This window comes from Kribbella qitaiheensis (genome assembly GCF_042657745.1).
Classification (GTDB): Bacteria; Actinomycetota; Actinomycetes; order Propionibacteriales; family Kribbellaceae; genus Kribbella; species Kribbella qitaiheensis.
On the sequence record NZ_JBHSKE010000075.1, the window covers coordinates 57,672 to 170,698 of the forward strand.

Annotated in this window: 105 protein-coding genes, 7 tRNA genes and 1 riboswitch (2 of these 113 cut by a window edge); of the genes, 56 read left to right on the forward strand and 56 right to left on the reverse strand. The window is 68.6% G+C overall.

Annotated features, from left to right (window positions below; translation table 11 throughout):
• The 3 genes from ACFPJ1_RS39140 to ubiG all read left to right on the forward strand — a co-directional run.
• Positions 1-171, forward strand: partial view of a coiled-coil domain-containing protein gene (locus ACFPJ1_RS39140; RefSeq protein ID WP_380111406.1) — the final stretch only. Its footprint begins 801 nt before the window's first position; only the last 171 of its 972 coding nucleotides appear in the window; its start codon lies beyond the left edge, outside the window; its stop codon occupies positions 169-171.
• Between the two features lie 410 nt (positions 172-581).
• Entirely contained in the window at positions 582-2,717 is a 2,136-nt protein-coding gene (locus tag ACFPJ1_RS39145) for an elongation factor G-like protein EF-G2 (protein ID WP_380111408.1), read from the forward strand.
• Between the two features lie 36 nt (positions 2,718-2,753).
• A complete protein-coding gene (ubiG, locus tag ACFPJ1_RS39150; RefSeq protein WP_380111409.1) occupies positions 2,754-3,623 on the forward strand; it encodes a bifunctional 2-polyprenyl-6-hydroxyphenol methylase/3-demethylubiquinol 3-O-methyltransferase UbiG in 870 nt (289 codons plus the stop codon).
• 16 nt (positions 3,624-3,639) lie between these two features.
• On the opposite strand, the gene ACFPJ1_RS39155 is transcribed toward ubiG, so the two are convergent.
• From ACFPJ1_RS39155 to ACFPJ1_RS39165, 3 genes are read right to left on the reverse strand one after another with little or no spacing between them, the layout of a single operon-like run.
• Entirely contained in the window at positions 3,640-4,884 is a 1,245-nt protein-coding gene (locus ACFPJ1_RS39155; protein ID WP_380111410.1) for a tetratricopeptide repeat protein, read from the reverse strand.
• Positions 4,881-5,756 (reverse strand): tetratricopeptide repeat protein, encoded by an 876-nt coding sequence (locus tag ACFPJ1_RS39160; RefSeq protein WP_380111411.1) that lies wholly within the window; start codon positions 5,754-5,756, stop codon positions 4,881-4,883. The genes ACFPJ1_RS39155 and ACFPJ1_RS39160 overlap by 4 nt, the downstream gene beginning before the upstream one ends.
• Positions 5,753-6,202, reverse strand: a complete 450-nt coding sequence (locus ACFPJ1_RS39165) for a hypothetical protein (protein ID WP_380111412.1) — start codon at positions 6,200-6,202, stop codon at positions 5,753-5,755. Before ACFPJ1_RS39165 ends, ACFPJ1_RS39160 begins: the two co-directional genes overlap by 4 nt.
• Before the next feature lie 194 nt (positions 6,203-6,396).
• Here ACFPJ1_RS39165 and ACFPJ1_RS39170 point away from each other — a divergent pair, with 194 nt between their 5' ends.
• From ACFPJ1_RS39170 to ACFPJ1_RS39185, 4 genes are all read left to right on the forward strand, one after another.
• Positions 6,397-6,801: an HIT family protein gene (locus ACFPJ1_RS39170; RefSeq protein ID WP_380111413.1), complete on the forward strand. Its 405-nt coding sequence runs from the start codon at positions 6,397-6,399 to the stop codon at positions 6,799-6,801.
• 83 nt (positions 6,802-6,884) lie between these two features.
• Positions 6,885-8,264, forward strand: a complete 1,380-nt coding sequence (locus ACFPJ1_RS39175; RefSeq protein WP_380111415.1) for an MFS transporter — start codon at positions 6,885-6,887, stop codon at positions 8,262-8,264.
• Positions 8,261-8,986, forward strand: a complete 726-nt coding sequence (locus ACFPJ1_RS39180) for an RNA polymerase sigma factor (RefSeq protein WP_380111416.1) — start codon at positions 8,261-8,263, stop codon at positions 8,984-8,986. The genes ACFPJ1_RS39175 and ACFPJ1_RS39180 overlap by 4 nt, the downstream gene beginning before the upstream one ends.
• Positions 8,983-9,216 (forward strand): anti-sigma factor family protein, encoded by a 234-nt coding sequence (locus ACFPJ1_RS39185; protein ID WP_380111418.1) that lies wholly within the window; start codon positions 8,983-8,985, stop codon positions 9,214-9,216. The genes ACFPJ1_RS39180 and ACFPJ1_RS39185 overlap by 4 nt, the downstream gene beginning before the upstream one ends.
• A gap of 3 nt (positions 9,217-9,219) precedes the next feature.
• Here the strand turns inward: ACFPJ1_RS39185 and ACFPJ1_RS39190 are convergent, their stop codons facing one another.
• From ACFPJ1_RS39190 to pgsA, 3 genes are read right to left on the reverse strand one after another with little or no spacing between them, the layout of a single operon-like run.
• The gene (locus tag ACFPJ1_RS39190) at positions 9,220-10,314 is read right to left on the reverse strand and encodes a glycosyltransferase family 4 protein (protein ID WP_380111419.1); all 1,095 of its coding nucleotides are present in this window, start codon (positions 10,312-10,314) and stop codon (positions 9,220-9,222) included.
• Positions 10,314-11,180: a phosphatidylinositol mannoside acyltransferase gene (locus ACFPJ1_RS39195; RefSeq protein ID WP_380111420.1), complete on the reverse strand. Its 867-nt coding sequence runs from the start codon at positions 11,178-11,180 to the stop codon at positions 10,314-10,316. Before ACFPJ1_RS39195 ends, ACFPJ1_RS39190 begins: the two co-directional genes overlap by 1 nt.
• 3 nt (positions 11,181-11,183) lie before the next feature.
• Positions 11,184-11,936, reverse strand: a complete 753-nt coding sequence (gene pgsA, locus ACFPJ1_RS39200) for a phosphatidylinositol phosphate synthase (RefSeq protein ID WP_380111422.1) — start codon at positions 11,934-11,936, stop codon at positions 11,184-11,186.
• 131 nt (positions 11,937-12,067) lie between these two features.
• Between pgsA and ACFPJ1_RS39205 the strand changes: the two genes are divergently transcribed.
• Together ACFPJ1_RS39205 and ACFPJ1_RS39210 are read left to right on the forward strand one after the other, a co-directional pair.
• Complete coding sequence (locus tag ACFPJ1_RS39205; protein ID WP_380111423.1) at positions 12,068-13,228, forward strand: hypothetical protein; 1,161 nt, start codon at positions 12,068-12,070, stop codon at positions 13,226-13,228.
• Between the two features lie 144 nt (positions 13,229-13,372).
• On the forward strand, positions 13,373-13,975 hold the full coding sequence (locus ACFPJ1_RS39210) for a hypothetical protein (RefSeq protein ID WP_380111424.1): 603 nt from the start codon (positions 13,373-13,375) through the stop codon (positions 13,973-13,975).
• A 119-nt stretch (positions 13,976-14,094) separates the two neighbouring features.
• On the opposite strand, the gene ACFPJ1_RS39215 is transcribed toward ACFPJ1_RS39210, so the two are convergent.
• Complete coding sequence (locus tag ACFPJ1_RS39215; protein ID WP_380111425.1) at positions 14,095-14,703, reverse strand: HIT family protein; 609 nt, start codon at positions 14,701-14,703, stop codon at positions 14,095-14,097.
• Positions 14,700-16,724 (reverse strand): threonine--tRNA ligase, encoded by a 2,025-nt coding sequence (gene thrS / locus ACFPJ1_RS39220; RefSeq protein ID WP_380111426.1) that lies wholly within the window; start codon positions 16,722-16,724, stop codon positions 14,700-14,702. The genes ACFPJ1_RS39215 and thrS overlap by 4 nt, the downstream gene beginning before the upstream one ends.
• Before the next feature lie 218 nt (positions 16,725-16,942).
• Between thrS and ACFPJ1_RS39225 the strand changes: the two genes are divergently transcribed.
• Genes ACFPJ1_RS39225 through ACFPJ1_RS39235 form a run of 3 tightly spaced genes read left to right on the forward strand, consistent with a single transcriptional unit; the run spans position 16,943 to position 19,328 of the window.
• Positions 16,943-17,878, forward strand: a complete 936-nt coding sequence (locus ACFPJ1_RS39225) for an ABC transporter ATP-binding protein (protein ID WP_380111427.1) — start codon at positions 16,943-16,945, stop codon at positions 17,876-17,878.
• Complete coding sequence (locus tag ACFPJ1_RS39230) at positions 17,875-18,528, forward strand: DedA family protein (protein ID WP_380111429.1); 654 nt, start codon at positions 17,875-17,877, stop codon at positions 18,526-18,528. Before ACFPJ1_RS39225 ends, ACFPJ1_RS39230 begins: the two co-directional genes overlap by 4 nt.
• Positions 18,525-19,328, forward strand: a complete 804-nt coding sequence (locus tag ACFPJ1_RS39235; protein WP_380111431.1) for an ABC transporter permease — start codon at positions 18,525-18,527, stop codon at positions 19,326-19,328. Before ACFPJ1_RS39230 ends, ACFPJ1_RS39235 begins: the two co-directional genes overlap by 4 nt.
• Before the next feature lie 84 nt (positions 19,329-19,412).
• Here ACFPJ1_RS39235 and ACFPJ1_RS39240 read toward each other — a convergent pair whose 3' ends face one another.
• From ACFPJ1_RS39240 to ACFPJ1_RS39270, 7 genes are all read right to left on the reverse strand, one after another.
• Positions 19,413-20,783 carry a MinD/ParA family ATP-binding protein gene (locus ACFPJ1_RS39240; protein WP_380111432.1) on the reverse strand — a complete coding sequence of 457 codons (1,371 nt, stop codon included), beginning with the start codon at positions 20,781-20,783 and terminating at the stop codon, positions 19,413-19,415.
• Between the two features lie 226 nt (positions 20,784-21,009).
• On the reverse strand, positions 21,010-21,675 hold the full coding sequence (locus tag ACFPJ1_RS39245) for a response regulator (protein ID WP_380111433.1): 666 nt from the start codon (positions 21,673-21,675) through the stop codon (positions 21,010-21,012).
• Positions 21,672-22,514 carry a sensor histidine kinase gene (locus ACFPJ1_RS39250; RefSeq protein WP_380111434.1) on the reverse strand — a complete coding sequence of 281 codons (843 nt, stop codon included), beginning with the start codon at positions 22,512-22,514 and terminating at the stop codon, positions 21,672-21,674. Before ACFPJ1_RS39250 ends, ACFPJ1_RS39245 begins: the two co-directional genes overlap by 4 nt.
• Positions 22,511-22,798, reverse strand: coding sequence for a hypothetical protein (locus tag ACFPJ1_RS39255; protein ID WP_380111435.1), 288 nt, complete (start codon positions 22,796-22,798; stop codon positions 22,511-22,513). The genes ACFPJ1_RS39250 and ACFPJ1_RS39255 overlap by 4 nt, the downstream gene beginning before the upstream one ends.
• Before the next feature lie 86 nt (positions 22,799-22,884).
• Positions 22,885-24,015, reverse strand: coding sequence for a GntR family transcriptional regulator (locus tag ACFPJ1_RS39260; protein ID WP_380111436.1), 1,131 nt, complete (start codon positions 24,013-24,015; stop codon positions 22,885-22,887).
• 142 nt (positions 24,016-24,157) lie between these two features.
• Positions 24,158-25,285, reverse strand: a complete 1,128-nt coding sequence (locus tag ACFPJ1_RS39265; protein ID WP_380111437.1) for a flavin-containing monooxygenase — start codon at positions 25,283-25,285, stop codon at positions 24,158-24,160.
• Positions 25,286-25,398: 113 nt separating this feature from the next.
• Positions 25,399-27,000, reverse strand: a complete 1,602-nt coding sequence (locus tag ACFPJ1_RS39270; RefSeq protein ID WP_380111438.1) for a LuxR C-terminal-related transcriptional regulator — start codon at positions 26,998-27,000, stop codon at positions 25,399-25,401.
• 151 nt (positions 27,001-27,151) lie between these two features.
• Between ACFPJ1_RS39270 and ACFPJ1_RS39275 the strand changes: the two genes are divergently transcribed.
• From ACFPJ1_RS39275 to ACFPJ1_RS39285, 3 genes are all read left to right on the forward strand, one after another.
• Positions 27,152-28,639 (forward strand): ArnT family glycosyltransferase, encoded by a 1,488-nt coding sequence (locus ACFPJ1_RS39275; RefSeq protein WP_380111439.1) that lies wholly within the window; start codon positions 27,152-27,154, stop codon positions 28,637-28,639.
• Positions 28,640-28,665: 26 nt separating this feature from the next.
• Positions 28,666-29,463, forward strand: coding sequence for an alpha/beta fold hydrolase (locus tag ACFPJ1_RS39280; RefSeq protein ID WP_380111440.1), 798 nt, complete (start codon positions 28,666-28,668; stop codon positions 29,461-29,463).
• Between the two features lie 224 nt (positions 29,464-29,687).
• Entirely contained in the window at positions 29,688-32,057 is a 2,370-nt protein-coding gene (locus ACFPJ1_RS39285) for an arylsulfatase (protein WP_380111441.1), read from the forward strand.
• 181 nt (positions 32,058-32,238) lie between these two features.
• Here the strand turns inward: ACFPJ1_RS39285 and ACFPJ1_RS39290 are convergent.
• A tRNA-Val gene (locus ACFPJ1_RS39290) sits at positions 32,239-32,310 on the reverse strand.
• 126 nt (positions 32,311-32,436) lie between these two features.
• Between ACFPJ1_RS39290 and ACFPJ1_RS39295 the strand changes: the two genes are divergently transcribed.
• Positions 32,437-33,003, forward strand: coding sequence for a CGNR zinc finger domain-containing protein (locus ACFPJ1_RS39295; protein WP_380111443.1), 567 nt, complete (start codon positions 32,437-32,439; stop codon positions 33,001-33,003).
• Between the two features lie 190 nt (positions 33,004-33,193).
• On the opposite strand, the gene ACFPJ1_RS39300 is transcribed toward ACFPJ1_RS39295, so the two are convergent.
• A complete protein-coding gene (locus ACFPJ1_RS39300) occupies positions 33,194-34,012 on the reverse strand; it encodes an aminotransferase class IV (protein ID WP_380111444.1) in 819 nt (272 codons plus the stop codon).
• Between the two features lie 213 nt (positions 34,013-34,225).
• Here ACFPJ1_RS39300 and ACFPJ1_RS39305 point away from each other — a divergent pair.
• From ACFPJ1_RS39305 to ACFPJ1_RS39315, 3 genes are all read left to right on the forward strand, one after another.
• Positions 34,226-34,298, forward strand: a tRNA-Gly gene (locus ACFPJ1_RS39305).
• A gap of 33 nt (positions 34,299-34,331) precedes the next feature.
• Positions 34,332-34,402, forward strand: a tRNA-Cys gene (locus ACFPJ1_RS39310).
• A gap of 18 nt (positions 34,403-34,420) precedes the next feature.
• Positions 34,421-34,492: transfer RNA gene (locus ACFPJ1_RS39315), tRNA-Val, on the forward strand.
• A 494-nt stretch (positions 34,493-34,986) separates the two neighbouring features.
• On the opposite strand, the gene ACFPJ1_RS39320 is transcribed toward ACFPJ1_RS39315, so the two are convergent.
• Positions 34,987-35,442: a pyridoxamine 5'-phosphate oxidase family protein gene (locus ACFPJ1_RS39320; protein WP_380111446.1), complete on the reverse strand. Its 456-nt coding sequence runs from the start codon at positions 35,440-35,442 to the stop codon at positions 34,987-34,989.
• A gap of 117 nt (positions 35,443-35,559) precedes the next feature.
• Here ACFPJ1_RS39320 and ACFPJ1_RS39325 point away from each other — a divergent pair, with 117 nt between their 5' ends.
• From ACFPJ1_RS39325 to ACFPJ1_RS39345, 5 genes are all read left to right on the forward strand, one after another.
• Positions 35,560-36,429, forward strand: coding sequence for a sigma-70 family RNA polymerase sigma factor (locus ACFPJ1_RS39325; RefSeq protein ID WP_380111447.1), 870 nt, complete (start codon positions 35,560-35,562; stop codon positions 36,427-36,429).
• A 282-nt stretch (positions 36,430-36,711) separates the two neighbouring features.
• Positions 36,712-36,784 (forward strand) — tRNA-Gly (locus tag ACFPJ1_RS39330).
• A 29-nt stretch (positions 36,785-36,813) separates the two neighbouring features.
• Positions 36,814-36,884: transfer RNA gene (locus tag ACFPJ1_RS39335), tRNA-Cys, on the forward strand.
• Positions 36,885-36,903: 19 nt separating this feature from the next.
• A tRNA-Val gene (locus tag ACFPJ1_RS39340) sits at positions 36,904-36,975 on the forward strand.
• Between the two features lie 442 nt (positions 36,976-37,417).
• Positions 37,418-37,942 carry a GNAT family N-acetyltransferase gene (locus ACFPJ1_RS39345; protein ID WP_380111448.1) on the forward strand — a complete coding sequence of 175 codons (525 nt, stop codon included), beginning with the start codon at positions 37,418-37,420 and terminating at the stop codon, positions 37,940-37,942.
• Here ACFPJ1_RS39345 and ACFPJ1_RS39350 read toward each other — a convergent pair.
• The 3 genes from ACFPJ1_RS39350 to ACFPJ1_RS39360 form a co-directional block, all read right to left on the reverse strand.
• Positions 37,927-38,658: an SDR family NAD(P)-dependent oxidoreductase gene (locus ACFPJ1_RS39350; protein WP_380111449.1), complete on the reverse strand. Its 732-nt coding sequence runs from the start codon at positions 38,656-38,658 to the stop codon at positions 37,927-37,929. The genes ACFPJ1_RS39345 and ACFPJ1_RS39350 overlap by 16 nt on opposite strands.
• 66 nt (positions 38,659-38,724) lie before the next feature.
• A complete protein-coding gene (gene rsgA / locus ACFPJ1_RS39355; protein ID WP_380111451.1) occupies positions 38,725-39,798 on the reverse strand; it encodes a ribosome small subunit-dependent GTPase A in 1,074 nt (357 codons plus the stop codon).
• Positions 39,799-39,960: 162 nt separating this feature from the next.
• Positions 39,961-41,229: a YihY/virulence factor BrkB family protein gene (locus ACFPJ1_RS39360; protein WP_380111453.1), complete on the reverse strand. Its 1,269-nt coding sequence runs from the start codon at positions 41,227-41,229 to the stop codon at positions 39,961-39,963.
• A gap of 18 nt (positions 41,230-41,247) precedes the next feature.
• On the opposite strand from ACFPJ1_RS39360, the gene ACFPJ1_RS39365 reads away from it, so the two are divergent.
• From ACFPJ1_RS39365 to ACFPJ1_RS39375, 3 genes are all read left to right on the forward strand, one after another.
• Positions 41,248-42,873 carry an acyl-CoA dehydrogenase family protein gene (locus tag ACFPJ1_RS39365; protein WP_380111454.1) on the forward strand — a complete coding sequence of 542 codons (1,626 nt, stop codon included), beginning with the start codon at positions 41,248-41,250 and terminating at the stop codon, positions 42,871-42,873.
• A 103-nt stretch (positions 42,874-42,976) separates the two neighbouring features.
• Positions 42,977-43,058, forward strand: a riboswitch (ZMP/ZTP riboswitch).
• 28 nt (positions 43,059-43,086) lie between these two features.
• Complete coding sequence (locus tag ACFPJ1_RS39370) at positions 43,087-44,535, forward strand: glycine hydroxymethyltransferase (protein ID WP_380111455.1); 1,449 nt, start codon at positions 43,087-43,089, stop codon at positions 44,533-44,535.
• A gap of 190 nt (positions 44,536-44,725) precedes the next feature.
• A complete protein-coding gene (locus ACFPJ1_RS39375) occupies positions 44,726-45,199 on the forward strand; it encodes a GbsR/MarR family transcriptional regulator (RefSeq protein WP_380111456.1) in 474 nt (157 codons plus the stop codon).
• A gap of 118 nt (positions 45,200-45,317) precedes the next feature.
• Here ACFPJ1_RS39375 and ACFPJ1_RS39380 read toward each other — a convergent pair whose 3' ends face one another.
• Entirely contained in the window at positions 45,318-46,757 is a 1,440-nt protein-coding gene (locus tag ACFPJ1_RS39380) for a DUF1254 domain-containing protein (protein ID WP_380111457.1), read from the reverse strand.
• Between the two features lie 349 nt (positions 46,758-47,106).
• On the opposite strand from ACFPJ1_RS39380, the gene ACFPJ1_RS39385 reads away from it, so the two are divergent.
• The gene (locus tag ACFPJ1_RS39385; protein WP_380111458.1) at positions 47,107-47,235 is read left to right on the forward strand and encodes a hypothetical protein; all 129 of its coding nucleotides are present in this window, start codon (positions 47,107-47,109) and stop codon (positions 47,233-47,235) included.
• A gap of 49 nt (positions 47,236-47,284) precedes the next feature.
• Here ACFPJ1_RS39385 and ACFPJ1_RS39390 read toward each other — a convergent pair whose 3' ends face one another.
• Positions 47,285-47,860 carry a helix-turn-helix domain-containing protein gene (locus ACFPJ1_RS39390; protein WP_380111459.1) on the reverse strand — a complete coding sequence of 192 codons (576 nt, stop codon included), beginning with the start codon at positions 47,858-47,860 and terminating at the stop codon, positions 47,285-47,287.
• Positions 47,861-47,990: 130 nt separating this feature from the next.
• Here ACFPJ1_RS39390 and ACFPJ1_RS39395 point away from each other — a divergent pair, with 130 nt between their 5' ends.
• From ACFPJ1_RS39395 to ACFPJ1_RS39440, 10 genes are all read left to right on the forward strand, one after another.
• Positions 47,991-48,920 (forward strand): fibronectin type III domain-containing protein, encoded by a 930-nt coding sequence (locus ACFPJ1_RS39395; protein ID WP_380111460.1) that lies wholly within the window; start codon positions 47,991-47,993, stop codon positions 48,918-48,920.
• Complete coding sequence (locus tag ACFPJ1_RS39400) at positions 48,917-49,480, forward strand: metallophosphoesterase family protein (protein ID WP_380111461.1); 564 nt, start codon at positions 48,917-48,919, stop codon at positions 49,478-49,480. The genes ACFPJ1_RS39395 and ACFPJ1_RS39400 overlap by 4 nt, the downstream gene beginning before the upstream one ends.
• Positions 49,481-49,505: 25 nt before the next feature.
• Positions 49,506-51,968, forward strand: coding sequence for a CehA/McbA family metallohydrolase (locus ACFPJ1_RS39405; protein ID WP_380111462.1), 2,463 nt, complete (start codon positions 49,506-49,508; stop codon positions 51,966-51,968).
• Between the two features lie 467 nt (positions 51,969-52,435).
• Positions 52,436-54,121, forward strand: coding sequence for a nitrite/sulfite reductase (locus tag ACFPJ1_RS39410; RefSeq protein ID WP_380111463.1), 1,686 nt, complete (start codon positions 52,436-52,438; stop codon positions 54,119-54,121).
• A 142-nt stretch (positions 54,122-54,263) separates the two neighbouring features.
• Positions 54,264-54,950, forward strand: coding sequence for a phosphoadenylyl-sulfate reductase (locus tag ACFPJ1_RS39415; RefSeq protein ID WP_380111464.1), 687 nt, complete (start codon positions 54,264-54,266; stop codon positions 54,948-54,950).
• The gene (gene cysD, locus ACFPJ1_RS39420) at positions 54,947-55,849 is read left to right on the forward strand and encodes a sulfate adenylyltransferase subunit CysD (protein ID WP_380111465.1); all 903 of its coding nucleotides are present in this window, start codon (positions 54,947-54,949) and stop codon (positions 55,847-55,849) included. Before ACFPJ1_RS39415 ends, cysD begins: the two co-directional genes overlap by 4 nt.
• Positions 55,849-57,138 carry a sulfate adenylyltransferase subunit 1 gene (locus ACFPJ1_RS39425; protein ID WP_380111466.1) on the forward strand — a complete coding sequence of 430 codons (1,290 nt, stop codon included), beginning with the start codon at positions 55,849-55,851 and terminating at the stop codon, positions 57,136-57,138. The genes cysD and ACFPJ1_RS39425 overlap by 1 nt, the downstream gene beginning before the upstream one ends.
• Entirely contained in the window at positions 57,135-57,929 is a 795-nt protein-coding gene (locus tag ACFPJ1_RS39430; protein ID WP_380111467.1) for a sirohydrochlorin chelatase, read from the forward strand. The genes ACFPJ1_RS39425 and ACFPJ1_RS39430 overlap by 4 nt, the downstream gene beginning before the upstream one ends.
• 109 nt (positions 57,930-58,038) lie before the next feature.
• Positions 58,039-58,269, forward strand: coding sequence for a ribbon-helix-helix protein, CopG family (locus ACFPJ1_RS39435; protein WP_380111468.1), 231 nt, complete (start codon positions 58,039-58,041; stop codon positions 58,267-58,269).
• Positions 58,269-59,315 (forward strand): Clp protease N-terminal domain-containing protein, encoded by a 1,047-nt coding sequence (locus ACFPJ1_RS39440; protein ID WP_380111469.1) that lies wholly within the window; start codon positions 58,269-58,271, stop codon positions 59,313-59,315. Before ACFPJ1_RS39435 ends, ACFPJ1_RS39440 begins: the two co-directional genes overlap by 1 nt.
• Positions 59,316-59,383: 68 nt before the next feature.
• On the opposite strand, the gene ACFPJ1_RS39445 is transcribed toward ACFPJ1_RS39440, so the two are convergent.
• The 3 genes from ACFPJ1_RS39445 to zapE are packed head-to-tail and all read right to left on the reverse strand — an operon-like array spanning position 59,384 to position 62,032.
• Positions 59,384-60,253 carry a PPK2 family polyphosphate kinase gene (locus ACFPJ1_RS39445; RefSeq protein ID WP_380111470.1) on the reverse strand — a complete coding sequence of 290 codons (870 nt, stop codon included), beginning with the start codon at positions 60,251-60,253 and terminating at the stop codon, positions 59,384-59,386.
• Positions 60,254-60,304: 51 nt separating this feature from the next.
• Positions 60,305-60,955, reverse strand: a complete 651-nt coding sequence (locus ACFPJ1_RS39450) for a hypothetical protein (RefSeq protein WP_380111471.1) — start codon at positions 60,953-60,955, stop codon at positions 60,305-60,307.
• 48 nt (positions 60,956-61,003) lie between these two features.
• Entirely contained in the window at positions 61,004-62,032 is a 1,029-nt protein-coding gene (gene zapE, locus ACFPJ1_RS39455; protein ID WP_380111473.1) for a cell division protein ZapE, read from the reverse strand.
• Between the two features lie 159 nt (positions 62,033-62,191).
• Here zapE and ACFPJ1_RS39460 point away from each other — a divergent pair, with 159 nt between their 5' ends.
• From ACFPJ1_RS39460 to ACFPJ1_RS39485, 6 genes are read left to right on the forward strand one after another with little or no spacing between them, the layout of a single operon-like run.
• The gene (locus tag ACFPJ1_RS39460; protein ID WP_380111474.1) at positions 62,192-63,526 is read left to right on the forward strand and encodes an ABC transporter substrate-binding protein; all 1,335 of its coding nucleotides are present in this window, start codon (positions 62,192-62,194) and stop codon (positions 63,524-63,526) included.
• A 4-nt stretch (positions 63,527-63,530) separates the two neighbouring features.
• Positions 63,531-64,499, forward strand: coding sequence for a carbohydrate ABC transporter permease (locus ACFPJ1_RS39465; protein ID WP_380111475.1), 969 nt, complete (start codon positions 63,531-63,533; stop codon positions 64,497-64,499).
• Complete coding sequence (locus ACFPJ1_RS39470) at positions 64,496-65,374, forward strand: carbohydrate ABC transporter permease (RefSeq protein ID WP_380111476.1); 879 nt, start codon at positions 64,496-64,498, stop codon at positions 65,372-65,374. The genes ACFPJ1_RS39465 and ACFPJ1_RS39470 overlap by 4 nt, the downstream gene beginning before the upstream one ends.
• A 32-nt stretch (positions 65,375-65,406) precedes the next feature.
• A complete protein-coding gene (locus ACFPJ1_RS39475; RefSeq protein WP_380111477.1) occupies positions 65,407-66,186 on the forward strand; it encodes a VOC family protein in 780 nt (259 codons plus the stop codon).
• 43 nt (positions 66,187-66,229) lie between these two features.
• Positions 66,230-67,183: an aldo/keto reductase gene (locus tag ACFPJ1_RS39480; RefSeq protein WP_380111478.1), complete on the forward strand. Its 954-nt coding sequence runs from the start codon at positions 66,230-66,232 to the stop codon at positions 67,181-67,183.
• Positions 67,180-68,529 carry a GH1 family beta-glucosidase gene (locus tag ACFPJ1_RS39485; RefSeq protein ID WP_380111479.1) on the forward strand — a complete coding sequence of 450 codons (1,350 nt, stop codon included), beginning with the start codon at positions 67,180-67,182 and terminating at the stop codon, positions 68,527-68,529. The genes ACFPJ1_RS39480 and ACFPJ1_RS39485 overlap by 4 nt, the downstream gene beginning before the upstream one ends.
• A gap of 63 nt (positions 68,530-68,592) precedes the next feature.
• Here the strand turns inward: ACFPJ1_RS39485 and ACFPJ1_RS39490 are convergent, their stop codons facing one another.
• A complete protein-coding gene (locus tag ACFPJ1_RS39490; protein ID WP_380111480.1) occupies positions 68,593-69,825 on the reverse strand; it encodes an ROK family transcriptional regulator in 1,233 nt (410 codons plus the stop codon).
• A 137-nt stretch (positions 69,826-69,962) separates the two neighbouring features.
• Here ACFPJ1_RS39490 and ACFPJ1_RS39495 point away from each other — a divergent pair, with 137 nt between their 5' ends.
• From ACFPJ1_RS39495 to ACFPJ1_RS39510, 4 genes are all read left to right on the forward strand, one after another.
• A complete protein-coding gene (locus ACFPJ1_RS39495; protein WP_380111481.1) occupies positions 69,963-70,937 on the forward strand; it encodes a zinc-binding dehydrogenase in 975 nt (324 codons plus the stop codon).
• Positions 70,938-71,371: 434 nt separating this feature from the next.
• The gene (locus tag ACFPJ1_RS39500) at positions 71,372-72,382 is read left to right on the forward strand and encodes a LysR family transcriptional regulator (RefSeq protein WP_380111482.1); all 1,011 of its coding nucleotides are present in this window, start codon (positions 71,372-71,374) and stop codon (positions 72,380-72,382) included.
• A gap of 9 nt (positions 72,383-72,391) precedes the next feature.
• The gene (locus tag ACFPJ1_RS39505) at positions 72,392-72,757 is read left to right on the forward strand and encodes a hypothetical protein (RefSeq protein ID WP_380111483.1); all 366 of its coding nucleotides are present in this window, start codon (positions 72,392-72,394) and stop codon (positions 72,755-72,757) included.
• Between the two features lie 6 nt (positions 72,758-72,763).
• Positions 72,764-73,483, forward strand: a complete 720-nt coding sequence (locus ACFPJ1_RS39510; RefSeq protein ID WP_380111484.1) for a PIN domain-containing protein — start codon at positions 72,764-72,766, stop codon at positions 73,481-73,483.
• 63 nt (positions 73,484-73,546) lie between these two features.
• Here ACFPJ1_RS39510 and ACFPJ1_RS39515 read toward each other — a convergent pair whose 3' ends face one another.
• On the reverse strand, positions 73,547-74,086 hold the full coding sequence (locus ACFPJ1_RS39515; protein WP_380111485.1) for an FHA domain-containing protein: 540 nt from the start codon (positions 74,084-74,086) through the stop codon (positions 73,547-73,549).
• A 142-nt stretch (positions 74,087-74,228) separates the two neighbouring features.
• Positions 74,229-75,302, reverse strand: coding sequence for an ATP-dependent DNA ligase (locus ACFPJ1_RS39520; RefSeq protein WP_380111486.1), 1,074 nt, complete (start codon positions 75,300-75,302; stop codon positions 74,229-74,231).
• Between the two features lie 68 nt (positions 75,303-75,370).
• Between ACFPJ1_RS39520 and ACFPJ1_RS39525 the strand changes: the two genes are divergently transcribed.
• On the forward strand, positions 75,371-75,871 hold the full coding sequence (locus ACFPJ1_RS39525; RefSeq protein ID WP_380111487.1) for a hypothetical protein: 501 nt from the start codon (positions 75,371-75,373) through the stop codon (positions 75,869-75,871).
• A 198-nt stretch (positions 75,872-76,069) separates the two neighbouring features.
• On the opposite strand, the gene ACFPJ1_RS39530 is transcribed toward ACFPJ1_RS39525, so the two are convergent.
• From ACFPJ1_RS39530 to abc-f, 4 genes are all read right to left on the reverse strand, one after another.
• Positions 76,070-76,246, reverse strand: a complete 177-nt coding sequence (locus ACFPJ1_RS39530) for a hypothetical protein (protein WP_380111488.1) — start codon at positions 76,244-76,246, stop codon at positions 76,070-76,072.
• 88 nt (positions 76,247-76,334) lie between these two features.
• The gene (locus ACFPJ1_RS39535; protein WP_380111489.1) at positions 76,335-78,230 is read right to left on the reverse strand and encodes an ABC transporter ATP-binding protein; all 1,896 of its coding nucleotides are present in this window, start codon (positions 78,228-78,230) and stop codon (positions 76,335-76,337) included.
• 127 nt (positions 78,231-78,357) lie between these two features.
• Positions 78,358-79,128, reverse strand: coding sequence for an enoyl-CoA hydratase/isomerase family protein (locus tag ACFPJ1_RS39540; protein ID WP_380111490.1), 771 nt, complete (start codon positions 79,126-79,128; stop codon positions 78,358-78,360).
• Between the two features lie 63 nt (positions 79,129-79,191).
• The gene (abc-f, locus tag ACFPJ1_RS39545) at positions 79,192-80,790 is read right to left on the reverse strand and encodes a ribosomal protection-like ABC-F family protein (RefSeq protein ID WP_380111491.1); all 1,599 of its coding nucleotides are present in this window, start codon (positions 80,788-80,790) and stop codon (positions 79,192-79,194) included.
• A 108-nt stretch (positions 80,791-80,898) separates the two neighbouring features.
• Here abc-f and ypfJ point away from each other — a divergent pair, with 108 nt between their 5' ends.
• Positions 80,899-81,801, forward strand: coding sequence for a KPN_02809 family neutral zinc metallopeptidase (gene ypfJ, locus ACFPJ1_RS39550; protein ID WP_380111492.1), 903 nt, complete (start codon positions 80,899-80,901; stop codon positions 81,799-81,801).
• Positions 81,802-81,868: 67 nt separating this feature from the next.
• Here ypfJ and ACFPJ1_RS39555 read toward each other — a convergent pair whose 3' ends face one another.
• The 13 genes from ACFPJ1_RS39555 to ACFPJ1_RS39615 all read right to left on the reverse strand — a co-directional run bounded on the left by ACFPJ1_RS39555 (position 81,869) and on the right by ACFPJ1_RS39615 (position 94,145).
• Positions 81,869-84,877: a hypothetical protein gene (locus tag ACFPJ1_RS39555; RefSeq protein ID WP_380111493.1), complete on the reverse strand. Its 3,009-nt coding sequence runs from the start codon at positions 84,875-84,877 to the stop codon at positions 81,869-81,871.
• 24 nt (positions 84,878-84,901) lie between these two features.
• Entirely contained in the window at positions 84,902-85,849 is a 948-nt protein-coding gene (locus ACFPJ1_RS39560; protein WP_380111494.1) for a hypothetical protein, read from the reverse strand.
• A 109-nt stretch (positions 85,850-85,958) separates the two neighbouring features.
• Entirely contained in the window at positions 85,959-86,387 is a 429-nt protein-coding gene (locus ACFPJ1_RS39565) for a hypothetical protein (protein ID WP_380111496.1), read from the reverse strand.
• A 302-nt stretch (positions 86,388-86,689) separates the two neighbouring features.
• On the reverse strand, positions 86,690-87,493 hold the full coding sequence (locus tag ACFPJ1_RS39570; protein WP_380111498.1) for a TadE/TadG family type IV pilus assembly protein: 804 nt from the start codon (positions 87,491-87,493) through the stop codon (positions 86,690-86,692).
• Positions 87,477-88,001, reverse strand: coding sequence for a TadE/TadG family type IV pilus assembly protein (locus tag ACFPJ1_RS39575; protein ID WP_380111500.1), 525 nt, complete (start codon positions 87,999-88,001; stop codon positions 87,477-87,479). Before ACFPJ1_RS39575 ends, ACFPJ1_RS39570 begins: the two co-directional genes overlap by 17 nt.
• Before the next feature lie 7 nt (positions 88,002-88,008).
• Complete coding sequence (locus ACFPJ1_RS39580; protein ID WP_380111501.1) at positions 88,009-88,419, reverse strand: TadE/TadG family type IV pilus assembly protein; 411 nt, start codon at positions 88,417-88,419, stop codon at positions 88,009-88,011.
• A 100-nt stretch (positions 88,420-88,519) separates the two neighbouring features.
• Positions 88,520-88,738 (reverse strand): hypothetical protein, encoded by a 219-nt coding sequence (locus ACFPJ1_RS39585; protein ID WP_380111502.1) that lies wholly within the window; start codon positions 88,736-88,738, stop codon positions 88,520-88,522.
• Between the two features lie 111 nt (positions 88,739-88,849).
• Complete coding sequence (locus ACFPJ1_RS39590) at positions 88,850-89,770, reverse strand: type II secretion system F family protein (RefSeq protein ID WP_380111504.1); 921 nt, start codon at positions 89,768-89,770, stop codon at positions 88,850-88,852.
• Positions 89,767-90,672, reverse strand: a complete 906-nt coding sequence (locus ACFPJ1_RS39595; RefSeq protein WP_380111505.1) for a type II secretion system F family protein — start codon at positions 90,670-90,672, stop codon at positions 89,767-89,769. Before ACFPJ1_RS39595 ends, ACFPJ1_RS39590 begins: the two co-directional genes overlap by 4 nt.
• A 9-nt stretch (positions 90,673-90,681) precedes the next feature.
• A complete protein-coding gene (locus ACFPJ1_RS39600; protein ID WP_380111506.1) occupies positions 90,682-91,992 on the reverse strand; it encodes a CpaF family protein in 1,311 nt (436 codons plus the stop codon).
• Entirely contained in the window at positions 91,989-92,822 is an 834-nt protein-coding gene (locus ACFPJ1_RS39605; protein ID WP_380111507.1) for a hypothetical protein, read from the reverse strand. Before ACFPJ1_RS39605 ends, ACFPJ1_RS39600 begins: the two co-directional genes overlap by 4 nt.
• The gene (locus ACFPJ1_RS39610; protein ID WP_380111508.1) at positions 92,822-93,556 is read right to left on the reverse strand and encodes a hypothetical protein; all 735 of its coding nucleotides are present in this window, start codon (positions 93,554-93,556) and stop codon (positions 92,822-92,824) included. Before ACFPJ1_RS39610 ends, ACFPJ1_RS39605 begins: the two co-directional genes overlap by 1 nt.
• Before the next feature lie 52 nt (positions 93,557-93,608).
• On the reverse strand, positions 93,609-94,145 hold the full coding sequence (locus ACFPJ1_RS39615; protein ID WP_380111510.1) for a hypothetical protein: 537 nt from the start codon (positions 94,143-94,145) through the stop codon (positions 93,609-93,611).
• A 350-nt stretch (positions 94,146-94,495) separates the two neighbouring features.
• On the opposite strand from ACFPJ1_RS39615, the gene ACFPJ1_RS39620 reads away from it, so the two are divergent.
• Genes ACFPJ1_RS39620 through ACFPJ1_RS39630 form a run of 3 tightly spaced genes read left to right on the forward strand, consistent with a single transcriptional unit; the run spans position 94,496 to position 102,758 of the window.
• Positions 94,496-101,686, forward strand: coding sequence for a hypothetical protein (locus ACFPJ1_RS39620; protein WP_380111511.1), 7,191 nt, complete (start codon positions 94,496-94,498; stop codon positions 101,684-101,686).
• Positions 101,683-102,213, forward strand: coding sequence for a hypothetical protein (locus ACFPJ1_RS39625; protein ID WP_380111512.1), 531 nt, complete (start codon positions 101,683-101,685; stop codon positions 102,211-102,213). The genes ACFPJ1_RS39620 and ACFPJ1_RS39625 overlap by 4 nt, the downstream gene beginning before the upstream one ends.
• Complete coding sequence (locus ACFPJ1_RS39630; RefSeq protein ID WP_380111513.1) at positions 102,213-102,758, forward strand: hypothetical protein; 546 nt, start codon at positions 102,213-102,215, stop codon at positions 102,756-102,758. The genes ACFPJ1_RS39625 and ACFPJ1_RS39630 overlap by 1 nt, the downstream gene beginning before the upstream one ends.
• Positions 102,759-102,768: 10 nt before the next feature.
• Here ACFPJ1_RS39630 and ACFPJ1_RS39635 read toward each other — a convergent pair whose 3' ends face one another.
• The 9 genes from ACFPJ1_RS39635 to ACFPJ1_RS39675 form a co-directional block, all read right to left on the reverse strand.
• Positions 102,769-103,392, reverse strand: a complete 624-nt coding sequence (locus ACFPJ1_RS39635) for an acVLRF1 family peptidyl-tRNA hydrolase (protein ID WP_380111514.1) — start codon at positions 103,390-103,392, stop codon at positions 102,769-102,771.
• A 114-nt stretch (positions 103,393-103,506) separates the two neighbouring features.
• Positions 103,507-103,890: a metal-sulfur cluster assembly factor gene (locus ACFPJ1_RS39640; RefSeq protein ID WP_132191234.1), complete on the reverse strand. Its 384-nt coding sequence runs from the start codon at positions 103,888-103,890 to the stop codon at positions 103,507-103,509.
• Positions 103,883-104,359, reverse strand: coding sequence for a Fe-S cluster assembly sulfur transfer protein SufU (gene sufU / locus ACFPJ1_RS39645; protein ID WP_380111515.1), 477 nt, complete (start codon positions 104,357-104,359; stop codon positions 103,883-103,885). The genes ACFPJ1_RS39640 and sufU overlap by 8 nt, the downstream gene beginning before the upstream one ends.
• 6 nt (positions 104,360-104,365) lie before the next feature.
• Positions 104,366-105,622 (reverse strand): cysteine desulfurase, encoded by a 1,257-nt coding sequence (locus tag ACFPJ1_RS39650; protein ID WP_380111516.1) that lies wholly within the window; start codon positions 105,620-105,622, stop codon positions 104,366-104,368.
• Positions 105,619-106,383 carry a Fe-S cluster assembly ATPase SufC gene (sufC, locus tag ACFPJ1_RS39655; protein WP_380111517.1) on the reverse strand — a complete coding sequence of 255 codons (765 nt, stop codon included), beginning with the start codon at positions 106,381-106,383 and terminating at the stop codon, positions 105,619-105,621. Before sufC ends, ACFPJ1_RS39650 begins: the two co-directional genes overlap by 4 nt.
• A 23-nt stretch (positions 106,384-106,406) precedes the next feature.
• On the reverse strand, positions 106,407-106,742 hold the full coding sequence (locus ACFPJ1_RS39660) for a non-heme iron oxygenase ferredoxin subunit (RefSeq protein WP_380111518.1): 336 nt from the start codon (positions 106,740-106,742) through the stop codon (positions 106,407-106,409).
• Complete coding sequence (gene sufD, locus ACFPJ1_RS39665; protein WP_465261106.1) at positions 106,742-107,881, reverse strand: Fe-S cluster assembly protein SufD; 1,140 nt, start codon at positions 107,879-107,881, stop codon at positions 106,742-106,744. The genes ACFPJ1_RS39660 and sufD overlap by 1 nt, the downstream gene beginning before the upstream one ends.
• A 65-nt stretch (positions 107,882-107,946) precedes the next feature.
• Entirely contained in the window at positions 107,947-109,359 is a 1,413-nt protein-coding gene (gene sufB / locus ACFPJ1_RS39670; RefSeq protein ID WP_380111521.1) for a Fe-S cluster assembly protein SufB, read from the reverse strand.
• A complete protein-coding gene (locus ACFPJ1_RS39675; RefSeq protein WP_380111522.1) occupies positions 109,356-110,081 on the reverse strand; it encodes a helix-turn-helix transcriptional regulator in 726 nt (241 codons plus the stop codon). The genes sufB and ACFPJ1_RS39675 overlap by 4 nt, the downstream gene beginning before the upstream one ends.
• 157 nt (positions 110,082-110,238) lie before the next feature.
• Here ACFPJ1_RS39675 and ACFPJ1_RS39680 point away from each other — a divergent pair, with 157 nt between their 5' ends.
• Genes ACFPJ1_RS39680 through ACFPJ1_RS39690 form a run of 3 tightly spaced genes read left to right on the forward strand, consistent with a single transcriptional unit; the run spans position 110,239 to position 112,692 of the window.
• Positions 110,239-110,964 (forward strand): ABC transporter ATP-binding protein, encoded by a 726-nt coding sequence (locus tag ACFPJ1_RS39680; RefSeq protein WP_380111523.1) that lies wholly within the window; start codon positions 110,239-110,241, stop codon positions 110,962-110,964.
• Positions 110,961-111,740, forward strand: a complete 780-nt coding sequence (locus tag ACFPJ1_RS39685) for an ABC transporter permease (RefSeq protein WP_380111524.1) — start codon at positions 110,961-110,963, stop codon at positions 111,738-111,740. The genes ACFPJ1_RS39680 and ACFPJ1_RS39685 overlap by 4 nt, the downstream gene beginning before the upstream one ends.
• A gap of 25 nt (positions 111,741-111,765) precedes the next feature.
• Positions 111,766-112,692, forward strand: a complete 927-nt coding sequence (locus tag ACFPJ1_RS39690; RefSeq protein WP_380111525.1) for a COX15/CtaA family protein — start codon at positions 111,766-111,768, stop codon at positions 112,690-112,692.
• A 66-nt stretch (positions 112,693-112,758) separates the two neighbouring features.
• Here the strand turns inward: ACFPJ1_RS39690 and ACFPJ1_RS39695 are convergent, their stop codons facing one another.
• A protein-coding gene (locus ACFPJ1_RS39695) for a ScyD/ScyE family protein (protein WP_380111526.1) crosses the window boundary here: on the reverse strand, positions 112,759-113,027 show its end. Its footprint extends 841 nt past the window's final position; only the last 269 of its 1,110 coding nucleotides appear in the window; its start codon lies beyond the right edge, outside the window; its stop codon occupies positions 112,759-112,761.

The window sequence follows — 113,027 nt, forward strand, 5'->3', positions numbered from 1 at the left end:
CGGGCGGCTGAAGGTGAGCGACGGGCCGAGGTCGAAGTACTGCGCGCTGAATTGGCCGCAGAGCGGGCCCGTGACCGGCGCCTCCATCCCGACGACCTCGACGCAGTACTAGCAGCCCTCACCAGCAACCCCACCCCGGCCGCCATCACCATCCCGGCGACCTCCCCCTAGCCACACCCCGGCCACCGCCACACCAACAACCTCCACGCCTAGCCGTACCCGACGACCTCCACGCCTAGCCACCCCTCAGCCACGGGCGCTACCTACCCTCCGGGCCCATCCCAGCCCGACGAGGCCCAGCCCGCACGACCAGGGCAGCGCCCGCCCGGCAACACCGCCCGGCCTGCCCACCCCAAACCTGCACGGACCCGCGAACAGGCGGCTTACCTCCTCGGGGACGGGTTCACCCACTGGCAGAGCAAGGGGCGAACCCCGACAAGAGGGGCGAACCCCCACAAGACAACCTCCACCAGCGGCACGTCGAGGACCTTCGTGGGCTGGTCGGCGGGTGGGTTCTGGGCGGGTTGGGGTTGTGCTCGGGCGGTGGTTAGGGGAATGGTGGCTTAACCAGGAGGAACGTCATGGCAGACAAGACGAATACTTCCCAGGGCGCCGGCGCTGCTCCCGTCGCGGAGAGCCCGGCCGCCATCCGTAACGTTGTGCTCGTCGGCCCGTCGGGTGCGGGCAAGACCACCCTCGTCGAGGCCTTGCTGGTCGCCTCCGGCGTGCTCACCAGACCGGGCAGCGTCGTGGAAGGTACGACGGTGTGCGACTGCGACGACGCGGAGATCCGGCAGCAACGGTCGGTCGGGCTGGCCCTCGCGCCTCTGCAGCACGACGGCATCAAGGTGAACCTGATCGACACCCCCGGGTACGCGGACTTCGTCGGCGAGCTCCGGGCCGGCCTGCGCGCAGCGGACTGCGCTCTCTTCGTGGTCGCGGCCAACGAGGCTGTGGACGAGCCGACCAAGGCGTTGTGGCAGGAGTGCGACCGCGTCGGGATGCCCCGGGCCGTCGTGATCACCAAGCTGGACCATGCCCGCGCGAACTATGAGAACGCGCTCTCCACGGCGCAGAACGCGTTCGGCGACAAGGTTCTGCCGCTCTACCTCCCGGCCGGCAAGGGGCTGATCGGGCTGCTCTCCCAGACGTACTACGAGTACGACGGCGGCAAGCGCAGCACGCACGCCCCGGACCCGCAGTACGCCGATCAGATCGAGGAACTCCGCGGCATCCTGATCGAGGGGATCATCGAGGAGTCCGAGGACGAGTCGCTGATGGAGCGCTATCTCGGCGGCGAGGAGATCGACCAGGCGGTGCTGATCGAGGACCTGGAGAGAGCGGTTGCCCGTGGTTCCTTCTTCCCGGTGATCCCGGTCTGCAGCGGCACCGGCCTCGGCACCCACGAACTGCTCGAGGTCGCGACCAGCGGCTTCCCGTCACCACTGGAGCACCCGCTGCCTGAGGTGTTCACCCCGCACGGCGTACCGCGCAGCAAGCTGGCCACCGATCCCTCGGGACCACTGCTCGCCGAGGTGGTGAAGACGACGTCGGACCCGTACGTCGGCAGGGTCAGCCTGGTGCGGGTGTTCTCCGGCACCATCAGGCCCGACACGACGGTTCACGTGTCGGGCCATTTCACGTCCTTCTTCGGTGAGGCCAACAGCCACGCGGACCACGACGAGGACGAGCGCATCGGCACGCTGTCGTTCCCCCTGGGCCGGCAACAGCGACCGGCCACCTCGGTCGTCGCGGGTGATCTGTGCGCGATCGGGCGGCTCACTCGGGCGGAGACCGGCGACACGTTGTCGGACAAGATGGATCCACTCCTGCTCAAGCCCTGGACGATGCCCGAGCCGCTGCTGCCGGTCGCAGTACAGGCTCATGCGAAGACGGACGAGGACAAGCTGTCGGTCGGGTTGCAGCGGCTCGCCGCCGAGGACCCGACGCTCCGGATCGAGCAGAATCCCGAGACCCACCAGATCGTCCTGTGGTGCATGGGCGAGGCGCACTCCGACGTGGTGCTCGACGCGCTGGCAAACCGGTACGGGGTGACCGTGGACACCGTGGAACTGCGCGTGCCGCTGCGGGAGACCTTCGGTGGCAAGGCGAAGGGCCACGGCCGGCACGTGAAGCAGTCCGGCGGCCACGGCCAGTACGCCGTCTGCGACATCGAGGTGGAACCGCTGCCGGAGGGCATGGAGTTCGAGTTCGTCGACAAGGTGGTCGGCGGCGCGGTGCCGCGGCAGTTCATCCCGAGCGTGGAGAAGGGGATCCGCGCGCAGATGGAGAGGGGCGTCGGCGCGGGCTATCCGATGGTGAACATCCGGGTGACCCTGCTCGACGGCAAGGCGCACAGCGTCGACTCGTCGGACATGGCGTTCCAGATGGCGGGTGGACTCGCTCTCCGCGAAGCTGCCACCGCGACCAAGGTGAACCTGCTCGAGCCGGTCGATCTCGTCTCCGTCCTCACGCCGGACGACCTGGTCGGCGCGGTGATGAGCGACCTGTCCGGCCGCCGCGGCAGACTGCTCGGCACCGAGCGCGTCGGTGAGGACCGCACGCTGGTGAAGGCGGAGGTCCCGCAGGTGGAGATCACCCGCTACGCGATCGACTTGCGCTCGCTGTCGCACGGCGCCGCGTCCTTCACCCGCAGCTTCGCGCGCTACGAAGCGATGCCCGAATCGGCCGCCGCCCGGATGAAGTCCTCCGCCTGACCTTCCGTACTGCGGTGCCGGCCGAAGGTGTCGCAAATGACCAACGACAACCACATCGACAACGAGATCTACGATCGCCTCGGCGACACCTGGTGGGGCGAGGACAACCCGCTCAACGTGCTGCAGGGAAGCTTCACCCCCGGGCGGCTCGGCTATTTCCGCGGGGTGCTCGAACGCACCGGGCGGGACCCGGCCGGACTGCGAGCCCTGGATGTCGGCTGCGGAGGCGGCTTCCTGGCCGAGGAGTTCGCCAAGCTTGGTTGTCAGGTCGTTGGGGTCGATCCGTCCCGAGTGTCCATCGCGACCGCCCAGCGCCACGCCACGTTGTCCGGTCTGAAGATCGAGTACGTCGTCGCGTCCGGCGAGTGTCTCCCGCTGGAGACCGCGTTCTTCGATCTCGCCTACTGCTGCGACGTTCTCGAGCACGTTGCGGACGTCGATCTGGTGATCCGCGAATCGGCCCGGGTGCTCAAGCCGGGCGGTCTCTACTTGTTCGACACGATCAACCGCACCGCCGTCAGCCACCTCTTCGCCATCAGCCTGCTGCAGAAGTGGCGGCTGACCAGGGTCATCGACACCGATCTGCACAACTGGGACATGTTCATCACGCCGTCCGAGCTCGGCGCTCACCTGCGGAGGCATCGGCTGAACCTCGACGAGGTCGTCGGCCTCGGCCCCCGAGCGAGTATGGCGAGCCTGCTCCGGTACTACGTACAACAGCGCCGCGGCCGGATCACCTTCGGCGAACTGAGCCGAAGGATGAACGTCGGCCAGGTGGATCGCACTGATATCTCCTACATGGGCTACGCCACGAAGGCAAACGCGACAGGCACTGACAGCGGCACCGCGGCCGACCTCAGCACCGCGACCGCCACCGACACAACATCGGCACCGGCCCCTAGCTGAGCCGGCGGCACCAGCCCTAGCTGAGTCGGCGGCGGATGTCCTTGCTGCGGAGATACGCGGCCACGTCGTCGTACCGCTCGGACTGGTTGGCGAATTCGATGTACGAGCGAACCCGGTGCAGCCAGTCGAGCGTGGACGGCTTCACCGTCGGGAGCGCGGTCGTCAGGTGCTGCATCGACAGCGGCGGTTCTCCGCCGGACGTGAGGGCCTCGTCAATCACCCGGTCCACCCCGCGCTCGACCAGCGCGCGCAGATCCGCGCCGCTGAACATCGGCGTCTGGTTCGCCAGCGCCTTGAGGTCCAGCCCCACGGACGGCACCTCCTTCACCAGCACCGAGAGGATGTCGGCGCGGGCCCGCTCGTCCGGCGGCGGCACGAAGATCACCCGGTCGAACCGTCCGGGCCGCAGCATCGCCTCGTCCACGTCCCACGGCGCGTTGGTCGCCGCCAGGACCAGGAGACCCTCGTTCTCGGAGCCGATCGCGTCGAGTTCCTGCAGCAGTACGTCGACCAGCCGGCGCGATTCCGAGCCGCCGTGCTTGTGCCGGGCGAAGGCCAGCGCGTCCAGCTCGTCGAGGAACAAGACGCAGGGCGCGTTCGCCCGGGCTCGCTCGAACGCGGCGTGCAGGTTGCGCTCGGACACCCCGAGGTAAGGGTCCATCACGTCTTCGATGCGCACGTTGACGAACGGCAGGCCGCACTCCCCCGCGGTCGCTCGGGCCAGCAGCGTCTTGCCGCAGCCGGGCGGTCCGTAGAGCATCACGCCGCCGCCGGCCTTCCGCCCGTACTTCTCGTACAGCTCGGGGCGGCTCAGCGGCAGGATCACCATCCGGTGGATGACCCGTTTGATCTCGTCCATCCCGCCGACCTGGTCGAAGGTGGTCGACTCCTTCGGGGTGTCGAACTCGAACGGAGCCTCGTCCTCCGGTCCGACCTTGATCTTGACGCCGCTGCGCTCGGCGATCAGCTCGTCGGCCAGTTGCTGCAGTCGCCCGGTACCCTCGACGACACCTGCCTGCCGAGCGGCTTCCAGGCAACTCCGCAGCAACGCGAGCCGGCCGTTCGCCGCCGCCAGCTCACCGACGACCACCAGCTGATCATCCGGAAGCCCTTGCTGATCGAGCAGTACGACGTACTGGTCGAGTGCGGGTTCGGTCTCACCGGCGGCGACCAGTGACTCGGCCAGTACGAGCCGGAGCAGTACGTCGTCCGGGCTGGCCTCGACCGCCTTGCGCAGGGCGGAGATCCGGTCGTTACTCATGAACCCCACTTCCGTTTGATCCAGCGGCGGACCAGCGGCGGCGCCACCCACGAGTACACGCAGAACGCGAACCAGCCGACGGCAACCACCGCGGCCAGCGGACCGAGCCCGGCGAGACGGAGACCGTAGATCACCGCGACCGCGCAGACCCAGATCACGAGCGGGTTGAACCGCTGGAACGGGCGGAGCGGCAGCAGCAGCGGGTGGTTGATCAGCTTCGCCTCGCGGGCGGCATCGCGTAGGTCCTGGTCGCCTGGATGCGATGACGCCGCGGACGCGAGAGAGCGGTATCCCGACTTCGAGTCGCCGGTCAGCATCGACGAGGCTCCGTGCAGTGCCCTGGCGCCGGGATCCTCGGGATCGTAGGAGAGCGCTTCCTGGCTGTGCCGGTGCATGTCCTTGTGCCTGCCCTGAGCGAACGCGACCTGCGCCCGGGCAGCGGAGACGGCAGCACTCTCCGGGGCATGCGACGCCGCGCGCTCGACGAGGGCGGCGGCCTTATCGGTCTGCCCTGCCGCGAGGCACACCATCGCGTAGCCGATCAGCAGGTCCGGATCGTTCGGGTCGAGGCTGAGGCCTTGGAGGTACGCCGCCTCGGCCTCGGGGAGATTCCCCGCCGCGCGAAGACTCGAGCCCAGGACCTGGAGCAGCGGGAGGAACGGGCCGTGGTGGGACAGGCCGTCCCGCAGTACGTCGGCTGCCTCTGCGTGGCGGTTGAGGGCGTGGAGGGCGGCGCCGCGGAACAGGTACGCACGGTAGTCGAGCGCGGCGTCGCCCCAGAGGCCCTGGAGCTCGTCGAGGGTGCGCTCGGGGTGTCCGATCTGCAGCCAGTGACCGGCCATCTGCAGTCTGGCCTCGGCTGGTTCGGTCACAATGCCACCACCACCAGCGCGAGCAGGAGCGCTTCGAGCAGGCCGAGTCCGATCACCGCGGCGATCCCCGGACCCCAGAGCGACCCGTACTCGCTGCCGCGCAACTGGAAAGCCCGGTCCATCGGCTGCTGGATCCGCAGTTGGGCCAGGCAGGCGACCACCGCGACCAGCCGGACCGCCACTCGGATGCCGGAGGAGGTCGAGGTGTCGTCGGCGAGCAAGGTGATCACGACGGCGGCCAGGCCGAGGCCGATCGCGCCGATGCCCAGGATCAGCCTGCGCTTGTCGGTCGGGACTCCGAGGCGTCGCGCGTTCAGGAAGGCGATCACCGTGGAGGCGATCACACCGCCGAAGAACGCGACGTACGTCTGAGACATCAGCCGCCAGGGCCGCGCGGACATGTCAACGCCGGCGCCGATGGTCGGGCGCAGCAGTTCGTCCGGCATGAGGCTCCCTCGGATTCGTCCGGCCCGCGAAGTGTAGGCCAGCCCCCACCCCCTTGTCCCCGCCTCCCCAGCTCTGCCACCGCTTGCGTCCGAACAACTGTGGGTCAGGGGCCTCAGTTCTTCGGACGCAACGGATGGCGCGGGCCGGTGGAAGGTGGCGGAGGGTGGCCGAAGGGGAGCACTAGGGTGGGGTGATGACTGAGAACTGCCTGTTCTGCGGGATCGTGGCCGGGACCATTCCGTCGCAGCAGATCGCCTCGAACGAACGGGCGATCGCCTTCATGGACATCAACCCGGCCACCCGCGGACACCTGCTGGTGATTCCCCGCGAGCACGCGACGGATCTGCGGGAGAGCGCTCCCGAGGATCTCATCGCCGCGACGCTGCTGGCCCAGTCCCTGGTCAGCCGCGTGATCGAGCGCCTGGACGCCGACGGCGCGAACCTGCTCAGCTGCATCGGCGCCGCCGCCTGGCAGAGCGTCTTCCACACCCACCTGCACGTCATCCCCCGCTACAAGGACGACCCGCTCCGACTCCCCTGGCACCCCACTTCGGGTGACGCCGAGGCCATCGCGGCCACCGCCGCCGAGCTTCGCTGAGGTTCTCCAGGGCGGTGTAACGCCAGGCCGGCTCGTGACACTGCAGGGGCGGAAGGATTTCGCCGAGAGCACCTGGGGTTGTCATGCCGAACGCCACAGCCGCACCCGCCTGCGACAAGACCGCCACCGCGGCTGTCCCGGCCACCAAGTCCGTCTGCGCGTCGGATCTCGCCCCGGGCACCGACGCGCCCGAGTCCGACGCTCCCAAGTCCGACGCCCCTGAGTCCAGCGCTCCCGGGACCGCCCCTCGCGGAACCGGACAGGCGGCGCCGCTGACGGTCGGAGTACGGCGGGCGTTGGGGCGGCGGTTGTTGCCGTTGCAGGTGGGGATCTTCCTGCAGGGGGTCGGCTTCTGGGTGCCGATCGAGAAGCTGTTCATGACCGAGATCGGCTTCGACGCCGCCACCATCGGCATCATGGCCGCCGCGTACGCCGCGCTGGTACCCCTGGTCGAGGTCGTCTCCGGCGTGCTGGCGGATCGCTGGTCGAGGCGCGGCGTCCTGATGACCGCCTGCCTCGCGATGCTCGTCAGCGTCCTGATCGGCGGCTTCAGCCACAACGTCATCACCTACATCGCGGCGGCGCTGATCCTCGGCGTCTACTTCGCGATGTACTCCGGCACCGTCGAGGCGATCGTCTACGACACCGTGCTCGAAGAGACCGGCGGCAGTGACGCGTACGAGCGCCAGATCGGCCGGGTTCGCTCGATCGAGGCGGTCGCCCTGGTCCTGAGCGCGTTGGCCGGCGGCTGGATCGCCGGCGCGACCTCGACGCGCCTGACCTACTTCCTGACCGTGCCTTTCATTGTGATCTCGCTGATCGTGCTCAGCCGCTTCCGCGAGCCGCGCCTGCACGAAACGAGTGAGCGCTCTCCGCTGTGGGAACACCTCAGGACGACGTACGGCGCGATCGTGCACCGCGGCCGGCTGATCCCGATCGCGGCCGCCTCGATCATGTCCGCGATGATCGTGCAGGCGGTCTTCGAGTTCGGGCCGCTCTGGCTGATCGCGCTCTCTGCGTCCGCGGTGATCTACGGACCGTTCTGGGCCGGCCTGGTCTCGACGCTCGGCCTCGGCGGACTCCTCGCAGGCAGGCTCCGGCTGGACCGGCCGATCACCGTGGTGGCCGTCGTGGTCGTGATGCTCGGCGCCTGCTTCACCCTGACCACCAGCCACAACCTGCTGGTGGTGACGACCGCGATGATCTTGCTCACCCTGCTCGTGCTGGTCGCCGGGATCCACGTCAGCAAGCTGATGCACGACGCGGTGCCGTCGACGATCCGGACCGGCGTCGCCTCCGGGATCAGCGCGGTGTCGTGGATGTTGTTCCTGCCGTTCGCACTGGGTTTCGGTGCCGTGAGCAAGCAGTCCGGCGTCTATGTCTCCGGCTGGATGTTCACCGCCGCGACCGCGCTCGCCGGGGCCGCGCTGCTGTGGGTCGTCGTCCGCCCGGTCCGGAAATGACGATCGGCCTGCTCGTGCCGACCCGGCGTACCGGCAGCGAAGGCTTCCGAGCCTGTACGGCGCACGGCCCGCTCCGTGACTACTCTGAGCCGATGGAGGGGCTCCCGCCGGACGAGGTGCTCACCGCCCGGCTGCGGCAGGGTGACGAGACCGCGTTCGCGCTGCTCCTGGACGGCTGGTCCGGCGGCATGCTGCGGCTGGCGAGGTCGTTCGTGTCGACCGAGGACTCTGCCGCCGAGGTGGTCCAGGAGACCTGGCTCGCGGTGATCGAGGGCATCGGGCGATTCGAGGGACGATCCTCGCTGAAGACCTGGGTCTACCGGATCCTCACCAACACCGCCAAGCGCCGGGGCACCCGCGAGCATCGCGTCGTACCGCTGAGCAGCGTGGACGACACCGGACCGACGGTGGATCCGGCCCGCTTCCGCCCGGCGGGTGACCCGTATCCCGGTCACTGGTGGGAGTTCCCGCCGGCCTGGCCGAACCCGGAGCAAGGCCTGCTCGGCAACGAAGTACGGGCGCTGCTTGCCGAAGCGCTTGCTGCTCTGCCTGATCGGCAGCGCGTGGTGATCACGCTGCGCGACGTCGAGGGCTACGCGGCCGAGGAGGTCTGCGAGCTGCTCGAAATCTCGGCGGCGAACCAGCGGGTACTGCTGCACCGCGCCCGCGCGTTCGTCCGAGGCAAACTGGAGGAGTACTACACCCAGGAGGCGACCCCGTGAACGATCTCGACTGCCAGCAGTTCGTCGAGCAAGTGACGTCGTTCCTCGAAGGCGACCTCGGCCCCGACGCCGAGCAACGCTTCATCGACCACCTCGCGCTGTGCGACGGCTGCGACCTCTATCTCGACCAGTTCCGCCAGACCGTGCAGGCCCTCGACGGGCTCCCAGCGGACTCGATCTCCCCCACCACCCGCTCCGCCCTCCTCGACGCCTTCCGATCGCAGACCTGAGTCTCAGCGAGCGACCAGATCGTAGACGGCCAGGATTTCGTCGATCAGCGCTTCCCAGTCATACCGCAGTACTGCGGTGAGCCCTGCCGCACAGAGTTTGTCGCGCTCGTCGACCGAGCCGAGAAGTCGCAGGGCCTGGTCGGCGAGAGCCGTCGCGTTGCCGGGTTCGAAGAGCTCGCCCAGGCGTCCACCGTCGAGCACCTGGCGGAAGGCAGCCAGATCGCTGGCGAGCACCGGGGCTCCCGCGGCCATCGCCTCCAGCAGCACGATGCCGAAGCTCTCGCCGCCCAGATGCGGCGCGACGTACACGTCCGAACCGGCGAGCATGTCCGCCCGCGCCGCATCGTCGATCGCACCCAGGAACAGCACGTTGTCCCGGCACGACGAGGGCAACGATCGGCGCGCGTCGTCCGCTTGACCTGTGCCGGCGACGAGCACCTTCAGGCCGGGTCTTTCAGCGAGCAACTGCGGCACGGCGGAGAGTAGTACGCCGAGACCCTTGCGCGGCTCGTCCATCCGGCCGAGGAAGCTGATCGTGCCGTCGCTGCCCTGCCACTCCGGACGGATCCGGCCGGCGAAGCGGTTCGTGTAGAGGCCGTTCGGGATCACCACGGCCTCGCCGCCGATGTGCTGGACCATCATCGAGCGCGCGTTCTCCGAGACCGCGATGCGCGCGTCGAGCTTCTCGAGCGCAGGGCGTAGAAGACCGGCCGCGGCGCTCATCGCCCGCGAGCGGACCTGCCAGGTGTGGAAGGTCGCCACGAAAGGACCATCACCCGCCCACAGTGCGATGATCGAGGCACTCGGGGTCATCGGCTCGTGCACGTGGACCACGTCGAAGTCGCCGTCCGCCAGCCAGGACCGCACCCGAGCCGCCGTGCGAGGCCCGAACGTCACGCGGGCCACCGAGCCGTTGTAGGGAACCCCGACGGCGTGACCGGCCGACACGACGTACGGCGGGGCCTCGTAGTCATCGACCGGGGCGAGGACCGAGACCTGATGGCCGCGGGCCAGCAGCGCCTCGGCCAGGTCGCGGACGTGGTTCTGGACCCCGCCGGGGGTGCCCAGCGAGTACGGGCAGACCACGCCGATCTTCATCAGTCCAGGAAGATTCGCTGCAGCATGTGCCAGTCCTGCGGGTGTTCCGCGATGCCCTCGGCGAAGGCGTCGGCGCAGCGCTGGGTCATCTGCGCCGGTCCCCCGGCCCGGTCGATCGGCTGGTGGAACGTGATCACGAGATCAGGGCCGTCGTAGTGCAGCGTCGCGGGGATCAGCGGTGCTCCGGTGCGGACGCTGAGAGCCGCCGGGCCGGCGGGCATCCGGGTGTGGCGGTCGAAGAACTTCACCGGTACACCTCGCTCCGACAGGTCCCGGTCCGCGACCAGGCAGACGAATCCGCCCGCCCGGAGCCGCTCCGCCAGTACTCCGAACACGTGCTCGTCGCTTCCGGTGAGTGGAAGCACCTCCATGCCGAGTTTCGCACGGTAGGCGACGAATCGGTCGAACAGGGATTCGGGGCGCAGCCGCTCCGCCACGGTCGACACCGGCATCCCGGTCCGGCCCGCCCAGGCGCCCGCGTGGTCGTAGTTCGCCAGGTGTGGGAGGGCGCAGATCACGCCCTTGCCGGCGCGGTGGGCGTCGCGGAGTACCTCCTCGTTGACCGTCCGCACCCGGCCGACGATGCGCTCGTCGTCCCACTCGGGCAGCCGGAACGCCTCCTGCCAGTAGCGCAGGTACGACCGCATCCCCGCTCGCGTCAGCGCGTCGAGCTCGGCGGTATCTGCTGTCGGGCGGACTACCGCCAGGTTGGAGCGCAGGCGTTGCACCCCGCGCCCGTTCCGCCGTACGACGAAGTCGGCCGCGTGCTGGAAGATCCACGTGACCACTCGCTCGGGCAACCGGCGTACCAGCGCCCAGGCGGCCGCGAACGCCAGATCAACCGCCCGCTGCCGCAGACCCTCCACGACTCAGGACGTCGCGGGCGGCACGTCAGCCCCGCCCGAGGAGTCCGGCCCGGTCGTGCCCGTTCCCGGAGTTTCCTGGGCTGGTGGGGTCGCCGTACCAGGGGTTGCCGTGCCAGGGGTGGTCGGCGGGGTGAGGCGGGCGTTGGCGGGGTCGGCGAGGACCTGCTTGCGGACGGAGAGGGTGCGCTGGACGACTGTGATGGTGCTGGCGACGGCGAGCGCGCAGAGCACGATCTTCAGCAGGATCGGGAGGTTCAGCACGTCGGAGAAGAACCCGATGACCAGCACCGATACCAGCCGGTCCGAGCGTTCCGCGATACCACCGCTCGCATGCAGGCCGAGGCTCTCCGCCTTCGCCCGCGCGTACGACGTGGTCGCGCCCATCACCAGCGCCCACAACGTCACGGCCGCCATCCACGGGGTGTCGCCCGCGCTGCCCGCGTAGTACAGGACGAGGCCGCCGAAGATCGCGCCGTCGCCGAGCCGGTCCAGGGTGGAGTCCAGGTAGGAACCCCACTTCGACGACGTACCCGAGGTACGGGCCATGTAGCCGTCGATCAGGTCGGAGAAGACGAAGCACGTGATCACGACCACGCCGAGCCAGATGTGGCCGCGCGGGAAGAAGATCAGCGCACCGGCGCAGACGCCGATGGTGCCGACCAGCGTGACGGCGTCGGCGCTCACACCGAGCCTGAGCAGGAGGTTGGCGATCGGCGAGATCACCTTGGTCCAGAACTGCCGGAATCTGTTAAGCATGGCGACGCGATCGTAGTCCAGCCGGATCACCATCGGGTGACAGCGCCACCCGGAAGGGTTCCGCGTGCCCCCGCCGGTGCCGCACCATGGCCTCACCGACCCCGGTCCCCCCACCGCTGAAGGGAGGTCCAATGACCACCCCCCGGACCACCCTCCACCCCCACCTCGCCGCGCTAGCCCACCTCCGGACTACCTCCAGCGACGTCCGTTGGCTGATCGTCCGGACCGCCACCACTCACCAAGCCGCGGATTCGAGCGGGCGCCGTCGCTCGCCACGCCTGGTGGACCCCACTCGGCAGCAGTTGGTGGGTGCTGGACGTCCGCCCCTCCTCAAGCGGGCACGCGCGGTGTTCCGGGGTTTGTTGGGCGGGGTGGTGGTGATTGCGCTGGTGGCGGGGTGTTCGGTGGCCCGGAAGGCGAATGAGGCTCGGCCGACGCCTGCGCCGCCCGCCGTGATGCCCACCGCGATAGCGCCTCCTCAGGCGGAGGGCCTGGACGGTACTGCGGGAGCACCCGGGCCGCAGGTGTGTTCGCTAGTGACTGGCCGGCTGAGCAAGGAACTCGGGTTCACCGTCACGGCCAAGCAGAACTCCTGGAACGACGGCGGCCTGCCCGCGCTCGACCTGTGCACCTTGATCCTCGACGATCGCCCGGTCGTCGTCGGAGTCACCGCGCTGCCCAAGCAGCCCGACTCCCTGGACCGGTTGATCGCCGGTACCGGCCAGATCGACCTGCTCCCCGAACTCGGCCCCGAAGCAAGGATCAGTACTTCGCGTGTCGTGTTCACCGTGGACGACCGGGTCGTACGGGTCAGCTCGGCAGGCGGCATCAACCTCGGCTATCCCGATGGCATCGACCGGATCAAGGCTGTCGCGATCAGCCGGGCCGTGCGCGACGTCGTACCGAGGGCTGAGCGCAACTCGCGGCAGTCTGATGCGGCGTGCCAGCTGTCCACCTCGGCGGCCGAACGGTTCGTCGGGGCGCTCGTGCAGTTGCGGCGGGACTACCGGGTGAACGGGGCGCTGACCTGCATCTGGGGAACCTTCGACGCGACCGTCTCGATCGTCGAGTCCTTCCACACGGACACCATCCCGGAGGCGAAGCAGTTCCCCTCGGCCAAACCGGCGCCGATCGGCAGCCCCGGCTACTACCTTCCCGACCAGGGCGAACTCGTCTTCCGCAAGGGCCGCCGAGTAGTCCGCGTGACAGGTCTGACCAACCCGGCCCGCGTGGTCCCGATCGAAACCCTCCTGGACATCGTCGAGCCGATGCTCCCGCTGTTCATCAAATAGCCCGCTGATCTTCACCATCAAGCAACCCGCTGCCCCATCAAGGAGCCCCGCCGCCGGACCTGAGGCGGGCCAAATGCGGGTTTGATCAAATCAGTGGGTGTTCAGAGGAGGTGGAAACGGGCGGTTGCACGCTACATTGCGTTCGTGAGCAGCTTTCCAGCGGCCGCGAGACGAGTACGTGACAGTGCTGAGGACCCTGTCACTCGCTTCTGGGCGCTGCGGGAATGCTCACTTCACTTCCCGTTGTACGGGTTTCGCGCCACCTGGCATCACCTGACCGTCCGGGCTGGGGTGCCGCAGCAACTATCCGAGGATCCTGAGTCGCTGATCCGTGCGCTCGATGAACTCGAGGAAGCCCGGCAGCACTGGCGGCTTCTTCAAGCGACGTTCGAGGCTCGTCGGCGGCGGGAGAAGGCTGTGGGCCAACGGCAACCAACCCTTGCCGACCGTTGGCTGACCGAGCAGACGCTTGCCTACTGCCCCGATCCGCAGCGTCATCCCGAAGAGCGGTTGGTCACCGTGCTCCATCGCCTGATCGACGCCAATCTCTCCAACCCGCAGCCCCAACCGACCTGCGCCATCTGCGGAACACCCCGGCCGGTCGACACCTACTGCACAGCCTGCGGCGTCGACCCCCGCGGCCCGGCCGCTCCCCTGCCAACCGGCCTCAGCAGCGAAGCCGGCACCCACTGGCACGACATCTGGCAACGCACCGCCCAGAAGCCCCGCGTCAGCCCTCGCGCCTAGCTCCTCCTGGTACGCCGGTCCGGGGTGCTGCCCCTCGCGGTCGCTGCCTTGACGACTGATCCTGCCCCTTGCGGTCGCGTCCGTTCGTACCTTCTTCCCCCGTGCGGCTGGCAGCTTGGTTAGGGGGTTGGCCAGGATTTGGCTAGGAGGGCTCGGGTGTCTGTCAGGAGTTGGGGGAGGACTTTGGTTTGGGCTACTACCGGCATGAAGTTGGTGTCGCCGCCCCAGCGAGGGACTACGTGCTGGTGGAGGTGGGCGGCTATGCCTGCGCCGGCTATCTCGCCCTGGTTCATGCCGATGTTGAAGCCGTGGGCCGCTGAGGCGATGCGAACTGCCTGCATGGCCTGCCGGGTCAGGGTGGCTACGTCCGAGACTTCCTCGGGGGTCAGGTCCGTGTAGTCGGCGACGTGGCGGTACGGCACGACCATCAGGTGGCCGGGGTTGTACGGGTACAGGTTCAGTACCGCGTACGCCGACGGGCCGCGGTGGACGATCAGGCCGTCGGCGTCGGGCAGGCTCGGAATCCGGCAGAACGGGCAGTCGTCACCCGATGAAGTGCTGGTCGGCTTGTTGTCCCCGGCGACGTACGCCATCCGGTGTGGGGTCCAGAGCCGCAGGAACGGGTCGGGCACGCCCATCCCGTCCTGCCGCACCAGCTCCTCCGGCTCGTACGGCGAACCACCCGCCGGCGCGGAGCCGGGCGGGTCGTCGCCGGGGAGGTCGGTCATACCTGGGCGCGCTTCTGGACTGTGTCGACGATCTCTGCGACGGCTTCGGCAATCGGGATGCCGTTCTTCTGGGTGCCGTCGCGGTAGCGGAAGGAGACCGAGCCGGCGGCCATGTCGTCGTCGCCGGCGATCAGCATGTACGGCACCTTGGCCTTCTGGGCGTTGCGGATCTTCTTCTGCATCCGGTCGTCGGACGAGTCGATCTCGATCCGGATCCCCCGCTCCTTGAGCTGGGTGGCGACCTCGTAGAGGTAGTCGACGTGACCGTCGGTGATCGGGATGCCGATCACCTGGACCGGCGCGAGCCAGGGCGGGAAGGCGCCGGCGTAGTGCTCGGTGAGGACGGCGACGAACCGCTCGATCGAGCCGAACAGCGCGCGATGGATCATCACCGGACGCTGCCGGGAGCCGTCGGGCGCGGTGTACTCCAGCTCGAACCGCTCCGGCAGGTTGAAGTCCAGCTGGATCGTCGACATCTGCCAGGTCCGGCCGATCGCGTCGCGGGTCTGCACCGAGATCTTCGGTCCGTAGAAGGCCGCGCCGCCCGGATCCGGCACGAGCTCCAGCCCCGAACCCTCGGCGACCTCCCGGAGCGTCTCGGTGGCCTCCTCCCAGACCTCGTCCGACCCGACGAACTTCTCCGGGTTCTTGGTGGAGAGCTCGAGGTAGAAGTCGTCCAGCCCATAGTCGGCGAGCAGGCCGAGCACGAAGGTGAGCAGGTCGCGCAGCTCGTCGCGCATCTGCTCGCGGGTGCAGTAGATGTGCGCGTCGTCCTGGGTGAAGCCGCGGGCCCTGGTCATGCCGTGGACGACGCCGGACTTCTCCAGCCGGTACACGGTGCCGAACTCGAACAGCCGCAGCGGCAGCTCCCGGTACGACCGGCCGCGCGCGTCGAAGATCAGGTTGTGCATCGGGCAGTTCATCGGCTTCAGGTAGTAGTCCTGGCCCTGCTTGCGGAGCTCCCCGTCCGGCCCGCGCTCCTCGTCCAGGTGCATGGGCGGGTACATGCCGTCGGCGTACCAGTCCAGGTGGCCCGAGGTCTCGAACAGGTGCGCCTTGGTGATGTGCGGGGTGTAGACGAACTCGTACCCGTCCTCGACGTGGCGCTGGCGCGAGTAGTCCTCCATCACCTTGCGGAGCACGCCACCCTTGGGGTGGAAGACCGCGAGGCCGGAGCCGATCTCGTCGGGGAAGCTGAACAGGTCGAGCTCGGTGCCGAGCTTGCGGTGGTCGCGCTTGGCAGCCTCCTCCAGCCGGGTCAGGTACGCCTTCAGGGCGTCCCGGGTGTCCCAGGCCGTCCCGTAGATCCGCTGCAGCTGCGGGTTCTTCTCGCTCCCCCGCCAGTACGCCGCGGCGACCCGCATCAGCTTGAAGTTGCCCAGATACCCGGTGGCGGGCACGTGCGGCCCGCGGCACAGATCCTTCCAGGCGACCGTGTCGTCGCGCCGGATGTTGTCGTAGATCGTCAGCTCACCGGCGCCGACCTCGACCGAGGCACCCTCGGCCGCGTCCGCCGAGGCCGATCCCTTGATCCCGATCAGCTCGAGCTTGTACGGCTCGGAAGCCAGCTCCGCACGCGCGTCGTCGTCCGAGACCACCCGGCGGCTGAACCGCTGCCGCTCCTTGATGATCTGCTGCATCTTCTTCTCGATCTTCGTCAGGTCCTCCGGGGTGAACGGAGTCGCCACGTCGAAGTCGTAGTAGAACCCGTTCTCGACTGGCGGGCCGATGCCCAGCTTGGCGTCGGGGAACAGATCCTGGACCGCCTGGGCGAGGACGTGCGCGGTCGAGTGCCGGATGATCGCCAGCCCGTCCAGGGACGATGCCTTCACCGGCTCGATCTCGTCGCCGTCGGACACCACCCGGGCCAGGTCGCGCAGCTCTCCGTTGACCCTGGCGGCGATCGCGGAGCGGTCCTGACCGAAGATCTCGGCGAACAGCTCCCCGACGGTCGTCGTCTCGGTCACACTCCGCTCAGCCTCGCCCTCGACGCCGATCAGATGGACCTTGACTTCCGACACGTTCACTCCTCGAGTACGCCGACCCGCCGTGCGCGGGCCATCACACCGCAGATGGTATCGACTCGCGCTCCGCACCCGCGCAGCCCGTCCACAGGCCCCCGGCAAGCGCGCCCGAAGAACCTGACGAAAGTCGGGGGTCGGCGACGCCGGAAGTCCGATGTGCCGAACCGCACGGATTCCTAGGTTCGTAGTGACACTGCGAACCAGGAAGGCTCCGTGTGATCACCCTCGAACGACTCAGCAAGCGCTACGGCGACACCCGTGCCGTCGACGCGCTCGACCTGACCGTCTCCCCCGGCCGGGTGACGGGCTTCCTCGGCCCGAACGGGGCCGGCAAATCCACCACCATGCGGATGATCCTCGGCCTCGACACCCCGACCGAGGGTTCCGCTCTGGTCGACGGACGCCCGTACTCCGCGTGGCCCGTCCCGCTCGCAAAGGTGGGAGCGCTGCTCGACGCGAAGGCGCTTCACCCGCGCAGGACGGCGCGCAACCACCTGATCGCGATGGCTCGCAGCAACGGGATCCCCGTCAGCCGGGTCGACGAGGTGCTCGCGATCGTCGGCCTGGACACCGTCCGCCAGAAGAAGGCCGGGCAGTTCTCCCTCGGCATGGGCCAGCGGCTCGGCATCGCGGGCGCTCTCCTCGGTGACCCCGAGGTGCTGATGTTCGACGAACCTGTGAACGGCCTCGACCCCGACGGCGTCCGCTGGGTCCGCCAGTTGATGCGCTCCCTGGCGGCGGAGGGACGCACGGTGTTCGTGTCGAGCCACCTGATGAGTGAGATGCAGCTGACCGCCGACCAGCTCGTGGTGATCGGTCGCGGCAAGTTGATCGCCGACGCCCCGATCGCGGAGGTAATCGCAGGCTCGTCCCGCACCACTGTCCGCGTACGAGTCCCCGTGCGCGCCGACCTCGCAGTACTGCGCGAGCGGCTAGCGGAAGAGGCCGAGTCCGTGTCAGCGCTGGCCCCGTCCGGTGAGGCGGCTGACCAGCTGATCGTGACCGGACTGTCGGCCGAGCGGGTCGGCGACCTCGCGCACGAGCTCGGAGTACGGCTGCATGAGCTCTACACCGAGCGGGCGTCGCTCGAAGAGGCCTACATGGAGCTCACCGCGGACAGCGTCCAGTACGGCGTGGCGGCAGCGTCATGAGCGAGGCGATCCTGCACCTCACCCACGAACTGATGTCGTCGTGGTGGATCTACCTCGCCCTGTTCGGGTTCGCTGCCCTAGACGGCTTCTTCCCGGCGATCCCGAGCGAGACCCTCGTCGTTACGGCTGGTGTGTTCGCCGCCACCGGCGAGCCCAACCTGTACGGCGTGATCGCGATCGCCGCGGCCGGCGCCTTCGTCGGGGACCACGTGTCCTACGCACTCGGCCGTGGCGCGGGCGGCCGCCTGCTCGACCGGTTCGAGCCGAGCACCAAGCGGCACGCCATGACCGTCTGGGCCCGCAACGCCCTCGCCGAACGGGGCGGCCTGGTCTTGGTGGTCGCCCGCTACATCCCCGGCGGCCGTACCGCGGTGACGCTCACGATGGGCGCGGTTCGCTACCCAGCACGCAACTTCTCCCTCTTCGCCGGTCTCGCAGCAGTCTCCTGGGGCCTCTACTGCTCCCTCGTCGGCTACATCGGCGGCAAGGCGTTCGAGGACAACCCGCTCAAGGGCGTCGTGCTCGGCATCGGCCTTGCCCTCACCGTGACGTTGATCGTCGAGGTCGTCCGGCACCAGCGCCGCAAACGCCGTACCCCTGAACCTCAGCTCGAGGCGGAGGCCGAACTGATGAAGGCAGGAGAAAGATGACCACGGCAACCATCACGCTCGGGCAGAGGTCGAGCCACGGCGGACTCGCCGGGGCGATCGCGTCGGAGTGGACCAAGGTGTGGTCGGTTCGGTCCAGCTGGCTGAACATCGTCGCGGCGGTTCTGCTGACGGCGTTGCTCGGAGTGCAGTTCGGCTTCAGCACCGCCTACGACAACACTCACCTCCGGCCGGGACACGTTGCCGAGCAGGTTGCCGTCGGCAGTGTCGGCGTGAGCGCGATGATCATCGTGCAGGTGGTGGTCGCGGCGTTCGCGCTCCTCCAGGTGACGTCGGAGTACTCGACCGGCAGCATCCGCTCGACGCTGCAATGGACCCCGGTACGCCGGAACGTGGTGCTCGGCAAAGCCGTCGTGCTGGGGCCGCCGTTGTTCGCCTACGGGCTACTGCTCGGGGCGATCGCGGCGGTTAGCGGCGGACTCGCGATGGGTGAATGGGCCGACTGGGACCTCGCCACCCTGGTGGTCGACCTGGTCTCGATCGCCGCCTACCTCACGCTCGGCGGATTGTTCACGCTAGGGATCGCGTTCGTCATCCGGAGTACGGCGGGGACGTTGACGGCGGCGTTCCTGATGTTGCTGGTCCTGCCGATGATGCTCGGGCAGAGCAGTCTGCGCGCGCTGGTCTGGCTGGCGGCGCTGCTCCCCGGTGGAGCCGGTCAGAGCTTCCTGTCCGGGTCGACCGACCCGCTGTCCCCCACGATCAGCTTCATCGTGCTCATCGCCTGGACCGTCGGCGGACTGGCCTTCGGCCTGAAGCTCCTCCAACGCCGCGACGCCTGAGCTGGAGGTTGCCGAGAACAGGAGCCTCAGCACGAACAAGTCCCCTGCCTCGATAGCTCCGAGGCCGGGGACTGTTGGTTTGGCTCAGCGCGGGACGTTCAGGGCGATGGTCACCTGCTCGGCGACCTTGGCGGCCAGTTCGAGCGCCGCGCGACGGGTCGCGGGCTGGAGGGCCGAGTGGTCGAGCGGGCCCTCGGCGGCGATATGGGGATCGGTCGGGATGTCGACGACGGCGGCGGCCCGCGACTCGAAGTACGGGCGGAGCTGCTTCTCGACCTCCTTGTTCACATCGCCGGGACCGTTGCTCACGGCGATCACCGCACGCCTGATCAACCGCTGCGCGTCCGGACCCTGGTGGTCGAGCTCCTCCAGCATCTGCACAGCGGCAGCGCAGGACAGGCTCTTCCACTTGATCGGGATGACGAGGACGTCCGAGGCCTTCATCGCCTCACGCCAGTTGCTGGAGCCCTCGTTGTTGCCGGTGTCGATCACCAGCACCTTGTAGAAGCGGCTCAGCAGCCGGTGGATCTGGTCGAAGTCCTTGGCCTCGATCTGTGCGTACGTCGTGGTCGCCGACGTCAGCACGTCGTACTGACCCGACACCTGGTGTCGCAGGTACGCACCGACGTCACCGAGACGGGCATCGGGCTGGGTGAGCATCTGCATGGCCTGCAGCAGATCGGTCACCGTCGACCGGCTGTTCGTGTCGTGCGTGCGCAGGTGCATGTTGCCGCGCAGCTCGTTGTTGTCCCAGGCCACTACCCCGCCGCCGCGGGCCTGACCGAGCGCACCGGCGAGCAACAACGTGGTCGGCGTCTTGCCCGAGCCACCCTTGGGGTTGGCGATGGTGATCGTCACCGGACGCCGGAACGCGGTCGCCGCGGTCGCCCGGGCGATCCGCTCGAGCCGCTCGGCCGTGCCCGGGCGCAGCCGCAGGACACTGCGGACACCCTTCTCGGCCGGAGCCTCCCGGGGCAACGGCAGGGCCTGCAGCAGCTCGTCGGCCCGGTAGGACACCTGCCGGTCGGGCTGCGGCGCGTGCTGGCTCGGGATGCCCTGCGGGAAGAAGTGCTGGGCGGCCGGCGACAGCTGCGGTCCAGAGCCGTGCGACTCGGAGCCGTGCAACTCGGTCCGCTCACGCTCGGGAGCCGGCTGGGCCCACGGGTCGGCGGCCGGCTGCTGGACAGGAGCCGGCTGTGACCACGAGTCACCGGGGAAGTCCTCCGACAGCGCGTCGGGCTGCTCTTCCTCGGCGACGTCCTGCTCTTCCTCGAGCTCGGGGTCAGGCGTCGCGCGGCTGCTGGGTGGCGGCGGTGGCGCGGCGTGATTGGGCGCGGGAGGCTGACTATTGGGATCCGGCTGGGTCCAGGACGGGGTCGGCTGCCACATCCTCCGGACCTCGGCGGCCGCCGCTTCCCGGTCCTTGTGCTGTCCGGAGTTGTGCGAGTCGGTCACGACCTAGATCCCCCGATTCTGTGAGAGGGGGCGGGGCTGCCGCTCCCCTGGGGTTTGCTGGATACATCCCAGGCACACTCCACCCGGGAAGGCACCACTATCCCATGACCCGGTGTCCACGCGATGTCACCCGCCGGAGCGTCGTCCGGTCACCGGGATCCTGCCTGCCGGACGACCGCCCGGCCCTGGACTGACAGCAATCGGCCAGCGGGTGCTCCCCGGCGCATCAGTCCGTGACCAGACCGGCTTCGTAGGCGACGATCGCGGCCTGCACCCGGTTCTTCACCTGGAGCCGGGTCAGGATCGCACTTACGTACGCCTTGACCGTTCCCTCGACCAGGAACAGCCGCCGCGCGATCTCCGCGTTCGACAACCCGGCCCCGACCAGTGAGAGCACTTCCAACTCCCGGGGAGTGAGCGCGTCGACCTGCTCCTTGGCCGCCGCGGCCCGCGACATCCGTCCACCTCCGGAGCCCGCGCCGAGCTCCGCGATCACCCGCTGGGCGATCTTCGGCGACAGATAGGCCGCACCGTCGGCGACAGCCTTCAGCCCCGCGATCAACTCCCGCGGATCACCCGACTTCAGCAGGAAGCCGCTCGCCCCGTCGCCGAGCGCCTTCGCGATGTACGCGTCCTCGGAGAAGGTCGTCAACATCACCACCGCCGTCTCCGGCACGGTCCGCCGGATCTCGGCGCCGGCCGCCAGCCCGTCCATCCGCGGCATCCGGATATCCAGTACCGCGACGTCGGGCCGGTGCCGCTGGGCTGCCTCGACGGCCTCCTGCCCATCGGCTGCCTCGGCAACGACCTCGATCGCGTCGTCCGATCCGAGGATCGCGCGGACCCCGGCCCGGACCATCGCCTCGTCGTCGGCCAGCAGCACCCTGATCATCGCGGAGTTCCCTCTTCCGTCGGCTCGACCGAACCCGTCTGGACGATGTCCTTCGCCACCAGGACGCCGTCCGCGAAGCACAGCCGGTAGGCATAGTTCGTCGAGAACGGCGCGTCCGGCCGGTAGAAGCGGCAGGACCAGTCGTCGGCCTCGGGCAGTTTGTCACTGGGTGCGTCCACCATCTGCATCGCCGGCAACACCTCCTCGACCTCCGCGACCGACTGCCCGAGCCTGAGCTGGTCGTACGCCGACGGCCGCAGGATCGAGTTGTAGCCGACCAGCAGGTAGTAGCCGAGGGCAACCACTCCGACCACCGCGCCGAGCACCACCGGCGCCGCGATCACGGTGATCAACCCGCGCTGCGCGTTCCGGCGTACGGTGGCTCGTTCGTCCGCGGTGGCCGACTCGACCGGTACTTCGGGCTCCGGACGGCCGCCGGTCCGCGGGATCCGCGCGCACACCTCGAATCCGCCGCCATCTCCGCGGGGATCGGTGGCCCGTGGCTTCGCGGTCAGGGTGCCACCGACCAGGCGGACCCGCTCGGTCAGCCCGGCAAGTCCTCTTCCGGTGGACGGGATCGCCGTGGGCAGCGGCCGGGTGGCGCCCGTGTCGACGATCCGCACCAGCACGTGATCGTCGAGGTAGGAGACCGTCACGGTGACCTCGGCGCCGGGCGCGTGCTTGCTGGCGTTCGTCAGGGATTCCTGGACGACGCGGTGGACCGCGCGGTCCACCATCGGCGAGTGTTCGCCGCTGCCTTCCTGGACGAGCCGCACCGCCAGCCCGGACGCGGCGGCCCGGTCGATCAACTCCCCCACCGTCTCGTGGCTCGGAATCACCGGCGCCCCGTGGACAGATAGCTCAGCACGGAGATCGCGGGGATCATCGCGATCTGGACCCCGTTGGTGGTGCCGAGGTTGACCGCGAGGATCGCCACCTGGGTCGTGATCACCAGGCTCAGCCCGATGATCGGCCACGAGCGGCGCAGCAGGACGGACGCCGCGAGGACGGCCAGGAAGATCGCCTGCATCCAGTACGGATCGTTGCGGGCACCGCTCTCGATGATCACGAGCAGGGCGAACGAACTCCACAGTCCGAGGTCACCCGCACGCTGCCAGTTCACAGCACGACGCTACACAGACGCCTACCCCCGCGCGTACTGCCGAAAGTCAGGAATCGCCCGCCCGCCGAGGTGATGAGCTGAGGTGATCAGTTGCGGTGGGCATCGATCGGGGTCGGGTCGACCAGCTCGAACGGCACGATCGAGAGCTTCGGCACCGACTCGCCGCGGAGCTGGGCGAGCAGCAGGTCGACCGCCTGGCGGCCCATCTCCCGCTGGTTCTGCCGGACATGCAGGTACGGCGGCCCCGCGATCGGGTCGCCCGGTGAGTCGAAGCAGCTGATCACCTGGTCCCGCGGCTGCCCGAGCGCCCGGTCCAGCATCCGGGCCAGGTTGTACTCGCACGCGACGAACGCGGTCACCTCCGGAACGCGATCCCGGAACGCCCGGATCTTCTCGAGATCGCTGAGAACGCTCTCCGGGCTGAACGAGCCGGGCAGCGTACTGCGGAGCTCCGTCAGCTGGTGCGCCTGGTAGTTCCCCGGCTCGCGCTCGGCGAACGCCGCCCGGAATCCCTCCAGCCGGTCCTCGATGCTCGACGTGTTCAGCGGCGGTGGCGAGACGAACGCGATGTGCCGGTGCCCCAGATCGAGCAGCCGCTCGGTCAGTGCCCGGGAGGCCGCGACGTTGTCCGTGTGCACGGCCGATACCGGGATCCCCGACAGGTGCCGGTCGACCAGGACCAGCGGATACCCGTCGAGCACCTGCCGGAGCAGGCTCGCGTTGTAGAAGTCGCCGTGCACCGGGAAGACGATCAGCCCGTCCACCTCACCGGATCCCACCAGCGAGGTCACCGCCTGTTCCTCGTCGCTCTGCCGGCCACGCGTCCGCCGTACGATCAGGTTCGCGCCCTGCTCGGCGCAGCGCTCCTCGATCGCACAGAGCAACTCCAGCCCGTACGCCTCCGACACATCCGGGATCACGAGCGCGATCGACCCCGGCAACTGGCTCCGCCGGGCCGGGCGGAGCGATCCCTTCAGCGGCGCGGTCACCCCGTCCAGATCGGGCAGGTGCTGGACCACGAACGAGCCCTTGCCGCGGATCCGCTCGATCAGCCCGGCCTCCCGCAGTACTTCGAGGGCACGCTTGGACGTGATCCGGCTGACCTCGAACTGCGCGGCAAGCTCCATCTCGGACGACACTCGGTCGCCGGGCCCGAGTGCGCCGCGGCGGATCTCCTCGAGCACGTGCGTGCTGATCCGTTCGTAGAGCAAGGCCACGGGCGATCGCCTTCCTGGCGGGGCAGGTTGATATACCGTCTCAGCCCGCTCCCCTGAGGGCAAGAGGAGCGTTCCGGCATGTTGACCTATACCAACCGACGTCCCTACGATCCGAGAACGCGCCCAGGACCTCACGACCTGACTACACCGCGGCTGTCGTCCTGGCCGTTGTCTTCGCTGCGGCTGCCCTGGCGGCGATCTGGTCGGCGACGTACTTCGCATCGCGGCCGGCGCCTCCGGTCAGCATCGACGCGAACGCGTACTGGAAGAGCAGGCCCATGAAGTACAGGCCCGGGATCGTCGTGGAGACGCCGCGTCGTTGGGCCGGCCAGCCATCCTCGCCGAGAACCGGTCCCTCGATCCAGCTGAAGTCCCGGCGGAAGCCGGTGCACCAGATCACGTTCTCCACGTCCAGGACCTGGCCGTCCGCCATCAGCGGCAGCCCGTCCCGGACGCCGACCATCTTGCCCTCGATGCGCTCCACGCCGGCTGCGGCCAGATCTGCGGCCTTCACCCGCAGCAACGGACCACCCTCGTTGCGTACTTCGGGCTGCATCTTCCGGCCGATCGGGGTCCGCTCGGTCAGCACGTGGTTGGCGGCGAACCAGAGCACCTTCATGATCTGGCGGGCCGGCTTTGCTTCGAGCTTGAACGGGATCTCCCCCCGGGACGGCCCGCACAGCGTGGTGCGATGGCCGGCACGGACGATCTCGTGGGCGAGGTCCGCTCCGGAGTGACTCGCACCGACCAGGAGAACGCCGCAGGGCAGTAGCTGCGACGGATTCCGGTACTCCGACGAGTGGAGCTGCCGGATGCCCGGATCCAGCTCCGCGGCGAAGTCCGGCGTGTACGGAAGGTGCTGGCCACCGGTAGCCACGACAATCTGGCCTGCCTCGAACTCCTGCTCCCCCGCTGACACCACGAACTGCCCGGCCTCCCTACGAACGCCGTCAACGTAGACGCGCGGTCGCACCGGCAGCCGGTGCTCCGCGACGTACCCCTCCAGGTAGTCCGCCACCTGGGTGCCGGTGGGGAACTCGAACGGCTTCGCAGGGAATCGCCCGCCGGGCAACGCGTCGTACTTGGCCGGCGTGTACAGGCGCAACGAGTCGTAGCGGCGGCGCCACCCGTCCCCGACCCGGCTGTTCTCGTCCAGGATGACGAAGTTCTGGCCGTGTCGAGCCAGGTGGTAGCCGAGCGCGAGTCCGGTCTGCCCTGCCCCGATCACGATGGTGTCGACGTGCTCTCGCTCGCCCGATTGGTTGCTCATGGTGTCTCCCCTTTTACGGATGACACCGACCGTAGGAGTTCGCCGCCGCCCACCGCGTCGACCGAACTACCCAATTCGCTCCGACGGGCCATGGGTAATCCTGCCCACCGCGGTCAGACCAGGTCGTGCTCGTACGCGTAGGCCGTCGCCGCGGCCCGCGACGTCAGGTCGAGCTTGGCGAAGATGTTGCTGACGTGCCGGGCGACGGTCTTCTCGCTGATGACGAGCTTGGCGGCGATCGCGCGGTTGGTGGCACCGGTCGCGAGCAGCCCCAGTACTTCGATCTCCCGCGCGCTCAGCCCGTATTGACCGGGATCAACGGCCGGCAGGCCCGACAGATCCGCCCCCAGCTGCTGGAAGATCTCCCGGGCTGCGTCCAGCTCGAGCTCCGAGCCCTCCTCATCACCGAGCTCGCGGCAGGCCAGCGCGAGGAGGATCCGCACCCGAGCCGCCTCATACGGAGCGTCGAGTTGTTGCCAGCCCGTCAGGGCGGTCCGCAGGTGGGTGAGCGCTTCCCGACCGTTGCCTTCAGCAAGGAGAACCGCGCCGGCGCACTGCGCGGAGACGGCGTGCAGGAACGGCTTGTCCACCACAGCGGCGATCCCCGCGAACTCGTCGGCGAATACGCGTCCGGCTGCGGTGTCACCACCGGCCAGCAGAATCTCCACGGCCGCGGGAAGCAACCGCGCTCGCTCCAACTGGTCCGCTGCCTCGTCGATCGCTCGCCTGATCCCCGTCGCCGCCGCATCCTGGCGCCCTTGGGCGAGCCGGAGCAGAGCCAGTCCGGGATGTGGTTGCCGACCACACTTGTTCGCCAGGCGGTAGAGATCCTCGGCCTCGGTCCACTCGCCCCGGAGGCGGTGCAACTCGGCGAGCACGTAGTGCGCCATACCGACGGCGTCCTGACCGGGCGGATCCGACAGCCGCTCCGAGGCACGCTGCGCCTGCTCGATCGCGTCGGCCCAGGCACCGTGGAACTGCAGCAACTCGGCGCGATGCACTAGGCACTGCCCGCGGTACGGGACCACGTCGGGTCGCAGCTCGCACCACTGGCTCAGCGCAGCCGTCCACTCCTGCGCCCGCTGGATGTCGAAGGCCTCCTGACAGGCCCAGATCACCGCGCAGTACGCGAGCCCCGCGATGACCGGAGCCACTTCGTCAGCAGTGACCGCGACCATCACCTCGTCCAGCAGCGCGATCGTCCTGCTGGGCTCGCCGAGCATCCAGCTGGCCTGGGCCTGACCGAGCGTCGCCAGGGCGACCAAGGTGGGATCCTCGAACCGCTGCCCTACCTGCGCTGCTTCCAGCGACATGCCGTACCCCGAGGCCGGGTCGCCGAGCCCCATCGACTGCTGCGCTGTGGCGGCGAGCACGTACCCGCCCTCAACGCAGTCCAGGCCGTCCACCAGCCGTTGAGCCCGTGCCAGCCACCCGCCGCCGCGAGCATGCTCTCCAGCGTTGAACAGCTGGAACCCGAGCCATAGCGCACACCTGGCGGCCCGCGCGGAATCACCTGCCTCCAGCGATGCGCCGTACGCCCGGGTCCAAGCATCGAGGCTCTCCGCCTCCCGCCCGAGCAGGTGCGCCGCAGAGCCCAGTCGCTCCAGGTCCTCGGCCTTGAGCGGACTACTGCGGTCGGCGGCCGACAGCGCGAGGAAGCAGTCCGTCCACTCCTGCCGAACGAACGACTCGCGACCCGCTGCGACCTGATCCATGACCCCTCTCAGTATCCGCACCAACCGGCCCCAGTGAAACGCTCTTCGCGAGGTATTGGCTAGTGCCCTACGTCCGGCGCAGGGCACTAGTTCCGGACGCTTAGCCGGCAAAAGCTGTCCGAGGACCCTTTGGTGCTGCCAGCATTCGCGCATGAGCCTGACTCGCCCGTCGGTCCCCGCGTTTGCTGCTGCTCCTGTGGCTGCCGTGGCTGTTGCCCTGGCCGCTGTGCTCACCGCCCTGTCCGGTCGCTACGGGTTCCACCGGGACGAGTTGTACTTCCTCGTCGCCGGCGACCACCTGGCCTGGGGGTACGTCGACCAACCGCCGCTGACTCCCCTGCTGGCCAGGATCTCGACGGAGATCTTCGGCAGTACTCCGATGGGCCTACGGGTGATCTCCACGATCACCGGCGCCGCCACCGTGGTGGTGGTCGCCCTGATCGCCCGGGAGTTCGGCAGCGAGCGGCGCGCGCAGATCCTGGCCGCGGTCTGTGCGGCGGTGTCGGGCTTCGTGCTCGGGGTCGCGCACATGGCGTCGACCGCGACCTACGACCTGCTCGCCTGGATGGTCATCAGCCTGTTCGCGATCCAGCTCCTCCGCACCGGCGACGGCCGCTGGTGGATCGCCGTCGGCCTGGCGACCGGTATCGCCCTGCAGAACAAGTACCTCGTCGTACTGCCCCTCGCCGCACTCCTGATCGCAGTACTGATCCTGGGGCCTCGGTCCGTACTGCGGAGCTGGTGGTTGGCCGTCGGCGTACTAGTGGCCGCAGCGATCGCTGCCCCGAACCTGTGGTGGCAGGCCGCACACGACTGGCCGCAACTCACCGTCGCCGGTGGGATCAGCGAGGACGACGGCACCGAGAACCGGATCATGTTCATCCCCCTGCAGATCCTGCAGTTGTCACCGTTCCTGGTTCCCGTCTGGATCGCCGGCTTCGTCCGCCTCTGGCGCACCCCTGCCCTGCGCTGGGCCAAACCCGTCGCCCTGACCTACCCCGTGCTCTGCGTCGTAGTACTGGCCCTGGGCGGCAAGTCGTACTACGCCCTGCCGCTGCTGCTGGTACTCGTCGCAGCGGGCTGCCAGCCCACGATCGACTGGGTGACCGCCACCCGCCGACGCACCTTCCTCGCCGTCGGGCTCCTCCTCACCGCCCTCACCTCGGCGCTCTTCACCCTGCCGGTGCTCCCCGCGTCAGCCGTCAACTTCGTCCTCCCCGTCAACCAGGAGCAAGGCGAACAGATCGGCTGGCCCGAACTCGTCGACGACGTCGCCAAGGCCTGGCAGCAGATCCCCGAGGACCAGCGATCCCGCGCTGTCATCTTCGCCGGCAACTACGGCGAAGCGGGTGCCCTGGTGAAGTACGGCCCCGCCCACGGACTCCCGTACCCGGCCTCCGGCCACATGAGCTTCTACGACTGGTCCCGCCCCGCCGACACCCAGACCGGCCCGGTGCTCCTGGTCGAACTCGAACGCAACCCCGGCTACGAGAGCAACTTCAACGACTGCAACCAGGTAGGCACCGTCGACAACCGCAAGGGAGTCGACAACGAGGAACAAGGCACCTCCCTTGTCCTCTGCGCGTCCCCCAAGTCCCCGTGGTCCCAACTCTGGCCCAACCTCCGCCAGTTCTACTGAGCTCAGCCCTACCTACGATCGAGGCCATGCTGCCGATACATGTGACGGTGTGGGATGACGGTGACGCCTCGGCTGACCAGGTCATCCTGGTCCACGGCACGTTGTCCTGGGGGTCGCAGTCGTTCGCGCAGCAGCGGCCGCTGGCTGAGCATCGCCCGCTGCTGGTCGTGGACCGGAGGGGCTTCGGGAACAGCCCCGACACCGCAATGAGCGACTACGACGTCGACGCTGCCGACATCATCGCCTTGATGGACAGGCCCAGCCACCTGGTCGGCCACTCGTACGGCGGCGTGGTCGCCCTGCTGGCCGCAGCGCGTTGCCCCGACAAAGTCGCCTCGCTCGCACTGATCGAGCCAGCAGCGCTTGCTGTAGCAAGCTCGGTCCCTGTCGTAGCCACAGCCCTCGAAGGCAACCGTCGCTACATGGGCGCCGCTTCGCAGTCGATGTCGGCGGAGGACTACTTGCAGGTGGTCTACGGTGACCAGCCGACTCCCGACCCGTACGAATTCACTCTCCGAGCAGCACAGACAGCCCTCCACGAACGCCCCTGCTGGGAAGCCGACGTCCCGCTCGACCCCATCCGTTCCGGGGCCTACCCGAAGCTGGTCCTGGCCGGCACCTGGGAGACAGCCCCACCGGACTACCGCGCCGCCACCGGCGAAGCCCTCATCGCCACCTCGAAGTTCGTCGCCACCCAAACCGGCGCCCAGTTCACCCAGATACCCGGCGCGGACCACTCCCCCCACCAGCAACGGCCCGACCAGGTGAACCCCCTTCTTCTGACCCTCTGGACCCAGCTACCCAACGATCCCGACGCCCAGTAGCGCCCGCTGACCCGGCTGATCCGAAGGGCCAGGCCGGCCCGCAGGAGAGCGCGGGGCTTCACCCGCTCAGGATGACGACATGGCTGGTGGCGGCTGGAAATGTTGGCCGCGTGTGAGGGTTGTGGCCAGCCCCGTCGAAGCCTTTCGGGTACCTGGGTCAGGATCACCTGGGGGTGCCGTTCTGGCACACACATTCGTTTGTTTCGGATGGGGAGGGTCGGCGGATGAGCGACTTGGTGACCTACAGCGACGGGCAGTCGTTTCCGGGTGTGATCGGGCGGACGACCAGCGAGTCGAGCCCTGCCTGGCCGACGCCGCCGCGGGCGCCCGAGGGGGCACCCAACGTGTTGATGTTCGTGCTCGACGACGTCGGGTTCGGGCAGTTGTCGAGTTTCGGCGGTCTGGTCGAGACTCCCGTCCTGGACCGGTTCGCCGACAACGGGCTGCGCTACACCAACATGCACACGACGGCCCTGTGCTCGCCCTCGCGCGGCGCCATCCTGACCGGGCGGAACCACCATTCCCTGGGGTTGGCCACGATCGCCGAGACGTCCACCGGCTACCCGGGCTACAACGCCATCCTGCCGTTCGACAAGGGCATGCTGAGCGAGATGCTCCTGCCGCACGGTTACAACACATACCTGGTCGGCAAGTGGCACCTGTCGCCGCCGGAGCACGAGACGCCGGCCGGGCCCTACGAGCGTTGGCCGCTCGGCCGGGGGTTCGAGCGTTTCTACGGCTTCCTGGGCGGCGACACGAACCAGTGGTATCCCGAGCTCGTGTACGACAACCACTCGGTCGAGCAGCCCGCACAACCGGAGGACGGCTACCACCTGAGCGCCGACCTGGCCGACAGGGCGATCGAGTTCATCCAGGACTCCCACGTCAACGCGCCGGAAAAGCCGTTCTACCTGCACTACTGCACCGGAGCCGGCCACGCGCCGCACCATGTCGCCAAGGAGTGGGCCGACAAGTACAAGGGCAAGTTCGACGCCGGCTGGGACGAGTACCGCCGGGTGGTGCACGAGCGCCAGTTGTCGATGGGCATCCTCCCGCCCGGGACCGAGTTGTCCGCGCACGACCCCGACGTCCCCGAATGGGAGACGCTTCCGGAGGATGCCCGCAAGGTGTTCGCACGGATGATGGAGGTTTTCGCCGGGTTCCTGAGCTACACCGATCACGAGTTCGGACGGGTCGTCAGTTTCCTGGAGGAGATCGGCGAGCTCGACAACACCTTGTTCCTGCTCATCTCCGACAACGGCGCGAGCTCGGAGGGCGGACCGGTCGGATCGCTCAACGAGATGATGTTCTTCAACAACGTTCCGGAGTCGATGGAGGAGAACCTGCAGCGAATCGACGAGCTGGGCGGCCCTAACGTCTTCAACCACTACCCCTGGGGATGGACCAACGCCGGCAACACACCGTTCCGGCGCTGGAAGCGGGAGACGTACCGGGGCGGCACCACCGACCCGTGCATCGTCTCGTGGCCAGACAAGATCACCGCTCGCGGTGAGATCCGCACCCAGTACGGGCACATCATCGACCTGGTGCCGACCGTGCTCGACGCCCTCGGGATCACGCCGCCGGCCACGATTCGCGGCGTCACGCAGGCACCGATCGACGGTGTGAGCTTCGCCCACACCTTCAACGAGGCCGAGGCCCCCAGTCGGCACCACACGCAGTACTTCGAGATGTTCGGTCACCGGTCCATCTACCACGACGGCTGGCGCGCGGTCTGTCCCTGGCCCGGCCCGAGCTTCGCCGAGGCCGCAAAGAAGGGACGCCACTACGGCAGCCCGATCGACGCAACGGTGCTCGCCGACCTCGAGGTCAACGACTGGGAGCTGTACGACCTCACCACCGACTATGCGGAGACCAGGAACGTGGCGGCCGACCACCACGACAAGGTGATCGAGATGATCGGTCGCTGGTGGGCAGAGGCGGGCAAGTACAACGTGATGCCGATCGACGGCACGCTGCTTCAACGGATTAACGTCGAACGTCCCACGATCGCCAAGCCACGTGACCGCTACGTGTACTACCCCGGGGGGTCGCCGGTGCCGTTCTCCGCAGCGCCGAAGGCCTACAACCGGGCCTTCAGCATCAGCGCCGACGTGCAGACCACCGAGGCCGGCGCCCAGGGCGTCCTCGTTGCCCACGGTGGCCGAGTAGGTGGCTACTCCCTCTTCGTGAAGGACAACAGGCTGCACTTCGTCTACAACTTCCTCGGACGCGACTTCTTCACCATCAGCTCCGACACGGAAGTGCCCGTGGGTGAGGCGTCTCTGCGCTACGAGTTCGAACCCACCGGAAAACCCGACTTCACGGTCGGAAAGGGCGTACCCGCGATCGGCCAGCTGTACATCAACGACAAGCTCGTCGGGGCGGTCGACATGCCGCACACGGTCCCGAACATCTTCAGCTCCGAGGGCCTCACCTGCGGTCACGACGGCGGCAGCCGCGTCGCGCCGGACTTCTACCACGATGACTTCGCCTTCACCGGCACCCTCAAGCGGGTGACGATCGACCTGTCCGGCGAAGACCTCATCCCCGACAGCGAGACCGACCTGAAAGTCGCCATGGCCCGCCAATAGGCGAAAGAGGGCTGAAACGACGAGAGCGGGGACTCGGCTGGTGCCGGGTTCCCGCTCCGAGCTGCAGTATCCAGGGGTGCGGGTGGCGAAGCCCCCGCTCCGCGGGGCGAAGCCCCGCACAAATAAAGGAAGGCGGCCAGGCTCACGCTTTCCGTGAGCACAAAGCCGCCTGTCGATTCCGTGGGCGATACTGGGTTCGAACCAGTGACCTCTTCGGTGTGAACGAAGCGCGCTACCACTGCGCCAATCGCCCGGATCTGTTGTTCTCGATGTTGCACTGTGTTGCCGTGCGGGTGAAACCATAGCGCATTGATCCGCGACGTACGAATCGGGCCGGGCTACTCTGTCTGCAAGACGGAGACCCCGTCGCGTTGGAGACATGACTGTGACTTTCTCGCACGACACCGAGCACGCGCTCGCCACGCTGGTCCGCCTTGTCAACACCCTGCCCGGACCCAGCAGCCAGGTCGACACCATGGAGACGCTCGAGGACCTGGAGAAATTCGTCCACGAGCGGGAGTTCAGCGCGGTCGCGAACCTGACGGAGACCGATCTGCAGGACGTCCGCGACTTGCGGCCGCTGTTCGCCCCGGTCTTCACCACCGACTCCGACGCCGAGGCCGCCACGATGATCAACGCGATCGTCGCCCGCGGGACCACCACGCCACGGCTCACCAACCACGATGGTCACCCGTGGCACATCCACTACTCCCGGGACGGCGCGTCGCTGACCTGCCGGATCACGGTCGAGTGCGGGATCGCGCTCGCCCAGGTGATCTCGGCCGGTGAGCGCGAGCGCCTGCGCCGCTGTGAGGCGCCGGACTGCGACGACGCGCTGATCGACCTGTCGCGCAACCGGTCCAAGCGGTACTGCGACGCCCGGACCTGCGGCAACCGCTTGCACGTCGCCGCCTACCGCGAACGTCGTAAGTCCGCCGGCGAGTAGCCGACCAGGTACGCCGAGCGCCCCCACCGCTCGGCGTACTGCTCCAGACCCTCGCGCCGCGCCCGAGGTGTTCTCGCGGTCCAGCCACCCCGAGGGTGCTTCCTTCTCCGCGCCGCCGCGTGCGGCGCTCGCGTATTCCACGCCCCGTGTGGGTGCTCTGTGGTGCGACCGCCGCTCCGGTTGTGCGGGTTTAGGGGTCGACGTCTTCGGCGGAGCGTTCGGCGAAGACTTTGGCTACGGCCGCGGTGACTTCGCCCGGGGCGGCCAGGTCGCGATCGTCGGCTCGGTAGATGGCCTGGACGTCGCGGGTGGTGGACGTGAGGAAGATCTCGTCCGCCTCGGCCAGGCTGCTCAGCGGCACGTCCCGCTCGACCGCGCCGAACCAGGCGATGACCAGATTCCGGGTGACCCCGGCGAGCGCGCCCGACTCGAGGGTGGGGGTGACCAGCTCGCCGTCGAAGACGCAGAAGATGTTCGAGCCGGTCCCCTCGCAGAGGTTGCCGACGGTGTTCGCGAAGATCGCCTCGCTCCCGCCGTGCGCCTTGGCATACGCGAGCGCGCGGACGTTCTCGGCGTACGAGGTCGTCTTCAGTCCGGCGACGGCGCTGCGCTCGTTGCGGACCCACGGAACGGTCACGATCGCCGAGCTCGACGCGGGCTTCTCGATCGCCTGGGACGCGACGATCAGCGTCGGGCCGACCGTGCCGCGATCGGAGGACAGCGGCGAGACTCCGCCGGTATAGGTGATCCGCAGCCGGCCGAAGGCGATGTCCGGGTCCGCCTTCACGACGGTGGCGATCGCGTCGCGCACCCGCGCCAGGTCCGGCGCCGGCAGTCCCAGCCCGGTCGCCGATACGACCAGCCGGTCGAGGTGCTTGGTCACCGCGAACGGTTGCCCGTCCACGATCTTCAGCGTCTCGAAGACCCCGTCACCGGTGGTCAGCCCGTGGTCCAGCGGCGAGATGGCAGCCGACTCGTCCTGCAGGGCGCCGTTCAGCCAGATGATCATCAGTACTCCTTCCAACCGGGAGACACCCTATGCCGCCTCCCCCCGGATCCGTCGCCGCAGGCCCACCTGACCCTCGGACGCCTTGCGGTGCAGGCGTTGTGTGACCAGGTGATGACCATCGGTGGGACGAAAGGTGACCCCCGTTTTTGAAGTCCAGCGAGGATGGGCTAATGTTCTTCTCGCGCCGAGGGGAACGAAAAGCCCGGTCGCAACGCGGACGTAGCTCAGTTGGTAGAGCGCAACCTTGCCAAGGTTGAGGTCGCCGGTTCGAACCCGGTCGTCCGCTCGGAGAGGGTTCGGCAGGCCAGCTTTCTCACCTGGTGGAGTGGCCGAGAGGCGAGGCAACGGCCTGCAAAGCCGTGTACACGGGTTCGAATCCCGTCTCCACCTCGAAACCCTTTTCAGCTAGGACGATTGGCGCAGCGGTAGCGCGCTTCCCTGACACGGAAGAGGTCACTGGTTCGATCCCAGTATCGTCCACGCAGTCGATAGGCGAGGTGTGCTCACGGATAGCTTGAGCCTCCTCGCCTACGTCATTTGTGCGCGGCTTCGCCGCGCGTAGCGGGGGCTTCGCCACCCGCACCCCCCTGTCTGCGGCTGGTGCCGCGCCCATGGTTCCTGCCGTGGTTGATGCCGCCTCCCGGCCTTCTCCTCTGACTGGGGTTTGTCCACAGTTCCTACTGCGGCTGACACCCCACGCACGGCTTCCGCTGTGGTTGACGCCCCGCCCACGTTTACGTGCACAAAGTGCGGGCTCGGACACGAAGTCGGCACCTCGGACACGAAATGGGCTGTCCCTGGTCCCCACAATCTGTGCGAGGTCCCGACAACCTGTCCGAGGTCACCACGACTGTGTGGGCTCGGGGGTGCTGGCGGGACGGGCGGGTCGCGAGCTGGCCGGGTGGCGGGTTGTTGTGGCTGGGGGCGCGCGGCTTGTGGTTTTGCCGGCTGCTTGCTGGCTGGTGTTTTGGCTGTTAGGGGAGCCAGGTGCCGTTGAGCATAAGGTCTCGGTTGGGGATTTCGTTGACTTCGCGCCAGGCCTGGATTCGGGTCGGGGTGACGCGGAAGTACGGGTAGGGGGTCTTCAGGACTCGAGGGTCGAAGCCGGCTTTGGTGGCGAAGGCGTCGCCGGTTTCGGGGGTCAGGTCTGCCGGCTTCAGGACTTCGGCGGTGCCGGTGATGAGGACTACGTCCCGGGTTTCGCCGATGGACAGGTGCACCAGGGGGTTGGCCTGGAGGTTGCGGCTGGTGGGGTTGTTCTGGGCCGTGGAGAGCAGGAGGGTGCCGTCCTCCCAGAGGAACGACAGCGGCATCAGGTACGGCGTACCGTCGGCTGAGGCGGTCGACACCCAGGCGTCGACGTCGGTCTCCAGGCGCTTCAGGGTGTCTTGCCGGCGAGCCTCGAGGCTGCGGGGCGCGGGGTCTGTCACGAGTGCTCTCCTCGGGGTGTGGTTCTGCAGTGTCACATCTGCGGGGTTCGCTCCGTCACCCCCATGACGGACGCCGAACCGAAGGTGTGACCGTCGCCGGATGAAAGAGTGATTGCCATGCGCGAAGACGACTGGCTCGCGGCCCGTTTCGAGGAGAACCGGGACCACCTGCGGGCAGTGGCCTACCGGATGCTCGGATCCCAGCAGGAGGCTGAGGACGCGGTCCAGGAATCGTGGATCCGGCTCAGCCGGTCCGACCCGGCCTCGATCGACAACCTCGGCGGCTGGCTGACCACTGTCGTGGGGCGGATCTGCCTGGACATGCTCCGCCTGCGCCGGTCTCGCCCCGAGCAAGCTGTCGGGGAGCACTCCCCCGTGCTCGCGGACCACGAAGTACCGGATCCCGAGCTCGAAGCGGTGCAGGCCGACTCCGTGGGACTCGCGCTGCTCGTAGTACTGGAGACGCTCACGCCGGCCGAGCGGCTCGCGTTCGTCCTGCACGACATGTTCGCGATGCCGTTCGACGACATCGCGCCGATCGTCGGGCGCTCCCCCGCGGCCGCGCGGCAGTTGGCGAGCCGGGCTCGTCGGCGCGTACAGGGAACGCCGGACATTCCCGAGGCCGATTCCAGCAAGCAGCGGGAGATCGTCAGCGCGTTCCTGGCCGCCTCGCGGAGTGGGGATTTCGAGGCACTGCTCGAGATGCTGGATCCCGAGGTGGTTGTGCGCGCCGACGAGACGGTTGCGACCAGGGGTGCGGCGTCCCTCATTCGTGGTGCCGCGGCTGTTGCCGAGAACTTCTCCGGTCGAGCCCAGGCGGCGAGGTTGGCACTGGTCGACGGACTCGCAGGCGCCGTGTGGGCGCAGCGCGGCGTTCCGAAGGTGGTCTTCGCGTTCACGATCAACGCCGGCCGGATCACCGAGATCGAACTCCTCGGCGACGCCGACTACCTGGAGCAGGCGGAGCTCACGATTCTGGAGAAGTAGCGCACCGCCCGCCGGGTCGCTCCGGCTGACCTCGCAAGGTGCCCGCGATGGTCGGGAACTCGGGCCCCAGACGTGTTCGCATTACTAGATCGTGGATGGTTCGAGCCGGTGCGACACGCAGGTTCGCGGGTGGTGCTGATGTGACGTCTGTGGCACTTTTCCCGCCTGCGAAAGGCTTCCCGCGACACCCCGGATACCGAGTTTTCACAGCCCGGGAAAGTGCGCTACTGTTCTGCTCTCGCACCAAGCAGGCCGGAAGTTCGGACTGCGACTGGCAGCGATGCGGACGTAGCTCAGTTGGTAGAGCGCAACCTTGCCAAGGTTGAGGTCGCCGGTTCGAACCCGGTCGTCCGCTCGGAACAGGTCGGTAGGCTGAGACTCTGTGGTGGAGTGGCCGAGAGGCGAGGCAACGGCCTGCAAAGCCGTGTACACGGGTTCGAATCCCGTCTCCACCTCGAAAACCCTTTTGATCTAGGACGATTGGCGCAGCGGTAGCGCGCTTCCCTGACACGGAAGAGGTCACTGGTTCGATCCCAGTATCGTCCACGTAGTCGATAGGCGAGGTGTGCTCACAGATTGCGTGAGCCTCCTCGCCTACGTCATTTGTGCGCGGCTTCGCCGCGCGTAGCGGGGGCTTCGCCACCCGCACCCCCCTGTCTGTGGCTGGTGCCGTCGCTCGGCTTTCCCTTCTGGCTGAGGTTGTGCCCACGGTTTTGCTGTGGTTGATGCTGGCTCCCTCGCTTTCTGCTTTGGCTGGTGTTGTCGGTCGGGTGTCTGCGGTGGCTGAGGTTGTTCGCGCTGTTGCTGGTTTGGCTGGTGGGTCCTGTACTGCGGGTTGCTGTGGCTGAGGCCCTCGGTCGGCTTTCACCTCTGGCTGGTGTTCTTGCTTGGGTTGTGCGGCGGCTCGGGTGGTTATTGCGTGGATGGGTGGGAGGTGGGGTGGTTGGATCGGGGGATGGGGTCTGTTTGGGTTGGGGAGCGGGTTCGGTTGCGGGGGATTGAGCCGGAGGACTGGGAGGAGTTCAAGCGGTTCGACCAGGACAGCGGGGTGCAGCGGAACGCGGACATGGTGCATCCGCCTCGGTCGGACGCGGGGTACCTGCAGTGGGCTGAGGAGCAGTCGCTGCGGAAGCCGGAGAACGACGAGTTCCAGTTGGCGATCGAGGCACTCGAGAACGACACCCTAGTAGGGGCGTTGTCGACGAACGGGGCCTCTCGGCGCGCCGGCAGGTTCAGCTTCGGGATCGCGATCGGGCGGAACTTCCACCGCCGGGGTTATGCCAGCGACGCGCTGGTGGTCCTGCTGCGCTTCATGTTCGCGGAGCGGCGCTACCACAAGGCCGAGGCCGGGATCTACGGATACAACCAGGCCTCGATCGCGCTGCACGAGAGCGTCGGCTTCCAACACGAAGGCGTACTGCGGGACCACGAGTTCCTCGACGGCGCCTACCAGAACATGGTGCTGATGGGGATCACTGCTGAGGAGTTCTCCGAGCGTCACATGCGCAGGTGAGAGCCGCCGTTGAAGTCGAGAACCGTGCCGGTGGCGAACTCGGCCTCGGCCGACGCCAGATAGACAATGGCCGCGGCCACCTCAGCGGGCGACGCCACCCGTTCCAACGGGCTTTCCAGCCGGCGCCGGTCGTAGCCCTCGCCGGAAAGCGCCTCGGCTGCCATATCGGTCGTGGTCCAGCCGGGCGCGATCGTCGTGACGGCGATCCCCTCCGGGCCGAGCGCCCGCGCCAGTGACTGGCTGAACGAAATCAGGCCCGCCTTGCTCGCGCCGTACGCGGGCTGGTTCGGCTCGCCGCGGAACGCGCCGCGCGATGACACGTTGACAATCCGCCCGCCACGGCCCATATGGCGGACCGCGCACCAGGTGACGTTGGCCGCGCCGACCAGGTTCACCCCGAGCGTGCCGGCCCAGGCCTGCTGCCATTCGTCGTACGACGTCTTGCGGATCGGGTGCGGGTGATAGACCCCGGCGTTGTTCACCAGAACGTCGATGCTGCCGAGTGCCGACGCGGCACTGTCGACCATCTCGAGGATCGCCGCCGGATCGGAGAGATCGGCCTGCGCCAGCACATGCCCCTCCCCTGGCAACTCCGCCAGCACAGCTTCGGCATTCGCCTCGGACGACCCGTAGTGGACGGCGACCCGATCACCGGCCGCTGCAAAGGCCCGAGCCACTGCCGCGCCGATCCCCCGCGAAGCCCCGGTCACCAGCACAGAACGATCCATGCCCCGAGTCTTCCATCCACCACCCGACGCTGCCGGTCGTGCCCGTCGCGGTCCTCAGCGCCGCGGCTTGATGTCCCGTCGGTTCTCCTTGTTCTGGCGGGCCCAGTTCTTCCTGGCCTCGCTGCGCAGCCGGAGGTCGGAACGCCGTGCCATGTACGCCGCTTCGCGCTGTAGCTTCTGCCAGCTCTCGTACCGGCGTACGGACAGGCTGCCATCCTCCAGAGCCGCCTGTACTGCGCAGCCAGGCTCCGTGACGTGCACGCAGTCCTTGAACTTGCACTGCTCGGCTAGAGCCGTCACATCCGGGAATGCCGCGGCCATGCCCTCACCGGACTCCTGCAGGCCAACTCCCCGAAGCCCAGGGGTGTCTATGACGACGCCACCGCCCGGCAGCACGATCAGCTCACGCCGTACTGACGTATGCCGGCCCTTGCCGTCCTCCCGGATCGCCTGCACGTCCAGAAGCTCCACACCGGCCAGAGCGTTCACCAGCGACGACTTACCCGCCCCACTGGCTCCGAGCAGAGCCACGGTGACGTCGTTGTCCAGGAGCGCCCTCACGGCCTCCAGACCCTCGCCTGTGGTCGCACTGCAGACCAGTACCTCGGCACCGGGCGCTGCAGTCGCCACGTCCTCCGCAAACGAGTCGGCGTCCACCACGAGGTCAGCCTTGGTCAGTACTACGACAGGCCGCGCGCCGCTCTCCCAGGCCAGCGCGAGGAACCGCTCGATCCGGCTGATGTTCGGCTCCGGCACGAGCCCGACGACGATCGCGATCACGTCCATGTTGGACGCGAGCACCTGGCCCTGCGAGGTACCGCCGACGTCAGCCCGGACGATCGCGGTACGGCGTGGTGCCACGGCCTCGACGGTGATCCGGTCGTCCGGCCAGTCGCGCAGCAGGACCCAGTCCCCGGTACACGGGGTCGCCTGGGAATCCGCGCCGATCGCGGCCAGGACTCCCCCGGACCAGGTGGCCCGAACCGGACCGTCCTCGGTGAGAACCGTGGACATCCCCTTGTCCACGCGGACCACGCGCCCCGGCACCAGCTCCGCTGAACCGGGAAGCGAGTTCAGGTAGTCAGTCGTGGCGGTGTCGAGACCGAGTGCTTGCAGTTGTGCTGACATCTTGCGGCGAACCTTTCGGGAGGTCCGGCCGCGGGATCAGGTCAGCGGACGGACAGTGCTGGAGATGACGGCCGGATCGGCCTGTTGCGCATACATGGCGGCATCATCTCCTTCCATTTGCTGCCGTCCCGCGGGTTGCTGGGACGGTCTGTCGCGATGCGATCAGCGTAGGTCTTCGGGCTTGGCGGGCGCACTGGGTTTTCCCACCGGAGCCGGCTTCCGCTCCGCGTCCTCGTCAGCCTTGCCGTTGGCCTCCGCTCCAGCCAGTGGTACCACGGGCTCCGGTACCGCGGGCTCCGGTACTGCGGGCGCCGGCGTGGGCGCCGGTACGAGTGGGGCGGGTTCTTCCGGAACGAGTGGAGCGGGTGGCTCCGGAGCGGTGTCCGGGGTGTCTTCCTCCACCGGCCCGGCGAGAGCCTGGACCGCCTCGGCCATCTTGATCTCGGGACGCTGCTGGGCCGGGGTGACCAGGTCCGCGTGCTTCAGCTCCGTCTGCGCCTTCATCGCGGGCTCGGGCACCTCCTCCCGATGGTCCTTCCGCGACTTGTGCGGCCAGAACCGGTCCACCACGGCGTTGAGCGCGGCCCCGATCAGCACCGCGATCGCTGTCATGTAGAGCCACATCAGCACCGCGATCGGCGCCGCCAACGGCCCGTAGATCGACGTCCCGCCGACGGTGCTCTGCAGGATCCACCGCAGCACGAAGCTGCCGAGGATCCAGATCGACAGCGCGAGGAAGGACCCGGGCAGGTCGGAGACCCAAGGCGTCCGGACCGGCACCGAGAGGTGGTACAGGGTGTTCAGGAAGCCCGCCGACAAGATCGTCACGACCGGCCAGTAGAGCTGGTTCAGGAAATCGACCCGCTCCGGCAGCAACGCGTTCACCGCGTCCGGACCGGCCAGCACCAGCGGAAGCACGATGATGCCGATCACCAGCGCGGCGCAGTACAGGCTGAAGGACAGGGCGCGGGTGCCGACGATGCCGCGCTTGCCGCCCATCCCGTACATGATCGTGATGGTGTCCACGAAGACGTTGAGCGCTCGGCTGCCGGACCACAGGGCCAGCACGAAACCGATCGAGATCACGTCCGGGCGGCCACCGTCGAGCACCTGGTCCAGGGTCGGCACGATCACGTTCTTGACCGAGTCGTCGGTTAGCGCCCGGCCGGCCAGGTCGGTGATCTGGATCTTGATGTCGTCGATCGTCTCGACCTCGAAGTACCGGCTGGCGATGAAACCGATACTGCCGGCCAGTCCGAAGATCAGCGGCGGCAGCGAGAGGATCGCGAAGAACGCCGCCTCCGCGGCCAGTCCGGTGACCCGGTAGCGCAAACAGGTACCGACGGTCTGGGTGATCAGCTTCCAGACCGTCCCGGGGATTCGACGGGCCCATGCCAGTGAGACGGAGGTCTCGGACCCAGAGCGTGCCATACCGCTTACCGTACTGACATGGCGGACCCTTTCGCGGTAACGAATCAGGCTCCCCCACTCCAAGGGGTGAACTTCTTCACGCGGGACCAGGCACTCGGTGACGCTCTGCGTCCGTTTGCCGCTCTCGACGACGATGCCGGCCTGACCGCGATCGGAGATCTCGCGGGAACGCAGGAAGCGCTCTCGCACGCGCTCCCGGCCAATCAGAACCCACCCGTACTGCGGACCCACGACCGCTACGGCAACCGCATCGACGAGGTCGAGTTCCACCCGTCGTGGCACTGGCTGATGGAGAAGGCAGTCGGCTTCGGGCTCCAGGCAGCCCCCTGGACCAGCGATCGCCCGTCGCCCCACCTGACCCGCGCCGCGGGCTTCTACCTGTGGTCCCAGGTCGAGTCCGGGCACGGCTGCCCGATCTCCATGACGTACGCCGCGGTCCCGGCGCTCAGGGCGTCCGAAGAACTCGCGGCCGAGTGGATCCCCAGCCTCGCCGCCACGTCGTACGACGCTCGCCGGCTGCGCGCGGGTGACAAGGCCGGGGCGCTCGCGGGCATGGGCATGACCGAGAAGCAGGGCGGTTCGGACGTCCGCGCCAACCTCACCACCGCGACGCCTTCCGGCAGCGACGGCGAATACCTGCTGAACGGGCACAAGTGGTTCTGCTCGGCCCCGCAGGTCGACGTGTTCCTGGTGCTGGCCCAGGCGCCGGACGGGCTGACCTGCTTCGTCGTACCGCGCGTCCTTGCTGACGGCAACCGGAACGCCTTCGCCCTGCAACGGTTGAAGGAGAAGCTCGGCAACCGCTCCAACGCCTCCAGCGAGGTCGAGTTCCACGGCACGATCGGCTACCGGCTCGGCGACGAGGGCGCCGGCGTGCGGACCATCATCGATATGGTCGCCGCCACCCGCCTCGACTGCGTGCTGGGATCCGCCGCCCTCCAGCGCCGAGCCCTCGTAGAGGCCCTCTGGCACACCCGCCACCGCTCGGCCTTCGGTGAACTGCTCGCCGACAAGCCCGCGATGCAGAACGTCCTCGCCGACCTTGCCCTGGAGAGTGAAGCGGCAACCGCGCTGGGGATGCGGCTAGCGGCTGCGGTGGATGCGTCGATCGGCGGTGACGAGCAGGCGGCGGCCTTCCGGCGGATCGCGCTGCCATTAGCGAAGTTCTGGGTATGCAAGCGGACGCCGTTCATGGTGGCGGAGGCGCTGGAGTGCCTCGGCGGGAACGGGTTCGTCGAGGAGTCCGGCCTTCCCCTCCTGTTCCGCGAGTCGCCGTTGAACTCGATCTGGGAAGGATCGGGGAACGTGAACGCGCTCGACGTCCTCCGTGCGCTCAGAAGGCCGGAGTCGCTGGAGGCGTGGCTACTCGAGGTCGGCGCGGCGCGGGGTGCCGACGACCGCCTCGATGCCGCGGTGAACGACGTACTGGAAACGCTTGCCGATGTGTCCGAGGCGGAGGCCGGCGCGCGCCGCCTCGCCGCTCGGATGGCCGTCTGCCTCCAGGCGTCCCTGCTCGTCCGGCACTCGACACCCGAAGTCGCCGACGCCTTCGTCGCGTCCCGACTGGCCGGCGACTGGGCCGGCGTCTTCGGCACCCTCCCCCGCACCACGCCCTTCACCCCAATCCTCGCCCGCGCCCTCTGATCGGCCACGTCCCCTTTGATCCGGTTACGTCCGAAGATCCGAGGGTTATAGGCCACAGTTCTTCGGACGTTACCGGCAGAGAAGGGGTGTGTACGCGATAGGGTGGCCGCGTCGCGACTGGCGCGCTGAGGTGGAGAACCACCGGGGAGCGAAGAACGTCGGCACCGTGCGCCTGGGTGCCTTCGACCCACTGCAACCGCAGGAGAGACAACGATGACTCAACCCTTCGACGCCGCCGTCGCATCGGCCGCGTACCGCAACGCGCTCGAGGTGATCGGCGCAGTGGAGCCCACCGTCGCCGGCGCGATCAGGGCCGAACTGGCCGACCAGCGCTCCTCGCTGAAGCTGATCGCCAGTGAGAACTACGCGTCCCCCGCCACCTTGCTGACGATGGGCAACTGGCTGTCGGACAAGTACGCCGAGGGCACCATCGGGCACCGCTTCTACGCGGGCTGCCAGAACATCGACACCGTCGAGCAGGCCGCCGCGGATCACGCGAAAGCGCTCTTCGACGCGCCGCACGCCTACGTCCAGCCGCACTCCGGTATCGACGCCAACCTGGTCGCGTTCTGGGCGATCCTGGCCCAGCGGATCGAGTCCCCGGCACTGGCCGAGGCCGGCGCGAAGCACGTCAACGACCTGTCCGACGAGGACTGGACCAAGCTCCGCAAGGCGCTCGGCGACCAGAAGATGCTCGGCATGTCGCTGGACGCCGGCGGTCACCTGACCCACGGATTCCGGCCGAACATCTCCGGCAAGATGTTCCACCAGAGCTCGTACGGCACCAACCCGGAGACCGGTCTGCTGGACTACGACCAGGTCGCCGAGCAGGCCCGCGCGTTCAGGCCGCTGATCCTGATCGCCGGCTACTCCGCCTACCCGCGCAAGATCGACTTCGCCAAGATGCGGGAGATCGCGGACGAGGTCGGCGCCACCCTGATGGTCGACATGGCGCACTTCGCCGGTCTGGTCGCGGGCAAGGTCTTCACCGGCAACTTCGACCCGGTCCCCTACGCGCACGTCACCACGACCACCACCCACAAGTCGCTTCGCGGCCCGCGCGGCGGCATGGTGCTCTGCCAGCCGGAGTACGCCGACGCAGTCGACCGCGGCTGCCCGATGGTGCTCGGCGGCCCGCTCGGCCAGGTGATGGCAGCGAAGGCCGTCTCCCTGGCTGAGGCGCGCCAGCCGTCCTTCCAGACCTACGCGCAGAACGTCGCGGACAACGCGGTCACGCTGGCGGAGGGCCTGATGAAGCGTGGCGTCAAGCTCGTCACCGATGGCACCGAGAACCACCTCGTACTGCTGGACGTCTCGTCGTACGGCATCACCGGCCGGCAGGCCGAGTCGGCGCTGCTGGACGCAGGCATCGTCACCAACCGGAACGCGATCCCCCGCGACCCGAACGGCGCCTGGTACACCTCCGGCGTCCGGATCGGCACGCCGGCGCTGACCACCCGTGGCTTCGGCGGCGACGAGTTCGACCGCGTCGCCGAACTGATGGTCGACGTCCTCTCCAGCGTCACCCCGACGACGACGTCGGCCGGCGCCCCGTCGAAGGCGAAGTACGTGCTCGCCGACGGCGTCGCCGACAAGGTCCACGCCGCCTCCGCCGAAATGCTCGACAAGCACCCGCTCTACCCGGGTCTCGACCTGAACTGATCGCACTGTGCAGCGCCCGCTCCCACGAGTCGTGGGCGCGGGCGCTTCGCCTTTCAGTCGTCCTGCGGGATCCCCATCAGCGCTTCCTGTGAAGCCTTGGGTCAGCGTCGGCTCTTCGGCATGGATGAGGTGGTCATGGATACAAACTATCAGAATATTGTGATAGATCTGATTCCTGTAGTGTTCTGTCATGTCACCGGATCCGTCCCCTGCCGAGATCAGCCAGTTCGTCGAGCGCTTCGCCGGCGTCCTCGCGAACAGCGGCGTCCCCTCGATGTCAGCCCGCGTGATGGGCCGGATGCTCGTCAGCCCCACCGGCACGATGACCGCCGCGGAACTCGCCGAATCCCTCCAGATCAGCCAGCCCGCCGTCTCCGGCGCCGTCCGCCAGCTCCTCCAGGTCTCCTTCATCAGCCGCGAACGCCTGCCCGGCTCCCGCAAGGACCACTACCGCATCCGCGACGACGTCTTCGCCGCCATCCTCGAACGCCGCAACGACGCCCTCGGCGAATGGGAATCCAGCACCCGCTCCGGCGCCGACCTCTTCGGCCCCGAAACCCCCGTTGGCCACCGCCTCGCCGAAGCCGCCGACTTCTTCGCCTTCATCCGAGAAGACCTCAACCAAATGATCAAAAACTGGCGCACCAACCACCCCGCGCGCTAACCAACCGCCCGCCTGGCCCACGCGTTCGCCGAGTCGTGGATTTCGGGGGCTAGCAAGCGTTTTCCGGCATCCCCGATCCACGACTGAGCGCGCACTCAGGCGCCTTGGTCGCCGTGTCTCAAGTGAGAGGTTCGAATTCGTTGAGTTTCCAGGTCTGGTCGAACCAGGCTTGGAGTGGTCCGTAGATCCTGAAGAGCTGGAACCAGGACTTGCCGGGGAGTGTTTCCACCCAGTTCGACTCCTTGCCTTCCGGGGCGGCGGGGCCGAAGTACAGGTCGTAGGAGCCGTCCTCGTTGGCCTGGAGGGTGCCGGAGTTGCTCGCCAGGGCGGGCCACAGCGTCGAGGGCACTTGGAGCAGGGACCGGGTCTGGGTGTCGTAGACGTCGACGGCCCAGAAGTTCTTTGCCGGTGGGTTCGGATCGACGTGGAGCCGGTACGTCCGGGATCCGTCCAGGAGATCCCCGTTGCTGTCGTGGATCGTGTAGGCGTAGGCGGAGCCCGCGCCGACCTGTGCGTGCGCCATGGCGGGTGTCACCACCGTGGCGAGGTAGTGGAACTGGGTGCGCGCATCGAGCAGGCGGGCGCCGTTGCGGAGGAACTCGTAGCTCCCGCCGACGAAGGGGATCTTCCACGACCCGTAGAGCACGGCATCGGGGTCTCGGGGCTCATAGGCGATGGCGCGCGCCAGTCCGGCGCCGATGTCGGCCGCCCGCGAGAGGATGCCGCGCATCCGGTCGCCAGGCGCGAACGGCTGACCGTGGACGAGACCGATCGCCGCGAGCTGTCCGGCGCGCTCGGCATCAAGCGCCTCCGTCGGCTCCTCCTGCACGAGTTCGTCGAGCTCCTCGTAGAAGGAGAAGTCGTTGGCATGCACCGTGTTCACGATCGCTTCAGCCAGGTTGACGAACTCGTTGTCGTCCGGCGCCGCGGCCTCCGAGAGCGGGTAGATCCTGCTCTGCTTGAGGGCGGGGACGCCACCGAGCGCCCGGAGTACGACCCAGTTGGTGTACGTCGGGCACCAGTAGGCGAAGTACCCGTCGGGGACGTCACCGTCGTACCCGGGTGGCAGGAACAGGTACTTCCCGCCCTGGCCGCGGTCGGGGCCTGCGATGCCCATGTCGGCGACATAGCGGAACCAGAAGTCGTCGACGACACAGAGCGACTCCGACGGCGCCTCGATCACGGTCGGGCCCCACGCCTTGAGGTCCAGGAACGTGGTCCCGTAGGTGGTCTCGGTGTTCGGCGTCAGGTAGAGACTCTGGGAGTTGGCGCGGGGGTCGGTGAAGCCGATGACACGCGCCGAGGTGACGCCGGCGGACCGCAGGCCGCGGCGCATCGCCACCAATGACGCGCCGGGTACCGCGTTGAGGAACACCTCGATGCCGCGCATCAGGTCGAGCGCGTCGTAAGCCGTGGACACCGTGTCCGGTCGCGGCACCCCGTCGAAGAACTCGAGCCGCCCGAACGGCGAGTCCACCGTGTCAGCCGACGAGACCTCGGCGATCGCAGCCTTCATCTGCTCCACCGACAACTCAGACCCGCCCAACCCCTCACCCATGGTGCCCCCACCTTCGCCGCCCTGACGCCGTCCTCATCCGAGACAGATGACCCACCTCCACCTCGCGCCGGACGTCGAGTCGTGGATTCGGGGACGCAGCAAGCGTTTCCCAGCAACCGCGATCCACGACTGAGCGAGCACTCACAGGATTGGACGCGGTGGCCGGCGCGAATGAGGTGTGCGGGGTTTGTGCCTTGTGGGGTGAGGCGCCATCGCGGCGAAGTCGCCGGCTGGTTCCGGGGACAAGCAGGGGCGGGCACCCGCCGAGATGGCAGGGTCGCCGCCGGGATGGCGGGGCGGCTGGCTCAGGGGGCTGCTTTCAGCCGTCCTGGGGCGGTGGGTCAGGCCGATGCCCATCACCAGGCCGGCGCCGGCCGGTGAGGTCACCTGGGCCGCGCTCCACGCGAGGCCGACGTACCAGGCCATGTCGCCGATCTGCGAGACCGCTGCCGAGAAGATCCAGCCGTGCACCCGATAGTCCCGGCGGAGCGGCGGGAAGCCCTCGGGCGGGGCTGCCGGCGCGCCGGTCACGGTCGGGCTGGGACCGCGTGGGCGAAGAGGAAGACCTTGCGCGCGTCGTCCCCGTCGGAGGGGTCGTCGGCATACTCGCGAATCACGTCCTCGAGCCTGGTGCTGAGCTCGTCGAGCCGCTCGGGCGTCAGTGAGAGCCATCTCTCGGTCGAGTACGCCGCCCGGATCCAGGGCTCGTCGTACTCGTGCCGACGGTCGAACCACTGCCGGACCTTGGCGGCGCGGTGGGCCAGGTTCTCCTCCTCCGCCGTGGCCGCGACCAGTTCGCCGGCCGGGTCGCCGCCGGCGTCGGCGTCGGCGAAGGACCAGGAGTACTCCGCGGTGGTTGCGACCCGCCACCATCTCTCCCGGCGATTCTTCGCCAGCTCGGGCGCCTCCTCGATCACGCCGGCGGCGGCGAGAACCTTGAGGTGGTGGCTGATGTTGCCGACCAGCTCACCGGTGGCCTCGGCCAGCCGGGTGGCGGTCGCGGGTCCGTCGACGTGCAGCAGGTCGAGCAGCCGGCGGCGGAGCGGATGGTGGATCGCGGCGATGACGGAGAAGTCGGCGGTCCGTCGGTTTGCGGGCGTCATGGCAGCAAGATAGCTTCCACAAGATTCCTTGCACAATATTTCTTGTTGATCAGATGAGTTCCTGGCCGGGTCGCCTTCACTCCGGGCGTCGGTCGCGTGGTGTTCATCGCCGCTGCCTAGGTTCCGGCCCATGCCTGGATGCGATTTCACCCGACGGGACCTGCTCCGCTGGTCTGCCGTCGCGGTCGCCACCCCTCTCCTCGCCAACTCCGCCTTCGGCGTCGCGCACGCCACCACCGGCCGCGACGCCATCTCGCCGGCCAACCTCGAACTCGTCACGCTGACCGAGGACAGCGCGATCATCACCTGGTACACCGGCTACACCGGCACCGACGACGGCCTCGGCCGGATGCAGCCAGCGCCCGCCGACGCCGAGGTCCGCTGGGGCACCCATCCGAACCGCCTCAACCGGGTGGCCTGCGGCCTGTCCGACGACACGCCGTACCACTACGTCGAACTGAAGGGCCTCGCTCCCGGCCAGACGTACTACTACCAGGCGCGCTCGAACGGGAAACTCGTCCCGCCGACCCAGTTCACCCTGATCTCGGGCAACGCCGTCGGCACCTCGGAGTACGGACTGAGCACGGGCGGCCCGTACTCCTTCACCACGCCGAAGCCGCCGCCCGGGCGGTACCTCTTCTCCATTGCCCTGTGCAACGACTTCCACATGGGCGAGACGCAAGCCGGCCTGGTCGGCGGGCAGCCGCAGTACATCGGCATCCAGCAGGAGCCCGGACTGCCGCCGTACCCCGAGGTCATGCTGAAGGCGCTCGTCGAGGACGCGAACGCGCTCGGCGCGGACTACCTGCTAGCGGCCGGCGACATCTCCGCCGAGGCCGTGCCGGTCGACCTCAGCAGGGCCGGACACCTGCTCCACGGATTCGGCCGGTACCGCGAGGACTTCTTCGTTGCTCGAGGCAACCACGACCGCGCCCACACAGGCGACCCGTACGCCGGTTGCCGGGCCGGACAGTGGCAGGGCCGGGACTGCTTCCACGACGAGTTCTTCCGGGCCAGGAGCCGACGTACTTCACCCGAGAACTCCAAGGCCTGCGGGTGATCGGGCTCGACACGTACGACAAGCCGGGTGGTGGTGGAGACGCGGGAGCGCTCTCCACGGATCAGCTGGCCTGGTTCCGCCAGCAGCTCGCCAAGGAACGCGACCAGCCCACCATCGTCTTCGGGCACCACCCGCTGGTCGTGCAGAACTCGGCCTTCCCGATCTCGCCGAGCAACTCGCTCGACGCCGCGCAGGCCTCCACGATCCTGCAGGACTATGCGCGTACGCCGGGCCTGTTCCTGCATCACGCCGGCCACACGCATCGCAACAAGCGGACCATCAGCCCGGTCGCGCCCCGCGTCACTCTGCAGGAGATTGCCGCGGGCAAGGAGTACCCCGGTGGCTTCTCCCTGCTGCGGCTCTACACCGGCGGATACGCGCTGAACTTCTACAAGACCCGCAGCGAGCTCGCCCGGCGGTGGAGCGAGCGCAGCCGCCAGGAGATTCTCGGCTACTGGCCGCAGTTCGCCCTCGGCAGCAGCGTCTCGGACCGCAACCTGGTCGTCCGCCGCGACCTCTCCGGCCTGCACCCCGTGCACAAGCCGCACCACCACCACTGATCCACGACGACCAGGAGAACGACCGATGGAATTGAGCCGGAGAAGCCTGATGGCAACCGGTGCGCTGGTCGCGGCGGGCGGGCTCACCCCGCTCGAGGCCACCGCAGCCGAGCAGCACGAGCCAGACCACCAGCACGACCAGCCAAAGCACGACGACCACGGCCCGCAGGGCGTCTGGCTGGCGGGTGACACCCACGTCCACGACGACCACTCGTCGGACGGAAGCCTCCCCCGGCAGACCTCGGGCCAGCGGCTGCCCGGCAACCTGTCCGTGGCCGACCAGATCGGCCAGGCCGAGCGGATGGGGCTGGACTACCTGCCGCTGACCGACCACCGCACCTACGACCAGCATTGGGACCCTCAGTGGCGGTCGGAGAAGCTGCTGCTGATCCCCGGCGAGGAGGTCAACGGCTCGCCGCACGCGATCGTCCTCGGCGGCGTCGACACGGTGGTGGACGGTGCCAATCCCCCGGGCTCCGCGTCCTTCCGACACGTCCAGCAGTCGATCTGGGACGCCCACGCACAGGACGCCGTCTGGTCCACCGCCCACCCCGACAACGGCGAGTACACGCCCGCCGCGGGACCCAACGACAACGCCAGCGCGCAGGGCGTCGACATGGTCGAGGTCTGGAACCCGGCCTCCGACCCGGACGCCCAGCTCGACTACGCCGAGAACCGCTGGAACAAGGGCTTCCGCTTCGGCGCGGTCGCCGCGAGCGACTGCCACTTCCGTGAGCTCTGGGGTACGGCGGGCCCGGGCGAGGCGACGACCTGGGTGTTCGCGGCCGACCGGACCCAGCGCGCGGTCCTCGACGCACTCCGCGCCGGTCGTACGTCGATCTCGTACAAGCCGACCGGGCTCTTCGTCACCCTCGAGGCGGACCTGGACGGCGACGGCAGGTTCGAGTCGATCGGCGGCGACGAGGTCGTACTGCGGACCAGCCGCCTCCCACAACGGGCCTCACTCCGAGTCCGGGTCCGAGGTGGCGCCGGCGCCCGGGTGCTCGTCTACGCCTCGCCAGGTCGATCGGCCGGCGCGCTGGCCACGTTCTCGCCGAAGGCCGCCGACGAGACGTACACCGTCCCGCTCAAGCAACTCCCCGGCACCCACAGCTGGTGGCGCGTCGAGGTCCGGGCACCGGGCGCGGTATCCGGCCGGGATGCCGATCCCACCTTGCCCGACCAGCTTCGCGGTGCGACGTCACCGGTCTTCGTCTCGGTCGGCTCCCCCGCCGTACCCGCGCCAGAGATCGCTCTCCCGGCCCGGATCACCGGCAACGACCAAGCGTCACTGGTCACCGGTGAGTCGGGAGAGTTCTCCGGCTTCGCCGACGTGGCGGTCCAGGACGGCGCCACACACGTAGTGGCGGAGTCCCACGAGGACGGCGAGTCCACTGTGGTCTACCGGCGAGTGGCAACCCACGGCCGCAAGGACACCGTCGTGCTGTCCGCCCGGTCGCACGTCGCACGCACTCCGCGGGTCATCGCCTCGGGCAAGGATGTGTGGGTCGTCTGGCAGGACGAGGACGGCGAGCAGCCGCACCGTCCGGTGATCCTGCTCCGGCACAGCTCGAACGGCGGCCGGGAGTTCGGCAAGGCCGTCCAGCTCAGCGACGGCAAGGGCAGAGCGATCCACCCGGCTCTCGCGCTGCTCAAGGGCAACCCGGTGGTCGCCTGGGCCGACAACGGCGGCGGCGCGTTCGACGTACTCGTGCGAGTGGTCGGCGTCGACAAGGCGGCGGTGAACGTCTCGGCGCCGGGCAAGATCACGGCCGCCGGTACGCCGGACGACGCCCGGTCGCCGCGCTACCCGGCCTCCCTCATCCCGTCCGTGACCGTCGGTCTTGACCGACGGATCGTCGTCGGCTGGCAGGACAACCGGTACGATGCCGACCCGCTGTGGACCGGGCACACCCCGCCCGCGGGTGAGTCTCCGAGCGGCAACACCGATCCGGACAACTGGCAGATCATGACGGCGGTCCGGCAGGCGCTGGGCTCCGGCTGGTCCGCACCGACCCGGGTCGCCGTCACGACGACGGCCGACCGCCATCCGAGCATCGCGACCGACCGGTCGGGCGAGCTCGTCGCGATCTGGGAGACGAAGGCGCTGCAGAGCTCGGGGGCCAACCTGTCGCTGCGAGCTGCCCGGTCATCGGACGGCACCAACTGGTCCACACCCGAGCCGGTCGGACTCGAGCCCACGGCGATGAGCCAGCGGCCCCAGCTCAGCCAGGACCCGGACGGCGTACTCCGGGCTGTGTGGTACGACTCACGCGCGGCCGATTGGCGGTGGAAGATCTTCACCTCCCGCCTCGACCGGGCCATTGGCTGGACCGCGGCGACCCAGCTCACGACAGCCGGCAACAACACCTGGCCGGCGGCCGACCAGGGCGCCGTCGTCTTCACCTCCGACCGCGCCGCCGAGCGCATCCAGCGCGACCACACCCAGCAGATCTACCGCCTGCAGGCCTATCGGCAGCACCGGTAGAAACCGTCCGGCAGGCCCTCGGTCGCCACCGACCGAGGGCCTGTCACATGCCACCGAATCAGGGTTTTCAAACCTTGCACAAGAGGTCTTTCACAACGCCTCTTGTCGATGCCCGAATGAGCGCGAATCAATCTGCAGCAGACTGCTGGACATAGCCACATCGTGAGATCGCGTCTCACAATGCAGGAATGGGAGTTGATTTGTCGGCCGATCGCGCTGAGTCTTATCACCATGCTCGCTGCCCGCTCGACACATCTCGTAGGTCGGATTCACGTCGACCTCGGTCGCATGCGCAGCGCCATCTGTTGTCCTTCGATGTTCTGACAGCCACCCCGCCGGGCCGCACGACGGCCCCTTGATCACCTGATCACCGCTGGGTGCGCACCGCGCAGACCAGATCGAATCGACGACGCTTCGAGCTCGCCTCACGCGGACGCACCTGTCTCGAGGACAAGGACACGCCCCCGATGACTGGCGTCACCTCCGTTCCCCGCAAGCCCGCCCGCCCCCGCAAGGGCAAGGGTGAAGGGCAGTGGGCGCTCGGCTACCGCGAGCCGCTCAACAAGAACGAAGAGAACAAGAAGAACGACGACGGCCTGAACGTCCGGGCCCGGATCGAGAACATCTATGCCCACCGGGGGTTCGACTCGATCGACCCCGCCGACCTGCGCGGCCGGTTCCGCTGGTGGGGCCTCTACACCCAGCGCAAGCCCGGCATCGACGGCGGCAAGACCGCGACGCTGGAGCCGGAGGAGCTGGACGACAGGTACTTCATGCTCCGGGTCCGGATCGAGGGCGGCCAGCTGAGCACCGAGCAACTGCGGGTGATCGCCGAGGTGTCCAGCACCTACGCGCGCGACACCGCGGACATCACCGACCGGCAGAACATCCAGCTGCACTGGATCCGGGTCGAGGACGTGCCCGCGATCTGGCAGAAGCTGGAGGCCGTCGGGCTGTACACCACCGAGGCCTGCGGCGACGTGCCGCGTGTCATCATCTCCAGCCCGGTGGCCGGGATCGCCGCGGACGAGATCATCGACCCGACGCCGGCCATCGACGACATCGTCGAGAAGTACATCGGCAGCGACGAGTTCTCGAACCTGCCGCGCAAGTTCAAGACCGCCATGACCGGCCACCCGTCCCACGACGTGGTGCCGGAGGTGAACGACATCAGCTTCGTCGGCGTGGTCCACCCCGAGCACGGTCCCGGCTTCGACCTCTGGGTCGGCGGCGGGTTGTCCACCACGCCGATGCTGGCCCAGCGCGTCGGCGCCTGGATCCCGCTGGACGAGGTGCACCTGGCCTGGAAGGGCGTCGTCAGCATCTTCCGGGACTACGGGTACCGCCGGCTGCGCAACCGCGCCCGGCTGAAGTACCTGGTGGCCGACTGGGGCATCGAGAAGTTCCGCCAGGTGCTGGAGGACGAGTACCTGAAGCGCAAGCTGATCGACGGACCCGCGCCCGAGATCCCCGCCGTACAGGGCGACCACGTCGGCGTGCACCAGCAGAAGGACGGCCGGTACTACGTGGGCGTTGCCCCCGTCGTCGGCCGGGTGGCCGGGAGCACGCTGGCGAAGGTTGCCGACGTGGTCGCCGCGCACGGCTCGGACCGGATCCGGACCACCGCACAGCAGAAGCTGATCGTGCTCGACGTCGAGGAGTCCAGGGTCGAGTCGCTGGTCCAACAGCTCAACGACCTCGGCTTCCAGGCGCGGCCGTCGGCCTGGCGGCGCAACACGATGGCCTGCACCGGCATCGAGTTCTGCAAGCTGGCGATCGTCGAGACGAAGGCCCGCGCGGCCGAGCTGATCGACGAGCTCGAGCAGCGGATCCCCGAGCTCGACGTGCCGATCACGGTGAACGTGAACGGCTGCCCGAACTCCTGCGCCCGGATCCAGGTCGCGGACATCGGCCTGAAGGGCCAGCTGGTCCTCGATGCCGACGGCAACCAGGTCCCCGGGTACCAGGTCCACCTCGGTGGCGGGCTCGGCCTGGACGCCGGCTTCGGCCGCAAGCTGCGCGGCCACAAGGTCACCTCTGACGGGCTGGCCGACTACGTCGAGCGCGTCACCCAGAACTACCTGAAAGAGCGGTCCGAGGGCGAGCGGTTCGCCCAATGGGTCGTCCGTGCCGAGGAAGGAGCACTTCAGTGAGCGAGCGCGCTGCACCGTTGTACTGCCCTTACTGCGGAGACGAGGACCTTCGTCCTTCTGAGGAAGGGCATGGCGCGTGGGAGTGCCGGCCCTGTGCACGGGTGTTCCAGCTGAAGATGATCGGACTGCGGGTGACGGTGGAATGAGTACTGATCTGAAGACGGTCGCCGAAGAGGCGAACGAACGACTAGCCGACGCCTCGGCACTGGAAGTGCTGGCGTGGGCGCGGGAGACCTTCGGCGACGAGCTGGTGGTGACCGCATCGATGGCAGACGGGGCCCTCCCCCACCTGGCGGCCGAGGCGGCCCCTGGGGTCGACGTCCTCTTCCTCGACACGGGCTACCACTTCGCCGAGACCATCGGCACCCGCGACGCGGTCGCCGCCACGCTGCCGATCAACCTGATCAACGCCACCCCGAAGCAGACCGTCGCCGAGCAGGACGCGCAGTACGGCAAGGATCTTTTCGCGAGCAACCCCGACCAGTGCTGCGCGCTGCGCAAGGTCGAGCCGCTGAACCGGGTGCTGTCGGGCTACAAGGCCTGGGTCACCGGCGTACGCCGCGAGGAGGCGCCGACCCGGGCGAACACCCAGGTCGTCGAGTACGACGAGAAGCGCGACATGGTGAAGCTGAACCCGATCGCCCCGTGGACCCAGGAGGACCTGGACACCTACATCGCCGACAACGGCGTGCTAGTGAACCTGCTGCAGTACGACGGCTACCCGTCGATCGGGTGCCAGCCGTGCACCAAGCAGGTGGCTCCGGGCGAGGACCCGCGCAGTGGGCGCTGGGCCGGGCAGGGCAAGATCGAATGCGGGTTGCACACATGAGCGTGACGATCGTGTCCGAACTGGACGCCCTCGAGAGCGAGTCCATCTTCGTCTTCCGTGAGGTGGCCGCCGAGTTCGAGCGGCCGGTGATCCTCTTCTCGGGCGGCAAGGACTCCATCGTGATGCTGCACCTGGCCCGCAAGGCGTTCGCGCCGGCGCCGGTGCCGTTCACGCTGCTGCACGTCGACACCGGGCACAACTTCACCGAGGTTCTCGACTACCGTGACGCGACCGTCAACGCACTCGGGCTCCGGCTCGAGGTCGCGAAGGTCGAGGACTACCTGGCCGACGGGCGGCTGCGGGAGCGTTCCGACGGGACGCGCAACCCGCTGCAGACCGTTCCGTTGCTCGACGCGATCAACGGGCACCGGTTCGACGCGGTGTTCGGCGGCGGTCGCCGGGACGAGGAGCGCGCTCGCGCCAAGGAGCGGATCTTCAGCCTGCGGGACGAGTTCGGCCAGTGGGACCCGCGCAACCAGCGTCCCGAGCTGTGGTCGCTCTACAACGGCAAGCACAAGCCGGGCGAGCACGTCCGGGTCTTCCCGCTGTCGAACTGGACCGAGCTGGACGTCTGGAACTACATCGAGCGCGAGGAGATCGCTCTCCCGAGCATCTACTACGCGCACGAGCGGGATGTGTTCGAGCGCGACGGGATGTTGCTTGCCGTCGGCCCCTACTCGCAGCCGCGCGAGGGCGAGACGGTGACGAGCCGGACGGTTCGCTACCGGACCGTCGGCGACATGTCCTGCACCGGAGCCGTCGCCAGTACCGCGTCGTCGGCCGCCGAGGTCGTCGTCGAGGTGGCAGCCAGCGAGCTCACCGAGCGAGGTGCGACCCGGGCGGACGACCGGGTCAGCGAGGCAGCGATGGAAGACCGCAAGCGAGAGGGGTACTTCTGATGAGCACACTTCTCCGCCTCGCCACAGCCGGTTCCGTGGACGACGGCAAGTCGACCCTGGTCGGCCGGCTGCTGCACGACTGCAAGGCCATCCTGGCCGACCAGATCGCGCATGTGCAGCACGTCTCCTCCAGCCGTGGATCCGGTGACTTCGACTTCGCCCTGCTGACCGACGGCCTGCGTGCCGAGCGGGAACAGGGCATCACGATCGACGTCGCCTACCGGTACTTCGCGACCGACAAGCGCTCGTTCATCCTGGCCGACTGCCCGGGCCACGTGCAGTACACCCGGAACACGGTGACCGGGGCGTCCACCGCGGACGTCGTGATCATCCTGGTCGACGCGCGGCACGGAGTACTGGAGCAGACCCGGCGGCACCTTGCCGTGGCCGGCCTGCTTCGGGTGCCGCACGTAGTACTGGCCGTGAACAAGATCGACCTGGTCGGCTACGACGAGGCCGTCTTCAAGGGCATCGGCAAGGACGTCTCCCAGCTCGCGGATCAGCTCGGGATCGCCGACGTGCAAGCGATCCCGGTCTCCGCGCTGGTCGGGGACAACGTCGTGGAGCGCTCCGCGGCCACCTCCTGGTACGACGGCCCGACACTGCTGGAGTACCTCGAGAACGCGACCGGCCGCGACGACATCTCGGCCCGGCCGCTGCGCTTCCCGGTGCAGTACGTGATCCGCCCGCAGACCGACGACGAGTACCGCGACTACCGCGGTTACACCGGAACTGTTGCCTCAGGCACGGTCTCGGTCGGCGACGACGTCATCGTCCTGCCCGCCGGCCGCCGTACCTCGGTGTCCGGGATCGACCGGGCCGTCATCAGCGCAACCGGTACGGCGGTCGCCGAGCGGCCGTCCGCGGTCGCCGGTGAGGCGGTCACGGTCCGGCTCGCGGACAACCTCGACGTCGCCCGCGGCTCGGTCATCGTCGCGGCCGACTCCTCCCCCGGCACCCGCCGGGAGTTGTCGGCCACCGTGTGCTGGCTGTCGGACCGCCCGCTCGCGGTCGGCGCCCGGCTGCTGATCAAGCACACCACCACTACCGCCCAGGCCATCGTCACCAAGATCAACGGCGCCCTGGACCTGGACACGCTCGGAGTCATCGACGCCACCGGGCTCGGTCTGAACGACATCGGCAAGGTGCAACTGAAGATCGCCGCACCGCTGGCCGCCGATCCGTACTCCAGCAACAACATCACCGGATCGTTCCTGCTGATCGACGCCCACGACGGGTGGACGCTGGCGGCGGGCATGATCGACGACGAAGAAGGGGAACTGCTGTGACTGCTCCAGCGCTCGTGATCCTCGCCCACGGCAGCCGCGATCCGCGTTCGGCCGCCACCGTCCACTCGCTGGTCAGCTGCCTGCGCGAGATGCGTGACGACCTGCGGATCGAAGCCTCCTTCCTCGACCACTGCCCGCCCGCGCCGTACCAGGTGATCGACAAGCTCAGCGCCGAAGGCGTCGAGGAGATCGTGATCCTGCCGCTGCTGCTGTCCACCGCCTTCCACGCCCGGGTCGACGTACCGGCCGTGGTCGACGAGGCGCGCAGCCGCTTCCCGGACCTGCGGATCATCGCCTCCGACGTGCTCGGGTACGACGACTCCCTGCTGGACGTGCTCGACCGGCGGATGCGGGCTGAACTGAAGGACGGGCGGGTTCGCGAACTGGATGCGCTGGTGCTCGCGTGCGCCGGTTCCAGCGACACCCAGGCGAACGCGGCCGTCACCCGGCTCGCGCGGCTCTGGGGTCAGCGGCACAAGCTGCCGGTGACTGCTGCCTTCACGACCGCGGCGTCGCCGAGCCCGGCCGAGGCCGTTCTCCAATGGAGGCTCGAGGGGCGTCGTCACGTCGCTGTCGGCTCGTTCTTCCTGGCGCCGGGCGTGTTGCCGGACCGCGCCGAGCAGACGGCTCGCAAGGCGGGAGCGGTCGCGGTGTCGCGCCCGCTCGGGGTAAGCGCCGAGGTAGCCCGCCTGGTCCTGCTCCGCTACGGCGTAGCCGGCCTGGACCTCCTCACCCTGGCCCCGGCCCCGCGACCCACCCTGCTCCGCCCGGTACTGGTTCGCACCGCCTGACCAGCACCACCAACCCGCAGAACCCCGCCGGCACGCGACCCGGCGGGGTTCTCGCGTTCTCCCCCGCTGTCACCTCCGACGCTGGAGCTAGCGTGATATCTTGATATCTATGGCCAAGGACGCGGGCACGAAGAACATCCTGTTGCGGCTGGATCCGGAGCTGGCCGAGCGGCTGCAGACGGTGGCTGAGGTCGAGGGACGCTCGGTATCGGATGTGGCGCGCGAGGCGATCGCGTCCCTGGTCGACCAGCGTCGCGGCGACCAGCGATTCAGCCGGCTGCTGGAGGAGAACCTCGCCCGGCACGAGCGCTCACTGCGCCGCCTCCGCGAAGACGACTGATGAAACACCTCGACCTGTACGACGTGCTGGCCGTCGCGGCCCGGGTGCTCGAGTGTGACCCGGCCGCGGCGATCCGCCGTACGGAGCTGGACGTGGTGGACGCCGTACTGCGGGAGGTCGTGGAGCTGGACGACGTGGTCGACGCGGCGGCGATGCTCTTGTCGGGGCTGATTCGAGGATGTCCTTTCAGCGGCTGGAACCGCCGGGTCAGCGTCGCGGTGACGTTGCAGCTAGCCGCGTTGAACGGGTGCGACCTGCGGTTGGAACCCGTCGGGGAGCTCGACGACCTGCTGGATCGGATCCGGGCCGGCGAAGCCTCACCCTCGGCCGTCGCCGAGCTGTTGCGAGCGCGGCTGACCAGCCCACTCGCCTTCGCGTCCTTCGGGCTGCAAGGGCCCACCCGGGAGGAGATCGTCATGTTCGAGAAGTTCAGCGATGCGGCCAGGCAGGTCGTCGTACTTGCGCAGGAACAAGCGAGGGAACTCCACCATCACTACATCGGCACCGAGCACCTGCTGCTCGGGCTGCTGGAGGAGAACGTCGGAATTGCCGCGCAAGTGCTGGCCGGCTGCGGGATCACTGCGCCGGCGGTGCGCAAGTTCGTCGAGGAGACGGTCGGGCGGGGCGAGGACGAGTCGTGCGGGTTCGTGCCGTTCACGCCGCGCGCGAAGAAGGTGATGGAGCTGAGCCACAAGGAGTCGCTCAAGCTCGGCAGCGACCACATCGGTACGGAGCACCTGCTGCTCGGGCTGATCCGGGAGGGCGAAGGGCTCGCGGCACAGGCGATCGTGAAGGGCGGGGCCGACCTGGCGCTGCTCAAACGGCAGGTGCGCTTGGCGATCGAGCAACGCAAGCGCGCCGCGGCCGCGGTCCAGGGCTTCCTCACCGAAGGCGCCCAGCACAGCGGCACGTGGATGATTCATGGCCGCAGACGCCACCTCATCGGCGAGCTCGACGCCATCCTCGATGAGAACGAACGCCTGCACGGGGAGATCACCCGTCTGCGCCAGAAACTCCGCGCCCACGACATCGACCCCGACGACTAGCGGCCGCGACCACCCGGTACGGCATACCGGCCGACTGGTGGGCTCTGGGAGCCCCGGCTGCAACTGGGTCAGGTGGCGGCGAGGCGGGCCTTCTCGCCGTTCACGTCGAAGTCCGCCTTGGGCCATTGGGGGTCGAGGTTCTGGAGGGTCTCCAGGAGCAGGGTGGTGACGGCCCAGTTGCGGTACCACTTTCGGTCGCTGGGGATGACGTACCACGGCGCCTCGGAAGTGTTGCAGTTCTCCAGCGCGGCTTGGTAGGCCTCGCTGTAGACGGGCCAGAGTTCACGCTCGTCGACGTCGGCCGGGTTGTACTTCCAGTGCTTCGTCAGGTCGTCCAGCCGGGCCTCCAGGCGGGCCTTCTGCTCGTCGGCGGAGATGTGCAGGAAGCACTTCACCACCGTGATACCCGATTCCGCGAGCTCGGCCTCGAAGTCGTTGATCTGCTCGTAGCGGCGGTTCCAGACCGGCGGCGCGACCAGATTGCGAACCCGGGCGATCAGCACGTCCTCGTAGTGCGATCGGTCGAAGATCCCGATGTAACCCGCCTCGGGCAGAGCCTGCTTGATCCGCCAGAGGAACCCGCGCCGCTTCTCGGCCGGGGTCGGCGCCTTGAACGATGTGATCCGCAGCCCCTGGGGATCCATCAGCCCGGCGCCGTGCCGGATGACGCCGCCCTTGCCGGCCGTGTCCATGCCCTGCAGGACCAGGAGGATGCTCCGCTCGCCCTCCTTGCGGCCCTCGGCGTACAGGCGTTCCTGGTAGTCCGAGACCTTGGGCCCGAGCTCGTCGAGGGCGACCTTGCCCTCGTCCTTCGAGCCGGAGAATCCGGTGGTCGCGCGGCTGTCCCACTTGCTCAGGTCGACCGGTCCGGGTGGCACCCGCAGCTCGTCCAGCAGCTTCCCTGACCCCGCCTCGTCCGACCCCTTGTGCTTCGCCATCCCCCCATCCTGCCGTATCCGGGTCCCCGATCGGGGCAGGTTGGCCGGGTACTACGACACGCGCTGCCGCCGGCGCCTCCACAGCACCAGCTCGATCGCCAGCGCGACGACGATGCTGGCGGGCAGGGCGATCACGCCCCACACGAGTCCTTCCAGACCGGCGAGCTCGCACATTTCGGCGGGGTCCCTGCACTCGACCGCCTCAAAGTGAGCGATGCCGGCGATGGCAGCGACGTACGTGGCCAGTGCACAGCCGCACAGATAGACCGCGCCGCGCACCATCCAACGGCCGCCCCCTCCCCTGCGATCGACCTCGCTCGACCTCTTCTGCTGGAAGCCGGTGGCGAGCAGGACGAGCGCCAGCAGGCCGAGGCCGACCTGAAGCATGATCAGCTCCCTCTCGCTGCCCGCCCAGATGAACCGGAACCCGACGTTGGTGCTCGTCTTCCACACCAGGAGCGCGACCAGTACTGCGAGGACTGCACCGAGCCAGAGACGAGCCTTGGAGTCCTGTGCCGCAACAATCACACTGGCGAGCGCCGCGAGCAGTGCGAGCACGCCCAGCGGCATGATCCATTCCTCGCTGCCGAAGCCGGAGCTGTCGTCCAACTGCACGAAGCGGCCGGCCCCGAGCAACGCGAGCCCGAGGCCGAACAGCCCGACCGCGGCGCTGGGGGCAACTCTCTGCAGCTGGTTCGACACCCGACCAGCGAACCATCGCCGCGGTCCAGCGGTCTTGAGTAGGAACACTCAGTTCGGCTGGTCGGCCCCTTCGCGAGCCAGCGCGATCAGGCGGGAGACAGCGCGCAGGTACTTCTTGCGGTAGCCGCCCTTCAGCATGTCGGGCGAGAACATCCGGTCGAGCGGCACTCCCCCGGCCAGCAGCGGGATGTCCCGGTCGTACATCCGGTCGGCCAGCACGACCAGCCGGAGGGCGACGTTCTCGTCGGTCAGCTCGCGGATGTCGGTGATCCCCACCGCCTCGACCCCGTCCAGCAGCGCGCCGTACTTGCTCGGGTGCAACTCCGCGAGCTGCCGGTAGAGATCCACGAAGTGGTCACACGAGGCCCCGGGCCGTTCCGCGGTCACCTGCTCGACCCGTTCGTCGGACAGCGGCTCAGGAGCCACCGGCAGCCCGCGATGTCGGTAGTCGGGCCCATCGATCCGTCGTACGTCGAAGTGCCCGGCGAGGCCCTGGATCTCGCGGAGGAAGTCGATCGCCTGGAACCGCCCCTCACCGAGCTTGTCAGGCAGCGTGTTGGAGGTTGCCGCCAGTTGGACACCGGCCTCCACCAACTGCCCGAGCAGGCGCGAGATCAGCACAGTGTCGCCGGGATCGTCGAGCTCGAACTCGTCGATGCAGATCAACCGGTACGCCGAGAGTGCCTCGACCGCCGGGCGCATCCCCAGCGCGCCGACCAGGTTCGTCAGCTCGACGAAAGTGCAGTACATCTTCGGCCCTGACGACTCGTGCCACAACGACGCCAGCAGGTGCGTCTTGCCCACTCCGAACCCGCCGTCCAGGTAGATCCCTGGCTTCCCGGTGGGCTCGGCGCGCGCGCCGCGCAGGCGGGACCACAGAGAACGCTCTCGCCGCGGCTCGGCGAGCATCGCGCCGCGTTCCCGCAGTACCGCGAGGGCCTCCGACTGGCTCGGCTCGGAGGGATCCGGCCGGTACGTCCCGAACCGCACGTCGGAGAACCGCGGCGGCGGTACGCACTCCGACAGCAACCGATCCGGACTGACCTCCGGCCGGCGCTCACTCAGACGAATCGGCACCCCCACACCCTACGAGTCCGCTGCCCCGAGGTCGCCGAGGAGTGGGACAGGGCTTGGAAACAAGACGGAAACAACGCTGCGACCTTGACCGCTTTCTTACTTTCAGTTAGGAAGTTGTTATCGGGGTCCACAGCCGGCTGGAATGACCGAGGAGTCAGCATGGGTGATCGGCAAGTCCCAACCCTGTCCGCCACACCGTTTCGACGGCGCAGCCTGCTCAAGGGAGCGCTCGGCGGGGCCGCCGCTCTCGGGCTCGGCCCGGTGCTCGCGGCGTGCGGCGGCAGCGACAGCAGTGGAGGTACGACGAGCGGCGGCAAGGCCGTCGTCCGGATGTGGTCCTGGTACAGCGACCAGGAGGATCAGTTCCCCAAACTGATCGAGAAGTTCGAGGCGGCCAACAGCAACATCAAGATCGAGAACCGGATCTTCGGCACCCCCGACCAGTACCTGCCTGCGCTGCAGGCCGCGGTCGCGGGCGGCGACGTACCGGAGATCTTCGCTCCGCACACGCGGGCGCTGACCTACGGCACCGGCGGCATCTCCGCGGACCTGAAGAAGGATCTCGGTGACGACTTCCTGAAGGACTTCTTCGACTCCGCCAACCAGGAGTACACCCTGGACGGCAAGCAGTTCGCGGTGGGCTGGATGGCGCAGACGTTCGGCCTGTTCTACAACCCCGACATGCTGAAGCAGGCCGGGGTCGGCGAGGACGAGATCGAGACCTGGGACGACCTGATCGCGGCGGCGGCGAAGATCCGTGCCATCGGCAAGCACCCGGTGGCGCTCAGCTGCAACCCGACGACCAGCTCGCTGGACTTCTTCCTGCCGTTGCTCACCCAGGTCGCCGACGACCCGACCTTCTACCTCAAGCTCGACCAGCTCCAGGACGGCCTCACTTACACCGATCCCAAGGTCGTCCAGGCGCTCGAGCTGAACCAGAAGATCGTCAAGGGCGGCGTCTTCCAGCCCGGTACCACGGGCACCAGCGGCGACCAGGTCCCGCAGATCTTCTACACCGGCAAGTCCGCGATGCTGTTCAACGGCTCGTGGACCCCGCAGGGCCTGTCCAAGGACGCTCCGGCGGCCTTCGCGAAGAGCTACAAGGTGATGAAGACGCCGGCCATCGCGGCGGGCAAGCGGCACTGGTGCGCGAACCAGGCCGGCGCCGGCTGGGCGGTCTCGGAGACGAGCAAGAACAAGGACGCCGCGCTGGAGTTCCTGAAGTTCCTGTACTCCGCGGACCAGTACTCCCCCACCATGAACGACTCGAACTCGATGCCGGCCACGAAGAGCGCCGCGAACCGGATCGAGCTGCCGGTGATGAAGCAGATGACCTCCTGGCTGCTCGACGGCGACGGGTGCCCGCACATCCCCTTCGGGCCGGGCTCGGTCGCGGCCGGCGACCCGCTGTCGAAGATCTTCGACGGCACCGGGCAGCCCGAGGCCGTCGCGAAGGAGATGCAGCAGGCCGTGCTGAACGCGAAGGGCGGCTGATTCGGTGGCGACCACCTTGACCGCTCGCCCGAGCTCCCCCGCACCGGCGCCCCGGAGTACCAGGCACTACCGCTTCGGGTCGCCGCTGCGGAAGTCGCAGCGGGTGGCGGGGTATCTGTTCGTGTTGCCCACGTTCGCGTTGTTCGTGGGCTTCGTGCTCTGGCCGATCGTCTACACGGCGTACCTGAGCCTGACCGCCTGGGGCGGATTCGGGGCGCCGCGGTTCATCGGCGTCGACAACTACAGCCGGATGCTCGGCGACCCGGTGGCGCGCCGGGCGATGATCGTGACGCTGGTCTACACCGCCGTCACCACCGTGGTGCTGACCTTCCTCGGCCTGTTCATCGCGGTGCTGGTCAACTCGGTCTGGAAGCACGTCGGCGTGGTGGTGCGGACGATCCTGTTCATCCCGGGGATCGTCTCGTTCGTCGTGTCCGGTGTGCTCTGGAAGCTGATCTACGACCCGAACATCGGCACCCTCAACCAGATCCTCGGCGCGATCGGGCTGGACTCCCTGCAGCATCCGTGGCTGGCCGACCAGAAGACGGTGCTGCCGGCCATCATCGTGGTGTCGATCTGGGGCGGCCTCGGCTTCAACATGCTGATCTTCTTCGCCGGTATCCAGGGCATCGATCCGAGCCTGTACGAGGCGGCCGAGGTGGACGGCGCGAACAAGTCCCAGCAGTTCTGGAACGTCACCGTACCCAGCCTGCGGGTGGTGACCGGGCTGGTGGTCAGTCTCGGGCTGCTGAACGGGTTCAAGGCCTTCGACATCATCTTCGTGATGACGGGCGGCGGCCCCAACCACGGCAGCGAAGTACTGGGCACCTATCTTTACTCGCTGGCGTTCGGGTCGACCTCCGGGTCGATCCCGCAGCTCGGCTACGCAAGCGCGTTCAGCGTGGTGACGATGGTGCTCTGCACGATCGCCGTCATCGCCCAGCTCTGGCTGACCAGGAGGGCGGACCGATGACGACCGAAACCATCCGTACCGCGACGCCGACCGAGCCGGTGGGCCGCAAGCCGTTCAGGTTCCCGCTCGGCAAGAGCTTCGCGACGTTCGTGCTGCTGCCGTTCTGCGTGTTCCTGGCCTTCCCGTTCGTGTGGATGCTGCTCACCTCGATGCGCGAGGCGAACACGATCTTCGGCGGCACGTTCTTCCCGCGGAAGTTCACCTTCGCCGGCTACTCGACCGCGTGGACGTCGATCCAGTTCCCGCTGCACTTCTGGAACAGCCTCTGGATCACCTCGGTCACGGTGATCGGCGTACTCGTCTTCGCCACCCTGAGCGGCTACGCCTTCGCGAAGCTGGACTTCCCGTTCCGCAACACGCTGTTCGTGTTGTTGCTGCTGACGCTGATGATGCCGTCGACGGCGCTGATCATCCCGCTCTACCTGCAGCTCAAGGCGTTCGGGCTGCTGGACACCCAGGTCGGCCTGCTGATCTTGTACATCTCGGGCTCGGCGCCATTCGCGATGTTCCTGATGCGGGCGTTCTTCCAGACCTTGCCGGACGAGCTCATCGAGGCGGCCCGGGTCGACGGCGGGAGCGAGTTCACCATCTTCCGCCGGGTGATTCTGCCGCTGACCCGGCCCGGGATCGCCACCGTGGTGATCTTCCAGTTCCTGCAGACCTGGAACGAGTTCCTGATCGCGAACACCGTCTTGCGCAACACCGACTCGCTCCCCCTGCAACCCGTCCTGTTCAGCCTGATGGGCCAGTACTCGACCGACTGGCCGGCCCTCACCGCCGGCCTCACCCTGTCCGTCATCCCTGTCGTCGTGGTCTACGTCCGGATGCAGCGGCAGTTCGTCGCCGGGATGATGCTCGGCGCCGTCAAGAGCTGACCCCCGCTCCCCCTGAGTGAAACGGAGAACCCATGCCCATCAAGATCCTCGTCGTCAACTGCACCGACGTGCAGCGCTCGGTGGAGTACTACACGAAGTTCCTCGAGCTCCGGCTGGTCGGCGAGGCGACGCCGCAAAGCGCTGTCCTGGACGCGGTGACGGCGACCATCGAGCTCCGGGCGGTCGCCGCGGGCCGGGACCAGAGCACCTGGGTGGGCGACGACCTGCAGAAGGGCTTCCGGCACCTCGGCTTCAAGGTCGACCGGCTCGACGAGCGCGCGAACGTGCTCAAGGCGGGTGGGGTCGAGTTCAAGCTGGACCCGCTCGATGCCGAGGGCAAGGTCCGGATCTGCTTCTTCTACGACCCGGACGGCACCCTGCTGGAGATGATCCAGGGCGACCTGCAGTACGCCGAGGTGCTGGACGCGGACGGGGTGGCCGCGGAGCGCGCTCTCGGCGTTCCCGGGCGGCCGCGGTTCGACCACGTCGCCGTCACGATCGAGGACCGCCTGACTACGGACAAGTACTACCGGGACAACTTCGGCTTCTCCTTCATCGGCACGATCGAGCAGCCGCACGACCCCCGCGGCTTCAGCATCGGCTACCTCAAGTCCGGCGACACCGTGATCGAGGTCTTCACCTACAACGCGGAGAAGTCGTCGCGCGCGCCGCAGCTCGACGTCGCCGGCTTCGCGTACGCCGAGCTCGCCGGCGACCCGCCGCCGAACCTGACCGAGGGCACCGCCCCCGACGGCACCACCGTTTACGTCGACCCGGACGGGTTCGCCTTCTCCGTCAGGCCTACCGTATGAGCGTCGCACGACAGCGGCAGCAGGGCGATAGCGAGGGGTGCGCATGACGAGTCCGTCCACCGACGACTGGCTCCGGCCACTGGGATCCACCGGCCTGACCGTGTCCGCCGTCTGCGCCGGTGGAGCGCTGCTGGCCGGCATGCCCGAGGTCTTCGGGTACGACGTCACCCGGGCCGAGGCGGTCACCGTCATACGGCGAGTGCTCGACAGCCCGCTGCGGTGGATCGACACCTCGAACGGGTACGGCGACGGGGAGAGCGAGCTCCGGATCGGCCAGGCGATCTCCGAGCACGGTGGTCTGCCGGACGACTTCCTGGTCGCCACCAAGGTGGACGCCGACGGCAAGGACTACTCCGGCGCCCGGGTCCGCGCGAGTGTTGCCGAGAGCAAGCAGCGGCTCGGGCTCGACCAGTTGCCGCTGGTGTATCTGCACGACCCCGAGTTCCACGACTTCGACGGCATGCGGGACGCGGTCGACACGTTGATGATGCTCCGGGACGAGGGCGAGATCGGCCACGTCGGCCTGGCCGGTGGCAACACGAAGGAGCTGTCCCGGTACCTCGACCTCGGCGGCTTCGAGGTCGTGCTGGTGCACAACCGGTGGAGCCTGGTCGACCACAGTGCGGGCACGCTGATCGAGAGAGCAGTCTCCGAGGGGATCGCGGTGGTGAACGCCGCGATCTACGGCGGCGGCATCCTGGCGAACCCGTCCGGCGGCCTGGCCAAGTACGGCTACCGCGAGGCGCCGACGGCCCTGCTCGAGGCAGTCGCGGAGATGGACAAGGCATGCAGCGACCACGGCATCGACCTGGTCACCGCCGCCCTGCAGCATTCCGTGAATGACCCCCGCATCAGCGCCACGGTGATCGGGTTCAGCAAGCCCGCGCGGGTGGACCAGCTGATCGCGTCCCTGGAGACGGAGATCCCGGCCGACCTGCGGGACCGGCTCGCCGAACTGATGCCCGACAAGCAGTACTGGCTGGAGGAGACACCATGACGAACTTTCCGGACGGCTTCGTCTGGGGCGCGGCCACCGCGTCGTACCAGGTCGAGGGAGCGGTCTCCGAGGACGGCCGCGGGCCGAGCATCTGGGACACCTTCGCGCACACGCCGGGCCGGATCGCGGACGGCGAGACCGGTGACGTCGCCGACGACCACTACCACCGGTACGCCGAGGACATCCGGCTGCTCGCCGACCTCGGCTTGAAGGCGTACCGGTTCTCCATCGCGTGGCCTCGCGTGATCCCGACGGGCAGCGGAGCCACCAATCCGGCCGGTCTCGACTTCTACCGTCGCCTGGCCGAGACGTGCCTGGAGAACGGCGTCACGCCGTACGCGACGCTCTATCACTGGGATCTGCCGCAGCCGCTGGAGGATGCCGGCGGGTGGCTCGTCCGCGACACGGCGGAGCGGTTCCGGGACTACGCGGCGATCACTCACGCCGCTCTCTCCGACGTGATCAAGCACTGGATGACGCTGAACGAGCCGTGGTGCTCGGCGTTCCTCGGCTACGGGAACGGAGAACACGCTCCCGGGCGTACCGAGGGGGCCGACGCGCTGAAAGCCGTGCATCACCTGATGCTCGGGCACGGACTGGCGCTCCAGGCGATCCGCTCGCCCGAGACGACTGTGGGGATCGCGCTCAACCCGGCGCCGGTGCACGCGGCGTCGGAGTCCGAGGCCGATCGCGATGCCGCCCGGCGCGCCGACGGCCTGCGGAACCGGATGTTCCTGGATCCGCTGCTGCTCGGGAAGTACCCGGCGGATGTGCTGGAAGACACCGGTACGACGGAGTGGTTCGCGCAGTACGACGCTGATCTGCCGGTGATCTCGGCGCCGCTGGACTTCATCGGGGTGAACTACTACTGCCCGCAGACCGTGGCCGCGCCGGACGGGCCGATCGCCGCTCCGGGCACGCCGAGCACCCTGCCGGGCAGCGAGAATCTCGTCACCGTCGACACCGGGCTGGACAAGACGCAGATGGGCTGGCCGATCGAGCCGGGCGGGCTGCGGGACACGCTGAAGATGATCAACGACCTCGCACCGACGTTGCCGCTGTACGTCACGGAGAACGGGTCCGCGTACCCGGACGAGGTGACCGAGGACGGGCGGATCGAGGACACCGAGCGGCAGCAGTACCTCGAACAGCACCTCGAGGTGACGCGGCAGGTCGTCGAGGAAGGCCTTCCCCTGAAGGGCTACTTCGCCTGGACGCTGATCGACAACTTCGAATGGTCGTGGGGTTTCAGCCGGCGCTTCGGGCTGATCCACGTCGACTACAACACGCAGGAACGCAAGCTCAAGAACAGCGCACGCTGGCTCCGCGACTTCCTCGAGTCCTAGCCGAGGCCGGCCCTCAGCGGTGGATCGTCAACCGCTGAGGGCCTGTCGGCGTTGATCGCACTCTCAGCCGCTGAGGGCTCCTCGGTTGGAGGTCTGGTGGGGTGTCAGTTGGCTGTGCAGGACGAGTGAGGCGGCGCCGAGGGCCGCTGCGCTGGGGCCGAGCTTCGACAACTCCACCCGGGTCGGATGCATCGCCCGGACGAACGACAGCCGGTTGATCTCGGCGGACGCCACCCGGACGTAGATCTCGCCCGCCTCGCTGAATCCCGGGCCAGCCAGGATGATCTGATCCAGGTCCAGCAGGTTGGTGATCGACAGCAGCGCCTTGGCCAGGTAGGTCGCCGACTCTTCGATCAAGGCGAGACATCTCGGGTCCCCGGACGCCGCCGCCCGGGCGATCCTGGCGAAGTCCGACCGGATCGCCGAACGCCTGCCGCGCAGGCCGAGATCGGTCGTCAGGGCCTTGTCCTGCTCCGCCAGGCTCACCACCCTCGCCGGCGCGGCCAGACTCTCCAGGCAGCCGCGGCCGCCACACCAGCAGTCCGGGCCGTTCACGTCGAGCACCATGTGCCCGATCTCCCCGACGTTCGACGACGAGCCGCGGTACACATCTCCGTTGGTGACCAGGCCGAGCCCGAAGCCGGCCGCCATGTAGACGGTGGCGAAGTCGTTGGCCGACGGGATCCGGCCGGCCCAGAATTCGCCGATCGCCGCGCAGGTCGAGTCGTTCTCCACCACGATCGGGTGGTCGATCGCAGCGCTCAGGGTGTCGCGGACGGCGAACGGCTCCCACGCGTACTTGCTCGCGTTCGCCCGCAGCAGCCGGTCTCCCCCGCCCTGCCGGCCGGCCAGTGCGACTCCTACCCCGACGAGCGTCGCGGGCTCGATGTTGGTCTTGACGATCAGGTCCTCGAGCTCGGCGGTCAGCCGCTTGATCACGGTCGCCGGGGTGTCACGGCCGGTGCCCTTGGCGGACAATTGCTCGATCACCCGGCCGTTCATGTCCGTCACGACGTAGGTGGTGCTCGGAGTGTCGATCGAGATGCCCACCGCGTGCCGGGCGCGCGGGTTGAACTGCAACAGGGTGGCCCGTTTGCCGCCCGTGGGGTCGCCCAGCCCGGTCTCGATGATCAGGCCGTCGGCCAGCAGTTGCTTCACCACCCGGGAGATCGAGGCGCCGGTCAGCCCCGACCGGTCCGCCAGGTCGACCCTGGTCACCACACCGCTCGACCGGATCAGGTCCAGGATCGCGCTGTGCGTCTCCTGCGCTGTCGCACCTTTCAAGATCTTCGCCACGGCAACTCCCTCCCGTCCGCACTTTAGTACACAACGTAAGGAAGTGGGGATGGCTCACGACAGGTTTGACCTCAACAGACGTTGAGGTCCTAGCGTGACGAGCATCCTACGGACACGATGATCAAGCAGGAGGTCTGATGCACGCGGTGCGGTTGCACGAGTTCGGTCCCGCCGAGAACCTGTCATACGAGGAGGTTCCCGACCCTGTCCCCGGCGCCGGACAGGTGCGGATCGCGGTCGAGGCCGCCGGGGTGCATCTGCTGGACACCGCACTCCGCGCCGGTACTGCGGGCGGCGGCCCGGTCGCTCCCCCGGAGCTGCCCACGATCCCCGGCCGCGAGGTCGCCGGCACCGTCGACGCCGTCGGGCCCGACGTGGATCAGGCGTGGCTCGGCAAGCGCGTCGTGGTGCACCTCGGCCCTGTCCCCGGCGGGTACGCCGAGCAGGCCGTGGCGAAGGTGAAGTCCCTGCACGAGATCCCGGACCACCTCGACGGTGCGACAGCGGTTGCCACGATCGGAACCGGCAGAACCGCTGCAGGCATCCTGGAGCAAGCCGCGCTCGGCGAGGACGACGTAGTACTGGTGACTGCTGCTGCGGGTGGGTTGGGCAGCCTCTTCGTCCAGAGCGCGCGCAACGTCGGAGCCACCGTCATAGGGCTCGCCGGTGGCCCGGAGAAGGTCAGGCAGGTGCGAGACCTCGGCGCGCAGTACGCGGTCGACTACACCGCTGGTGACTGGCCCACCGAGGTCAAGGATCACCTGGGCGAGCGGGAGCTCACGGTGGTCCTGGACGGTGTAGGCGGGGAGAACGGCCAGAAGACGTTCGAGTTGCTGGGAGTCGGAGGACGGATCCTGATGTTCGGCTGGTCTGGCGGCGGTCCTGTCCAGGTGACGACCGAGGACCTGATGAACCGCGGCCTCACCGCGACCTGGGCGATCGGCCCCAAGCTGATGCGCAAGCTTCGCGCACTGGAGACAGCAGCGCTCCAGGAGTCGGTGGAGGGTCGCTGGGTGCCACTGGTCACCCGCTTCCCGCTGGCGAAGGCCGCCGACGCCCACCGAGCCCTGGAGAACCGCGAGACCGTCGGCAAGGTCGTCCTGATCCCCTGACCAGTACGACTCCCCTGGCCCACCGACGGACGCATGGGACAGGACCGGGCCCGGACAGGTCGTAGTACGTGCGCTGGTAGGACACGTACTGCAGACCCCACGGCGTACTGACGTCCTGCTGACGGACGAACTGGTCACCGGGGCTCGCCTTCAGCTCGACGGCGCGGCCCTGGACCAGGCGGTCGGCGGTGCGCTGGGCCGTGCTCTTCACGGGACACTTCCTCAGTGGAGGGGGGAACCCCGCCACCGGCCGGGGGTTGCAGACCGGCCGGCGGATGGCAGGGGCGAGGAGGCCTGGCGGTGCGCCTTGCTGTGGCTCGGCGCCCACCGAGTTCCGTTGGGCAGGCGGATGAACTCCCGGCGTCCTCTGTTCGAAGAGATTGGCACCTGCGAGTTGTGGCTGTCGTATCCCAGCAGGGCATAACCTCACCGCTATGGAGCTGGAACTGCGCCACTTGCGGGTCGTCTGCCGCGTCGCCGACACCGGTAGCGTCTCCAAGGCCGCCGCAGCGCTCGGAGTCTCCCAACCCTCCCTCACCGCCCAGCTCCATCGCATCGAGGACGCCATCGGCGGTGCCCTCTTCGAGCGAGGCTCGTACGGCGTGATGGCGACTCCCCTGGGCAAACACGTTCTCGGCCGGGCCCGGGCGATGCTCGCGGACATGGATGACCTGGTCGGATCCAGCCGGCGTTATACGAGCGGTTCCGCAGTACTGCGGCTCGGCTCCGTCCGGACGGTCATGTTCGGCGGCTGGTTGTCCCGGCTCGAGGAACTGTTGCCTGGCCGGGAGATCACCACGCAGGTGGACCCGTCGTGCGCAGTACTGACTGATCTCCTGGCCGCGGACGTGGTCGACGTGGTGATGCTCGGTCGCTGCGACGACGCGCACTCACCGCCGTGCCCGCCGGGTATCCGCGAGCAGACGATGGTGTGGCCGGAGCCGTTCGCGATCGCGTTGCCCGAAGACCACCGGCTGGCCGGCGCAACCGAGATCGACCTTGCGGACCTGGCCGAGGAGATCTGGATCTGCCCGCCCGCGGGCAAGGAGGACGGCGATCTCGCCTATCTGCGCGACGCGTGCGAGGCGGTCGGTTTCACTCCCGAATTCCGCTACGCCAACCTGGACACGTCGGAGATCGAGCAACTGATCGGCGCCGGCCGGGGCATCAGCCTCTGTGCCCCAACCGTCCGCCCGGTCCCCCGCACCATCGTCCTGCCCCTGGCCGGTCAGCCACTCCTCTGGCGTCGCGCCCTCCGCTGGCGAGCCGACTCAACCCCGCAGGAGGAGATCGACCTCATCCACCAGGCCTTCATCGACGTCTACACCGAGGCCATCGCCGAGAACGCCGCCGCCCGCCCCTGGTGGCACACCCACCCGGCCGCCCACCCGACTGTCCTACGCCTTGTGGACAACCAACGCCGCCCTGACATCACCGACGCCTAGAATCCCGGCATGGACGACAAGCCGAGCCGACCACAGATCTTTCAGCCGGACTCGACCACTGATGCTGAGGCGAAGGCGTTCGTCGAGGAACTCCTTGCGCATGGGCTGGCGGTGAAGGTCACGCCTTATCGGATCGAGTTGCCGGTCGACGAGGCCGCCGACGCGATCGATATGGCCAGAGACGACTTCCGCTCGTACGTCGCGGCTGGTGAGATTCCGTTCCGCTCCACGCAGTACGTCGACTGGGTGCTGCTCGCGGACGCCGTCGAGCTGAAGAAGCGCCTCAAAGCACAGTCCGGCGCTGCTCTCGATGAACTGCTGAGCGAACCCTTGTGGGATGAGGACGGCACCGACGGCTCCCGGTCGGACGGCTGAGCTCAGATGGCCATCAGACGCAGGGCATTCCTCGACGCGAACGTCCTCCGCGGTCAGCTGACCGCGGACATCTTGCTCACCCTCGCCTACCGCGAGCAGTTCGAGCCTCGCTGGAGTCAGGAAGTGCTCGACGAAGTTCGCAGGAACTGCCCGCCCGGCCTCCCTGAGGCCGCCATCGACAAGCGGCTGGCCACGATGAACAGAGCCTTCCCGCCTGCGATGACCTCGGGATACGAGCATCTGATTCACGAGATGCGGGCCGACGCCAAGGACCAACACGTACTGGCTGCCGCCGTCCACTCGAACTCGGTCGTCCTGGTGACCGAGAACGTGAAGGACTTCGACCCGCCGAACAGCGGAAAGCACGCCATGCACGTCGAGAAGGTGTCGGCGTTCCTCAACCGCTTGCTCGACGACGACCCCGCCGAGGTTGTCGCCGCAATGAACGAGGTGGTCTCGCGAACCGACCGGGCGCCGAACTCGATCCCCGACCTGATCGACAAGATGGCGGTCCAGGAGGACCTCAAAGGGTTCGCCCAGAACCTCAACGAGGCGGTACCAGCCGATCAGCGCGGTACCCACCCCAGCCTCCAGACCAGCCGATCGGCGAAGGTCGCGCTGGACGGGATCGCGCCACCCGGCGAGGTTGCCGCCAAGCCCGCCGTGGCGTCGGAGTCCCACAAGTCGGTGCAGTCTCAGGACAAGAACTCGGACCTGGAGCGCTAGGCGATAGAGGTCGACCTGCATCGCTCGAGGATCTTCCAGCCGGACGAAGCGTCGCGACGACGACTAGCGCAGGCCCGGGTAGGTGAGTTGGTAGGCGACTGAGCCGAAGCGGAGGTGGTCGCCTGGGCGGACTTGGGTGGGGGTGGTGAGGCGGAGGCCGTTGAGGTGGGTGCCGTTCATGGAACCCAGGTCGCGGACCAGCCAGCCGTCGTCGACGTGGCGGAGTTCGGCGTGGAAGCGGGAGACGGACAGGTCCGCCAGGCGGAGGGTTGCGCCGGGGCCGCGGCCGATTCGTACCGTACGTGAACCGGGCGGTGGCAGGACCAGGCCGGGGAGTTGCACCGCTGGGGCTCGCGTGGTCAGGCGGGGAAGGCGAGCCACCAGCTGACGGAGGAGCTGGACGACGCGGAGTTCGTCTCGTGGGAGGTCGTTGGTGACGTCGGCGAGTTCACGGCGGCTCTGCGCGCGCAGTACGAAGTTCATCCGGCGGATGAAGGTGTCGTGCGAGAGACGCCCGGAGCCGGCGCCGTCGCGGAGGATCGCCAGCGCCCGATCCCGTTCGGCATCCGACGGGCGCCCGAACTCGAGCCGCGTCGATGTCATGCCTGGATTGTCAGCTCCCCCCAGGTTCACTGTCCAGCACAGCCAGTCATCAACCGACCCGTACGCCGTACCGCCGCCGCCCGAACGTCCGACGTACCGGGAAGTCGCATCAGGGCAGGCGCCGGGCTGACCCGACGAGTGGTCAGGGTTTGGCGGAGAGGACGTCTGCGAGGTCGAACTTGACAGGTTCCTCGAGTTGTTCGTAGGTGCACGACTCGGGGGTGCGGTCCTCGCGCCAGCGGACGAACTGGGCGGTGTGGCGGAAGCGGACGCCTTCCATGTGGTCGTATCGGACCTCGACGACGCGCTCGGGTCGGAGCGGGGTGAAGGACAGATCCTTGCCCGCCTGCCAGCGGCTGCCTTCAGCGTTGCGGGGGGTGCGGTTGCCCTCCTCCTGCTTCGCCCAGGCCCACGGGTGGTCGTCGAAGTCGGTGACGAGTTCCTGCATCTCCTCGAAGAGTTCCTCGCGGCGCGCCAACGGGAACGCGCCGATCACGCCGACGCTGGCGAGCACGCCCTCAGAGTTGTACAGGCCGAGCAGCAGCGAGCCGATCCGGTTCGGGCCGCTCTTGTGCAGGCGGTATCCCGCGACCACACAGTCGGCGGTGCGCTCGTGCTTGATCTTGAACATGGTCCGCTTGTCCGGCTCGTACAACCCGTCCAGCGGCTTGGCGATCACCCCGTCCAGCCCGGCACCCTCGAACTGGTGGAACCACTCGGTCGCGGTGGCGTTGTCGGTCGTCGTACGGGTGAGGTGGATCGGCGCCTTCGCCGGGGCCAGCGCCTTCTCCAGGGCGGCGCGGCGCTCCGAGAACGGACGATCGGTGTAGTCGGTGTCGCCGAGCGCGAGCAGGTCGAACGCGACGAAGCGTGCCGGGACCGTCTCGGAGAGCATCTTCACCCGGGACGCGGCAGGGTGGATCCGCTGCTGCAGCATCTCGAAGTCCAGCCGGTCGCCGGTTTCGCCGACGAGCACGATCTCGCCGTCGATCACGCAGCGCTCGGGCAGGTTGGCCTTGATCGCCTCGACCAGTTCGGGAAAGTAGCGCGTCATCGGCTTCTCGTTGCGGCTGCCGATCTCCACATCGTCGCCGTCTCGGAAGATGATGGAGCGGAAGCCGTCCCATTTCGGCTCGAAGCTGACGTTCCCCTCCGGGATCTGCTTGACCGGCTTGGCCAGCATCGGCTTGACCGGAGGCATCACGGGTAGCTGCATGCCGCCATTCTGCCCGTCGCGGGGGCATGATGGAGGCATACCGACTGGTAGGAAACGGAGGTACCGAGATGTATGACGTCGTACTGCTCGTGGAGCAGGAACTGACCGAGCCAGACGCCAAGCGCGTCGTCGAGCTGCACCATGCCATGCCGGAGCAGGTCAAGTACCACGTGCTCGTGCCGTGCCACAACGCCGAAGCAGGCGTCGAGGCATCGATCAGCGCGCTCGGTACCGCGGACCTGTACGGGCCGGGGATCGTCGACCAGCGCGAGGATCTCGCCGAGGCGCAGAAGGCGATCGACAGCGAGGCGAAGGACTGCACCGGGCGGAGCATCCAGAGGCTGCGCGATCTCGGTCAGCAGGCCGAGGGCGGGATCTCCCACGAACGCCCGATCGACGCCCTCACCGAGACTGTGTCGAAGGTCGGCGGCCAGGAGGTCATCATCCTCACCAGGCCGCACATCGTCGCCGAGTTCTTCCACCTCGACTGGACGAACTCAGCCCGCCGCCACCTGGGCGTCCCCGTCCTCCACCTCCTAGAACACGACGAACAGCAGGCCGGCACGTAACCCGCACTCCACACCCATAAATCCCGGCATCCACCCACTGACCCCGCTGGGAGTGCCAGGTACAAGCCGTTGCCCGCAGCACCCACCTGCCTGGCCGGGTACGCGAGCAAGCTCGCAGAAACCACGTCGGCGCCCGGCACGGACCACTGCCGACTCACCACCTGCCTGGCCGGGAGGTTGATCCGCCCGGCGAGCGGGCTAGTGGAGGATCAGGAAGGCGTAGGTTAGGCCGGCGGCTAGGGCGGCGAAGAGTAGGGAGAGGGTGGCTCGGAGGCCTTGTTCGCCTACTTTGCCGTAGTGGGTGCCGTCCTCGGAGTGGTAGGCGAGCTTGTAGGCGCCGTAGCCGGCGCCCAGGACCAGGGCGAACTTGAGCATGGCGGCCTCCCCTCACGTCACTACAAAGCTACCCCTATGGGTAACGGTGCCCGTGATAGGCGGTGTCTATGCGCCGCCAGCCGCAGGGCTAGACGCCTGCGGCTGTGCCGGACTCCTTGAACTGGGTGTGGTAGAGGTCCGCGTACTCGCCGCCCAGTGCGAGGAGCTGGTCGTGCGTGCCCCGCTCGACGATGTTGCCGTGGTCAACCACCAGGATCTGGTCGGCGCTGCGGACCGTCGACAGGCGGTGCGCGATGACCAGCGAGGTGCGGCCTTCCAGGGCGGTGTCGAGCGCCCGCTGTACCGCGACCTCGGACTCCGAGTCCAGGTGAGCCGTCGCCTCGTCCAGTACGACGATGCGCGGCGCCTTCAGGAGCAGCCGGGCGATGGCCAGGCGCTGGCGTTCTCCGCCGGAGAGGCGGTGGCCGCGGTCGCCCACGACGGTCTCGAGGCCGTCCGGCAAGGAGGAGACCAGGTCCCATACCTGCGCGGAGCGGAGCGCCTCGATCATCTCCTCGTCCGTGCCGTCGGGCTTGGCGTAGGCCAGGTTCGCCCGGATCGTGTCGTGGAACATGTGGGCGTCCTGCGTGACGTACCCGATCGTGTCGTGCAGCGACTGCAGGGTCACTTCGCGGACGTCCTGACCACCGATCCGTACGGCGCCACCCGTGACGTCGTAGAGCCGGGCGACCAGGTTGGTGATGGTGGTCTTGCCGGCGCCGGAAGGGCCGACCAGGGCAACCATCTGGCCCGGTTCCACCGAGAAGGTGATGTCCTGGAGCACCTGGGAGGAGGCTCGCTTGTCCAGCACCGCGACGGACTCCAGGCTCGCCAGGGAGACCTGCTCAGCGGTGGGGTAGCCGAACGACACGTGGTCGAACGTCACGGTGGAAGCGTTCGGCGGAAGGTCGCGGGCGCCCGGGGCGTCCTTGATCATCGGCTCCAGGTCGAGCACCTCGAAGACGCGCTCGAAGGAGACCAGCGCGGTCATCACGTCGACGCGGACGTTGGAGAGCGCGGTCAGCGGACCGTAGAGCCGGCCAAGCAACGCGACCAGCGCGAGCAGAGTTCCGATCGTCAAGGTCTCCCGGACGGCCAGGTTGCCGCCGACGCCATACACGAGGGCAGTCGCCAGGGCGGCAACCAGGGTGAGCGCGGTGAAGAATACACGGCCCAGCATCGCGATCCGGATGCCCAGGTCGCGGACCCGGCCGGAGCGCTCACCGAACTCGCGGTTCTCGACATCGGGTGTGCCGAACAGCGTCACGAGCAACGCACCGCCGACGCTGAACCGCTCGGTCATCGCGGTGGACATGTCGGCGTTGAGCTGCATCTGCTCGCGGGTCATCGCTGCGAGCCGCCGGCCCAGATAGCGCGCCGGAAGCAGGAAGACCGGCAGCAGCAGGATCGCGACCACGGTCAACTGCCAGCTCAGCAGCAACATCGCGCCGACCACGAGGATCAGGCTGATGACGTTCGAGACGACGCCCGACAGCGTCGAGGTGAAGGCCTGCTGGGCACCGATCACGTCGGTGTTGAGGCGGGAGACGAGGGCGCCCGTCTGGGTGCGGGTGAAGAAGGCGACCGGCATCTGCTGGACGTGCGCGAACACCTTGGTCCGCAGGTCGTAGATCAGGCCCTCACCGATCCGCGCGGAGAACCAGCGCTGCATCAGTCCGAGTGCCGCCTCGACCACCGCGAGCAGGGCCACGACCAGGGCCAGCGCGGTCACCAGACCGGCGTTCCCCTTCGAGATCCCGTCGTCGACGATCTTCTTGAACAGCAGCGGCGAGGCGATCACCAGGAACGCCGAGATCACCACCAGCAGCAAGAAGATCGAGATGTGCCACTTGAACGGCTTGGCGAACCGGAGGATCCGCTTCAGCGTGCCTTTGGCCAGCTTGCGATCGACCACCGACGCGTCCTGCCGTCGCCAACTCATGGCGCCGCCGCCACCGCCGCCCATCCGCATCCCTGAAGACATCCAGTCCCCTCCCCGCAATCAACTCGTCAACCTTGACAACACTTGAGGTCAGCCAGATCTTCCCGCCACCCTCCGACAAAGCCGGACGGACCGCGGTCAAGCAGGCCCACAGAGAGCACCAGTTGGCCTACCCGAAGGCCGCCAGCAGTTCGCTCAGCCGCCGTGCCTGAGCCTCCCGCTCGGCCTTCAACTGCTCCACGTAAGAGCAGTCCGCCGCCCCGAGCAGCAGCGCCTTCGTCTCCCGGACGGCACCTACCAACGGAGTGAGCAGAGCCTCGGACAGGTCCTTCACCGTGTCCGCCAACTCCTCGGCCGGCACCACGATATTGGCCAACCCCAACTGCAGTGCCTCGTCCGCCTCCACCCAACGCGACGTCGCGCAGATCTCCAACGCTCGTGAGTACCCGACTAGTTGCACCAGCGGCTGCGTCCCACCCAGGTCCGGCACCAGCCCCAGCGCGGGCTCCCGCATGCTGAACTTCGCGTCCGGCGTGACCACCCGCAGGTCGCACGCCAGCGCCAACTGGAACCCCGCACCCACCGCATGCCCCTGGACGGCCGCGATACTCACGATCTCCGGCCGCCGGAGCCAGGAGAACCCGGCCTGGAACCCCGCGATGGCCTCGTGCACCTCTGCCGCGGGATTCGCGCCCAAGCTGAGCAGCGGCTCCTCACCGTCCACCGGTTCGCCCATGATCAGCTTGCGATCCAGCCCGGCAGAGAACGAGGGCCCCTCCCCCGACACCACGACCACCCGGACGTCGGCAGGCAACGCCGTACCGAAATCCGCCAGCGCTCGCCACATCGCGGGAGTCTGCGCGTTGCGCACCTCCGGCCGGTCCAGCACCACCCGGGCCACCGGCCCGTCCACCGTCAACCGCAGTCCAAGATCCGTCATGTCAGTGAACATACGCGACCGGCCACCACTTTCCGTGCGGCCATCGTCACCTGTGGAAAGCCCTCAGGCGAGCGAGACGAGGTCGGCGTAGTCGTTGGTCCACAGGTCCTCGACACCGTCCGGGAGCAGCAGGACCCGTTCGGGTTCCAGCGCCTCCACGGCGCCCTCGTCGTGGGTCACCAGCACGATCGCGCCGGCGTACGAGCGGATCGCGTTCAGCACCTCGGTGCGGGAAGCAGGGTCGAGGTTGTTGGTGGGCTCGTCGAGGAGCAACACGTTCGCGGCGGAGACGACCAGCGTCGCCAGCGCGAGCCGCGTCTTCTCACCACCGGAGAGAACCCGGGCCGGCTTGTCGGAGTCGTCGCCAGTGAACAGGAACGACCCGAGCACCGACCGGGCCTGCGTCTCGTTCAGGTCCGGAGCGGCTGTCTTCATGTTCTCCAGCACGGTCCGGTTCACGTCGAGCGTCTCGTGCTCCTGCGCGTAGTACCCGAGCTTGAGCCCGTGCCCGTCGATCACCTCGCCGGTGTCCGACTTCTCGATTCCCGACAGCACCCGGAGCAGGGTGGTCTTGCCGGCACCGTTCAGGCCCAGTACTACGACCCGCGAGCCGCGGTCGATCGCCAGGTCCACGTCGGTGAAGATCTCCAGGGAGCCATAGGACTTCGACAGTTCCTTCGCCATCAGCGGCGTCTTGCCACATGGAGCGGGCGTCGGGAAGGCGATCTTCGCCACGCGGTCCGAGGCGCGCTCGTCCTCGAGGGACGCCATCAGCTTCTCGGCGCGCTTCAGCATCTGCTGGGCGGCGGTCGCCTTGGTCGCCTTGGCACGCATCTTGTTCGCCTGGTCGACCAGTTGCGACGCCTTCTTCTCCGCGTTCGCCCGCTCGCGCTTGCGGCGCCGCTCGTCGGTCTCGCGCTGCGTCAGGTACGCCTTCCAGCCGACGTTGTACACGTCGATCTCGGCCCGGTTCGCGTCCAGGTGGAAGACCCGGGTGACGGTCTCCTCCAGCAGGTTCACGTCGTGGCTGATCATGATCACGCCACCGGGATAGCCCTTGAGGAAGTCCCGCAGCCAGACGATCGAGTCGGCGTCCAGGTGGTTGGTCGGCTCGTCCAGCAGCAGCGTCTCGGCCTGCGCGAACAGGATCCGGGCCAGCTCGACCCGGCGCCGCTGACCACCGGACAGGGTGCCCAGTGGTTGCCCCAGCACCCGATCGGGCAGACCGAGGTTCGCCGCGATCCGGGCCGCCTCGGACTCGGCCGCGTAGCCGCCGGCGGCGTGCAGATCCGATTCGGCCCGCTCGTACCGGCGCATGCCCTTCTCGCGGGTCTTCTCATCGGCGCTGGCCATCGACTTCTCGGCGTTGCGCATCCGCCGGACCACCTCGTCCAGTCCCCGGGCGGCCAGGATCCGGTCCCGAGCCAGCATCTCGAGGTCGCCGGTGCGGGGATCCTGCGGGAGGTAGCCGATCTCGCCCGACGAGGTGACCGAGCCGGACGCGGGCAGCCCCTCACCAGCCAGGATCTTGGTCAAGGTCGTCTTGCCGGCGCCGTTCCGCCCCACCAGACCGACCTTGTCCCCGGGGCCGACCCGGAAGGATGCGGGCGCGAGCAGTTGCCTGGCACCGACGCGTACCTCGAGGTTGGAGACAGTGATCATGGCGGAGCGGGGTCCTCAGGGTCGGCGGGTTGAGCAACAAAAAGGGCGGGTCGGCGACGCCACGTCACAAGACGGCCTGTACCCGCAGCGCGGTCTAGTGTATGTGCTGTGAAATTCAACCCAGACGCCGACTTGGACACCAGCGGTGTCGAAGACACCCGTGGCAGCGCTGGCGGCGGCGGTGGGCTGCTCCCCGGCGGGATGATCCCGGTGGGCGGCGGCATCGGCGGCATCATCCTGCTGGTGGTCATCCTGCTGCTGAACGGCGGCCTCCCGGGCGGAGGCGGCACCGACGAGCCGGCCGCTCAGAACACAGCCCCGGGCAACCTGAGCTCCTGCGAGACCGGCAAGGATCTCGCCGCGAACAAGGACTGCCGGTTCGTCTTCTACCAGAACTCGATCGAGAGCTTCTGGGCCTCCGAACTGCCTCGACGCGGCAAGAAGTACACCCGGGCGCCCATGCGCGTCTTCAGCAACTCGGTCAACACCGGTTGCGGCCCCGCGACCGCCGCGGTCGGGCCGTTCTACTGCCCACCGGACAAGCGCGTCTATCTGGAGCTGGGCTTCTTCGAGACGCTGCAGACCGACCTGGGCGCCAAGGGCGGCGACTTCGCGGAAGCGTACGTCGTTGCGCACGAGTACGGGCACCACATCCAGAACCTGTACGGCATCCTCGGCCGGATCAAGAGCCGTGAAGGCCCTACCTCCGACTCGGTGCGGTCGGAGCTACAGGCCGACTGCCTGGCCGGCATCTGGACCAACCACGCCACGACGGTCCCGGACAGGAGCGGCAAGACCTTCATCACCGGCCTGACCGAGGACGACATCGCACGCGGCCTCGACGCCGCCGCGGCCGTCGGTGACGACCGGATCCAGGAGAAGACGCAGGGGCAGGTGAACCCCGAGAGTTTCAGCCATGGCACCGCCGAGCAGCGCATGAGGTGGTTCAAGACCGGCCTCGACTCCGGCGACATGACCAGCTGCGACACCTGGTCAGCCAGATCCCTCTGAGATCACTGAGAGTCAACCTCGGCACGACGAAGCGCCCGGGAGATGGATGGCGGGCGCTCGGGGTTTGTCAGGCTACGGCGGCTGGGCGGTGGTAGCCGGGGAGGAGTTCGTCGACGAGGGCGTCGGTCTCCGCCTCGGGGCCGCGAGGGCCGCCGTTCTTGGCGAGGGCTGCGTACATCTGGGCCGCTACGTTCGTGACGTCGCCGCTGGAGCCGAAGTGGGCCGCCAGTCGCAGCGTGGCCCGCCAGAGGTCCTCGGAGGCCGGGGAGAAGCTCAGCCCGGTCTGCAGCGCCGTACGGGCCATGTTGCCGTCGTTGTGGCGCAGGCTCGCCTCTGCCAGCTGCAGTGACGCGTCCACGACAGCCTCAGCCATCTTCCGTTCGATCCCGGAGGCGGCAAGCCAGGAGTAGCGCCCGGCCGGCAGGTTGGCCCAGGACTGGCCGTGCACCAGGCTCAGCGCCGTCGACAGCGGACCACGCGGGTCGTCCATCATCGACGCCTGCTTGGCCAGCGTGCGGAACACGTCCCAGTCGACCCGGACGATGCTGCGGTTCAGCATCCACCGGCCGGACTCGTCGGAGTACATCGCGTCGACACCGACCCAGTTGCGGGTGTGCTCCAGCGCCGCGTTGCGCAGCTCCTCGCTGATGCCGCGCGGCCAGATCGCCCCGGCCAGCACGTTCGGGTGGACCCCGTAGTCCTGGCTGGCCAGGAACGCGACGATCTCGGTCGACAGCGAGATCCGGCCGTCGTCGATCGCGCCGCGCGCGTCCACCTCGACCGGGCCGAGCAGGTCCACCTCGACCGGTGCCGGCTGGCTGAGGTCCATCGAGGAGTACTCGTACGCCGGCATGTCCTGCTCCGCCCGGCGCTTGTCCGACGCCTCGGTCTCGGCCAGCTCGAACAGCCCGACCAGGTCGGCGAACTGCGCCGGGTTGATGCTGTGGGCCTCGACCTCGAGACCGAGCAGCCGGCAGACCGCCTGGTTCTTCTCGTCCACGACGAACCGCCAAGGCGAGCTCATCACGTCGCCGACGACGACCACCGCGACGCAGCGCTTCGGATCCGACGCCAGCCGCGCGAGCCGCTCTTCCTCTTCCTGCGACGGCGGGGCCGACACGAAGATGATCTCCGCACCCCACAGCATCGGGTCCGGGAACACCATCCGGGCCTCGGCGACCGAGTCGGCGTCGCGCCGGCCACAGGCCTGCACCTGCGCGTCCGTACGGCGGGTCACCTCGTGCAGGGCGTCTTCCAGCCTCACCCAGTAGCTCAGCCGGCTCGGCGCCAGCGAGGACAGGTCGTCACCGAAGCCGACCATGCTGACGTGAGCGCCCTCGGACCACAGGTTCGTGGCGAGCTCGACGGCAAGCGAGCCGACGACGTCCCGCGAGGCGTTGGTGACGCCGCCGAAGCTGACGATGCCGTCCGCGGTGTCCAGATCGACGAGCACCGTCGCACCGTCCGCGTTCTGGCCGAGCGTGACGAGCGTCGGGTACGGCGCGGGCGCGTCGACCTCGCCCTCCGGGGCATAGGCCCGGCGAAGGACCCAGCGGCTACCGCCGGCGATGACCTGCCACGGCGGTGGCGGCGGGGCGTGGGACTCCCCCGGCTCCAGCACGAGCGTCAGGGCCCGGTCGCTCACCAGTGCGGCGACGACCGTCGGCATCGAGCGGTCCTGCTCGACCATGATCGCCCCGAGCTGCCTCAGCGCATTGTCGACGAACTGAGCGGTCGGTACGTCGGCCGCGAGGCGCAGGCCGACCTCGGTCTGGCGATGTCCGGCCGCCTTCGGACCAGGGCCCTGGGCCCAGCCGCGACGACGCTTCAGCGCCAGGGCGAGTCCGGCAGCCAGCAAGGTGGCGCCGAAGCCGTAGATCCCGGCCTCCGTCGCGTTGATTCCACCGTCGGCGGCGACCGGAACGACCTCGGGCACCTTGGTGCCGCCGGCGGCGGGATCACCCGGCTGCGACTCCGTAGTACCGGGGTTGTGCGGGGCGACCGAGTCGATGCCCGGGTCGCCCGGCTTGGCGTTCTTGGCGGTCGGGTCGTTCGCGGCACTGCCGATCGCGATCGACGACGGCTTCTCGACGCCCTGCTCCTCGAACCAGCGGCTGCCCTCGTCGGTGCCGCCGCCCTGCTCCGCGGTCCGGTTCTCGGTCGCCTTCGGGAGGGCCTTGGGCGTCGCCGAGTGCTTCGTGGTGGGAGAGGTCTTCGTCGCGCCTGGGTTCGTAGTGCCCGGGTCGATCGCGACGCGAACCGTGTGCACCCCCGGGCCCTTGGCGTCGGCGGGCAGGCGGACCTGCCAGCCCGGCATGATCAGGTCGGGATTGGTGAGCCGACGGCCGTCCGGCTGCAGCTTGTTCTTGTTGAGGTCGTAGATCTCCTTGTACCGACGCCCCTCGCCCAGGTACCGCTCGGCGATGTCCCACAGGCAGTCATAGTTCCGCCCGTGCGGCGGCCGAACCTCGGTGTACTTGACCACCTGACCGGCCTGGTCGTTGTTGGTCCGTACGCCGGTGTGCGTGGTGGTCGTGCCGCCCCCGATGACGACCTTGCTGCGGGGTTCGGTCTGGAGGAACGAGTCGCGGGAGCTGTTGTCGTTGCCCTGGGCCACACTCACCGAGGTCGGCGTGGCGACGCTGGTCGTGACGGCGTTGGCGACCGGCAGCGTCACACTGGCGGCACCCGCGATCAGCACGACACCGGAGACGAGCCGACGGGCCAGTGTCTGCGAACCGCCGCCGAGCGGGATCCGTGGCGACAACCCGTGGCCGCGGGCCTCCGCGACCGCCTCGGCGATCAGGCAGATGACGAAGTGCAGCCAGGCGACCCAGATGAAGAACCCGATGATGCCGAGCACGGTCTCGGCGCTGAGCTCGCTGAACAACACGTCGCGGGTCGGCATCTCGTCCGGCCACGGCGTACCGAAGAAGGTCAGCAGGACGTACGGCACCCCGCCGACGATCGCGAGGATCGCCAGCAGCGACACGAAACCCTTCAGCCGGTCGGCCGCGCCACCGCCCTTCCGCTGCGGCAACCGCGCGGACCGCAGCGGATCACTGGTCTTCACCATCGTCGTCCCTCCATCGCCCCACCCTTACCCACCGATAGCCTGCACTTCCTGCACTGGCAGCCGCTGCACCGCGTGCACGTCGGCATCACCGAGTCGCTGCCAGCTCGGCGGACCCACCCAGTAGGAGACCTCCCACGTGATGGTGAGCTTCACCGTGTACATCCCGTCGGGCTGGTTCGCGCTCGACCGCGTGTACTTGTGCTTGCACGTGCTCATCTGGTGGAACGGATCAGCTGTCTCGTCGTAGCCGTCGTAGTCGGCGTCGGCCCGTCCGGTTCCCATCAGACACGTGAACGGGGGCGTGCCGTCCCCGGGATCCACCGTCATCTTGGTGACCATGGCCCGCATCGTCAGGTTGCGGTTGCCGTACCAGTAGGCGCTGTACGGATTGTTGCCGATCTCGTTCCTCTGCATGAACGAGCTGTCACGCGTGAGGGAGAAGTACGCCGGCACGTTCACCCGCGGCGTGTAGGTCGGCTTCACCTGGAGAGCCGGCGCCGGGTAGGTGTTGTTGAACTTCCGCCAGAACACGTCCATGTAGCCCTTGTTCGGGCACTGCTCCTGCTCGGCTCCGGACACAGGCACGATCGTCTGCTCGATGTGGACGTTCTTGCCGCCGTCATTCCGGTTCAGGTTGTAGTCGACCAGGGTCAGGCGCAACACCCAGGTCTTGCCTTCGGGCGGCGCCGGCAGCTCGATACCGGCCGGGACCGGGAAGTCCCGGCACGGGATGAAGATGTTGCCGTTGAGGCGCTGACGCCAGGTCGGGATGGGGACGCCGGTACCGGCGTACTCGTGTCCGGAGCTGCAGTACGCCCCGAAGCCGGTCGAGTTGACGTACATGCTGCAAGAACGATTGCCGACCTGCGTGGTCTCACCGTCCGCGGCCATTGCGGTCGAGGCGGGCACTGCCATCAGCAGCGCGAACACAGCACTGAGCGCGATCAGCCCACGACCTACCCGGTTGCGCATCCTCACTCCGTAGTCTCGTCGTCCCCGCAGGTTACCTTCGACCAGGGGCCATCATGCCCGCCAAATGGTGCCCCGACCACCTCCGACGAATCACGATTCGTGTTCTGCTCTAGGCCGGATATCGCACCCTCGAGCAGTTGATCCTGCCGGTCGGGGCCACCCGGTACATCGTCCAGCCCAGCCCGGTCTCGATCATGTCGAGGGCCTGGGGCGACCCCTTCGGCGTGACGAGGGTCCACGCCTTCGCCTTCGGATTCCAGTACTGCGTACTCTGCGACCGGCAGGTCTTCACCCGCGTCACGCCGTACTTCTGCTGTTCGATGCCGACGACAACGACGCTGCCGGGTGGCTTCATCACCCAGCCGTTCGCCTTGGCCTCGTTGATCCCCAGGGACGTGTCGGCGTAGAAGAACGCCGGGAACGAGTCCTTGATGATGTTCGAGTCCCGGGCGACCAGCGCGCGGAAGTAGACCGGGTAATTTTTCACGAGGCCTTGGACGGCGGGGTTGTCGGCGAAGTTCCCCGGAACCACGGTCACTTGCGCCGCCCTCCGTGGAACCGCCGTCTTGGTCGGCTCGGTCGGTACTGCGGTCGTCGCCGACGTGGTTGCCGTGGGCGTGCCGGACGGGCTCGTGGAGCCGCCATCGTCAACACCAACAGGCAATCCGCCCTTGTTCTGTTCAGGTCCACCGCACCCCGTCAGGAGAAGAGCCGCCGCGAAGAGAACGGCCGACGCCTGTACGCCGCGACGGCGGGCGCGGGCGCCTCGGGCGCTTCGGCCGAGAGAGGCTGGGTCTCGCACGGGTGCTGCTCCTTCTGAGTGCGACGGGAACGGGCGCATCAGCCCAGGCCCGGTGGGACGGAATTCTTCGGGAGGCCCGCGCCGCTCGGTGCGCCACCGCCGGTCGGTGGCGTCCCCGGAGTGGTGTCCGTGGGGTCCGGACTCGGGGAGGTGTCCGTGGGGTCCGGACTCGGGGTGATGCTCGGGGTGCAGGTGGGCGGGAGGGGGAACGAGATCGTCCAGACCGGGGTGGGCGAGCCGATCGTCCATTCGGGGCACGGGATGTCGAGCGTCGGCGGGACGGCGGTGTTCGTCACGGGGACGCCGGGGAGGTCGTTCGTGGTGCCGACGATGATCGGTGGGATCTTCGGGCTGTCGTCGGCCTTCTTCACGCCTTGCTCCGCGTGCGCCTGGCCGGTGCCCTTCGCCAGCAGGCTCGGCTTGCCGACCATGCCGAGGAAGGTGGTCTTGTTGTTGATCTCCACCGAGATGTCGACGAGTTCGTCGGTCACCTTGGTGGCGGCGCACTTGGTGACCGCGGGGTCGTTGGAGCTCACCTGGGCGCAGAACGCGGCGATCGCCGTACCGGCTTTGGCGACGTCGATCTTCGCCTCGTCGGAGTTGAGCTGGATCGTGGCGGCGCCGACGCGGGCGGCCTCCTGGGCGTAGCCGACCGCGCGGGACTTGGCGCCGAGCTGGCGGCCGCCGTCGATGACGAGGCCGGCCAGGGTGAAGATCATCACCGCGAGGATCGCGACGGCGGGACTGAGCGCGCCACGATGGTTGCCGGGAGCATCCACCCGGACGAACTCCCGGACCCGGCCCAGCACCCGCCCACGGCGGCGGTCAGGGTTGGCTGCCATCGCGCACCCCCCGGTACGGGTCGACCGACGAGCTGAACTTCTTGGTGATCGTGGTGTCGCCACCGATGCCGAGCAGGCCGAGATCGCGGTAGTTGATCGTGCAGGTGACCTCGACCGAGAGCGGCGACCCCGCGGCGAACGCGGTGGTGATGGTGCCGCCCGCGCTGTCCTTGCAGGACTTGACCGCCTGGTCCATCGTCCGCGTGACCGCCTCGTCGACCTGGCCCTGGGCGGCGGCGAGCGAACGGGTCTGACTGGCCGACCGGGCGCCGTCGCGCGCCGCGTTCTCCAGCAGCGACGATGTTTGGAAGTAGCGCCCGCACGCCAGCAGGAACATGAACAGGATCAGCAGGATGGGCGCGAGAATCACCATCTCCAACGCCATCGTCCCCCGCTCCCCACGCAGCCGTTTGCGGGGAGAGCGCGCGGAGGCAACGCGCCGGGCGGGCGTGCGGTGGTGCCGCAGGCTGCGCTCGGCGCGCGAGTAGCGCTTCCCCAGGATGGTCATGCCTCACTCATTTGTCGTCGGCTTCGAATTCTTCGATCGGGCCGGTGGCGGTCCGGCTCACTGTCAGCTTCAGGCCCGGGACCAGCGACACGGTGTCGCCGGTGACGGTGAACGACACCATGCCTTCAGGGTTGTTGTAGGCCGGCATCGCCACTTTCGCGTTGCCGAGGCTGTTGCCGCCGAGCTGCTGCGCGTACGCCTCGATGTCGGCCCGGACTCCTTCGCCGATCGCAGTGGTGTACAGCGGCGGCTGGACGAGCCTCAATCGCGAGACGCCTTCCTGCGCGGCGTTCAACGCCACCGACCGCCCGTACAGCCACAGCGCGGTCTGGATCGAGATGAAGATCAGCGCCAGGATCGACGGCGCGAGGATCGCCAGCTCCAGCGAGGTTGCTCCCCGCTCCGACCGCCTCCGCAACCAGAACCCTTGCCGCGAAGGCCGCTGCTGCGCAGGGCTCCGTCGTGACGGGTTCCCCTGCGCGGTACGTCGCTGCGGTAGGCGTCGCTGCGACAACGAATCAGCCGTTCTGGATCTCGCCCGTGCGCTTGTCGATCACGCCCCGGACCACCAGGCCGATCGCCAGTGCGGCGGCGACGAGAATGGCCGAGATGATGGCCCACTCCAGGGCGGAGGCGCCGAGCTCGTTGCGGCCGCTGCGCGCCTTGGCCCGCTGGTTGTGGGCCCGCGCCAGCGCGTAGCCGACCATCGCGCGCACGAACTGCGTTTCCACGTTCATCCGGTTTGCCTTCCCAGTGTTCGGTCACCGAGCCCGATTCAGGCTCAGCATGCCCGGTACGACGGACAGAAATACTTGCTGGATCCCTTGTTTCCCCGACGGCCGCAAACGCTAACTGCTCAGGATCGCCGCGCCCGCAGGGTAACCGAGGAAGAGCATGAACGCAGCACACATGACCAGCTGGGCGACCAGCATGGACTGGGAACGTTCCCCTGCCTTGCCTTCCACGTCGGCTAGCTCCTTGCGCCGCAGCGAGGCCGCTCGCGCGAGCAGCGACGCGCGGATCTTCGCACCCTCGTCACCGGCCAGCGCCAGCGCCGAGGCGAGGTCGCGCAGTTCCTCGACGCCGAGGTCCTCCCCCAGCCGCGCCATCGCGTCCCACGGCGTGATGCCGATCAGCCGCGCGTTGGCCAGTGCCTGCCGGATCCGGGCCATCGCCCAGTGGTCACCGATCGTCGATGCCGTCATCAGCGCCTCGGGCAGACCGCGCCCACCGGCCAGGTTCATCGCGACCAGGTCCAGGAAGCTGCCGACCACGTGGCGGAAGTCGCGCCGCCGGGCCTCCGCCTCCTGCCGCAACGCCAGGTCGGGCAGGAAGAACGCGAACGCCATCGCGGCCAGCGTCACGATCGCCGGTGTCGCGCCCGGCGCGGGGAAACCGATGAACGCGAACAGGAACAGCACGAACGGGATGAAGACCAACGCGCCAAGGGCGAAGAACACCTTGGTCGCGAGCATGGTCGCGAACGGCTGGTTCATCACCGCGAGATCGCGGCGCAACCGCCCGAAGGTCCAGCCGCGCGCGTTGGCCTCCGCCTCGAGCCGCTGGCCGAGCGTCTCCCGGGCGCGGTCGACGCCGCCCAGTACCCGTTCGCCCGCGGCGCTCGCGGTGGCTCTGCTGGTGTAGCCCGAGCGACCCGCGTCGATCCGCGCGATCGTCGACAGCACGTTGGCCGAGGGCCTGATGAACATCCGGACCAGCACGTACACGCCCAGTCCGACCAGACCACCTGCGATGAATGCCCAGGTCATCCGCCCACCACCTCCATCCGGTCGTCGCCGGCCCGGGCGGCCCGCTTGTCGGTACTGCGGATCAGGAACCGGTCGGGCACCTCGATCTTGGCGAGCTTGCGCAGCCAGACCAGCCCCACGGCGTACAGGGCGATCACGATGAACAGCACGAACTGCCCGATGAAACTCGTGTACGGCGCGACGTAGGTCGGGTTGAACAGGATCAGCGCGGCGGCCACCAGCAGGGTGATCGCCACGACGACCTGGACGCTGCGCCGGGTCGACCTACGCTCGGCGGCGACCTTCCGGCGTACGTCGAGCTCTTCGCGGGCGGAGTCGGCCAGGGCGCTGAGCACCTCACGCAGGCCGGGTCCGCGCAGCCGGGCGTTCAGCACCAGGGCGGCGACGATCAGGTCCGCGGAAGGGTCGTCCAGATCGTCCGCGAAGCGCATCAGTGCCGAGGGCAACGGTTCGCGGATGCGCAGCCGGTCGACCAGCAGGTTCAGTCCGGGTTTGATCGCCGGAGCGGCGTTGAGGGCGGTCGCGGGGATCGCCTGCTCCAGGCCGACCGCGCCGGCGATGGTGTCGCGCAGCGCCTCGGTCCAGGTGGCGAGTGCCTCGAGCCGTTCGATCGCGCGGCGCTCCTCACCGGTGCCGCCGAAGAAGCGGTCGGCCAGGGCGGCGAGCAAACCGAGCGCGGCCGCGAGCACGAGCCAGCGGGTCACCACCAGCACCACCAGGCCGACCCCGAGACCGGTGCCCAGCCGGATCAGCTGCTTGCGGCTCTCCACGCTGCTGCCGCGCTTGAACAGCGACGGTGTCGCCTCCTTCGGCGCGGTGCCGCGGATGGCGATGACCAGCAGCAGCAAGCCGCCACCGACCACGGCTCCGCACAGCAGTGCCATCAGGGTCCGGTCGTTCATCGCCTCACCTCACGCCCAACGTCCGTGCACCAGCGGCTGGTAGCCGAAGTGTTCGAGCTCGTCCATGCAGGCGATCGGCGCGTGCGCGGCGGCGCGGCCGTCTGCTCCCGGGGCGAACACCTCGCCGGACAGCACCCGGCCGTCCCAGCCGGTCACCTCGCGGACGCTCTCGATGTACCGGCTGAGGGTGCCGCCGTGCTGGTAGTCGTTGTGCTTGCGGACGAACACGACGAAGTCCAGCGCACCCGCGATCAGCATCTGGGTGGCCTCCATCGGCAACCGCTCCGACGCCTGGATCGCGTAGGTGCTGATCCGGTTGAACACCTCCATCGAGCTGTTCGAGTGGATCGTCGACAGCGAGCCGTCGTTGCCCTGGCTCATCGCGTTCAGCATCGTGACGATCTCGTCGCCCAGCACCTCACCGACGATGACGCGGCTGGGGTTCATCCGCAGCGAGCGGCGGACCAGGTCGGCCATGCTCACCTCGCCGACGCCCTCGGAGTTCGGCAGCCGCTCCTCGAACGCGACCACATTCGGGTGCAGCTCCTTGAACTCTCCCAGGCCGAGCTCGAGCGAGCGCTCGACCGTGATCAGCCGCTCGTGCGGCTGGATCTCGTTCGCGAGCGCCCGCAGCATCGTCGTCTTGCCTGAGTTGGTGGCGCCCGCGATCATCACGTTCTTGCGGGCCGCGACCGCCGCCCGCAGGAAGGAGGCGATGTCCGCGGACATGGTGCCGTTGGCAACCAGATCCTCCAGGAAGACGCGGCCCAGCCGGGCGCGACGGATCGAGACCGCGGGGCGCGAGGTGACGCCCATGACGGCGGACAGCCGCGAGCCGTCCGGCAGCCGGAGGTCCAGCTGCGGGTTGGCCGAGTCGAACGGACGGCTCGTCAGCCCCGCGTGCGCGGCGAGCACCTGGATCAGCTCGACGAGTTCCTCGTCGTTGTCGGCCACCGGACCGGGGCGCTCCTCGCGGCCGTCGCCGTACTGGACGAAGACCTGGTCGCACCCGTTGATGTCGATGTTCTCGACCTCGGGGTCGTCGATCAGCGGCTGCAGCCGGCCGACGCCGAACAGCGCGGAGTGGATCGCGCCGGCGATCTGCGCGTCGTCCTCAGGAGTGGGCGGCGTCCGCCCCTCGGCCAGCTCGAACCGGGCGTGGTCCTCGAGCACCTGGACGATCAGGGAGCGGGCGTACTCCCGCTCGTCCTCCGCGCTCATCGGCGGGACGCCGTTCACCTGGTCGCGGCGGCGCTGCTCGTTCAGCCGTTCGGCGACCTGCACCCGGAGCTTGCGGACCAGCTCCTGATCAGTGATCACTGACCACCCTCCCAGTCCGCTTGCGGGCTGTTCGGGGTGTCTCCCAGCGGGAAGGCGGCCTGCGCCATGTCGAAGTCGTGCTGGGTCGGCATCGAGACGAGCGACGCCATCTCCGCGGCGATGTCGGTCGCCGTGCGGATCAGCGGCGTACGGTCCAGGCGGCCCTGGCCGCGGCCGTCGAAGAACGCGGCGCCGACCGGGTCGTAGGCGAGGTGCCAGCGGTGCTGCACGCGGACAGACATCGCGTCGAGCACCGACCACACCTGCTTCACGCCGTCGCGCCGCTTGGGGTCCGCGACCACGACCACACCGAGCTGCGCGTCCACGTGGTGGACCAGGGAGGCCAACCGCTCGCGCAGGTGCGCGACGGACGAGCCGGTCGCGGTACAGACCAGCACGACCAGACGGGCCGCCTGCACCACGGGTACCTGCGGCGACGCGGGACCGATCCGGCCGCAGTCGGCGATCACGTCGGCGCTGAACATCTGGTTGAACGAGATCCCGAGCGGCTCCCAGAGCCCGCCCATGCCGCCGATCTGCTCAGGCGAGCGGACACCGATCATCACGTCGAGGCCGCCGTCGAGCTGCTGGCTGTGCGCCATGATCACGTCGTCGCCGAGACCCTTGCGGCCCGCGGCCGCCAGGCTGACCAGCCCGCGGTCGGAGTTCAGCGGCTGGCCACCGGGGGCGGTCATCCGGATCGCCACGTCGCTGCCCGCCGGGTCGCACTCGGCCAGTAGCACCGGCCGTGGCCAGAGCGCGCCGAGCACGAGACTGGCAGTCGTCACCCCGGGCGAGCCCTTCGCGCTCGCCAATGCGACCAGTGCCATCAACCGGCTCCGTCGGTGCGGGGCACGTCCGGCTCTGTTGCCGGGGACAACTTCACGAGCACCAGCGTCTTCGCCGCGGCGGCCGCCGCCACCGCCCTGGACTTGGTCGTCGACACCAGGATCGTCACGTTCAGCGTGGTGTTCGCGTTCGTCTTCGAGTCGGTGATCGCACCCGCGCTGCTGGTGACCTCGGCCGCGGCGACCAGCACCGAAGACACCCCACCGGCCTGGTTCGCGGCCGGCACCTGGACCACCTGCACGATGTCGCCCGGGGTGATCGGTTCTGACGGGGCCCGCCCAGCCTCCAAGCTGACACCCACGAGGGCGCCCGCCGCCGGGATCAGTGGCTTCGTGTCCTTCGTGACGCTCTCCGGCGTGACGAACTGCCCCTTGTAGAGCCAGGACGTCGTGTAGTGGTCGAGGACCCGGTCGAGGTCCGACCACAGCACGAGTTGGCCGGTGGCGCCGGCCAGGTCACCGCGGGCCAGATCGCCCTTGGTGATCTTGTGGCCGGGCGGCAGGCTCTGCGCGTCGATCGCGACGAAGTCCTGCCGGTCACCGCTGCGCAACGCGATCAACGCCGAGCCGGCGGCGCCGAGCAGGATCAGGATGACCGCGAGGGCGGCCAGCGCGGGACGGCGTTCACGGCTGGCGGGAAGTCGGTTCGCGCCCGGGGCCTTGGCTGAACCACGGGCGCCGGAGGCCGAGGGGCGCGTGGAGGACGAGAAACTCACGGGCCCTACCGTAATGGCCACGGGGTGCCATCCGGGCCGTCAGGTCCACCCGTTATCGCTTCGGTGTCCGCTGGGCGACCAGAACCCGCTCCTCGGGGGTCAGCAGCTCGGTAAAGGCCCCCGATCCGCCGTACAACCGGTCTAGATAGGTGTACAGCCCATGGAGCGCGCGACCGAGTTCGCGCTGCCACCCTTCGGACTCCCCGAGCTCCGCCGCGAGACGCCGGCCCTGGGCCAGGGTCACCGCCGCGTTCACCGGCTGATCCAGCCGGACCAGCGTGTCGTACGCCGGATCGCCTTCCGTAGTTGAAAGATCTACCGGTACTCCGTGGTCGTCGAGCACGACCGATCCCGTCGCGGCGCGACCGCGGATCCCCTGGATCAGCCCGGCCATCGCCCCCCGGTCCGGTTCGGGCAGCAAGGCGTCGAACCCGGACCCGCCGTACAACTGGTCCAGGTAGTCGCACAGCGCGGTGAACAGCTCGATGCCGTCGTACTCCGCGCCGGTGGTCGCCACCTGGCGCAACTGGGCGGTCAGGCTCCTCGCCTCGGACACGGTCCACTCCGACGGGGACAGCTGCTGGTTCACCGGCTCACCCTCTTCGAAGATGTTGCTCCCTGGAGCGAGCCAAGCCTGACACGGCCGGTCCCGGGATGCGCTACGTGTCCATCCGATCGGTGCGGTAGGCAACAATCGGCGTCGGCCAGGTTGCGGATGGATGAAATGTCAATGAGCAACCGAATCCGGATCGAGATCGTTACTTGGTTGCCCAATGGAACCCAGAACGTTACTTTGCGGTCACAATGCCGTCAGACTGATCGTATGAGGATCGAGGGCAGCCGGTTGCCGAACAAGACGACTCAGCCCCCACCGCAGGCGGGCCGCACTCCCCCGGGCCACCCACACCGGGCAATGGCGGCCCACCCAGGGCGCGGCGAGTGAGCACGCCGGTGGAGCCCGCCGTGGATCCGGCGGAGGTTGCTGCCCGCGCGCAGGCGCAGGCCCGGGCGCGCGCCGCTCTGGACGTCGCGCTCGGCGTTGTCGCGCCCGACGCTCTCGCTCTGGCGGACGGTCGGGTCCGGCTGACCAACTCCCGTGGCGACGTGCTGTCCCGTGAGGCGATGGAGCGGCTGGACACGCGGCTGTCGGAGCCCTCGTCGCAGCAACTCGCGGACGAGCGACTGCTGGCCGAAGCGGTCGCGCTGCTCGGTGCCGAGATCGACCAGGCCCGCGGCGGCAACTCCCCTGTCGACGGCGCCACCGTCGCGCTGGACCGGCTGCTCGACGTACCGGAGTTGCCGGCGCAGACGCAGGCCGAGGCGCAGACGATGCTTCGCGGAGTACTGGAGGGCAACGAGCTCACCACCGCCTCAGCTGCTCGACGCCTGGCGACCGAGCGCGCCGCCGAGCGGGCTCAGCAGCGGCCGCCGCTGGTCGCCACCACCCGGCTGGCCGCGGCGGAGATCGAGCGCGAGGCACAGGTCCTCACCCATCTCAACCGCACCGCCGCCACCCCGGTACGGCGCCGCCACCGCAAGGTTGTCGGCGGCAAACACCGGGCCAAGGGCCAGCACACGGTCGGTACCCCGGCCGCGGCCGGCCTCATCGCCGGCGGCCGAGCCGCGACTGAGCAGAACCTCACCGAGCCGGAGGCATTGGCCGGGCTCCTCCGGGTTCAGCCGGGTGACATCTCCGGCGGGCTGGTCGCACCCATGCAGGTCGTCGGCCGTCCCCAGGTCGGAGTGGTCACCACCGCGAACCACGGAGCGCAGCACTTCCGGGTTCAGGTGGCCGAGCCGCCGAAGGGCCTGCTCGCGCAGACGACGCTCCGCGCGGGCAGCATGTCCGACCCGCACGTCATCGGACTCTCCCCCCGCCTCGCGGACGCCCAGTTGGCCCGGGTCTGGACCAACCAGGTCAGCCGCACCCTGCTGAAGGTCGAGGCACGCGACGCGGTTCCGAAGAACGTCCTCGGGAGGTTCAGGTCGGCCTTCGACAACTTCCGCGGCCGCGGCGACGCCACGACAGCGCAGTACGACGAGTGGCGGATGCTGAGCCGGAACTGGCGGGAGGAGCAGCTCAAGGCCACTCCCGACGTGCAGCGGACAGCCGAGATCGAGCAGGACCTGCACGGCTTGTCGGCAGCGCTGCAGAAGAAGCGACAGCCCGTTCCGGCGTTTCCGTGGACGCCGGAGGCTCGCCACGTCATCGCACCGGAGCCGACCGCGCTGCCGGTCGCCGCGAACACTCCGGCGCACCTGCGCGGGCAGGTCGTGGCGCAGCTCGAAGGGCTTCAGAAGGCGGCAGCCGACCTCGAAAAGCGAGCCGGTGCGCGACGGACGAGTTCGACTGCCGCCACCGAGCTGGCGACGAAGACCATCGAGAAGGCCGAGACCGAAGAGGGCCGCAAGGACTCCGCGGCGCCGGAGCGCGGGCGCAAGCTGCGGGTGGCCGCGGACCTGGCCACCGTCAAGGCCGGGCGCCACACGGTCATCGCCGAGAGCTGCGAGGCTGCGGCGAAGCAGGCCAACGAAGCTGGAGAGGCCTATCAGGCTCTGCTGACTCGGCTCGATGAGCTGGACGCCAGCGGCGACCAGCCGGGCCCGGACGTGGCTGCGCTCGCCCAGACCGCGGGCGAGCGCGTGACGGCGTACAGCGAGGGCGTCAAGGCGACCCTGCCGTCGCCGGACGTGCTGCAGACGGCGTTGACGTCGGGCCGGCTCCCCCACCTCACTGCGCTGACCGAGGAGCTCAACAAGCCCCTTATCGCCCAGGGCAACCCGAACCTCTTCACCCCTGAGGTGCTGCACCGCCGACTCCGGGCCGAGACCCGCGGACTGCTGTCCCCGGACGGCGTCGTACTGACGGTCGGCAACGACGCTCGCGCGGACGCGTCCGAGCTCACCCAGTTCAAGCTCCGCCTGCAGCCTGGTGAGCTGCGGGAGGTGCTGGACTCCCCGGTCGACTTCGACGAGGGTCAGCTCGGTCAGATCGACCAGGGTGGTTACAACGTCTCGACCACGGCCACGGAAACCGTCGGCTACAGCGGCGGTGCGAGCCTCAAGACGGCGACCGCCGTGCTCCCCGACTCGAGCGCCCTGAAGGCCGTCTCACATATCGTCTCGCCCGGGCTGGAATTCGCCGTCGGGCAGAGCCACTCGGTGTCGGGCACCGCCACGGAGTACGGGCTCGGCGGCGGGGTGGAAGTGCTCAACGGGGAGATCCTGCGGTACCGGTCGGACACCCCGAGCTGGTCCCTCCAGATGCGGACGTCGGCCGTCGGCGAGTGGTCCGAGCCTCGCGTCGTCGACACCGGTGAGCTGCACGACAACGACCGGCTCGAGATCGGCATCGGCCACTCATACACCGTGCCGCCGCCGAAGGACACCGTGCGGCTCGACACCTCCGGCGTCACCGACAAGCGGGAGGAGCGGCTTCCGGAGTACGTGGTGTCCCGGGTCGACGGCCTCAACGACCTGTCCGACAAGGCGGTCGCCGGCCTGCGCGCGAGACTCGGCGGCCTGGACCGGGTCGGGCACGACCAACTCCGGGGGCTGGTGATGGAGGACGGTCCGAGCCGGCTCGACGAAGCGACCCGTCCCGGTGGCATCGGCCGCCTGATCACCCACCAGGGCAGGCCGGTCGCCTACGCCCAGCTCGAGACCAGGGTCGTGATGGAGTCCGCCGAGCTGCTCAGCGACAGCTCGGCAGAGCACAAGATCGAGCGGCTCCGGGTCGGCTTCTCCGGCGCCTCCGGCAGCCAGTCGTTCGGCGGCTCCGGCTCGTTCTCGGCCAACGTCGGCTACCCCGGTACGGCGACGCAGGACCTCGGCTCGAGCCAGTGGGACTTCGGCCCGAACGTCAAGGCCGGGCGCAGCGTGTCCCGCAAGGACAGCCTCAGCACCAGCGACGTGGCGATCCACCCGAGCGTGCAGCGGACCGAGCAGACCGTCGGGATGAAGGTCCGGCTGGTCCACAAGCTCACCATCCACAAGATCGACAAGGACGAGTCCTTCCCGGTCGAGGGCGAGGGCGACGCCGTCCTGCGCCTGCCCGAGAACGACGCCTTCCGGTACGGCCTGCCGGTGCCCGAGAAGGCGCTGGTCCGCGGTCCCGACGGGCAGCCGCAGACCGGGATGGACGGCCGGGTCCTCCTCCGGGGCGACGCGCAGCCGACGACCGAGAAGATCGGCCTGCCGACCTCGATGGGCTCGGGCCCGGGCCAGCTCCGCGGCGCGGGACCGGCGCTGGTCCAGGACTTCGAGGGTGCCGACCCGGCCTTCAAGGCGTTCGTCCGGCACCTCAGCGACGAAGGTATGGTGCCGCCGCTGGACGCCAGGTTCCGGCCGCGGATGAGCGAGCTCGTCGGCAAGGACCCGGCGCTCGTCGCGAGTCAGCTGAAGAACCTCGAACGGGTCGGCCAGCACCTGTCCCGGCACCGGCTCGAGACCGGGTACGACCAGGCTGCCCAGGGCGGCATCGTGTTCGCGCTGACCAAGCATCACACCGGCCGACCACCGCAGGAGCGCAGCTTCCGGATCGACCTCACCCAGCACACCAAGCGGCACCGGCTGCTCGGGATCAACAACTCCCAGACCGCGACGAACCTGCACATCGGCTCGAACACGACCGTCCGGTCGCGCGGCCGGTCGAAGGGCCTGCCCTGGTCGGCCAAGTTCGGGTTCAGCAACAAGCCCGGCCAGGGCCACGCGGGCAGCACTCCCGACGTCGGGCCGAGCTACGGCCGGTCGGCTCTCGGCCGGTACTTCGGCTGGGCGACCGGCAGCACCGTCAACGGCGTGACCCTGACCGAGAGCAGCGCGCCGCTCGCGGACTTCGAAGTCCCGCACACGATTACCGTCCGCGAGATCCACGCCGGCCGCGACTCCGACCCGATCGTCGAGGTCGAGGGCTCCTCCCGGCTGACGCTCGACAGCGAGTTCTGCGACCGGGGCGAGGAAGAGGGCATGGCGATCGCCGGCCGGGTGAATCCCGCGCTGCTGCAGACCGCGACCTGGCAGCACCTCGACACCGGCAACGCGCTGAACCGGCTCACCGCGGCCCTGCCGGCCGCGGCCCGCGCCGACTCCGCCGCACTCCACCACCTCGCCGCGTTCATGTCGGTGCGGAACCTGAGCGCGCACCGCGAGATGCTCACCTCGGAGTACGCGACCAGGTTCGCCGTCAGCGGCTCGCCTTCCAACCTGACGGAGGCGACGGCGCAGCGCGGCCTCGCGCCGCGGCAGGCGAGCGTGAGTCTGCGGGCCCGCGTCGAGAACCTCCGGTACGTCGGCAGCGGGCACCAGGTGATCGGCGACATCAACCTGACGCTCGGCAGCTCCAGTTTCACCGCCTCCAGCTCGACCGGCAACAGCGCCGGCATCGGCGGCGGCAGTGGGATGGCCGAGGCCGACGGTGACGGCTGGAACGGCTCGGCCGGCCTCTCCCGGTCCGGGAGCCGCTCGGCCTCGAGCACCCAGACCGCGATCAACGGCGTCGAGCGGCTGAACATCAAGGACGGCCAGCACTACCAGTTCGTCGGCGACCTGATCCTGGACGCGGAGATCAGGGCCGCCGGGCTGGCCGAGCCGGAGAAGGTCGAGCTGGACAACGGCGCGATCCTGATGACGATGCCGGAGCGCGATGCCCTCAAGCTGTACGGCCAGAAGAAGCTGGACCTGCCGCTGTCGAAGGTCACCGACGCCACCGAGCGGCTGCTCGACGGCAACCTCAGCCTGGACCGCAGTACGACGGTGATGATGCTGCGGCGCTACCAGGCCGAGAAGGTCGGGGCGACCGGCGAACTCGCGGTGTCGCACACCGACGAGCGGCTGATGGCCAAGTTGCGGGAAACCGCGGCGCTGGACAAGCCGGCCTCCACGCCGGCCAAGTTCGACCAGGTCGCGGCCGACGCCGAGACGGTGGCGGCCAGCCGTACCGAGATCACCACGCACCAGCACTACGACACGACCATGGGCGCCGCGGTGGTCGACCAGCACGAGTTCGTGGACAGCGACGGCAACGAGACCGACCCGCACCGCGAGGTGCTGGCCGCGATCGGCGAGCGCGTTCCCGACGCGCTCCAGGACCCGGCCGTCACGGCGGCCCTGCGCAGTGAGCTGGCCGACCTGCGGTACCGCGGACACATGGACGAACTGCTCGACCCGGCCGGGTTCACGATGGACTACCCGTTCGCCTCGCAACCGCTGAACGCCCCCGGTACGCCGGCCGTGGCGACCGCCCGGAACCTTCGGGTCCGGGCGCGGCTCGTCTACGAGGGCCCGCCGACGATCGACGCCGATCCGGACGCGGCCGCGAAGGTGGGGGCGAAGGCCACCCCTGAGACGACGCCGGACGGGCAGGAGCCGGACGAGAAGAAGCAGACCGAGAACGCCTTCAACATCATCCAGGGCTACGACTACATCGAGGAAGGCCGGAGTGCCACCACGACCGTCGGGTACAGCGGCAATCTCGGCGGCGACCTGACCGACGCCGGTACCGGCTCGCTTGGTCTGAACACCGAGCTCACCACCTCGACGACCGGCACCAGCGTCAGCCAGAACACGGCGATGAGCCGCGCACTGTGGGAGGACACCACGCGGGTCCAGCGGAAGGTGCGGCTGATCATCGATGTGGACGAGTTGCCCGCCGAGGGCGACGCGACCAAGGGCATCGTGCAGCGGGCCACGGACCGGCTGCGGAACCAGGAGAAGAACAAGCAACCGCCGCACCGCCGGGAGGCGACCGGCACGCTGACCCTGCTGGTCCCGACGGCGGACATCAATCCGCCGCCGGTCCCGGACATCGCCCGTGACCACCGCCCGGTGACCCTGCCGAACACCTACCTCCTGCGCGGCATCGAGCTGCTGCAGGACGGCGAGCGGATCGACGTCGAGAGAGCCTTGGAGGACGAGGACCTGAAGGATCAGGACGTGCTGGTCAAGAGCGCCTGCACCGGACTGGCCGACCGGAAGTTCCTCACCTCGGCCGGGGTCGAGCTGCACAAGCCGTCGATCCGCAAGCAACTGTCCGCGGCGTCGCGGCGAGCCGCCTTCGAGCGTTCGGACGGCGCGGGCAGTCCCTGGACGCCTCCCCTTCCGGTGCCGGGCCACGGGTCGCGGGCGGTCTCAATGCGGATCCGTGCCGAGGTATCCGGCCTGCGACTGCTGCACGACCCGGACAAGCGGTTCCAGCAGGGCAAGATCGCCCGTGAGCAGGACCAGACCCAGACCGCGACGGAGAGCACCGAAGTACTGCCGACGAGCCGGACCATCGGTGGCAAGGAGGCGAACTCCGACATCAAGGTCGGCATGTCCACCGGCGACCAGGTGACGGCGAAGGACTCCGACAGCGCCGGCAACCGCGACGAGACCAGCGTGGCCGAGTCCGGCAACGAGGTGGTCGTCGAGGTGCTGGTCGACTTTCACGTCGACGTGCGGCGGATGAAGTTCGACCGGCACAACCAGCCGAAGGTCGACCAGGAGAAGTCGATCCCCCGGGCGGCCACCGGCATCGCCACCCTGAGCATGTTCCGGCACGAGTTCCAGGAGATCCAGGCGCGGCAGGAGGCCGGGCTGCCGCCCTTCGACGGCTGGGACCCGGCCAGACTCGCGGCTGCCACCAAGAAGTCGCAGGAGGTACGCGTCACCGGCCATGAGCTGATCACCGACGACCAGGGCCGCGAGGTTCGCCAACCGTACCGGCCGATGGTCGAGGCACTCGCCCAGGCCCGCAAGGAAGGTGTCGTGGTCGCGCTGACCATGCACCGCGAGAACGGCGACCAGGAGACATACCGCGCGATGCCGAACGGCACCATGACCGGCAGGACCAACAGCGCCGAGGACGGCTTCGCCCGGGCCTTCGCAACCCTGCACCCGCAGCTGGCTCTGCTGTCCGAGGGCAAGGTCAACCTGCGCGACCTGTACGCCCAGGGCAACCACAACGGCCGCTTCTCCGGCACCGTGGTGAGAGCCCTGGAGGACAAGGGCATCCCGGCCTCGACCCTGACCGACCTGGACCACTCCCGGCCGGGCCGCCAGACCACCGGGACCCAGGCCGGCGATGGCGCCAAGCAACCGATCGGGCGCGCCGCCACGGCGAAGACCGGCAGCGGATTGGCGGTTCAGTGAGCGAGTACGACCCGAAGTACGCCATTGCGCGGACCGACGACGAGGCAGTGCTCTATCTCGAGCTCCATCCCTGCCCGGACTGCGGCTCGGCCGACACACCGTGGGAGCAGGGCCTGACGGACGAGGACGGCGAGCTGGTGATCAGCTACTCCGGCGTCTGCCCGGGCTGCGAGGCGGAGCGCGAGTACCTGTTCGGCATGCCGGAGCGCGAGACCTTCGCGCCGTTCCCGAACTTCGGCGGACCGGAACCGTCCGAGCTGCTCGATGCCGGACAGTGGATGCAGGTCGCCGACAGCGCGGCCGGGTCGGTTCCGGACGACCAGGCCGAGGCGGCCTACGTGCTGAGCATCGCCCGGGCGGCTGTCGAGGAAGTGGTCAAGTTCATCCCGCCCGGCACGCTCACGGTGCCCGATGACGCGTTCTGGACCGACGAGGGCCGTGACGTCCGGAACGCCGAACCCGGTAGGTTCCGGTTGGAGCGACTGCTCGTCGTCAGAGACAGCTACCGGGACACAGGAGCGAATTGATGCTGACCGCAAGGACCCTGGCCGAGGCGGAGATCTACCTGAGCGTGCTGGCCGCCGCGGACGACGCGCCGGACGCCACCGAGCCGCCGGCGGTCACGGTGACCGAGGACGAGGACGCCTGGACGGTCAGCTCGGGAGCCGGCGAGCTCCAGGTCCTCAAGCGGACCGAGGACGAGGCCCGGCGGGTCGGCGTACGGTTCGGCCTGGGCAACTCGCTGCTGCTGGACGCCGGCGCCTGGGTGCAGCTCGCCTCCGTCTGGGCGCGCCGGGCGCTCGACGCGGACATCGAGTACACCGGGCAGCCCGGGCAGAACCGCCAGAAGGTGGAGCTCAACTGGGAGTTCGCCCGGGACGGGATGGACGAGGCGCTGAAGTTCCTGCCCGAGGGCGCCGACGTGGTACCGGACGATGGCTTCTGGACCGAGCTCGGGATGCGGACCCAGCAGCAGGACCCGCAGCTTTTCACCCGGGCGAAGCTGACCGAGGACCGCGAGTTCTACAGCGACCAACTGGACGCCTTCCGGGCGCTGTACGGCGAGAACTGACCCGCCCGGCCTACTGCTCCGGCGGGTCGGTCAGCTGGATCCGCACCGCGCGTGCGTCCACGCCGGCCTGCTCGAGCACCTTCTGCTTGGGATCGGCCACCCCCAGAAAGGGTGGCCGGACCAGCGGCACGAGTTCCTTCAGCCGCGGGTCCTCGAGCACGGTGTCGATCGCTTTGCGGTCTCCTCCGCACACCAGTACGTCGAGTCGCGCCGGTGCGAGGATCCGTACGGCGACCTCGGTGGCCGCGGCGAACGCTTCGCGGGCCTGGTTGTCCCGGCGGCGCGCAAACCGCTGCTGCGACCAGCCGCCGGCCTTGGTCGTCCCCTGGACGTGGCGCGAGCCGACCTTGGAGTTCACCAGCGCGGAGCCTTCGAAGACACCCGCGCCGTAGCCGCCCCGGCGTACCAGGAGAAGTCCCAGGCGACGGTCGGCCAGCACATGCGCGACCAGGCCTGCCGGAGTGAGGTCTTCGAGCGGCCCGAAAGGTACGTCGATGTCGGCGCGCGAGCCGTCCTCCGCGGCGGCGGTCAGCCGCGACGGCGTCACGTCGTACGAGGTGACGCCATGGCGCTCGGTGAAGCCGGTCAGCCAGCGTTCGAGCCGGGCGGGGGCGACGGAGACGATTCGGGTCACCTGCCGACGCTAACCCACGACGGCACTTCAGCGGGCCCAGGAGCGGCGGGCAGGCGAAAGCCCGGGCCACCTGACCCGGGCTATCACAGCACCAGTTGCCGCAGTCGCTGGGACCTAAACGTTGAAGCCCAGCGCGCGGAGCTGGTCACGACCGTCGTCGGTGATCTTTTCCGGGCCCCACGGCGGCATCCAGACCCAGTTGATCCGGAAGTCGTTCACCAGGCCGTCCAGCGCCATCCGGGTCTGGTCCTCGATCACGTCGGTCAGCGGGCAGGCCGCGGACGTCAGCGTCATGTCGATGATCGCGGTGGTGGTGTCGTCCACGGTCACGCCGTAGATCAGGCCCAGGTCCACCACGTTGATGCCGAGCTCGGGGTCGACGACATCCTTCAGCGCCTCGGTGACGTCCTCGACGGCAACCGTCGAACCAGCCGGCTTGGCGGCCGCTTCGAGGTCGACCTCGGGCAGCTCGATCTTCTCTTCGGTCTGGTCAGACATTGCTCACTCCTTCTTTCGTCGCCGATGTCTCAGCCTTGGCCAGCGCCTGGGCGGTGGCGTCGCGCCAGGCCGACCAGCCCAGCAGGGCACACTTCACCCTGGCCGGGAACTGCGCGACACCCGCGAAGGCGACGCCGTCTTCCAGAACCTCTTCGTCCGGTTCGACATTCCCCCGGCCCTGCATCAGTTCCAGGAACTTCTCGTACGTCGCCATGCCCTCGGCGACCGGCTTGCCGATCACCAGGTCGCTCATCACCGAGGTGGCCGCCTGGCTGATCGAGCAGCCGACGCTCTGGTGCGTCACACCGGTGACCGTGTCGCCGTCGAGCTCGACGCGAAGGGTGACCTCGTCCCCGCAGGACGGGTTCACGTGGTGCACCTCCACGTCGTACGGGTCCGCCAGTCCCGCGTGGTGCGGGGTGCGGTAGTGGTCCAGGATGATCTCCTGGTACAGCGAGTCCAGCTGCATAAGACGTCAAGCCACCTTGAAGAATGAACGGACGAAGCCAAGGCCGTCGACGAGCGCGTCGATCTCCTCGGGCGTCGTGTACAGGTAGAAAGACGCCCGTGTCGAGGACTGTACGCCGAACCGCTCGTGCACCGGCCGCGCACAGTGGTGCCCGGCCCGTACTGCGATGCCGCGCGTGTCCAGCACGGTCGCCACGTCGTGCGGGTGAACCCCGTCGAGCTCGAAGCTCACGGCGCCGCCCCGCTCGACGGCTTCGGTCGGACCGAGGACGGTCAGCCCCGGCACGGTCTTCAGACCCTCCAGCGCGTACGCCGTGACGGCCTGCTCGTGCGCCGCTATCTTGTCCATCCCGATGCCGGCCAGGTAGTCCAGCGCCGCACCGAGTCCGACCGCCTGGGCGATCGGCGGCGTCCCGGCCTCGAAGCGGGCCGGCGGCGGCGCGTAGGTCGAGCCGGTCATCCGGACGACCTCGATCATCTCGCCACCACCGAGGAACGGCGGCAGCTGCGCGAGCAGGTCGTACCGGCCCCAGAGCACGCCGATGCCGGTCGGGCCGACAGCCTTGTGCCCGGTGAAGGCCAGCAGGTCCACCCCCAGCGTCGACACGTCGACCGGGAACTGCGGCACCGCCTGCGAGGCGTCGACCACGACGACCGCTCCGACGGCGTGCGCCTTGGCCGCGATGTCGGTGATCGGGTTGATCGTGCCGAGCGCGTTCGACACCCAGGTCAGCGAGACGACCTTGGTGTGCTCGTTGATGAGCTCCTCGATGTTGCTCAGGTCGAGCCGGCCCTCGTCGGTGACACCGAACCAGCGCAGCGTGGCGCCGGTGCGCTCACAGGCGAGCTGCCACGGGACGATGTTGCTGTGGTGCTCCATCTCCGTGATGAGCACCTCGTCCCCCGGCTTCAGTGCAGCGCCGAGCGTGTGCGCGGCCAGGTTGAGCGCCTCGGAGGCGTTCTTGGTGAAGACGATCTCGTCCCGGTTCGGCGCGCCGATGAAGGCCGCGACCTTGTCCCGGCCGCCCTCGTACGCCGCAGTCGCCTCCGCGCCGAGCTGGTGCATTGCCCGGGCGACGTTGGCGTTGTGCACCAGGTAGTGCTCCTCGATCGCCTTCACCACCTGGCGCGGCTTCTGCGACGAGTTGGCCGAGTCCAGGTAGACCAGCGGGAGCCCGCCCGAGAGTTCACGGGACAGGATCGGGAAGTCCGCCCGGACTGACTGCAGGTCCAGGGGACTGCTGAAGGTCCGGGCGCCGGTCATGCCTTCGCGCCCGTCTTCAGGAAGCGCTCGTAGCCGCTGGCCTCCAACTCGTCGGCGAGCTCGTGACCGCCTTCTTCGGCGACCCGGCCGTCGACGAACACGTGCACGAAGTCCGGCTTGATGTAGCGCAGGATCCGGGTGTAGTGGGTGATCAGCAGAACACCCTTGTCACCCTTCTCGGCGAACCGGTTGACGCCGGTGGAGACGATCTTCAGCGCGTCGATGTCGAGGCCGGAGTCGGTTTCGTCGAGGATCGCGATCTTCGGGTCGAGCAACTCCAGCTGGACGATCTCGTGCCGCTTCTTCTCACCACCGGAGAAGCCCTCGTTCACGTTCCGGGTGCCGAAGTCGGGGTCCATGTCCAGGTCGGACAGCGCCTTGTTGACGTCCTTCACCCAGGTGCGCAGCTTCGGCGCCTCGCCGTCGATCGCGGTCTTGGCGGTGCGGAGGAAGTTCGACACGGACACGCCGGGCACCTCGACCGGGTACTGCATGGCCAGGAACAGGCCGGCCCGGGCGCGCTCGTCGACCTTCATGTCGAGCACGTCCTCGCCGTCCAGCGTCACGGTGCCGCTGGTGACGTTGTACTTCGGGTGGCCGGCGATCGAGTACGCCAGCGTGGACTTGCCGGAACCGTTCGGGCCCATGATCGCGTGCGTCTGACCACCGGCGATGGTCAGGTCGACGCCGCGCAGGATCTCCTTCGGGCCGTTCTCGGTGTCGACCGACACGTGCAGGTCGCGGATCTCGAGTGTCGCCATGGGTTTCTTCTATCTCCGTCTGCTCAGGAAGCTTGATTCAGGGGGTTCTTGACGTCGACCAGCACGTCGTCGCCTTCGAGTCGGACCGGGTACACCGGCACCGGGTCGTACGCGGGCAGGCTCGTCGGCTCACCTGTGCGCAGGTCGAACCGCGAGCCGTGCAGCCAGCACTCGATCTCGCAGTTGCCGACATCGCCCTCGGACAGCTGGATCTGCGCGTGCGAGCACTCGTCCCGCACCGCGAAGACCTCACCGCCGCTCTTCACGACCGCGACCTCGACACCGCCGACCTCGGCCGCGACGACTCCCTCGTCGGGGATGTCGGCGACCGAGCAGGCGCGTTCGAAGCTGTCGCTCATCAGGCCTTGTTCGCCTCGGCCGTCGTCGCCACGGTCAGCGCTGCCGTCCTGGCCAGCTTCTCCTCGATCACCTCGTGCAGGTGGTCGGTGACCTCGGGGACGCCGATCCGGCCGATGATGTCGTTGAAGAACCCGGACACCACCAGGCGGCGGGCCTCGTCCTCCGGGATGCCGCGGGCCTGCAGGTAGAACAGCTGCTCATCGTCGAACCGGCCGGTCGCCGAGGCGTGCCCGGCGCCCTCGATCTCGCCGGTCTCGATCTCCAGGTTCGGCACCGAGTCGGCGCGCGCCCCGTCGGTCAGGATCAGGTTCCGGTTCAGCTCGAAGGTGTTGGTGCCCTCGGCCGCGGCCCGGATCAGCACGTCGCCGATCCACACCGAGCGAGCGGCGTCACCCGCGAGCGCGCCCTTGTAGACCACGTTGCTCTTGCAGTTGATCGCCTCGTGGTCGACGAAGAGCCGGTTCTCCTGGTGCTGACCCGACTCGGCGAAGTACACGCCGAGGAGCTCCGCGTCGCCACCGGGCCCGGCGTACCGGACGTTGGTGGAGAGTCGGACGACCTTGCCGCCGAGCGTGACGGCGACGTGGTTGAGCTTGGCGTCGCGGCCGATCACCGCGTCGTGCTGACCGACGTGGATCGAGTCCCCGTCGCCCTGCTGGATCGAGACGACCCGGAGCTCGGCGCCGTCACCGACGACGATCTCCAGGTTCGCGGCGTACTCGCCCGCGCCGGTGTGGTCGATGATCACGGTGCCGCGGCTGTGCCGGCCGGCCTCGACCACCAGGTGGCCGAAGCCGCGGCCGCCGAGGCCCGCGATGTTGACGTGCACCGGCTCGGTCAGCTCGGCGTCGTTCGGGATCCGCACCGCCAGCGCTTCACCGGCGTGCTTCCACGCGACGGCCGCGATCCGGTCCTGCGGGGTGCCGGCCTGCACCGAGTCGGCGGCGATCGTCTCGATCACGACGCCTTCGGGGCCGTGCGCGTCGACCTTGACGGTCTCGGTACCGGCCTCGTCGGCGAACAGGGCCTTGAGCGCCTTCACCGGAGTGAAGCGCCACTCCTCCTCGCGCCCGTTGGGCACCGGGAAGTCGGCTACGTCGTACGACGTCGTGCGCTCGCTGCGGGCCTGCAACGGCACCGGCGATCCTGGCCCGTGAGAGTGGCCCTGATTGCCGGTCGCAACCAGGGTTTCGGTGGCTGACATCAGCCGACGGCCCCTTCCATCTGCAGCTCGATCAGTCGGTTCAGTTCCAGCGCGTACTCCATCGGGAGCTCGCGGGCGATCGGCTCGATGAAGCCGCGGACGATCATCGCCATCGCCTCGTCCTCGGCCATCCCGCGGCTCATCAGGTAGAAGAGCTGGTCATCGCTGACCTTGGAGACGGTCGCCTCGTGCCCCATCGCCACGTCGTCCTCGCGGACGTCGACGTACGGGTAGGTGTCCGAGCGGCTGATGGTGTCGACCAGCAGCGCGTCGCAGCGCACCGTGGACTTGCTGTGGTGCGCACCCGGCGCCACCTCGACGAGCCCCCGGTACGACGTCCGGCCGCCACCGCGGGCGACGGACTTCGACACGATCGAGCTGGAGGTGTACGGCGCGTTGTGCACCATCTTCGACCCGGCGTCCTGGTGCTGGCCCTCGCCCGCGAACGCGACCGACAGGGTCTCGCCCTTGGCGTGCTCGCCCATCAGGTAGACGGCCGGGTACTTCATCGTCACCTTGGAACCGATGTTGCCGTCGATCCACTCCATCGTCGCGCCCTCTTCGCAGGTGGCGCGCTTGGTGACCAGGTTGTAGACGTTGTTCGACCAGTTCTGGATCGTCGTGTAGCGGCAGCGGGCGCCCTTCTTCACGATGATCTCGACCACCGCGGAGTGCAGCGAGTCCGACTTGTAGATCGGCGCGGTACAGCCCTCGACGTAGTGCACGTAGGCGTCCTCGTCGACGATGATCAGGGTCCGCTCGAACTGGCCCATGTTCTCGGTGTTGATCCGGAAGTAGGCCTGCAGCGGGATGTCCACCTTGACGCCCTTGGGCACGTAGATGAACGAGCCGCCGGACCAGACCGCCGTGTTCAGCGCGGCGAACTTGTTGTCGCCGACCGGGATGACGGAGCCGAAGTACTCCTGGAAGAGCTCCGGGTGCTCCTTCAGGCCGGTGTCGGTGTCGAGGAAGATGACGCCCTGCTCCTCCAGGTCCTCGCGGATCTGGTGGTAGACGACCTCCGACTCGTACTGCGCGGCGACGCCGGCGACCAGGCGCTGCTTCTCCGCCTCGGGGATGCCAAGCTTGTCGTAGGTGTTCTTGATGTCCTCGGGCAGCTCGTCCCAGCTGGTCGCCTGCTTCTCGGTGGAGCGGACGAAGTACTTGATGTTGTCGAAGTCGATCCCGGACAGATCGGCGCCCCACGACGGCATCGGCTTGCGGTCGAAGAGCTTCAGGCCCTTCAGCCGCAGGTCCAGCATCCACTCCGGCTCGTTCTTCAGCGTCGAGATGCCCTGCACCACCTCGGTGCTGAGGCCGCGCTTCGCGACGGAACCGGCAGCGTCACTGTCGGACCAGCCGAACTTGTACGTGCCGAGCCCGTCGAGCTCGGGGTGAGCGGTTTGCGTCATCGTGCAGTCCTCGCAGATTCGCCGTCGGATACAGGGGAAACCGGCTGGGGGCCGGGAATGTGCGTCGTACAGACACCGTCGCCGTGGGCGATGGTGGCCAGTCTCTGGACGTGCTTGCCGAGCAGCCGGGAGAAGACCTCGGTCTCGGCCTCGCACAACTGGGGGAACTGCTCGGCCACGTGCGCGACCGGGCAGTGGTGCTGGCACAACTGCTCGCCGGCACCGGCCTGCTGGGTGGAGGCGGCGTAACCGTCCACGGTCAGCGCCTGCGCGAGCACCTCCGCCTCCTTGCCCTCGGGCGCCAAGTCCACCAGCGCCCGGTACCGCTTCTCCAGCTCGCCCACCCGTTGCCGGGCGAACGCCACGACGGCGTCGTCGCCACCGGCCTCCGCGATGAAGCGCAGCGCCGTGGCGGCCAGGTCGTCGTAGGCCTGGTGGAACGCGTGCCGGCCGGTGTCGGTCAGCACGAACACCTTGGCGGGACGGCCACGGCCGCGGGGACCGTAGACGCGCTCCTCGCGGCTCTCGACCAGACCCTCTTCGAGCAGATGGTCGAGGTGCCGGCGGACCGCCGCCGGGGTGAGCTCGAGCCGCTCGGCCAGCACCGCGGCGCTGGACGGCCCGTTGGTCAGGATCGAGCGGGCGACCCGGTCCCGGGTGGACTCGTCCCGAGCCACAGCGATGCCCGAAGGCACACGGCTGCTCTGCGCGGGAGTTTTCACAACATCAGTGTCACCTAATTCCCCGGACCCTTCAAATAAGGCTCCCCTAACCGCTTCCCAGCCTCTCGCCTGAGTCCAGGGGCGACCGTGAGGAGCGTCACGTCCGGGCGACGCAGGCGCCGGAGGGGGCCTCGGAGGGCCCACTTAGACTCTGTACGTGCCAGTCGCGGTGGAGATCGACAACCTCGTCGTCCGGTACGGCGAGAAGACCGCGGTGGACGGCCTCACTCTCACCGTAACCGGCGGAACAGTGACGTCCGTGCTCGGCCCCAACGGGGCGGGCAAGACCACCACGATGGAGACCTGCGAGGGGTTCCGGCGGCCCGACTCTGGCCAGGTCCGGGTGCTCGGGCTGGACCCGATCGCGGACCACGACGCGCTGATGCCCCGGATCGGGGTGATGCTGCAGGAAGGCGGCGCCTGGTCCGGCGTCCGCGCCCTGGAGATGCTCCGCTACGTCGCCTCGCTCCACGCGCACCCACTGGAACTCGACCCGCTGGTCGAACGGCTCGACCTCGGCAGCTGCGGACGGACGCCGTACCGCCGGCTGTCGGGTGGGCAGAAGCAGCGGCTGTCGCTGGCGCTGGCGATCGTCGGCCGCCCGGAGGTTGCGTTCCTGGACGAGCCCACCACCGGGCTGGACCCGCACGGCCGCCGGGAGATCTGGCAATTGATCCGCGACCTGCGCGACGACGGGGTCACCGTGGTGCTGACCACCCACGCGATGGACGAGGCCGAGCAGTTGTCTGATCAGGTGCACGTAGTGTCCGCCGGCAAGCTGATCGCCTCCGGCAGCCCCGACGTACTGACCGAGCACGGCGCCAAGTCGCTCGAGGACGTCTACCTGGCGCTGACCGCGCCGCCCGCCCGGGAGAAGAGATGAGTACTACGTACGCCCCGCGGCCTGGCTCGGCTCCTTGGCCGCGGAAGGTGTTCTCCCACGCGGTGATGGAGTTCCGCCTGCTCCTCCGCAACGGGGAGCAGCTACTGCTCGCACTGGTCATCCCCCTCGGCCTGCTGCTCCTACTCGGCGGCACGGGCCTGGGTGATCGGCTCCCGCTCGGCGACGGGCCCGCCGTGGACCTGGCGGTGCCCCGTGTACTCGCGCTGGCCGTACTGTCGAGCTCGTTCACCTCGCTGGCGATCGCGACCGGCTTCGAGCGGCGGTACGGCGTGATCAAACGCCTGGGCGCGTCTCCCCTGTCCCGCACCGGCTTGCTCGCCGGGAAGATCGGCTCGGTCCTCGCGATCCAGCTCATCCAGCTGGCCGTGCTGATCGGCGCCGGGTTCGCCCTCGGCTGGCAGCCGGTCGGTGGGGCTGCCGCTGTCTTCGGCGTGATCCTGATGGTGCTGTGCGGCACCGCCGCCTTCGCCTCGCTCGGCCTGCTGATGGCCGGGGTACTGCGGGCCGAGGCGACCCTGGCCGCGGCGAACCTGCTCTACCTGCTGCTCCTGGTCGGCGGAGCGATCATCACGCCGGTCGAGGAATATCCCGACGGCATGCAGAGCGTAGTACGGCTGCTGCCGAGTGCGGCGCTGGCCAACGGGCTGGCGAACTCGACGCTGGAAGGGGTCGTGCCATGGGCCGCCGCGTTGTCCCTGGCGCTCTGGGCGGGAGTCCTCGGATACCTGGTGTCCCGGACCTTCCGGTGGGACTGAGCAGAGCCTTCTCTAGAGTGTGCCGGTGACCACGGAGATTCCGACCCGCGAGACCGAGCCCGTCACCGGATTCTGGCGACTGGTGCCAGAGCCGAGCCTGGACGTCGTCCGCCGCTGGGGCTGGGCCTCGGTGGTGGCGAACATCGGCATCGTCGTGACCGGCGGTCTGGTCCGGCTGACCGGCTCGGGGCTGGGTTGCCCGACCTGGCCGCAGTGCACCGACTCCTCCTACGTGCCGCACAGCGCGCTCGGCATCCACGGGGCGATCGAGTTCGGCAACCGGCTGCTCGGATTCGTGGTGGCGGTGATCGCGATCATCACCTGGCTGGTGGTGATGCGGTACCGGCCGAAGCGGACCGACCTGCGCCGGCTGGCGACCGCCGCCGCGCTGGGCATCCCGCTGCAGGCGGTGATCGGCGGGGTCAGCGTGCTCACCGGGCTGAACCCGTGGATCGTCTCCGCGCATTTCCTGGTGTCACCGATCATCATCACGCTGAACGTGTCGATGATGCGCCGGTCGCGGACGAGCCCCTACCCGCACACTCCCCCGGTGGTCCGGGCGCTGGCGACCGCCGCCGTGGTCGCGGTCTGGCTGACTGTTGCCCTCGGCACGCTGGTCACCGGCTCCGGTCCGCACTCAGGTGACCCCGAGACCGGGCGGAACGGGCTGAACGAAACGCTGATCAGCCAGTTGCACGCAGACATCGTGTTCGGCCTGCTGGGCATCACCATCGCGCTGGTGATCGCCACCCGGGTCACCGCGACTTCCCGCACCTTGCGGAAGCTCGCAGCCTGGTTGCTGGCGATGGAGTTGCTGCAGGGCGCCGTCGGCTTCACGCAGTACTTCACGGGGCTGCCGTGGGGGCTGGTGCTCATCCACATGTTCTTCGCCGCGGTCCTGATCGCCCTGGTCACCGCCGTGTACGGCGAACGCGGTACGCCGGCCACCTGAGCCCCAGACGGCATGAAAGACCCGGAGCACCCGGCCCGGTGAGAAAGCCGGACGCTCCGGGTTGTCTCAGTGCTTCACCTTGTAGATGGCACCAGGTCCGAAGAGCGGCGACGAGACGTAGATGTCGCCCGACCTGCTGATCGCCGTCCCACCGGGCAGGAGCAGCTTGTTCTTGGCCAGTTCCTTCTTGAAGCCGGCCTTGTGGTGCTTACCCGGGTACTGAAGGAACAGCGAACCGAGCACCGGGTTTCCACCACCCAGCTCGAACTTGAGCCAGCTGATCTTCGCCAGCTCGACGACCGCCAGCGTGCCGCGCGGTCCACCGGCCAGGTCGA

Coding starts and splice junctions, on each gene's coding strand:
- ACFPJ1_RS39555 (WP_380111493.1), bottom strand. CDS start 84,877: ATGGTGAAGACCAGTGATCCGCTGCGGTCCGCGCGGTTGCCGCAGCGG.
- sufC (WP_380111517.1), bottom strand. CDS start 106,383: ATGGCGACACTCGAGATCCGCGACCTGCACGTGTCGGTCGACACCGAG.
- ACFPJ1_RS39460 (WP_380111474.1), top strand. CDS start 62,192: ATGGGTGATCGGCAAGTCCCAACCCTGTCCGCCACACCGTTTCGACGG.
- ACFPJ1_RS39175 (WP_380111415.1), top strand. CDS start 6,885: ATGCCGAACGCCACAGCCGCACCCGCCTGCGACAAGACCGCCACCGCG.
- ACFPJ1_RS39360 (WP_380111453.1), bottom strand. CDS start 41,229: ATGGCACGCTCTGGGTCCGAGACCTCCGTCTCACTGGCATGGGCCCGT.
- ACFPJ1_RS39575 (WP_380111500.1), bottom strand. CDS start 88,001: ATGACCATCCTGGGGAAGCGCTACTCGCGCGCCGAGCGCAGCCTGCGG.
- ACFPJ1_RS39495 (WP_380111481.1), top strand. CDS start 69,963: ATGCACGCGGTGCGGTTGCACGAGTTCGGTCCCGCCGAGAACCTGTCA.
- ACFPJ1_RS39425 (WP_380111466.1), top strand. CDS start 55,849: ATGAGCACACTTCTCCGCCTCGCCACAGCCGGTTCCGTGGACGACGGC.
- ACFPJ1_RS39480 (WP_380111478.1), top strand. CDS start 66,230: ATGACGAGTCCGTCCACCGACGACTGGCTCCGGCCACTGGGATCCACC.
- ACFPJ1_RS39230 (WP_380111429.1), top strand. CDS start 17,875: ATGAGCGAGGCGATCCTGCACCTCACCCACGAACTGATGTCGTCGTGG.
- ACFPJ1_RS39165 (WP_380111412.1), bottom strand. CDS start 6,202: ATGCCGGACGAACTGCTGCGCCCGACCATCGGCGCCGGCGTTGACATG.
- ACFPJ1_RS39190 (WP_380111419.1), bottom strand. CDS start 10,314: ATGAAGATCGGCGTGGTCTGCCCGTACTCGCTGGGCACCCCCGGCGGG.
- ACFPJ1_RS39410 (WP_380111463.1), top strand. CDS start 52,436: ATGACTGGCGTCACCTCCGTTCCCCGCAAGCCCGCCCGCCCCCGCAAG.
- ACFPJ1_RS39595 (WP_380111505.1), bottom strand. CDS start 90,672: ATGAACGACCGGACCCTGATGGCACTGCTGTGCGGAGCCGTGGTCGGT.
- sufU (WP_380111515.1), bottom strand. CDS start 104,359: ATGCAGCTGGACTCGCTGTACCAGGAGATCATCCTGGACCACTACCGC.
- ACFPJ1_RS39375 (WP_380111456.1), top strand. CDS start 44,726: ATGTCACCGGATCCGTCCCCTGCCGAGATCAGCCAGTTCGTCGAGCGC.
- ACFPJ1_RS39145 (WP_380111408.1), top strand. CDS start 582: ATGGCAGACAAGACGAATACTTCCCAGGGCGCCGGCGCTGCTCCCGTC.
- ACFPJ1_RS39440 (WP_380111469.1), top strand. CDS start 58,269: ATGAAACACCTCGACCTGTACGACGTGCTGGCCGTCGCGGCCCGGGTG.
- ACFPJ1_RS39505 (WP_380111483.1), top strand. CDS start 72,392: ATGGACGACAAGCCGAGCCGACCACAGATCTTTCAGCCGGACTCGACC.
- ACFPJ1_RS39500 (WP_380111482.1), top strand. CDS start 71,372: ATGGAGCTGGAACTGCGCCACTTGCGGGTCGTCTGCCGCGTCGCCGAC.
- ACFPJ1_RS39385 (WP_380111458.1), top strand. CDS start 47,107: ATGCCCATCACCAGGCCGGCGCCGGCCGGTGAGGTCACCTGGGCCGCG.
- ACFPJ1_RS39510 (WP_380111484.1), top strand. CDS start 72,764: ATGGCCATCAGACGCAGGGCATTCCTCGACGCGAACGTCCTCCGCGGT.
- ACFPJ1_RS39180 (WP_380111416.1), top strand. CDS start 8,261: ATGACGATCGGCCTGCTCGTGCCGACCCGGCGTACCGGCAGCGAAGGC.
- ubiG (WP_380111409.1), top strand. CDS start 2,754: ATGACCAACGACAACCACATCGACAACGAGATCTACGATCGCCTCGGC.
- ACFPJ1_RS39485 (WP_380111479.1), top strand. CDS start 67,180: ATGACGAACTTTCCGGACGGCTTCGTCTGGGGCGCGGCCACCGCGTCG.
- ACFPJ1_RS39515 (WP_380111485.1), bottom strand. CDS start 74,086: ATGACATCGACGCGGCTCGAGTTCGGGCGCCCGTCGGATGCCGAACGG.
- ACFPJ1_RS39280 (WP_380111440.1), top strand. CDS start 28,666: ATGCTGCCGATACATGTGACGGTGTGGGATGACGGTGACGCCTCGGCT.
- ACFPJ1_RS39325 (WP_380111447.1), top strand. CDS start 35,560: ATGCGCGAAGACGACTGGCTCGCGGCCCGTTTCGAGGAGAACCGGGAC.
- ACFPJ1_RS39275 (WP_380111439.1), top strand. CDS start 27,152: ATGAGCCTGACTCGCCCGTCGGTCCCCGCGTTTGCTGCTGCTCCTGTG.
- ACFPJ1_RS39415 (WP_380111464.1), top strand. CDS start 54,264: ATGAGTACTGATCTGAAGACGGTCGCCGAAGAGGCGAACGAACGACTA.
- ACFPJ1_RS39535 (WP_380111489.1), bottom strand. CDS start 78,230: ATGTCTTCAGGGATGCGGATGGGCGGCGGTGGCGGCGGCGCCATGAGT.
- ACFPJ1_RS39435 (WP_380111468.1), top strand. CDS start 58,039: ATGGCCAAGGACGCGGGCACGAAGAACATCCTGTTGCGGCTGGATCCG.
- ACFPJ1_RS39445 (WP_380111470.1), bottom strand. CDS start 60,253: ATGGCGAAGCACAAGGGGTCGGACGAGGCGGGGTCAGGGAAGCTGCTG.
- ACFPJ1_RS39560 (WP_380111494.1), bottom strand. CDS start 85,849: ATGCGCAACCGGGTAGGTCGTGGGCTGATCGCGCTCAGTGCTGTGTTC.
- ACFPJ1_RS39270 (WP_380111438.1), bottom strand. CDS start 27,000: ATGGATCAGGTCGCAGCGGGTCGCGAGTCGTTCGTTCGGCAGGAGTGG.
- ACFPJ1_RS39265 (WP_380111437.1), bottom strand. CDS start 25,285: ATGAGCAACCAATCGGGCGAGCGAGAGCACGTCGACACCATCGTGATC.
- ACFPJ1_RS39640 (WP_132191234.1), bottom strand. CDS start 103,890: ATGTCTGACCAGACCGAAGAGAAGATCGAGCTGCCCGAGGTCGACCTC.
- ACFPJ1_RS39660 (WP_380111518.1), bottom strand. CDS start 106,742: ATGAGCGACAGCTTCGAACGCGCCTGCTCGGTCGCCGACATCCCCGAC.
- ACFPJ1_RS39685 (WP_380111524.1), top strand. CDS start 110,961: ATGAGTACTACGTACGCCCCGCGGCCTGGCTCGGCTCCTTGGCCGCGG.
- ACFPJ1_RS39390 (WP_380111459.1), bottom strand. CDS start 47,860: ATGACGCCCGCAAACCGACGGACCGCCGACTTCTCCGTCATCGCCGCG.
- ACFPJ1_RS39470 (WP_380111476.1), top strand. CDS start 64,496: ATGACGACCGAAACCATCCGTACCGCGACGCCGACCGAGCCGGTGGGC.
- ACFPJ1_RS39300 (WP_380111444.1), bottom strand. CDS start 34,012: ATGATCATCTGGCTGAACGGCGCCCTGCAGGACGAGTCGGCTGCCATC.
- cysD (WP_380111465.1), top strand. CDS start 54,947: ATGAGCGTGACGATCGTGTCCGAACTGGACGCCCTCGAGAGCGAGTCC.
- ACFPJ1_RS39285 (WP_380111441.1), top strand. CDS start 29,688: ATGAGCGACTTGGTGACCTACAGCGACGGGCAGTCGTTTCCGGGTGTG.
- ACFPJ1_RS39395 (WP_380111460.1), top strand. CDS start 47,991: ATGCCTGGATGCGATTTCACCCGACGGGACCTGCTCCGCTGGTCTGCC.
- ACFPJ1_RS39405 (WP_380111462.1), top strand. CDS start 49,506: ATGGAATTGAGCCGGAGAAGCCTGATGGCAACCGGTGCGCTGGTCGCG.
- ACFPJ1_RS39380 (WP_380111457.1), bottom strand. CDS start 46,757: ATGGGTGAGGGGTTGGGCGGGTCTGAGTTGTCGGTGGAGCAGATGAAG.
- ACFPJ1_RS39170 (WP_380111413.1), top strand. CDS start 6,397: ATGACTGAGAACTGCCTGTTCTGCGGGATCGTGGCCGGGACCATTCCG.
- ACFPJ1_RS39295 (WP_380111443.1), top strand. CDS start 32,437: ATGACTGTGACTTTCTCGCACGACACCGAGCACGCGCTCGCCACGCTG.
- ACFPJ1_RS39630 (WP_380111513.1), top strand. CDS start 102,213: ATGCTGACCGCAAGGACCCTGGCCGAGGCGGAGATCTACCTGAGCGTG.
- ACFPJ1_RS39605 (WP_380111507.1), bottom strand. CDS start 92,822: ATGGCACTGGTCGCATTGGCGAGCGCGAAGGGCTCGCCCGGGGTGACG.
- ACFPJ1_RS39365 (WP_380111454.1), top strand. CDS start 41,248: ATGGCGGACCCTTTCGCGGTAACGAATCAGGCTCCCCCACTCCAAGGG.
- abc-f (WP_380111491.1), bottom strand. CDS start 80,790: ATGATCACTGTCTCCAACCTCGAGGTACGCGTCGGTGCCAGGCAACTG.
- ACFPJ1_RS39235 (WP_380111431.1), top strand. CDS start 18,525: ATGACCACGGCAACCATCACGCTCGGGCAGAGGTCGAGCCACGGCGGA.
- ACFPJ1_RS39155 (WP_380111410.1), bottom strand. CDS start 4,884: ATGAGTAACGACCGGATCTCCGCCCTGCGCAAGGCGGTCGAGGCCAGC.
- ACFPJ1_RS39205 (WP_380111423.1), top strand. CDS start 12,068: ATGACCACCCCCCGGACCACCCTCCACCCCCACCTCGCCGCGCTAGCC.
- pgsA (WP_380111422.1), bottom strand. CDS start 11,936: ATGCTTAACAGATTCCGGCAGTTCTGGACCAAGGTGATCTCGCCGATC.
- sufB (WP_380111521.1), bottom strand. CDS start 109,359: ATGACGCAAACCGCTCACCCCGAGCTCGACGGGCTCGGCACGTACAAG.
- ACFPJ1_RS39585 (WP_380111502.1), bottom strand. CDS start 88,738: ATGAACGTGGAAACGCAGTTCGTGCGCGCGATGGTCGGCTACGCGCTG.
- ACFPJ1_RS39215 (WP_380111425.1), bottom strand. CDS start 14,703: ATGACCGACCTCCCCGGCGACGACCCGCCCGGCTCCGCGCCGGCGGGT.
- ACFPJ1_RS39245 (WP_380111433.1), bottom strand. CDS start 21,675: ATGATCAGGGTGCTGCTGGCCGACGACGAGGCGATGGTCCGGGCCGGG.
- ACFPJ1_RS39520 (WP_380111486.1), bottom strand. CDS start 75,302: ATGCAGCTACCCGTGATGCCTCCGGTCAAGCCGATGCTGGCCAAGCCG.
- ACFPJ1_RS39650 (WP_380111516.1), bottom strand. CDS start 105,622: ATGACCGGCGCCCGGACCTTCAGCAGTCCCCTGGACCTGCAGTCAGTC.
- ACFPJ1_RS39525 (WP_380111487.1), top strand. CDS start 75,371: ATGTATGACGTCGTACTGCTCGTGGAGCAGGAACTGACCGAGCCAGAC.
- ACFPJ1_RS39540 (WP_380111490.1), bottom strand. CDS start 79,128: ATGACGGATCTTGGACTGCGGTTGACGGTGGACGGGCCGGTGGCCCGG.
- ACFPJ1_RS39475 (WP_380111477.1), top strand. CDS start 65,407: ATGCCCATCAAGATCCTCGTCGTCAACTGCACCGACGTGCAGCGCTCG.
- ACFPJ1_RS39570 (WP_380111498.1), bottom strand. CDS start 87,493: ATGGCAGCCAACCCTGACCGCCGCCGTGGGCGGGTGCTGGGCCGGGTC.
- ACFPJ1_RS39590 (WP_380111504.1), bottom strand. CDS start 89,770: ATGACCTGGGCATTCATCGCAGGTGGTCTGGTCGGACTGGGCGTGTAC.
- rsgA (WP_380111451.1), bottom strand. CDS start 39,798: ATGTCAGCACAACTGCAAGCACTCGGTCTCGACACCGCCACGACTGAC.
- ACFPJ1_RS39530 (WP_380111488.1), bottom strand. CDS start 76,246: ATGCTCAAGTTCGCCCTGGTCCTGGGCGCCGGCTACGGCGCCTACAAG.
- ACFPJ1_RS39370 (WP_380111455.1), top strand. CDS start 43,087: ATGACTCAACCCTTCGACGCCGCCGTCGCATCGGCCGCGTACCGCAAC.